The sequence below is a fragment of the Hymenobacter endophyticus genome (assembly GCF_032464715.1).
GTDB classification, from domain to species: Bacteria; Bacteroidota; Bacteroidia; order Cytophagales; family Hymenobacteraceae; genus Hymenobacter; species Hymenobacter endophyticus.
Genome location: NZ_JAWDJT010000009.1, coordinates 114,564 through 223,357 on the forward strand (window position 1 = coordinate 114,564; position 108,794 = coordinate 223,357).

A 108,794-nucleotide genomic window follows, 5' to 3' on the forward strand; every position below is an offset into this window, starting at 1 on the left:
GCTTTCTGCCGATGAATGCTCCCGGCAGTGCTGGCCCGGCTCTGCCTTTGGCCCAGACTGAAGTACTACAGATTCTGCTTGGCCCGGCAGCGGCTTCCGGTGCCACGGAGCGGCCGTACCTGGATATTGAGTCGGTGGAGCTGCGGTAGCAGCCCGGCCGGTCCGGCGGCTGGAAGCCGTCGGGCCGGTTGCCGCAAGAACAACGGCGCCTGAACAACGACGCGTGCCCGATACCGTAACAACGTCAGCTAACGGAAACCGGCCCCACGGCTCCCAGCCGCCGAACCGGCCGGGCTGCACCCAACCCGGCAACTCGGCGGCACGTTTTGTACCTTTCGCGGCCTTCACTTTTGTTTTTTCTATGCCCCGCATTCTCATTATCGACGACGAAAAAGCCATTCGGCACACGCTGAAGGAAATCCTCGAATACGAAAGCTACCAGGTAGATCAGGCGGAGGACGGCCCCACCGGCCTCGATATGCTCATCCGCGACAAGTATGACGTGGTGCTCTGCGACGTGAAAATGCCCAAGATGGATGGCATTGAGGTGCTGGAGCGGGCCCGCATTCTGGCCCCCGGCGCCACGTTTATCATGGTATCGGCCCACGGCAACGTGGAGACGGCCGTGGATGCCACTAAAAAAGGCGCTTACGATTTCCTGCAGAAGCCCCCAGACCTGAACCGCCTGCTGGTAACCGTGCGCAACGCCCTCGACCACAGCAAGCTAGCCACCGAAACTACCAAACTCAGCACCGAGAACAAGACGCTTAAAAAGAAGCTAGCCAAAAACTCGGAAATGATTGGCGACTCGGAGGCGCTGTCAGTGGTGCGCAAGGCCATTGAAAAGGTGGCTCCTACCGATGCCCGCGTGCTTATCACTGGCCCTAATGGAGCCGGCAAGGAAATGGTAGCCCGGCAGCTACATGAGCTCAGCAACCGTAGCAATGGGCCACTGGTAGAAGTAAACTGCGCCGCTATTCCCTCCGAGCTGATTGAGTCGGAGCTGTTCGGGCACGAAAAAGGCTCGTTCACTTCGGCGGTAAAGCAGCGCATCGGCAAGTTTGAGCAGGCCGATGGCGGCACCCTGTTTTTGGACGAAATTGGGGATATGAGCCTCTCGGCTCAGGCGAAGGTGCTGCGGGCCCTGCAGGAAAACAAGATTACCCGGGTGGGCGGCGAAAAGGAAATTTCAGTGAACGTACGCGTGCTGGCCGCCACCAATAAAGACCTACTACAGGAAATTGCCGACAAGAACTTCCGCGAGGACTTGTACCACCGCCTGTCCGTTATCCTTATTCAAGTGCCGGCCCTCAACGACCGGCGCGACGATATTCCGGCTCTCATTGAAAAGTTTCTCAAGGATATTGCCCAGGAGTACGGCAACAAGCCCAAAAAGGTAGATGCTGCCGCCCTCAAATACCTGCAAAGCCTCGACTGGCGCGGCAATATTCGGGAGCTGCGCAACGTGGTAGAGCGGCTGGTGATTATGAGTGAGGACACCATTATGGAGGCAGACGCCCGCGCCTTTGCGGGTAAGTAAGCTTGGCAAAACCAGCCGCAGAGGTTTGGTTTGCGTAGTAGAAGCCCCGGGCAGCCTAGCTGTTCGGGGTTTTGTTTACCTACTTTCCGCTCCTGCTCTGTATGACTTCCTTTTTCGATGAACTGCTGGGCATGCAGGCCACGGCTGAGACAATTACCGTTGGGCAAACCTGTGCCCGGACAGTGCTGGTATTCTCGGTTGCCCTGATCCTGCTGCGGCTGTCGGGCCGGCGCACGTTTGGCGGCAACAGTGCCCTGGATATGGTGGTCAAATTTATGTTTGGCGCCTTGCTTAGCCGTGTCATCATTGCCGATGCTCCGATGGGCATTACGTTTGTTGCCGCCGCCGCACTGGTGTGCGTGCACCGGATACTGGCTTACGCCCTGTATTTCTCGCCTGCTCTGCGCCGGATTGTGAAGGGCACCGATTCTGTACTGGCCGAGGGAAGCACCATTCATCAGCACGAGTTGCGCAAGGCCAGCGTGAGTGAGGCGGAGCTCCGGGCCGGCGTCCGGGCAGCAGCCAATACTGACGAGCTGAGCAACCTGGAGAAAGTTCGCCTGGAGCACGATGGAACCATTAGCGTAATCAAAAAGCCCAAGTAGATGCGGCCCTAACAACACCCGGCGGGCAACCTTAGATGAGCAGAAAACGGCAATGACTAGTCGCTATTTGATATGATACGTGCGCAGCCGCAGGGAATTTAGCAGCACCGAAACAGAGCTGAGGGCCATTGCCCCGGCGGCCAACATGGGGGAAAGCAGCCAGCCGGTGAGCGGGTAGAGCAAGCCGGCCGCCACCGGAATACCCAACGTGTTGTAGACAAAGGCAAAAAACAGATTTTGACGGATGGTGCGCATGGTTTGGCGCGAGAGGCCAATGGCCGTTACCACTCCCTGCAAGTCGGAGCGCATCAGGGTGATGTCGGCGGCGGCCATAGCCACATCTGTGCCCGAGCCCATGGCAATTCCGACATCGGCCTTGGCCAGAGCGGGCGCATCGTTGATACCGTCGCCGACCATAGCTACCACCCGCCCTTCGGCCTGCAGCTCCTTCACTTTACCGGCCTTATCCTGGGGCAACACGTCGGCAAAAAACCGGCTGATGCCCACCTGCCCCGCAACGCGCGCGGCAGTTTGCGCGTTGTCGCCGGTCATCATCACCACTTCCAGCCCTTGTTGCTGCAGACGCTGGATGGCCGCCGCTGAGGTTTCCCGTACAGTATCGGCCACACCGAACACCGCCACCAGTTCTCCATCCACGGCGGCATAGAGCACCGTTTTGGCCTCCGTCAGCAACTGGTTAGCGGCCTGCTGCAACTCCGGGCTTAGGTGGATTGCCTGTTCCGTGAGCAGGCGCAGGTTACCGATCAGAACTGCGCGGCCCGCCACCGTAGCGCCCGCGCCCCGGCCTTCGTAGGCCCGAAAATCGGTTACTGGCAGCGCGCTAACCTTGGTTGGTTCAGCGTAGCGCACCACGGCTTCTGCCAGCGGGTGCTCACTTTGCCGCTCCAGCGCCACCAGCAAGGCCAGCAACTCCGCTTCTACTTGTCCGACTTCCTTTACAAAATCTGTCACGGCAGGCTCTCCGCGCGTAATGGTGCCGGTTTTATCCAGCAGTATGGTATTCACCTGGTAGGCATTTTCCAGCGCCTCAGCGTTGCGGATAAGTACGCCCTGCTCGGCACCCCGGCCAGTACCCACCATAATGGCCGTGGGCGTAGCCAAACCAAGCGCGCAAGGGCAGGCAATAATCAGTACCGCCACAAAATTAATCAGGGCCAGGGGCAGCCGCTGCCCCGGCTCAGCCAGCGCAAACCACGCGGCAAACGTGCTGATGGCAATGACAATAACCACGGGCACAAATACGGCGCTTATCTTATCGGCCAGGCGCTGAATGGGTGCCCGGCTGCCTTGGGCTTCCTCTACCAACCGCACAATCTGGGCCAGTACGGTATCGGCGCCCACCTTGGTTACCCGGAAGCGGAAAGCGCCGGTTTTATTAAGCGTGGCCCCGAATACCACGTCTCCGGCCCGTTTTTCTACCGGCAGGCTTTCCCCGGTCAGCATGGCTTCATCCAGGCTAGACTGCCCGCTGAGGATAACGCCATCGGTGGCTACTTTCTCGCCGGGGCGCACCAGTACTTCGTCGCCCAACTGCACTTGTTCAATAGGTACATCTACTTCCTGCCCATTACGCAGTACGCGGGCTGTTTTGGCCTGCAGGCCCATAAGGGCTTTAATGGCGGCCGACGTTTGTTGCTTGGCCCGGCTTTCCAGCACCTTTCCCAGCAGGATCAGGGCAATAATGGTAGCCGTAGTATCATAGTACACCTCCGGCATAAGACCCTGCCGCATAAAGAAATGAGGGGCTACCGTGGCGGCCAAACTGTACAGAAAGGCCGCGCCGGTGCCCACAGCAATGAGGGTATCCATGCTGGCGGTGCCGTGGCGCAGGTTTTTCCAGGCGGCCACGTAAAACTCCCGCCCACTGTAGAGCAACACTGGCAGCGTGAGCAGCAGCAGGCCGTAGTTGAGCAGCGGGGTAGAAATCCGGCTCAGTAGGCTGGGCCAGAGCATGAGCATACTCAGCGGCATAATTACCAGAGCCAGCCCCACCGCCACCTGAAACCGCCGCCGCAGATGGGCGTAGGCCTGGGCCTTGCGCTCCTCCAGCTCCTCATCCTTGGCTAGCGGCGCACTGGCCACGAGAGGCGTTACCGGCTCATGCACCGTATACCCGGCCTGCTCCACCGCTGCTTTCAGCCCGGAGCGGTCAATTTGGGAGGGCAAGTAGTCGATGGTAGCCTTTTCGGAAGCCAGGTTTACGGTAGCGCGTTGCACGCCGGGCGTGCGGCTGAGGGCCCGCTCCACAAAGTTGGAGCAGGAGGCACAGGTCATGCCTTCAATAATCAGAATATCGGTATGCGTGGCTTCAGCAGTTGCCGCCAGTGAACCGGCGGGCTCCGCACTTGCCGGAGGTATTTGTGGGGAATCAGAGGAGTGCATGAGCAGAAAAAATAGCTTATCGAGTTGACGTCCAACCCTTCCGCTAAATAACCACCTAGAGTCCCGAATGGATGTGCAGAATTCGCCGCCTGCGGGTACAACATTTGCGTGAGCAGGCTAACGACATTGCGGGCAACTTCAGGAGCAGGGAGCGGGCACCTGGATTCACTCACCTGATGTTGCCCGCGTTATCCGGCATAAACAGCGGACTTACACCATCTGGTTGCAGCCGCGCACGTCAGAGTTATCGAGACGGCCTAGCACTTCGAAGGAGCCATCCGGGTGCAGACGGGCTAGGTCCTTGGTTTCGATGAAGGCGCAGCTGTCCACGTTGGCTAAGTCGATGACATTGATAGCTCCGTCGGCGCGGGTTGCCGATACTGAAAACGGGTCGGAAGGGTCGCGCAAGAGCACCCGCAGTTGGGGCGGGGCGTGAAACCGGCCGTCGCCGAAGCTGTAGGCCTGGCCCAGCAGTTCCGTCATGCCATACTCCGAGTGAATGCCCGCTGGCCCGAAAGCTACCTGTAGCTCCGCGTGCAGCTCCTCCCGAATCATTTCGCGGCGGCGGCCCTTCATGCCCCCGGTTTCCAGCACCGTGAGTCCCTGCAGCTCCGGCCGGCCGGGGTAGGCGGCAGCAAAATCGAGCAGGGCGTAGCTCACTCCTAGCAGCAGTACTTTCCGGCTCGTATCCTGCTTGGCCTGGGCCAGGGCCGCCACCAGCGCCGCGTGGTCGTGCAGGAAAAAAGCTGGCTCCCACTGACCCGATACCTGGGCGAAATGCTCCACCATAGCCACCAACGAGGAGTTGCCCTGTTCCAGATACGACGGCAGCAGCGCCAGCACCGTCCAGCCCGAAAGGGGGCCGTAATACTGCTCGAAGATGCGGGCGGCGTGCTGACGGTAGAGCAGCGGGTCGCGCACCTGGTGCTGGCTGCGGCTCTGGCGGGTGGTGCCGCTGCTCAGGAAGGTTTCCTGCGGCTCCCAGTCGGCGGCATCGGTGCGCACGTCCTGGGTTTTAAAGAACTCGATGGGCAGAAACGGAATATCCTCCAGCCGCTGCACCTGTTCGGGTTGGCAGCCCAGCGCCGCCAGGTAGTCGGCATAGGGGCGGCAGTGCTCGGCTTGGTAGCGGAACAGGGCCAGCGCCGCCGCGGGGGCCGTTTCGGGCGTGAGGTGCGGCAACTGGCGCAAGTGGTCTTCGCGGAAACTCATTCGGGGCAGCAAGGGTTAGCGGAAAGTAGAACAATGCGGCCTGCGCTTCGTTCGTTCAGATGTTGTACCTTCCCGGCTGATGGGGCTGAGTAGCCCGGCTGATTTTTCTGGCACTGTATGTTCACACTTCGTACGCTTCGTTTAGTTTGTTTGCTAGCCGTAAGTGGTCTGGCCATTGGATCCTGTATTAATCCGCCTGATTATCCCAACACTCCAGAAATCGAGTTTAAGAGCATCTCCAAGCAGCGTTTAGACAATAGATTTGGCTTGTATGATACGGTTACGATTAATATAAATTATAAAGATGGTGACGGTGATCTGGGGTTGAGACAGGCAGACACGTTACCTCCGTTTAACTACTATCGTCGTCAGGCAGGGAAGACTCCTAAGATAAACTTTGATGCCTACAACTATTTGTGTAAGCTACAAATAGAGAAAAACGGGGTCTTTAAGGATTACATCAATCCCAATGACAGCATAGGCTTAAATGGTCGTTACCCCCGTCTTACTCCAGAAGAGCAAGGCGATAGAGCTGCCCCGTTGAAAGGTTCCATTTCATACGGTCTGGTAGTATTTAAAGGCTCCCCTCCAGAAATACAAACCGGCACTGTTATCCGCTACCGAATCAGCATCCGAGACCGTGCACTACGTACCAGTAACGAAATTTTCACTGATCCTGTCAGAATAGAGTAGAGCAGTCTCAGCCCTACACGACGAAGCGGCACGTTTGAAAAAACTTTTCAGGCGTGCCGCTTCGTCGTGTAAAACCGGACTTTAATTTTCGTTAGTAAATGGCGGGGAACCGCTTGGGGTCGGCTTCCTGCATGATTTCGTACACGGCGTCGAATACGTCCTCCACGTTAGGCTTGCTGAAGTAGTCACCGTCGGAACCGTAGGGCGGGCGGTGAGGCTGGGCGGCCAAGCAGCGCGGCTGCGAGTCGAGGAAGCGGTAGGCTTGCTGCTCGTCCAGCACCTGCTGCATCATAAAGGCAGTAGCGCCGCCGGGCACGTCCTCATCGGCAAACAGTACGCGGTTGGTGCGCTGCAGCGAGTCGGCAATTACGTGGTCCACATCGAAGGGCAGCAGGGTCTGCACGTCGATGACTTCCACTTTGATGCCTACTTCCTCCAGCTGCTTGGCGGCGTCCAGCACAATGCGGCACATGGAGCCATAGGTCACAATGGTCAGGTCGTCGCCTTTTTTCAGGGTTTCGGGCTGGCCCAGGGGCAGCGTGAACTCGCCCACGTTCTGCGGAATCCGCTCCTTGAGGCGGTAGCCGTTCAGGCACTCAATCACAATGGCCGGCTCATCGGAGCGCAGCAGGGTGTTGTAGAAGCCGGCGGCCTGCGTCATGTTGCGCGGCACGCACAGGTGCATGCCCCGGATGGAGCCCAGAATCATCTGAATGGGCGAGCCCGAGTGCCAGATGCCTTCGAGGCGGTGGCCGCGGGTGCGCACAATCAGCGGAGCCTTCTGGCCACCCTTGGTGCGGTACTGCAGGCAAGCCACGTCGTCAGAAAGAATCTGGATGGCGTACAGCAGGTAATCGAGGTACTGGATTTCGGTGATGGGGCGCAGGCCGCGCATGGCCGCGCCAATGCCCTGCCCCACAATGGTGCACTCCCGGATACCGGTATCGGTCACGCGCAGCTCCCCGAACTTTTCCTGCAGGCCGGCAAAGGCCTGGTTCACGTCGCCGATGCGGCCCACGTCCTCGCCAATGGCAAAAATGCGCGGGTCGCGCTGGAAGTTGGCGTCGAAGCAGGCCTGCAGCACCTCGCGGCCGTCCACTTGCGGGGCATCGGCGGCAAACACGGCTTTCACTTCTTCGATGTTGCCAATGGCTTCCTCACTCTGGCTGAACAGGTAGGAGTTGTACCGGTCGGCATTTTCGGCCAGGGCCTGCTCCAGCCAGTTCTGCAGCTCACGGCGGGCTCCGCTGCGCTGCCCGCGCACCTGGCGCAGGGCGCGGCGCACGGTACGCACCAAATCGGCGCGGATGGGGGCCGGGTTGTGAGCCAGAGATTCTACCAGCTCATGAAGCTGATTTTCGGCCCCGTTGTCCTTCACCAATCGGTTCAGCAGCTCCACCACCTCAGCGGCTTCCTGCTTGATGGGGTTAAAAAACTCGTTCCAGGCGGCAGTGCGCGCCTGCTTCACGGTTTCTTTGGCTTCGGCTTCAATCTGGTCGAGCTCCTGCTCCGAGGCGTGGCCTTCCACCAGCAGCCACTCGCGCAGCTTGCGCAGGCAGTCGTGCTCCTCTTCCCAGCTCAGGCGGTCCTTGCTCTTGTACCGCTCGTGGGAGCCGCTGGTGCTGTGGCCCTGGGGCTGGGTAACTTCCTGCACGTGAATCAGTACGGGTACGTGCTGGGTGCGGCATACCTCGGTGGCGCGCTGGTAGGTATCGATGAGGGCGGGGTAGTCCCAGCCGCGCACCCGGAAAATCTCGAAACCGTCCTGGCCCTCGCCTTCGCGCTGGAAGCCTTTCAGAATCTCGCTGATGTTCTGCTTGGTCGTCTGGTACTCGGCAGGTACCGAAATGCCGTAGTGGTCATCCCACACGCTCACCAGCATCGGAATCTGGAGCACGCCGGCCGCGTTGATGGCCTCGAAGAACATGCCTTCCGAAGTGCTGGCGTTGCCGATGGTACCGAAGGCTACCTCGTTGCCATTCACCGAAAACTGCGAAAACTGATGCAGCTCGGGGTTCTGGCGGAACAGTTTAGAGGCGTAGGCCAAGCCCACCAATCGGGGCATCTGGCCCCCGGTAGGCGAAATATCGGCCGAGGAGTTTTTGCTTTCGGCCAGGTTGCGGTAGTTGCCGTCCTCATCGAGGTGGCGGGTACCGAAGTGACCGTTCATGGCGCGGCCGGCGGTGCTGGGCTCGGCCTCCACATCGGCGTGGGCGTAGAGCTGGGCGAAATACTGTTGCAGCGTCAGCTCCCCGATGGCTAGCATAAACGTCTGGTCGCGGTAGTAGCCCGCGCGCCAGTCGCCGGCCCGGAAAGCGCGGGCCATGGCCAGCTGGGGCACCTCCTTGCCATCCCCGAAGATGCCGAACTTGGCCTTGCCCATGAATACTTCCTTACGGCCCGCCAGGGAGGCGTGGCGGCTTTCCCAGCCCAGGCGGTAGTCGCGGAGCAGGTCTTCTTTGCTGAGGGAGGCGACGCTGGTCTGCACGTCGGCGGCGGTTTCGGCAGTGGACATAAACGAAAGGCGGGTGTTAGGGCAAAAAGTGGGTGGGAGGAAAAAGCCCGGCGGGATACAGGCCCCCAAAAGTACGGATTTGCCGCCGATGCGGTGGTAGCCGGTTTGTGGCTATCTTTGGGAGTAGCAGAACTAGCCCGTCTGTCATCCTGAGCCTGCGAAGGACCTTACCGCAGATGAACAACATCGTCCGGTAAAAACGTATCGTGCTAAGGTCCTTCGCAGGCTCAGGATGACAGGTTTTGATTTTTCAACTTTCTCTCAATCATGAAATACCTCTTCTCCCTCTTGCTTACCGCGCTGGTAACCGTGGCCGCCCAGGCCCAGGGCGTACTTACCTTCGATAAAGAGCTGCACGATTTTGGCAGCGTCCCGGAGGGCACACTGGCCACGCACGAGTTCAGGTTCAAAAACACCGGCAACCAGCCCATCATCATTGCCAACGTGCAGGCCAGCTGCGGCTGTACCACCCCCGACTGGACCAAAACGCCCGTGCTGCCCGGCAAAACCGGTATTGTGAAAGCCGTGTACAGCAGCGCCGGCCGCCCCGGCATCTTCAACAAAACCGTGACGGTGACCAGCAACGCCAGCGCGCCCAGCTCGGTGCTCACCATCAAGGGCAATGTGCTGAACAAGGAACAAATGAAATCCTCGCTCACTCCTGCCCAGCTGGCGCAGTCGCCCCGCCTGACGCTGGACCGCACGGTGCATAATTTTGGTAAGATGGAGGCCGGTCAGGCACCCGTAGCCCGCTTCACGGTGAAGAATACCGGCAAGCAGGAGTTGGTGCTGGGCGCCCTCACCTCCCAGTGCTACTGCGTAGGCTATAAAAACGTGCCCTCGCCCATCAAGCCCGGCCAGAGCACTGTGGTGGAGCTGGTGTACAGCCAACGCAAGCTCGGCGACCAGAACGAGCCGGTGGTAATTACCAGCAACGACCTGAACGGGGACACCAAGCTCACGCTCAAAGCCACCGTGGTGCAAGACCTGAATGGGGGCAGCATGGTGAAAGAAAGCGGCGCTTCGGTTCCGTTTAAATAAGTCGAAACAGTAAAATTCAGGCGCAAAAGCCCTGTTGTCATCCTGAGTAGGGCGAAGGATTTAGCCAGGTAAGAGTGATTCGGTTAGCCGATAATCTCTCCGACCGGTCCCAGTCCTTCGCTCTACTCAGGATGACAGTTTTTTTTACGGCGCTATGACGGCAGTGTGTCTTATCTTTGCCCCGCCGTTCCGCGGCATTCCCCCATCCACCCCATTTTCACCCGCTTCGAGCCATGATCATCGGCGTACCGAAAGAAATCAAGAACAACGAAAACCGCGTAGGCCTGACCCCGGCTGGCGTAGCTGAATTCCGTAAGCATGGCCACGAGGTGTACGTGCAGGCGACGGCCGGCAACGGCAGCGGCTTCTCGGACGCTGAGTATGAGCAGGCGGGTGCCACGGTACTGCCCACTATTGAGGACGTGTACGCCAAGGCGGAAATGATTGTGAAGGTGAAGGAGCCGATTGCCTCGGAATACCCGCTCATCAAGGAAAACCAGCTGCTGTTCACCTACTTCCATTTTGCCTCGGGCGAGGAGCTGACCCACGCCATGATTGAGCGCAAAGCCGTGTGCCTGGCCTATGAAACCGTGGAGCTGCCCACCCGCGCTCTGCCCCTGCTCATTCCGATGAGCGAAGTAGCTGGCCGCATGGCCCCACAGGAAGGCGCTAAGTACCTAGAGAAACCCCTGAAAGGTCGGGGTATTCTGCTGGGCGGCGTACCCGGCGTGAAGCCCGCTGAAGTGCTGGTACTGGGTGCCGGCATTGTGGGTACGCAGGCCGCCAAAATTGCCGCTGGTCTGGGTGCTAAGGTAACCGTAATGGACATCAGCCTGAACCGTCTGCGTGAGCTGGACGACTTCATGCCCAAGAATGTGGTAACGCAGTACTCCAACGAGTACAACATCCGCGAAGCCATCAAAACCGCCGACCTCATCATTGGCGCGGTGCTGATTCCGGGTGCCAAGGCTCCCCACCTCATCACCCGCGACATGCTGAAGACCATGCGTCCCGGCACCGTGCTGGTGGACGTGGCCGTGGACCAGGGTGGCTGCATCGAAACCTGCAAGCCCACCACCCACGAAAACCCGACCTTCATCATCGACGACATCGTGCACTACTGCGTGGCCAACATGCCGGGTGCCGTACCGTACACCTCTACCCTAGCTCTGACTAACGCCACGCTGCCCTACGCCGTGAAGCTGGCCAACCTGGGCTGGCAGGAAGCCTGCCGCCGCGACGAGGCCCTGCGCCTCGGCCTGAACGTGGTACACGGTAAAGTGGTGTACAAAGGCGTAGCCGACGCCTGGGGTCTGCCCCTGGAATCGGTGGAGTCGGTAATGGAAGAGGCAATTGCCAATTAAAAATTGAGAAGTAAAAAGTAAAAGTTGAGCGTTCTGATGGTTTGAAACCGTTGGAACGCTCAACTTTTACTTTTTAAGACAGCCCACCTCGCATTACCCCGAATCGGGTATGCAGTGCGTCTTTTCTATTCTCCATTTTCTATTCTCCATTTTTAATTGAACATGAAAGGTATCCTATACACCGGCGGCGAGCTAACTGATTTGGTTACGTTTGCCCGCCTTCCCACCTACCTGCAAGCATTTTTGCGGGAGCAGAACGGGGTAGTTGCCTATTTTGGCGGATTGCACATCCGGGGCTGCGTGGCGGCGCCCAACTGGCACTCGTTGGCCAGCGTGTGGCAGGGTGAGCGGGCCTTGTGGCGCACATATACCGAGGTGCAGAAAGCCGATATTCCCTTTGCCCAGGACTGCGCGGGCAACCAGTTTCTGCTGCGCGGGGATGCCGTGCTGTGGCTGGACACCGAAACCGGGGAGCTGGCCGATCTGGAAGTGGATTTCAAGCATTTCCTGTTTGGGGCCGAGAAGTTCCCGCTGGATGCCTTGGGTATGGAGCCGCTGCGGGCGTTTCAGCTGGCGGGCGGCACCTTGCAGCCGGGGCAGCTGCTGAGTTTGTACCCACCGCTGTGCATTGCCACCAAAGGTAAATCCAAACCCAGCGCCAAGGCCGTATCGGTAACGGAGCGGCTGGCCTGGCTGGCCGAGTTTCACCGGCAAATCAAGGACCTGCCCGACGGCCAGCAAGTGCGCCTGACGCCTTTGTAGGTGGTTTGGGCCAGGCCGTATTTCATCTGCTCTTTTTCTGAATTGGCTGGGGCCCGGCTCCGGTGCTTTGCGTATGCCTGCTGAGTTTCTGCGCCTGCTGGTTCGTCGGTTTTCCCTGCTGCTGGGCGTATACCTGCTGCTGCGCCTGGGCTTCTACCTGTTTAATCAGACAGTATTTCAGGCTAGTTACGAGCAAGTGGCTGCTGCGTTCTGGCACGGCTTCCGGTTTGATATTGCAGGCCTACTGCTGCTGAATATTCCGTGGCTGGTATTGAGCTTGGTGCCGAGCCGCCACACACTGTGGCAGCGCACGGTGCGGGTGGTATGGCTGCTGCTCAACGGATTAGGCGTAGCCCTCAACCTCATTGACGTGGAGTATTTCCGCTTTATCGGGCGGCGCACCAGCAACGAGCTATTGACCATTGGGGATGATGTGCGCCGACAGGCTGGGCAACTGGTAGTTCAATACTGGTTTTTGCTGGTGCCATTTATGCTGCTGCTAGCGGCTATGTGGTACTTCTACCCCATGCCCAAACCCGCCGTGGTGGCTCCCTCCGGCCCTGCCCGCAGCCGCCTGGCTTTGGTGGGGCGTTACCTAGCGCAGGTGGTGATAATAGGCGGGTTGGTGGTGCTGGGCATCCGGGGCGGGGTGCAGCTCAAGCCGCTGCGCACGGGGCACGCTTTTATGCAGACGCCACCCGTGCTGGGCCACGTGGCCCTGAACAGCACATTTACCTTTCTGAAAAGCCTGGGGGCCCAAACCCTGGAGCGGCGCGAGTTTTTCACCTCTTCTGATTCGCTGCGCCAAGCCCTGGCTCCGCTGCCGCCCCGCCCCCGGCCCGGTGCGCCCCGCAGCAACGTGGTGGTGCTGCTGCTGGAAAGCTTTGCCTCCGAGTATACCGGTGTTGAAAACAACGGCCAAGGCTATACGCCCTTCTTTGATTCGCTGGCCACTCAGGGGCTGTTGTTCCGGGACCATTACGCCAACGGCCGCCGCTCCATCGAGGCGCTACCAGCCGTACTGGCCGGCCTGCCTTCCCTCAATGAGCATCCGTTTATCACCTCCACTTTCCAGACCGACGAGCTGCACGGGCTGGGCGAAATTCTGGGTCGTGAGGGCTACGCCACGTCCGTATTTCACGGGGCCCAGAATGGCACGATGGGTTTTAACACATTCAGCGGCATTGCGGGCGTGCAGCAATATTTCGGGCTGAATGAATATCCGGGTGCCGAAAAAAGCCCCGATTTCGATGGGCACTGGGGCATTGCCGATGAGCCCTACCTGCAGTACTTCGCGCGGCAGCTCAGCCAGCAGCCGCAACCGTTCTTTTCCACAGTGTTCACGCTCAGCTCCCACGAGCCGTTTGAGGTGCCCCGGCAGTACGCTGGGCGTTTCCCAACGGGCACCCAGCCCATTCATCAGGTAATTGGGTACACCGATTTTGCCCTGCGCCAGTTCTTCAAAACGGCCAGCCGCCAACCCTGGTACCGCAACACCCTGTTCATTCTGCTGGCCGACCACACTTCCCAATCGGATAAGCCAGACTACCAGAACACGCTGGGAAACTACAAAACGCCGCTGCTGCTCTTCCACCCCAGCCGGCCGCTGCCGCCTGCCAACGTGCACCGCATCACCCAGCAGGCCGATGTACCCGCCACCGTGCTGGACCTGCTCAACGTGCCCGCCAGCCGCCAGTTGCTCCCGTTTGGGTACTCCGTATTTGATGCTCGTAGCTCAGGCCGGGCGCTGTTTTTGAGTGGCGGCTCCCTGTTTCTGGTACACACCGATTACGTGACGGAGCTTACCACCGATAATCAAATTCGCCTTTACCCCTACCGCACCCACCAGCTCCCGGAAACGCCGCTGCCAAACCCCGACCCACAGAAAGTACGGCAGTACGGTAACGAACTGATGGCCGCCACCCAGTATTTCACGGACGGCCTACTGGATAACCGGCTATACCGCTAGTCTGCCGCCTCGGCGTATTCATCATCCTCGTCGGTCAGCTCGGCCTGAATAGCCCGGATTTCCTCCGTGTCGATGGGCTTATGAATCAGGCCCGAGACCAGGTTGTATTCCCGGGACTTTTCCAGGTCGGTGAGGGCCAGCGAAGAAGTCAGGATGTAGATGTGGCAGCGGCCTTGCAAACGGCTTTCGTAGGGCTGCAGGGCATCCAGAAACTGCCACCCGTTCATAAGGGGCATATTTAAGTCCAGAAACACTACCTGCGGCGGCGTGCCCTCCGTGTCCTGCACCAGCCGGCCCAAGGCCTGTGCTGCCGAGTGAAACGTGCTGATAGAAGTAGAAAAACCTTCGGCCCGCAGCAGCTGCTCCGTGAGGTAGATGCTGAGCGTATCATCGTCGATAAGGTAGGTTTTCACGAGCATAAGACTAGAACAGAAGCGTAAACTGGGTACCGGTATTTACCTCACTCCAGACGCTGATGCGCCCATTCATGGACTCTACGTGGGCCCTCACCAAGTACAGGCCAATACCCCGGCCCGGCATGCTGGGATGGAAACGCCGGTATAGCTGAAATACGTCGTTCTGGCCCGCGTCAAATCCTTGGCCGTTGTCACGCACCACCAGTTGGCGGTGCCCATCAGGCAAGGCGTCGGCCTTAATCACGACCTGCAATGGGCGCTCATCGGAGCGGTATTTGATGGCGTTGGAAAGCAGGTTGTGGAAGATGCTGTGAAAGTACGCCCGGCTGCCCAGTATCTGAAAGTCATCCGGAATCTGGCAGAGCACCTGGGCCCCATAGGCGTCCAGCTGCTGCTGCAGACTGTGCAGGGCCTGTTGGCACACCTTGGCAATGGCTACCGCCTCGGGGCGCATACTGCCCTGCTGGTCGCGTACTGATAAGATGCTGGTTACGTCAGCTACTACCGTATCCAGTAGCTGCAGGCTGGTATGCAGGTTCTTCAGCGACTCCTCAAACACCCCCGACGTCTTCTCGACTTTGCTCAGCAGCGTGGCGTACCCCAGGGAGTTGGCCAGCGGGGCACGCAGGTTGTGCGACACGATGTAGGTGAACTGCTGCAAGTCGGCGTTCTGTTTTTCCAGCCGTTTCAGCAGAAGGTTCTGCTGCTCCTCCGCCTCCTGTTGCGCCGATACGTCCTGCATAGCCCCAATCATGCGGAAGGCCCGGCCCTGCTCATCGCGCAGGATGTAGCCCCGGTCATAGACGAAGGCCCAGGAGCCATCGGCCCGCCGGAAGCGGTACGTCTGCTGCCAGAACTCGTTGGTAGTTTCCAGGGCCGTATGGCGCAAGCCGGCCACTACCCGGTCGTGTTCAGTAGGTTCTACCAAGTCACCCCATTTGCTGAATGGAGTGGGGTTTTGCTCCAAGTGGTGGCCAAACAGAGTTTCAAACCCCTCCCCCCAATACAGGGTATCGGCGGCAATATTCCAGTCGTAGAGGGCGTCGGTGGTAGCCTTGAGCACGTACCGGAACCGCTCGTTGCTGACTTCCAACCGGGCCTCAGCCTCTTTCTGCCGGGTTAAATCGTGGACAGTTCCCACCAGCTGGCAGCTGCCATCGGCCGCAAATACGGGCGTTACGCTGACCTCGCCGGTTTTGCGGCCGTTGGGGTACTCCGATACTTCCAGCCAGGAAACCGGGTGGCGGGTGGTAACAGCCAGCTGATAGTGCTGCAGCACCTCACTCAGCGACGGTTCGGGGATAATAGCCTGAACCAGCTTCCCTACTACTTTATCGGCCGACAAGCCGGTTGTGGTTTCAAAGGCCTTGTTCACGTACACAAACCGGTAGTCGGGGCCCTCCACGCTCAGCACAAACACCACGTCGGCGGTGGCGTTCAGCACGGTAGCAAGGTGGCGCTGCCGCTCCAGCGCAGCTTGGGTACCGCCCCCCGATTCCGTGGACTGCACCACCCCATAGAGCTGGGCCGGCTGCTCTGGTGAGCCGGGCAGTGGCAGCAACAGCATTGTCAGGGGGCCACGCTGCCGGGGTAGTTCCGTGGTAAAATCAACGGGCCGGCCAGCCAGTGCCTGCTGCAGCAACTGCGGCAGCAGCCGGGCTTCGGGGCCGGAGAGAAGCGCGGTGAGGTTGGTGCGTAGCAGCTCATCGGCGGGCAACTGCATAAGGTTGGCAAAACCCGTGGTGACCCGCAGTAAGTTGCCAGCCGCATCCAGGACCACCACGGCCCGCGGATTTAACAGGAATTGCGCTTGTTCAGGTATCATGGCCGTAACACTCATAAACAGAAACAACCTGTGTCCTAGCCAATCCGGCTGGCACCGCACGCAGATCCAAGCCTAAAGAAAGGAAATTGCTGCAACTCAAGCGCAGCTTTCCGCACAGGTATTTTCCTACTCAATACTACTGGAGTACCACGGCACTTCGGACAACTGCTCATTGGAGCGCGTCTCGAAGTGTACGCGCCAGCAGAAATGCTGCAGCCCATTGGTCAGCAGCAGTAGCGGAGCCCCGATGGTTTGGTTATAGGTAGCCGCCTGCATGGCCACGGCCGCCGTGATGGGCACCGTGGGCCGTTTGCACTCCACCAGCAGTAGCGGCTGGCCGGCCGCATTCAGGGCAATCAGGTCGGTGCGTTTTTGGCGCTGGTTGTAGCGGTGGCCACGCTCCAGGCTCAGCAGCCCTTTAGGGTAGCCGCGGTGGTTGATGAGGTAGTGTACCACATGTTGGCGCACCCATTCCTCGGGTGTCAGTACCACGTTTCGGCGGCGCAGCACATCCCAGATTAGCAAATTTTCGCTGGATTGTGTAACTTTGCAGTCGAAAGGCGGCAGGTTTAACTCTTGCATCACCTCCAAAGGTACGGCCCTGGGCACTCAACTCCCGCTTTTCACTCCGTACCGTCGCACCCGATTTATAGGGTTCCGACGGTTTTTTTGTACCTGAATTTTCCGGCTGCACGTAGCTGGTTGCTGCCCGGAGCAGTAGCCGGCCCCGTTGCAGCCTTTTTCCAAGCAACACTCTTATATTTCCCCTTATGAAGACTAAATCCGACATCGTCGAGAACTGGCTGCCCCGCTACACTGGCGTGGCGCTGAATGAGTTTGGCCAGTACATTCTGCTGACCAACTTTATCAACTATGTGCACATGTTTGCCGAGCAGTTTGGTACCGAAGTACGCGGCCTCGACAAACCCATGCAAACGGCTACGGCCAACGGCATCACCATCATCAACTTTGGTATGGGCTCGCCCATGGCGGCTACCGTTATGGATCTGCTGTCGGCCGTGAAGCCTAAAGCAGCCCTGTTCCTGGGTAAGTGCGGCGGCCTGAAAAACAAAACCAAGCTCGGTGACCTGATCCTGCCCATTGCCGCTATCCGGGGCGAGGGTACTTCGGATGACTACCTGCCGGCTGAAATTCCGGCGCTGCCTTCCTTCCGCCTGCAGCGAGCCGTGAGCAGCATGATCAAGAAGCACGAGAAGGACTACTGGACGGGCACCGTGTACACCACCAACCGCCGGGTGTGGGAGCATGACGAGAACTTCAAGGAGTATTTGCGCCAGATCCGGGCCATGGCCGTGGATATGGAAACGGCGACTATCTTCACCGTCGGTTTCGTGAATGAAATTCCCCACGGCGCTCTGCTGCTAGTATCCGACAACCCGATGACGCCGGAAGGCGTGAAAACCTCGGAAAGCGACAAAAAGGTAACCGCCGACTTCGTAAACGCTCACCTGCAGATTGGCATTGAGTCGTTGCTGGAGTTGAAAAACTCCGGGGAGTCAGTAAAGCACATGCGCTTCGAATAAGTACCAATAAGTACATACCTTGCCTGATGCGGGGCCTGGGTTTCCTAGTAGTAGTGAAGCTCAGGCCCCGTCTGTTGTAGCCCCCTCGCGCATGCCGGAAGTAGCTTCCCCTCCTTACCTGTACATCAATTACGAAGGGCGCCGCCGCACCTTGCTAAGTCGGTGGCAACGCTCCGTAATGCCGTTTGAGCTGCACCGGGGCTATGCTCAGCTGCTGGATACTGCCGCCGACTACCAGTGCAGTTGCTGGCTGGTTGACATTACCCGGCGCCTTTCTCCGCTGGGAGCCGCCGATGTGTCGTGGCTGATGGAGGAATATTTTCCGCAGTTACAGCCCCGCCTGGGCAATACCGTCTACCTGGCTTACCTGATGTCGCCGCACCAGTTGGCGGGCGTGCTGGCTACGCCTTACACACCGCAGCAGGCCGAGGAAGCGAACTTGCCCTACTATTTTCGGCGCTTCACGGATGAGGACAGCGCCCGGCAATGGCTGCGCAGCTGCGCCCGCAAAGCCCGCGCCGCCCAGATGCGGTGAATGTGGTCTGGCTGTGTACTTTCGCGGCATGACTTCTCCTTTCCTGAATGCTTGGCGGCCAGCGGCGGCCGTAGCCGGCGCAGCTCTTGCGCTGGCCAGTTGCCAGTCGGCCTCCCGCCAGCCCGCCGATGTGCTGGTGTACAATGCCACCGTTTACACCGTCGATTCGGCGTTTAGCACGGCCCAGGCTTTTGCGGTGAAGGATGGCAAATTTGTGGCCGTAGGCACGGCCGAGGAAATCAAGGCCAAGTATCAGGCGGAGAAAGAAATAGATGCTCAGGGGCAGTTTGTGTATCCTGGTTTTTACGATGCGCACTGCCACTTTTACCGCTACGCCCTGGGCCTGCGCGACGCCGATTTGGTGGGTACCGGCTCGTGGCGGGAGGTGGTGCAGAAGCTGCAGCAGCAACGGCAGCAGTACCCCCAAGCCACCTGGCTTACGGGCCGCGGCTGGGACCAGAACGATTGGCCCGGCAAGCAATTCCCCACCAAAGACACCCTGGACGCACTGTTCCCGAACACGCCCGTTTTCATTATCCGGGTAGATGGGCACGCGGCTCTCGTAAATCAAAAGGCACTAGACTTGGCCGGCGTTACGTCCCGCACGCCTATCAGCGGGGGCACCATCACCAAAGATGCCCAAGGCCGTCTCACCGGCCTTCTGGTAGATAATGCCGTGAAGCTGGTGGCAGGCAAGATACCGGACCCGACGGCGGCCGAGGCCGAAGCAACATTGCTGGAAGCTCAGAAACGCTGCGTGGCTGTGGGCCTTACCAGTATGGCCGATGCGGGCCTCGATAAAGCCAACGTTGACCGCCTCGATGCCTTGCAGCAGGCCGGCAAGTTGAAAGTGCGCCTGTATGCCATGCTGGCTCCTACCCAGGAAAACAAAGACTTTTATTTGAAGAAGGGCCCCGTGTTTAAAGACCGCCTCACGGTGGCCTCCTTTAAGGTGTACGCCGATGGAGCATTGGGCTCCCGCGGTGCCTGCCTGGTAGCGCCCTACGCTGACCGGCCCCAAGAAACCGGCTTCCTGCTGTCTACCGAACAGGAGTTTCGGGCGTTGGCCAAGCAGCTAGCGGCCAGCAAGTTTCAGATGAATACTCACGCCATCGGCGACTCGGCCAACCGCATCATTCTGGATATTTATGGGCAGGCGCTGCAAGGCCAGACAGACCGGCGTTGGCGCATTGAGCACGCCCAGGTTATCACACCTGCCGACATGCCCAAGTTCGGGCAGTTCGGCATCGTGCCTTCCGTGCAGCCCACCCACGCCACTTCCGATATGTATTGGGCCGGGGAGCGGCTGGGTACGCAGCGCCTCAAAACCGCCTATGCCTACGAGCAACTCCGCAAACAGTACGGGCAAGTAGCCCTAGGCTCCGACTTCCCGGTGGAGGATATTAACCCGCTCTACGGCTTTCATTCGGCCGTAGCCCGGCAGGATGCCAAGAACTACCCGGCCGGGGGTTTCCAGATGGAAAATGCCCTGAGCCGCGAAGACGCGCTCCGGGGCATGACCACCTGGGCCGCCCACGCCGCCTTCGAGGACAAGCAGAAAGGCAGCATCCGCCCCGGCATGGCCGCCGACTTCGTGCTGCTGCCCATTGACTTGCTGAAAGCGCCCAAAGAAACCCTCCGTACTGCCCAGGTGCAGCAAACCTGGATAGCCGGGGAGCAGGTATTTGCCCGTTAGTAGGTAAACGTTACTTGATTTCTGAAACTCAAAGTAACTACTGACAGATAGCAGAAGGGCCCGCCACATTGCTATGGCGGGCCCTTCTGCTATCTGTCAGTCGTGGTACTTACTGCACCACGACGCGCCGGCGCACCTGACCAGCGTTGGCGTATTCTACCCGCACCTGGTATACACCAGCTGCCAAGTGGGTTAGCGGAAGTTTAACTTGAGTACCAGGTTGATTCAGCGTGAGAATTGGCCGGCCTAGGGCATCCAGCACCTGCACCCGTTGCGGTTTGCTGGCAGCGTCCAGTTCCAAATGCAGCATATCGTGCGCGGGAACCGGCCAGGCCGCCGTACGACTCTCCGCCACCGACGGCTGCATCCGCAGCACATTCGCATCCAGGATGCGCACCAGCCCAACCGCGCCAGTTGCTCCCGTACCCGTCAGGGCCGTACCGGCTACCATAATGGCCCCATCTGGTTGTACCAGAAACTGCCGAACAGTGCCTCCTATACCCGTAATGAAGCTGGTATCGAAGCTGCCGTTGGGCAGCAGCCGCTCTACTCCCTTTGCCTGAGCTACCAACAGTCGCCCATTTGGCTGAAGGGCTATGGCTGCAATAGTGCCGGCGTATTGGGAAGTAGATGTTCTGGGGTAATTGAAGTCCGGGTCAATTGTGCCGTTAGGTAAGTATCGACGCAGAAAAGCGTTACCAGGTCCGTTTTGAAACATTCCACCCGCATAAATTCTACCCAGCGCATCCAGCGCCAACGTGTTCAGCTCCGATGTAAATGTACTTTCAAGGGTGTTGAAACCGGCATCCACGAAACCATCAGGGCGGAGCCGGGTGAGCATAAACGCTCGGCGGTAAGATGGCCCGTTGCCCCCCATCAACACGTGCCCGTCGGGCTGCACTAGTATGGTTCTTGGGGAGGTATCCGGGGTTGGAAGCGTAAACTGGAAGCTGGGGTCATACTGACCAGTGCTTCCGCTCAGACGTACAACATATTGATCGGCTTGGCCGGCTCCACGCAGATTGAACAAGCCTGCTACCAGTACCTTGCCGTCAGGCTGTATCAGCAGCTTGCTAACTCCGCCTACTGCTCTAACTGGCGGGGCATAAGGAGCGAAAGATGCATCAAGGACACCGGAAGGCTCAAGGCGTCCGACGTACGCTCGGGGTGAGCCAGCCAGCGTGGTAAAACTCCCCCCAACTAATAGGCGACCATCGGGCTGTAAGGCTAGTGAGCTGACGGGCCCATTGGTCTGGCAGGCCGCCGTAAAAGCTGCATCAAGGGTGCCACTAGCTTCCAGACGGGCTAATCCGGATGCGGGCGCACCATTAATAGCCGTAAAATTCCCTGCAATAATATATTTCCCATCGGCCTGCCGCACTATATCCTGAATAGTAGCTGGTACCGATATTCCGTTCTCAAGCAAAGTAGCCTGCACCGGTGAAAAAGTAGGGTCGATGCGGGACGTTTGGGCGCTGGCAGGCAGGTGCAGTAACAGTGCCGCGCCCAATGCCGCAGCATAGCGGGCAACCAGAGTATAGTGGACAAGCATATCCTTGAGGATGAGATAAAACAATCAATTTCTTCATCGAAATATACAGTTTTATCTCATTCTCAAGGATATGATTCCCACGCTTCTACATCCAGTTCGGGTCATCGGCCGAAGGGCCGTACATGGCGGGCAGCGGAATATCGAGCAAACGCAGGTATACCGACAGCTGGCCCCGATGATGAATACTGTGGTTAAGGCCCATAATGCGGATGGCCGCACCTTTGGAATGCTCCAGCAGGGTTTGCTCGCCTCGGTGCAGGCGGAAGCTAGCAGTCAGCTTCTCGTCGTCAGATTCCTGCAGGGCCTGGCGCAGGCTGGCGCTATACTGGTCGAACCGTTGCAACAGTTCCTCGGAGCTGGTGGGCGTGGGGCCGGGCTTGGGGCCGTTGGGGTCGAGAAAGTCGCGGGAGCTGTGCTGCACAAACAGTTGGTTGAAGGCCAGCAGATTTACCACGTGCGTAGCCAGCTGCCACAGCTTCATGCTTTTGGGGTGGGGCTGGAAGTCGGCTTGGTCGTAGGGGACACGCTCCAGCAGTTTGCGGGTGGTAGCCAACTCGTGGTCAAGCTCAGCCAGAATATTGTGTTGGAGGGAGGACGTGTGCATACAGGAACTGCGGTTGGGTAGGGAGAAAACAGCCACGAGCACCGGGGCGGCCGGTGCTCGTGGGCAAGTACTGCAATATAACTGGATTGGCGGCCTACTAGGATCGGCCGTTAGTTGCCGCTGAGTCCTTCGGCCAGCTTCGGGTCAGCCCCGTGCGCCTCGTCGCGCAGTTTCTTGCCGCGCAGCCGGAGCAGGAAAATCAGGCCCAGCACGAAAAACACGATGAGCGACAAAATACTGTTGCGCATGGACCCGGTAACCTGCGCAATAACGCCGAAAACCGCTGTTCCAATTACAATGCTCAGCTTTTCCGTTACATCGAAGAAGCTGAAAAAAGCGGCCGTATTGGGGGTATTCTCGGGGATGATCTTGGAGTAAGTGGAGCGCGACAGGCTTTGCACGGCACCCATGGTAAGGCCAATAACGGCGGCCAGCGCATAAAACGACCAGCCCGCCTGCACGAAATAGCCGCCAATACAAATCAGCATCCAGATAAACACGGCCCAGCTCAGAGCCCGGGTGTTGCCAATGCGCTCCGAGAGCTTCGAGAACAGGTAAGCGCCCAGAATACCCACAATCTGCAGCAGCAGAATGGTTAGGATGAGGGCAGAGCTTTCCAGCTTCAGTTCTTCGTCACCAAAGATAGTGGCCACGTACATCACCGTCTGCACGCCCATATTGTAGGTGAAATAAGCCAGCAGAAACCGCTTAAGGTTGGGCAGTTGCTTGAGCTGGTCCCATACCTTACCTAACTCCCGGAAGCCGTTGAGCAGCCAACCCGATTCGTCGCCAGCGCCGGCCGGGCGGCCAGGGTCGGCGGGCAGGGAGAAAAAGGAAACCTGGGCGAAACCCGCCCACCAGATGCCGGTGAGCAGAAAAGCCAGCCGGGTAGCAAAGCCTTCCTCTAGCCCAATTTTGTCGTGGCCCATAATCAGCCCCAGGCAAATCAGCAGCAGCAGCACCGACCCGATGTAGCCCATGGAAAACCCCCGCGCCGACAAGGAATCGTACTTCTCCTCACTGGAAATCAGCGGCAGATAGGAGTTATAAAACACGATGGAACCCGAAAACCCAATGGTGGCCAGCACGAATACGAAGGTGCTGAGCGTGAGCGTATCGGGGGTGAAGAAGAATAGCGCGGCGCAGGAAAGAGACCCGAGGTAGCAGAAAATCTGCATGAATAGCTTCTTGCGCCCCGAGAAATCGGCCAGAGATGTAAGAAACGGACTGATGAGAGCAATGAACAGGAAGGCAGCTGAAATAGCGTAGGTCAGCAGCGAGGAGCCCGGCACCTGAAACCCCAGGAAGTCAACCGGACTTTTCCCGCTGTCGGTTTTGGTAACTTCCTTTACCATCGCGCCCCAGTAGATGGGAAAGATGGAGCTGGTAATTACCAGCGGGTACACGGAGTTGGCCCAGTCATAGAACGTCCAGCCCCGGGTGATGCACTTGTCATCCTTGGGAACATGGTACAGGTCAGCGGCCGGGGCTGCTTGGGCGGCGGTAGCGTCGCGCATACAAGGAGGGGATTGAAGTAGGTTCGGGCAAGATAACGGGATTTAGCGGCTGGGGTTAGCGCGTTTCGCCGTCGGCTGGTTTTGGGCTATTCCAGGGCTTGCAAGGCGGCGGCTTGCTCGGGCGTATCCACATCAAGGGCACCTGCCGGAAAGACCACCGATGTTACCTGCGCCGCGTGCCGTTTCAGGAGCTGCCCGGCCCCACCGGCATCGGGCAGCTGGCGCAGCAGCGGCACCGCTGCTGCGGCAAACAGTACGGGTACGCCCTGGGTACCGGCGTAGGCTGAAGCTACGATGGGCAGAGTGGTTTGCTGCTGCGCTGCTTGCAGTTCCAACAGGAGCTGCGGGGTAACCAGCGGCTGGTCGCAGAGCATAACGAGGACGCCCGAGGGCGAAGGAAGCAACTGATCTAGTAGACGAAGGCCAGTTTTCAGGGATGCCCCCATGCCCCGCTCCCACTCCGGGCACCGCACTACCTGCAGCGGCAGCGCCCCCAGCTCCGGCAACAACTCCTCGTGCAAGGCGCCAGTTACCACTACTACGGGCGCACCCGCAGCAGCCTGCACAGCCGTTTCGGCGGCGCGGCGCAACAGGCTCTGCCCCCGGAACTGCACCAGCTGCTTAGGCCGCCCGAGGCGGGTGGAGGCCCCGGCAGCCAGCAGAAGGACGGCGTTGGGCATTTGATTGGTGGGTTACCGGACAGGTAACTATCTGGTGGTAAAACTTGAAGGCTGAAAAAGCAGTAGCGCGAACTTTGTAGTTCGCGCCCCAAAACGATAACTGCCCCAAAGAGACGGGCACGCGAACTACAAAGTTCGCGCTACTTTGCCCTTACTCGCCGATGGCACACGCCACATCTACGCGGCCCTCGAGCACCAAAGGCGCGGTGGCTTGCAGAGGCGGATGGATGGGATGCGGAGAGTCGCGCAGGAAACCGGCGGGGCGGCCAGTAAGTACCGCCTGAATTTCGGCTATGACGGACAGGGCTATTTCTTCGGGAGTTTCGCCGCCTAGGTTGAGGCCGATGGGACTGTGGATGCGTCCCCGCAATTGCTCGGCGGCATCTGGCGTTTCCTGGTGCAGGTCTTCCAGCAGCCGCTCGTACTTTTTGCGCGGACCCAGCAGCCCGATGTAGCGGCTGCTGGCATCGGGTAGCAGGTGGCGGAGCACTTCCAGGTCGTAGTAGTAGTTATGGGTCATCAGCAGGGCGAAGCTACCGTCGTAGGGCTCCTGGCGCACTTGGGCCAGGGACAGTATCCGCACCGCATCGGCCTCGGGAAAGCGGGTGAGCTGGGCCTGCGCCGGGCGGCCATCTACCACCTGTACCTTCCAACCGAGACCAGCCGCCAGGCGCACCACGGGCTGCACATCATTGCCAGCCCCGTAAACGGTGAGTCGCACCGGGGGCCTGAGGATTTCCAGGCTTACCCGCACGCTGCCGCCGTTGGTAGGAATGTGGTGGGTGGCTGGCTGACGGACCGCCAGAGCCTCCCGCGCCGCCTGCAATACGCTGGGGTAGATATCCGCCGAAGCAGGCAGGGTGCCGTGTACGGAAGCATCGGGCAACAACGCTAGGCGCTGGCCTACTTGCACCTCCGTTCCGGCGGCCGAAAGGCTGAACACCGTGGCAATAACCGCCGGCTGCGCCAGCCCTTCCGACCACCGCCGCAACAAATCCACCGGGTTGTCGGGGTTCTGAAAATCGAGGGGTTCCAGCAGAATCTGCACGATGCCCTGGCAGCCCAGCGCGGCCCCAAACTGCAGGTCGTCGTCGGGGTCGGTAGAGTCATAGGTAACCACGGTGGGGCGGCCCTGCTGGATTACCCGGCGGGCCCGCTGGCGGGCGTCGCCTTCCAGGCAGCCGCCGCTGATGGCTCCGGTCAGTTGGCCCTCATCCGTGACCAGCATGCGGGCCCCGGGGCGGCGGTAGGCTGAGCCGGCCACATCTACTACTGAGGCCAAGGCGCAAGCTCGGCCGGCGGCGCGGTGCTCATCATAGGCAGTCAGCAGACGTTGGAGTTCGGTCATAGTACAAAAGAATACGGCAGGAAAACGGCGGCGTTGGCCAAAACGGTCATTCCGGGCAAAGCGAAGAATCTGGAGTAGCTTCTGTGCAACCAAACCAGATTCCTCCCTTTGCTCAAAATGGTCGATGTGCTACGCCTGCATTACTTTCGTTTCCAGCACTTTGTCGGGGGTAATGGGCAGGCTGCGGATCCGTTTGCCGGTGGCGTGAAACACGGCATTGGCCACGGCAGCGGCCACGCCCACCATCGAAATTTCCCCGATGCCTTTCACGCCCATAGCGTTGATGTACGGGTCATGCTCCTCAATGAACTCCACCGTCATATCGGGAATGTCGGCGTTAACGGGAATATGGTAGTCGGCCAGGGAGGCGTTGGTGTAGCGGGCCATGTTCGGGTCGCGCACAGTTTGCTCCATCAGGGCCGAGCCGATGCCGAAAATGCTGCCCCCAATAATCTGGGAGCGGGCGGTTTTGGCGTTGAGGATGCGGCCGGCCCCGTGTACGCTCACCCAGCGCGTGACGCGCACGGTGCCTAGGTCGGGGTCAACCTTCACCTCGCAGAAATGAGCCCCAAAAGAGTGCATGGAGTGGTTCCCGGCCTCGTCCTTTTTGGTGGGGTCGGCGTTGGCGGCAGCCTGGGCATCTTCGTAGCCGCTGCCGTAGCGGCCCTGGCCGTTGCCCTCTACGTCCGGCGTTTCGGCCCGCTTCATCAGGTCGGCAAAGCCCTCCCCTTTCTGCGGATTCGATTTCAGCTGCAAACGGCCCTGCTTCACCTCTACATCGGCGGCCTTGGCCCGGTACAGTGGCGACTTTTTATCCAGCACCGCTACCTTAATCAGCTTCTGCCACAAGTCCTGCGCCGCCATGTAGATGGACGAGGACACCGTGCCCGCCGCCACCGAGCCGCCGGAGTTGGGGGCCGTGGGTAGCTTGGTGTCGCCCAGCTCGAAACGCACTTTCTCCGGGGCTATCCAGAGCGAGTCGGCGGCTACCTGCGTCATGACGGTGTAGGTGCCGGTGCCTAGGTCGGTGGCACCGGTTTGCACCAGGGCGTGGCCGTCGGCGTAAAGGCGCACCCGGGCAGTGCCCTGGTTGTTGTGTACCGGGTAGCTGGCCGTGGCCATGCCATAGCCTACCAGCAAGCGGCCGTCGCGGGTTTGGCCGGCTTTGGGGTTGCGCTTGCTCCAGCCAAACAGCTCGGCCCCGCGCTGGTAACACTGCTTCAGGCTTTTGCTACTCCAGGCCTGGCCGGTGCTGGGGTCCTTCTCGGCGTAGTTGCGCAACCGGATTTCCAAGGGGTCAAGGCCCAGTTGATAAGCCAAATCATCCATGGAGCACTCCAGGGCAAACGAGCCCGGCGCTTCACCAGGGGCCCGCGTAAACGTGGAGGTCATCACGTTGGCCCGGGCCAGTTGGTAGGTCGCCTCGAAGTTGGGGCACTCGTAGAGAATGTTGATGATTTTGCTGTTGGGCTCGGCGTAGTTGTCCCAGGGCGAGGTGGTGGAGGTCTTCTCGTGAATCAGGGCCGTGAGCTTGCCATCCCGGGTTGCCCCAATTTTCAAGGTCTGGGTCTGGTCTTCGCGGTGGCCCATGCTGGTAAACATCTGGGGGCGCGTAAGAGCCAGTTTTACCGGACGGCCCACGGCGCGGGCCGCCTGCACCGTCAGGACGGTGTGGGGCCAGCTGGAGCCTTTGCAGCCGAAGCCACCGCCCAGGTATTTCGTCACCACCCGCACCTGCTCAGCCGATAGCCCCAGCATGGTGCTGAGGGACTTTTGGGTGCGCGTTACGCCTTGGGTCGACTCGTATACCGTGAGGCGGTCAGGGGCTTCCCAGTGGGCGGTAGTGGCCCCGGGCTCCATGGGGTTATGGTGGTTGATGGCGTGGTCGTACTTGTGGGTGAGCTGCACCGGCGCGGCGGCAAAGGCCTGCTGGGGGTTGCCGCGTACGGTACGGGCCTTGGTCTTGCCATCCTGCACTTTCTCCGGGTCGAATAGCTGCGCCTTCTTGTCCTCGTAGGAAGCAATGGGCGCTTCGGCCGCCACCTGAATTTTGAGCAAAGCTGCCGCGTGCTGCGCCCGTTCCAGGGTATCGGCCACCACCATAGCCACCGGCTGGCCGGCGTAGTGAATCACATCCGAGGTAAGCGGCATGAAGCCCATGGGTGCCCCGATGGCCTTTTTGCCCTCGGCATCATTGGGGGTTTTAGCCAGCTTGGGCAGATTCAGGTGGGTAAGTACGGCCAGCACGCCCGGCTGCTTGAGAGCCAGGCTGGCGTCGATGTTCTGAATACGGCCTTTGGCTACGTCGCTGGTGCGCAGCACGGCGTGGGACAAGCCCGGCAGGTTGTTGTACTCGGCGGCGTAGCGGGCCTGGCCCGTCACCTTGGCCCGACCGTCTACCCGGTCGAGCGGCTGACCCACCGACCCGGCTTTGGGGTTGGTTTCGAAGAAGCTTGGTTCTGTAAAATCCATGGTTCGAAGGAGGTCAGGGGTTAGGCTACTTTCAGCAGGGCCTGCACCAACGTGTTTTGAGCCAGCTCCACCTTGAAGCCGTTATGTTCGCGGGGCTGGGCTCCACGCAGCGCGGCAGCAGCGGCGGCCCGGAAGGTGGCCTCTGTGGCCGGCTGCCCTACCAGGGCTTTCTCCGCCTCCGGGCTGCGCCAGGGCTTGGTACCCACGCCGCCCAGCGCCACGCGGGCCGAGCGGATGGAACCGCCCTGCACATCCAGCCCCACAGCGGCCGAGGCCAGGGCGTAGGCGTAGCTGGCCCGTTCCCGTACCTTCAGGTAGGTGGAGCGGCGGGCGTGGTTGGTAGCCGGAATCAGCACCGACACAATCAGTTCGCCGGGCTCCAGCACGGTTTCCTTCTGGGGCGTAGTGCCGGGCAGCAGGTAGAAGTCGGTGATGGGTACGCGGCGCTGCTTGCCCTTAACGTTTTCCAGGGTCAGCACAGCATCCAAAGCGACCAGCGCCACCGATAAGTCGCCGGGGTAGGCGGTGGCAATGCAGGCTTCCGAGGTGCCCAGGATGGCTAGGTTGTGGTTGTCGCCCTGCAAAGCGGGGCAGCCTGACCCAGGCACGCGCTTGTTACAGGGAAAGGCCGCGTCGCGGAAGTAGCCGCAGCGGGTGCGCTGCAAGATGTTACCTCCGATGCTGGCCATGTTGCGCAGCTGGGGCGAAGCCGCCAGCAACAGCGACTCCGACACGGCCGGAAACTGCTCCTTCACCAGCGGGTTTTCGCCCACATCGCTCATGCGCTCCATGGCCCCGATGCGCAGTCCGTCTTTGGTCTGCTCGATGCCCTTGAACGGCAGCATATTGATGTCTACCAGCTGCGGGTGCTCCTCCAGATTGGCTTTCATCAAATCCAGCAGCGTGGTGCCGCCGGCAATGTAGGCCGCCGCCGGTTGGTCCTTGCGGATGCCGGTGGCCTCTTTGGCCGTACTGGCCTGGGTATAGCTAAAGTTGTTCATTCCTTCGGAAGGTGAAATGGTGAGATGGTGAATTGGTGAGTTCGATGTTCGGTAGGCGCGGTCCTGCGCAGCTTGCGCAAGCAGAACGACACTCACCAGTTCACCATCTCACCATTTCACCTCAGCCCCGCTGAGCTACTTCCCGCACGGCGGCCACAATGTTGGGGTAGGCGCCGCAGCGGCAGAGGTTGCCGCTCATCCACTCCCGGCACTGCGCATCTGTGGTGGCGTGGCCTTCCTGCACGCAGGCGACTCCGCTCATAATCTGGCCGGGGGTGCAGTAGCCGCACTGGAAACCGTCGTGTTTGATAAAGGCCTCCTGCATGGGGTGCAGGGCGTCGCCTTTGGCCAAACCCTCAATGGTGGTAATTTGCTTGCCCTGCTGCATGACGGCCAGCGTAAGGCAGCTATTGATGCGCTTGCCGTCTACCAGTACCGTGCAGGCCCCGCACTGCCCATGGTCGCAGCCTTTCTTGGTGCCGGTCAGGTCCAGGTACTCACGCAGAGCATCCAGCAGCGTCACGCGGGGCTCGGCCTGAATGGTGCGGGCGGCCCCGTTGATGTTCAACTGCAGGGAGGTTACACCTTCCACAGTTTTGGAATACGCGGCCAGCCGCTCAGCCTGCGTTACAATGGGCGGGGCCAGTGCCAGGCCCAGAATACCGCCCGCCTGCTTCATAAAGGAGCGGCGGGTGCCGTCCTCGGGGCGGAGTGCGGGCTGCTGCCCATCCAAGGGCTCAGGAGAAGATGCTGTTGACATGACGGGGAGTTGAAGTAAAAACCTGCGCCACCTATCCTTCTCTACTCCAGACAATTAGTTACGGATCGACCAACGGGTTTGGGCGAAACACACCATCCTGGCATAGCAGCTGACAGCAGCGTATATGCCCGGTGTACGGTGGCCTGCCAGCATTGTTGAGGTAGGTACACGCTTTTGCCCGGCCTACCTCTATATAGCTATGTTTGGTGAGGCTGCAGCTGGTTTCTGACTCCTGGCTAGCGCGTAATACACTGCTAGGAAGAGGAAGCCAACTGAGCCTTCAACCGAATAAACTAACAAACATTAGTTTGCGGTAGTTTTCTTCCTACATTCGTACCCGCTAACCGGCTACTTCAGCTGTTCTTGAGCAACCCGAATTTCTTCTTTTGCCATGTTGACCACCCGCAAAACCAACCGTCGGCAGCTTATCCTCGATGAAGCTGCCAAGCTGTTCAAGCAGAAGGGTTTTGGGGGTACTTCCATGCGCGACCTGGCCCGGGAGGTAGGCATGGAAGCGGCCAGCATGTACAACCACATCAAGAGCAAGGACGAAATCCTGGACCTGATCTGTACCCGCATTGCCCACACCTACATTTCCCAGCTAGCCGAAATTGAGCTGACCGACGCCAGCTATGCTGAGAAAGTGAAGGCTCTGATCCGGCTGCATATCCGGCTGATGATTGAGGATGGCGCGGCCGTATCGGTGGCCAACCACGACTGGAAGTATCTGCCTGAGCCCCAGCTTACCGCTTTCAAGGACGCCCGCAAAAACTACGAGAAGGGCTTTGCCGCCCTGATTGAGCAGGGCATTGCGGCCGGAGAGTTTCAGCCCGTGAATGTGTCGGTGGCGTTGTTCACCATTCTCTCGGCGGTGCGCTGGGTGGAGCTGTGGTACCGCCCCGGCCGCGAGCTGTCGGCCGAGGAACTCGAAGACCACATCATCACCATGCTGCTCACCGGCCTGGCTAAATGAGTTATTAGTTGCTGGTTGTTAGTTGTCAGTTCGTGCTGACCCCGCCCTAACAACCAGCAACTAACAACAGACAACTAGAATTACATGAGTCGTTTTCATACCGTAAAAGTCAAGAGCATTACCCGCGAAACGCCGGACTGCGTGAGCGTGGCCCTGGATGTGCCCGCTGAGCTGCGGGAGGCCTTCCGGTTCACGCAGGGGCAATATCTCACGTTTCGCCGCCACATTGGCGGGGAGGAAGTGCGCCGCTCTTACTCCATCTGCAGCAGCCCGCTAGATAATGAGTGGCGCGTGGCCATCAAGCAGGTACCCGAGGGGCGGTTTTCCACCCACGCCGTGCAGCAGCTGCGCGTAGGCGAAGAGCTGGAGGTGATGCCACCGATGGGCCATTTCACCACCGAGCTGCACCCTGGCAACCAGAAGTTGTACGTGGCATTTGCGGCCGGCTCGGGCATTACGCCAGTGATGTCCATCGTGAAAACGATTCTGCTCACGGAGCCCGGCAGTCAGGTGTACCTCGTGTACGGCAACCGGGGCCGCAACTCCATCATCTTCAAGGAGCAGATTGAGGCCCTGAAAAACCGGTTTGTGGAGCGCCTGAGCGTATACCACATCCTGAGCCGGGAGCATGGGGAAGCTGATTTGTTCTTCGGCCGCATCGACAAGCAAAAAGCCCAGCAGTTCTTCACCAAAATCATCCCGCCCCAGGAGATTGACGAAGCCTTTATCTGCGGGCCGGAAGAAATGATTCTGGGCGTGAAGGAAGCCCTGACGGAAGCCGGGGTGGCTCCCGAGAAGATCCACTTCGAAATGTTTACCTCCGCCGAAGGTGCCAAACGCCAAGCCGAGCGGCAGGCCCAGCGCCCCAGTGGCCCTGACGACAAGCAGAGCGTGGTAACGGTGCAGCTCGAAGGCACCAAATACCCGCTGCCCATGTCGTACTACGGCGACACCATTCTGGATGCCCTGCTGGAGCGCGGCGTGGATGCCCCCTACTCCTGCAAAAACGGCATGTGCAGCACCTGCCGCTGCCGCATCACGGAGGGCACCGTGGAAATGGACGTAAATTACTCCCTCTCCGAAAAGGAAATAGCCAAGGGCTATGTGCTCAGCTGCCAGGCCCGCCCCACCTCAGAAAAGGTAAGCGTGGACTTCGACCAGTAAACTGCCAATGATATGGCTATTGGGAAGCTTTGGACGGCCAAGAAAACTCGACATGGGGCTCATAGTGAGCGGTTCATATTCATGGCCGGCCGGCTGATTATGAAACGGTGGTATCTGAATGGCCGCTGTATAAACAGCCGAATGTTCCATGCAAACGAAGGTTTAGCGCAGTTTACTTCTGAAATCAGAGAGCTGAATTCTGCTTCGTATAAGAGCTTTGAGTAGCCTCCCTAAATATTTTCCTACATTTAACTAACGATTGTTAGTTACTCTTTGTTGAAGAAGCATGGAAACGCTAGAACTCACCCAGGAAGAACAGTTTCAGGCCCGCATTGATGAGGATATCCGCATCGAGCCCAAGGATTGGATGCCCGAAGCCTACCGCAAAACCCTGATCCGGCAGATTTCCCAGCACGCACACTCCGAGCTGGTGGGGATGCTGCCGGAAGGCAACTGGATTACCCGCGCCCCTTCGCTGAAGCGCAAGTCCATTCTGCTCTCTAAGGTGCAGGATGAAGCCGGCCACGGCCTCTACCTCTACTCCGCCGCCGAAACCCTGGGAGCTTCCCGCGACCAAATGCTGGCCGACCTGCACTCGGGCAAAGCCAAGTACAGCAGCATATTCAACTACCCTACCCTCAGCTGGGCCGATATGGGCACCATCGGCTGGCTGGTAGATGGCGCCGCCATTCTGAACCAGGTGCCGCTGTGCCGCACCAGCTATGGCCCTTACGCCCGCGCCATGGTGCGCGTGTGCAAGGAGGAAAGCTTCCACCAGCGCCAGGGCTTCGAGATTATGCAGACGCTATGCGAGGGCGCGCCCGTGCAGAAAGCCATGGCCCAGGAAGCCCTCAACCGCTGGTGGTGGCCCACGCTGATGATGTTCGGCCCCAAAGACGCCGACTCGCCCAACACCGAGCAGAGTATGAAGTGGCGCATCAAGCGCTTCACCAACGATGAACTGCGCCAGAAATTCGTGGATATGATGGTGCCCCAGGCCGAGTTTCTGGGCCTCACGGTGCCCGACGAAAAGCTCAAGTGGAACGAGGCCAAACAGGGCTACGACTTCGGCGACGTGGACTGGGCTGAGTTCTGGGACGTGGTGAAGGGCAACGGCCCCTGCTCCCGGGAGCGGGTGCAGGCCCGCTCCGACGCCTGGGACCAGGGTGCCTGGGTGCGGGAAGCTGCCCTGGCCCACGCCGAAAAGCGCAAGCAGCGCGCCGAAGTGGCGGCATAATGTAGAGACGCATACTTGCGTCTCCCGCTGAACAACCAGAGTTGTCCGGCTGTCCGCGCAGCTTCAAAACACTATCAGCAACGATTGAGACGCAAGTATGCGTCTCTACAACCGCTACAAAATGTCTCAGAAAGAATGGCCGCTGTGGGAAGTATTTATCCGCAGCAAGCAGGGCCTCGACCACAAGCACGTAGGCTCCTTGCACGCCGCTGATGCCGAAATGGCTATCCAGAACGCCCGCGACGTGTACACGCGCCGCCTGGAGGGTGTGAGCATCTGGGTGGTGGAGAGCAAACACGTGCACGCCTCCAACCCCGATGACGCGGCGGCTTTCTATGAGCCCGCCAACGACAAAATCTACCGCCACCCCACGTTCTACACGGTGCCGGATTCCATCAAGCACATGTAACCGCCGGGCCACCATGCAAGATACCCACACCATTGTAGTGCCCGACGTAACGCCCGAGCTGCGCCAGCAGCTGTTCGAGTACGTATTGCAACTGGCCGATACCAGCCTCATTCTGGCCCACCGCCTGAGCGAGTGGTGCGGGCACGGCCCCGTGCTGGAGCAGGATCTGGCTCTGGCCAACATCTCCCTTGACTTGTTGGGGGAGGCGCGCAGCTATTACCAGTACGCCGCCGAGCTGGAAGGCCAGGGTCGTACCGAAGACGACTTGGCCTACTTGCGCACGGCAGTGGAGTACCGCAACGTGCTTCTGGCCGAGCAGCCCAACGGCGACTTCGCCCACACCATTGTGCGGCAGTTCATCTACGACGCGTTCCATTACTACCTGTTGCAGCAGCTGCAAGTCGGCCCCGACCGGCAGCTGGCCGCCATTGCCGAGAAATCGGTGAAGGAAGCCGCCTACCACATCAAGTGGAGTTCGGAGTGGGTGATTCGGCTGGGCGACGGGACCGAGGAAAGCCGCCGCCGCGTGGAGGCCGCTATTCAGGCGCTCTGGCGCTATTCGGGCGAGCTGACCACGCCCTCCCCCACCGAGCAGGTGTTGCAGGCCGCCGGTTTCGGGCCCGATTACGCGGCTGTTCAGGCGCAGGTAGACCAGCACGTGACGCGGGTGTTTGCCGAGGCCACGCTGCCGGTGCTCCAGGGCGTGTTCATGCAGAAAGGCGGCAAAGCCGGCCGCCACTCCGAGCACCTGGGCTACCTATTGGCGGAGCTGCAATACCTGCAACGCACGTATCCCGGTCTGCAATGGTGAGTCTTTAAGCTGTTAGCTACTGGCTATTAGCTGTTGGCTTTTTTCTCAGACCAGCCAACAGCCTGCTGCATTTGTAAAAGATATGAACGAGCTAACAGCCAACAGCCAACAGCTAACAGCCAGAATATGGCAGCTGCTGGAAGAGGTATCTGACCCCGAGGTGCCGGTGCTCAGCATCCTGGATCTGGGCATTGTGCGCGGGGTGGAGCTGCGCGGCGACGAGGTGCACGTGACCATCACGCCCACCTACTCCGGCTGCCCGGCCATGAACACCATTGCCACCGAAATCCGGCTGCGGCTGCTGGCCGAAGGCATTACCAAACTGCACATCCACAACCAGCTCAGCCCCGCCTGGACCACCGACTGGATGAGCCAGGCCGGCCGCCAGAAGCTGGAAGATTACGGCATTGCCCCGCCCGTGGATGGCACCGCCACCGGCCACATGCTCAACCTGTTCGGGGCCGATACCGCCGTGCGCTGCCCGCTCTGCAAATCCACCCACACCCACCTGGTCAGCCAGTTCGGTTCCACCGCCTGCAAAGCCCACTACCAGTGCGACGACTGCCTGGAGCCGTTCGACTACTTCAAGTGCCACGCGTGATCTGACGGCGGCCTCACCCCCTAGCCCCCTCTCCTGCAGAGAGGGGGAACTAACCTCTAGTCTTTTAACTCTAGAATCCGCATTTCTCACTTTCGCAAAAACTAGTTTTTAGAAACTAAAAACTAGTTCCCCCTCTCTGCAGGAGAGGGGGCTAGGGGGTGAGGCAATTGTGAAGCTCCTTCCCACATGACCGACTCTCTCCATTTCTCCCTTGATGGCGGCGTAGCCACCATCCGCTTCAACCGGCCGCAGGTATTCAACAGCGTGAATAAGGACGTGGCGCTGGCTTTGCAGCAACATTTGCGCGAGTGCCAGCAGAACGCTGAAGTGCGCGCCGTGCTCCTTACCGGCACCGGCAAAGCCTTCTGCGCCGGCCAGGACCTGGCGGAAATTACCGGCCCCAACGCCCCCGAGGTGGCCGACATCGTGGAGAAGCACTACAACCCCATCGTGGAGCTGATTCGGGCGCTGGATAAGCCGGTGGTGGCAGCCGTGAACGGCGTGGCGGCCGGTGCAGGTGCCAACCTGGCCCTGGCCTGTGATGTGGTAGTGGCGAAGGAGTCGGCCTCGTTTATTCAGGCGTTCAGCAAAATCGGGCTGATTCCGGATAGCGCCGGAACGTACTTTCTGCCCCGGCTTATTGGGATGCAGCGCGCCTCGGCCCTGATGATGACCGGCGACAAAGTATCGGCCACCGAAGCCGTGCAGATGGGCATGATCTACAAAGCCTTTGCCGACGACGTGTTTGACGCCGAAGTAGAAAAGCTGGTGCGCAAGCTGTCCGCCATGCCCACCAAGGGCCTGGCCTACACCAAGCAGCTGCTCAACCAGAGCTTCGGCAACGACCTCACCCGCCAGCTGCGCGCCGAGGGCGACTACCAGCTCCGCGCCGGCAGCACCTCGGATTATAAGGAGGGCGTTTCCGCCTTCCTGGAAAAGCGCCAACCCACGTTCACGGGTCAGTAGAAGTGAGTAGAGACGCAATATTTTGCGTCTCGTCGTTGCTGATGTTGTTAGACACCTCACGCTGTGCCGTTTAACGACGAGACGCAAAATATTGCATCTCTACACCGTTCATCTAAGCACTAGGCACCACGCACTAAGCACTAAACACAATGACCATCGGAATTATTGGCAGCGGAGCTATGGGCGCGGGTATCGCGCAGGTGGTAGCCCAGGCTGGCCACGCCGTATTCCTGCTCGACCAGAACACGGCCGCCCTGGACCGGGCCGTGGCTGGCATCCGCAGCGGCCTGCAGAAGCTGGCGGAGAAAGGCAAGCTCACCCCGGAAGCGGCCGAAGCGGCCGCGGCCCGCGTGCAGACTACCACCGAGCTCGGCCAGTTTGCCGACTGCGGGCTGGTGCTGGAAGCCATTGTGGAGGATTTGGGCGTGAAGCAGCAGCTGTTTCGGGAAGTAGAGCTGGTGGTTTCGGCCGACTGCGTGCTGGCGTCCAACACGTCGTCGTTGTCCATTGCCAGCATTGCGGCTGCCTGCCAGCGGCCCGAGCGGTTTATCGGCATCCACTTCTTCAACCCCGCCCCGCTGATGCAGCTGGTGGAGGTGATTCCAGCGGTGCAGACGCGCGCCGGACTGGCCGAGGAAATCCGCCAATTGGTGCAGAGCTGGGGCAAGCTGCCGGTGCTGTGCAAAGACACGCCGGGCTTCATTGTGAACCGCATTGCCCGGCCCTTCTACGGCGAGGCCATCCGGCTGCTGGAAGAAGGCGTGGCCGACGCCGCCACCATCGACTGGGCCCTTACCGAGCTGGGCGGCTTCCGCATGGGGCCGTTTCAGTTGATGGATTTCATCGGGCACGACGTGAACTACCGGGTCACGGAATCGGTGTTTACTTCGTTCTTCTTCGACCCGCGCTACAAGCCCAGCTTCACCCAGAAGCGCCTGTTTGAGGCCGGCTACTACGGCCGCAAATCGGGCCGCGGCTTTTACGACTATCGGGACGGGGCCACCCTGCCCGAGCCCACCCGCGACGAGGCGCTGGGCCGCCGCATTGTGCAGCGCGTGCTGGCCATGCTCATCAACGAAGCCGCCGACGCCCTGCACCTGCGCGTAGCCTCGGCCCCCGACCTGGAGCTGGCCATGACCAAGGGCGTAAACTACCCCAAAGGCTTGCTGCAGTGGGCCGACGAGCTGGGCCCCGCCACCGTGCTGGCCACCCTCGACGCGCTGTACGAGGAATACCACGAAGACCGGTACCGCGCCAGCCCGCTGCTGCGCCGACTGGTGAAAGCCCATCAACCCTTCCTGCAGCATGAGCCAGCCGACGCCCGCTGAGCTGGTGGCCCGCGCCGAGGCCGTGAAAAACCGCATGCTGGAGCACGATGCCTTTAGCCACTGGCTGGGGCTGGCAGTAACGGACATGGCCCCCGGCTACTGTCGCCTGCAGTTTCGGGTGCGCCCCGAAATGCTCAACGGCTTTGGCATTCTGCACGGGGGCGTGGCCTTTGCCGCCGCCGATTCAGCTTTTGCCTTCGCCTGCAACAGCCACGGCCGCCAAAGCGTGGCCCTGAGCGTCACCATCGACTACCTGGAGCCCGGCCGCCCCGATGACCTGATTACGGTGGAAGCCCGCGAGGAAAGCCTCCGCCACAAAGTGGGCGTGTACCACCTGCGCCTCACCAACCAGCACGGCACCCTCTTGGCCCTGTTCAAAGGCACCGCCTACCGCAGTAGTGCGGAGGTATTGTGAAAAACAGAACGTCATGCTGAGCCCCGCGAAGCATCTCTACCGCTTCGTTGAAATTGCCATTGCAACGTCAGCACGCGAGATTGCTCGACAAGCTCGGAATGACGAACTCTTTAGTTTGCCCTACTCACCACCCAACATATGACCACTCTCGAAAACTACACCCTCGGCCGCTGGGCGGCGGGCTCCGGCGACCAGCAGGAACTCTATGACGCCTCCACCGGCGAAGTCATTGCGCTGGCTCACCCCGAGGGCTACGACTTTGCCTCCATCCTCGACTACGGCCGCCGCGTGGGCAACCCCGCGCTGCGCAAGCTCACCTTCCACGAGCGGGGGCGCATGCTCAAGGCCCTGGCCTTTTACCTGCAGGAGCGCAAGGAGCAGTTCTACGAGCTGAGCTACCGCAGCGGTGCCACCCGCGCCGACTCCTGGATCGACATTGAGGGCGGCATCGGCAACCTGTTTGCCAACGCCTCGCTGCGCCGCAAATTTCCCGATAAGCCGTTCTACGTGGAGGGCGAGCCGGTGGGCCTGAGCAAGGGCGGCACCTTCATGGCCCAGCACCTGCTGGTGCCCAAGGAGGGCGTGGCCGTGCATATCAACGCCTACAACTTCCCCATTTGGGGGATGCTGGAGAAAATTGCAGTGAACCTGCTGGCCGGCATGCCCGCCGTGGTGAAGCCCGCCGTGCCCACCGCCTACCTCACCGAGGCCGTGGTGCGCGAAATCATCAAATCCGGCATTCTGCCCGAGGGCGCGCTGCAGCTGGTAGTGGGCTCGGGCCAGGGTATTCTCGACCACGTGACCTACCAGGACGTGGTAACCTTCACCGGCTCGGCCGCCACCGGCCGCAAGCTGCGCGCCCACCCGCGCATCATTGAGGAGGCCGTGCCCTTCACCATGGAGGCCGACTCGCTGAACGCCGCCGTACTGGGCCTCGATGCCAAGCCGGGTACCCCGGAGTTCGACCTGTTTGTGAAGGAAGTACGCAAGGAAATGACGGCCAAATGCGGGCAGAAGTGCACCGCCATCCGCCGCATCATCGTGCCCGAAAACCTGCTGGAAGACGTGCAGATTGCCCTCGGCAAGGCCCTGAGCCAAACCACCGTGGGGCACCCGCTGGCCGAGGGCGTGCGCATGGGCGCGCTGGCCGGCCGTGAGCAGGCCGCCATTCTGCGCGACAAAGTGCGCCGCCTGGCCGAGCGCACCCCCATCGTGTACGGCGACCTGGACAACGTGAACATTCTGGGCCAGGAGCGCGGAGCCGATGCCGCCAAGGGCGCGTTCATCTCCCCCATCCTGCTGCTCAACGAGCGGCCCTTCGAGCACCTCGATTCGCACGAAGTGGAAGCCTTCGGGCCGGTGGCCACGCTGATGCCTTACAAGGACACTGCCGAAGCGGTGCGCCTGACCAATATGGGCCGCGGCTCACTGGTAACCAGCATTGCCACCAACAGCGCCGAGGTGGCGCAGGAGTTTGTGCTGGGCGCGGCTACCCACCACGGCCGCATCTTGGTGCTCAACGAGGAAATGGCTAAGGAAAGCACCGGCCACGGCTCCCCGTTGCCCCAGCTCATCCACGGCGGGCCCGGCCGCGCGGGCGGCGGGCAGGAAATGGGCGGCATCCGCGGAGTGGAGCACTTTATGCAGCGCGTGGCTTTGCAAGGCTCGCCCAGCATGATTACGGCCATTACCCAGGTGTACCAGCCCAAGGCCAAGCAAATTGAGAAGGACAAGCACCCCTTCCAACACTACTTCGAGGAGCTGGAAATCGGGCAGGCCTACGTGACGCACAAGCACACCGTCACGGAAGCCGACATTACCAACTTCGCGCAGGTTTCGGGCGACAATTTCTACGCTCACGTGGATGAAACCTCGCTGGAAGGCACGCTCTTCACCGGCCGCGTGGCCCACGGCTATTACATCCTGAGCAAGGCCGCCGGTATGTTCGTGGACCCGCGCAAGGGCCCGGTGCTGCTCAACTACGGCCTCGACGAGTGCCGCTTCACCAAGCCCGTGTACCCCGGCACCACCATCGGCGTCACGCTCACGGTGAAGGAGAAAATCGGCCAGGAGAAGCGCGACGAAACCGACGTGGCCAAGGGCATTGTGCGCTGGCTGGTGGAAGTAACCGACCAAACCGGCGAAACCGTAGCCGTAGCCACCATCCTCACAATGGTGAAAAAGCAAAACCAGGAGTAGATTTTCCACAGTGTTTTGCGGTGGAAGGCGCAGTGTTTCGCAGTGTGCTGACGCCGGTTCCCTGCGAAACACTGCGTGAACTTTCCTCTGCGAAACACTGCGTGAACTTTCCTTATGAACGATATTCTCACCGCCGGCAAGGTGGAAACTTCCACCGACGCCCAGGGCGTGGCCACCATCAGCTTCTTCCATCCCAGCCACAACTCTTTGCCCGGGGCGCTGCTCACGGAGCTGGCCGAAACCATCACCCGCGTGGGCCGGGAGGCCGCCACGAAGGTTATCATCCTGCGCAGTGAGGGCGAAAAGACCTTCTGCGCCGGAGCCTCTTTCGATGAGCTGATAGCCATTGAAGATGAGGCCCAGGGTCAAGTCTTCTTCTCCGGGTTTGCCAAGGTGATTAACGCCTGCTGCACCTGCCCCAAAATCATCATCGGGCGGGTGCAGGGCAAGGCCATCGGCGGCGGCGTGGGCGTGGCCGCCGCCACCGACTACTGCTTCGCTACGGCCCAGGCCGCGGTGAAGCTTAGTGAGTTGGTGGTGGGCATCGGGCCGTTTGTGGTGGGCCCGGTGGTAGAGCGCAAAATCGGGACGGCCGCCTACGGGCAGCTGGCCTTGGATGCGGGCGAGTTCCGCAGTGCCGCCTGGGCCCAGGAGAAAGGCCTGTACGCCACCGTGGTCGACTCCATTGAGGTCCTGGACGCGGCCGTGGCTGCCTTTGCCACCAAGTTGGCCGCCTACAACCCTGAAGCCCTCACCGACCTGAAACAGGTGCTGTGGGCCGGCACCGACCACTGGGATACGCTGCTCTCGGAGCGCGCCGCCATCAGTGGCCGCCTGGTGCTGTCGGATTTCACGCGCCAAGCCATCCGCAGGTTCAAGGCCGGCTAAGCAGCTGGAAGGACGTGAGAATTCGGCCTCGGATTTCGACGTCGAAGCATAGTTGCCTGACCTGAACAGGCGTGCAAAAGCCCGCTGCCCCGTTACCGGAGGTATCGGGCTTTTTGCTTGTGCAATCGTAGCCGGAAATATTTCATTAGGTAAGCGGCCTGATGTGGGTGTTCGGGGGTTAAATTTGGTCTTTCGGCCTGGTTTCACTACCGCCCCGCAGCCGGTACGTCTCACCGTGTTTTACGTCCTTATGCTACACAGTTTACAGTTTGCGGCCCTGCGCCGCGTGGTGCTTACCGCTGGGGTTTTGCTGGCTGGTCTGCTCAATTCCGCAGGTGCCGTTGCGCAAACGTTTGCAAAGGGTGCCGACACCGGCTGGTTGCAGCAGATGGAGGCCAACAACTACAAGTTCTACAACGAGCAGGGCGTGGAGCAGGATTGCTTTCGGATTCTGAAGGACAAGGGCATCAACTCCATCCGGCTGCGGGTGTGGGTGAACCCATCCATGAACGATTGGGTGAACGGGCATTGCAGCCCGGCCGAAGTAGTGCAGATGGCGACGCGGGCCAGCAACCTGGGCTTCCGCATCATGATTGACTTCCATTACAGCGACTCCTGGGCCGACCCGGGCAAGCAAACCAAGCCCGCCGCCTGGCAAAACCACTCGTTTCAGCAGCTCCAGCAGGATGTGTACGACCACACCGCCAGCGTGCTCACCAGCCTGAAAGCCAACGGTGTAACCCCGGAATGGGTGCAGGTGGGCAACGAAATTCCGGACGGGATGCTCTGGCCCGAAGGCCGCGCCGCCAATTTCGGCCAGCTCACCAAGCTCATCAACCAGGGCTACGACGCGGTGAAGGCCGTGAGCCCGACTACCAAAGTGGTTATTCACTTGGATAAGGGCAACGACAACGGCCGGTTCCGGTGGTTTTTCGACCAACTGACCGCCAACGGCGGCAAGTACGACGTCATCGGCATGTCGTATTACCCCTACTGGCTGAACCAGGACTACACCGCTTCCATCGGCAACCTGCGCAGCAACCTGCTGGACATGGCCAGCCGCTACGGCAAGGAAGTGGTGGTGGCCGAAGTGGGCGGCGACTGCGCCGCCGCTCCCCAGAACGTGTACGATATGCTGGTGGCCGTGCAGAGTGCCGTGGCCGCCGTACCCAATAACAAAGGGCTGGGCGTGTTCTACTGGGAGCCGCAGGGCTACCGCAGCTTCAGCGGCTACCAGCTCAGCGCCTGGGGCAACGACGGCAAACCAACCGTGGCCATGAACGCCTTCCTGGGCACGGGCACGGCCCCAGTGCCGGGCACCAACCCGCTCAGCAACCCCGGCTTCGAGGCCGACGGGGCCGCCACCCAAACGCCTGCCGGCTGGAGCAGCTGGGCCAGCACCCCCGCTAATTATGCCGCCGACAAAACCGAAACCGGCGGCCAGGCCGGCACTTACCGCCTCACCCACTGGCTGGGCTCGGCCTATCAGGTAAGCACCTACCAGCTTAAAACCGGCCTGCCCAACGGCACCTACACGCTCAAAGCCTGGGTGATGAACGGGGGCGGCCAGAACGCCTGCCAGCTGTACGCCAAAAACTACGGCGGCGCGGAGAAAAACGTAAACCTGCCCACCACCAGCACCTGGACGCAGGTGCAGCTGACCGGCATTCAGGTCACGAACGGGCAGTGCGAAGTGGGCCTGTGGTCGGATGCCAACGCAGGCAACTGGTGCAGCCTCGATAACGTGGAGCTGGTGGCCGCCACCGTTACCAGCACCGCGGCCAACGCCCGCGGCCCGGAGGTGGAGCTGTACCCCAACCCGGCTACCGACGTGCTGACCCTCGTTCGGCCCGCCGCCGCGCCGGCCGCCACCGTCAGGATTTATTCGCTCACGGGCCGGCTGGTGCTGTCCCAGCCGGTGCCCGGTGCCCGGCAGCAGGTGAACATTGGCGCCCTGGCTCCGGGCCTGTACCAGGTGCGCGTAGAAGCCGCCGGCTACACCACCACCCGCAAGCTGGTGAAGCAGTAGTCCGGCCAGCTGATTCTCCGTCAGCTACCAGACCCAAAACCTCCTTGCTGGTAGCGGCCAGGCCATTCTGCATGGTTTGGCTGCTACCAGCAAGGAGGTTTTATCGTTGAATACGGTGCCGCCGCCCGCGCCCGGGGCGTTTGCACGATTGACCAACGGCAGCCGTGGGGCGGTGTTTGAATTGTGTAAGTATTGGTTTGAATCGTGCTTTGCCAGGGGTGGCAGTAGTCAGACCTTTGTAGAGCAGCTACGTTTCCTGCTAACAGCCCTCTGAAAGCTGATGCACAGACCGATAAAGCCGGAGTATCCGGGGTTCTTCGGAAGATACCCCGGCGCTAAACGCGTACCGGCGGCCGGCGCACTCAGCGGTGTTTCACTCACTTTCGTATTACTACTCCTATGAAAAAGCGCACGTTAGGCAGCAGTGGCCTCGAAGTATCGGCCCTGGGACTGGGTTGCATGGGCATGAGCTTCGGGCTGGGCCCGGCCGCCGACACCCGGGAAATGGTGCAACTGATTCGGGCGGCCGTGGAGCGCGGCGTCACGTTCTTCGACACGGCAGAGGTGTACGGCCCGTTCACCAACGAGGTACTGGTGGGCGAGGCGCTTCGGCCGCTGCGTGAGCAGGTGGTTATTGCCACGAAATTCGGCTTCGACATCAACCAGGCCACCGGGCAGAACCTGGGCGGGCTCAACAGCCGACCCGGGCACATCCGGGCCGTGGCGGAGGCCTCGCTGAAGCGGCTGAAAACGGAACGGATCGACCTGTTCTACCAGCACCGCGTAGACCCCAGCGTGCCCATTGAGGACGTGGCCGGGGCCGTGAAAGACCTGATTCAGGAAGGCAAGGTGCTGCACTTCGGCCTCTCGGAAGCCGGCGTGGATGTCATCCGCCGGGCCCACGCCGTGCAGCCCGTAACCGCGCTGCAAAGCGAGTATTCGCTGTGGTGGCGGGAGCCGGAGCAGGAAATTCTGCCGGTGCTGGAGGAACTGGGCATCGGCTTCGTACCCTTCAGCCCCCTGGGCAAAGGCTTCCTGACCGGCAAAATCGACGAGAAAACCGAGTTTGACACGTCGGATTTCCGCAACACCGTGCCGCGCTTCAACCCCGAAAACCGCAAGGCCAATCAGGCGCTGGTAGACTTGCTGGGCCGCATTGCCCGGGAGCAGGACGCCACCCCGGCCCAGATTGCCCTGGCTTGGTTGCTGGCCCAGAAGCCCTGGATTGCGCCCATCCCCGGCACCACCAAACGGCCCCGCCTCGAAGAAAACCTGGCCGCCACTGACCTGGAGCTTTCCCCCGACACGCTGCGGGAGCTGGAGCAGGCCGCCGCCCGGATTGCCGTGCAGGGCGAGCGGTACGCCCCGGCTCAGCAACAGATGATAAACCGCTAATTGCTACTGTTTTGTCTGGCCGATTTTCACTTTCCGGCTTCTCAGGCCGCCTCTTGCCATGACCACTCCCTACGTAGACCCCTGCGCCGACACGAATATCAACGACCTGAAGCTGACGGGCTTCAAGGTGTACGAGGTGGGCGCGCCGGTTGGGCCGGCGCTGGTGTTCCGGCGGCGCGACTTTTACAAGGTGAGCTTACTGACGGGCCGGTGCACGATTTACTACGCCGATAAGGCCATTGAGTTGGATGGCACCTACCTGCTGTTCACCAACCCGCACATTCCCTACTCGTTTGAAAACCACGGCGAGCCGCATTCCGGCTACGCCTGCCTGTTCACGGAGGAGTTTGTGAAAGCCACCGACCGTTCGGAGAGTCTGCAACAGTCGCCGCTGTTCAAAATCGGGGGCACGCCTATTTTTCAGCTCAGCGAGGAGCAGGCGTCTTACATCAGCGGCATTTTCCGGAAGATGCTGGCCGAGCAAGGCACCGACTACCTGTTCCGGCACGATTTGATTCGCACCTACATTCAGCTGGTGATTCATGAGGCGTTGCGCATGCAGCCGGCTGAGAACTTCGTGAAGCACCAGAACGCCGCCGCGCGCATTACGGCCCTGTTTCTGGAGCTGCTGGAACGCCTGTTTCCGGTGGAAAGCCCCGAACAGGCCCTGCCCCTGAAAACCGCCCAGGACTTCGCCAACCGCCTGTCCATTCACGTCAACCACCTCAACCGGGCGGTGAAGGAAGTCACCGGCAAATCCACCACGGCCCACATTGCGGAGCGCGTGGTGGGCGAAGCCAAGGCCCTGCTGCACCACACCGACTGGGACGTGGCCGCCATCGGCTACGGGCTGGGCTTCGAGTACGCCTCCTACTTCAATAACTTCTTCAAGAAGCACACCGGCAGCACGCCCCTGGCCTTCCGGCGGGCAGTTTAGCGTTGCCGGCCACCGTTAGCCGCTCAGCCAACAGTGCACTCGCGCGCGGCTTCCTTCCACTTTCTGATACGCTCATGGAGCCCCAACCCAGAACCATTTTTGAGCGGGAGCTGGCCGGCGAGGTCATTTCCCTCGACGACCCGGAGTATCCGCAGATTTACGCCATCATCCGCAAGGCCATCCGTGTCACCTCGCAGCTGAATGCCATGCCAGTGGACGACAACGAGCAGGTAAACCGCGTGTTCAGCGAGCTGACCAACCAGCCCGTGGACGACACGTTTTTCCTGATTCCGCCCTTCTACACCGATTTTGGCCACAACATTCGCATCGGCCGGAACGTGTTTGTCAACCACGCCTGCACCTTCATGGACCGGGGCGGTATCACGCTGGAAGACGACGTGCTGGTGGGCCCCAAGGTGAACCTGATTACCACCAACCACCCCACGGAGCCCGGGCAGCGCCGCGCCACGTATTCGCGGCCCATCGTCCTGAAAAAAGGGGCCTGGATCGGGGCCAACGTAACGGTAATGCCCGGCGTCACCATCGAGGAAAACGCCATTGTGGGGGCCGGGGCCGTGGTGACCAAGGATGTGCCCGCCAACAGCATCGTGGCGGGCGTACCGGCCCGGGTGGTCAAGAATTTGTAGCGCCGCCCGGGCCTTCTTTCAGCACGGGCCGGCCTTTATGCTACCAGAGCTGGTTGCGGATAACCCGCAACGTCAACACCGAAAAAGACATCGTGACCTGGCTGAATCCCGTAACGGATAAAGAATACGGCAGCTACCGATAACCTCCGCGGCCGTCCCGTGTTTGGTTTAGCACCGCACACCAAGCCGGCGCACCTGTTTGCCTCGTTTGCGCAGGCAAGCCAGCGGGCCTCCGGCAAGCTGGCTTGCCTCCTACTCTCACTCCAATTCCCCCTTCTGACTATGGCCACCAACCCCGAGCCGGACGTGCCGGCCAACCACAACGAAGACCGCCGCACCTTTCTCAAGCAGTCGTCCTTGCTCACCGCAATGGCCCTGGTACCCGGCCCGGTTGTCTCGGCCGCTGAGGCCCGGCTGGATGAGCGGGTGGCCGAGTCCATTGAGAAGATTCCGCTGAGCCTGAAAGTCAACGGCAAAAAGCTGAAGCTGAAAGTGGAGCCCCGCACCACCCTGCTGGACTTGCTGCGCGAAAACCTGAACCTGACGGGCACCAAAAAAGGCTGCGACTACGGCCAGTGCGGGGCCTGCACCGTGCACGTAGACGGCCAGCGCGTGAACAGCTGCCTGAGCTTTGCCGTGATGCACGAGGGCCAGGAAATCACCACCATCGAGGGCCTGGCCGAGGGTGACAAGCTGCACCCCATGCAGGAGGCCTTCGTGAAGCACGACGGCTTTCAGTGCGGCTACTGCACCCCCGGCCAGATTATGTCGGCCGTGGCCTGCGTGCGCGAGGGCCATGCGGGTTCGGAAGGTGAAATCCGGGAGTACATGAGCGGCAATATCTGCCGCTGCGGGGCCTACACCAACATCGTGGCCGCCATTCAGGACGTGAAATCGGGAGGGCAAAAGGTATAGGTAATTCTGAATGATGAATGCTGAGTTATGAATTTGGGCATACTCTTTCTGCCTCTATTTTCATTCAGTCTATCAACTCAGCATTCCTAATTCCTAATTCAGCATTCAGACATATGAACCAGTTCCAGTACGTGCGCGCTACCAAGCCGCAGGCCGCCATCGACATCGTGGCCAAGGACGCCAACGCCCGCTTCATTGCCGGCGGTACCAACCTCGTGGACCTCATGAAGCGCGGCGTGATGGCCCCGCAAAAGCTGGTGGACATCAACCGCCTGGATTTCCGCAAAATTGAGCGCCAGGGCAACGGGCTGCGCATCGGGGCGCTGGCCCTGAACTCCACCGTAGCCGACGACAAGCAGGTGCGGGAGCGGCAGCCGCTGCTGGCGCAGGCCCTCAATGCCGGCGCTTCGCCCCAGCTGCGCAACATGGCCACCGTAGGCGGCAACATGCTCCAGCGCACCCGCTGCCCCTACTTTTACGATACGGCCCTGCCCTGCAATAAGCGTCAGCCCGGCTCCGGCTGCGGGGCGCTGGAGGGCGTGAACCGCGTGCACGCCATCTTCGGGTTCAGTGACAAGTGCATTGCCGTGCACCCCTCCGATATGAGCGTGGCCCTGGTAGCGCTGGATGCCACCGTGCAGGTAAGTGGCCCGAAAGGCAGCCGCAGCATCTCCTTCGCCGACTTCCACCGCCTGCCCGGCGACACCCCCGAAAAGGACACCAACCTGGAGCCCGGCGAGCTGATAACCGCCGTTGATATTCCCGACAACCCGTTTACCAGGCACGTACACTACCAGAAAGTGCGCGAGCGGGCCAGCTACGCCTTTGCTTTGCTCTCGGTAGCGGCGGCTCTGGATATCGACAACGGCACCATCAAAGCGGCGCGGCTGGCTATGGGCGGCGTGGCGCACAAGCCTTGGCGCCTCACGGCCGCCGAGCAGGTGCTGGTGGGCAAGCCCGCCACCGAGGAAATCTTCCGGGAGGCCGCCACCGTGGCCATGCAGGGGGCCAAAGCCTTCAAACACAATGAATACAAGCTCCGCCTGGGCCCCAACGCCATTGTGCAGGCCCTGAAAACGGCCGCCGCCGCCTAACCCCATCCAACGATGAACGCACCAGAAAAAAAAATCGGAGCGCCCATGAACCGGGTGGACGGCCGCCAGAAAGTAACCGGCGCGGCCAAATACTCGGCCGAATACGAGCTGCCGGGCATCACCTACGCCGTGCTGGTGGGCAGCACCGTAACCAAGGGACGCCTGAGCAGCATCGACACGAAAGCCGCCGAGCGGGCCCCGGGCGTGCTGGCCGTGGTAACGCACCTCAACGCGCCCAAGGCCCCCGGTGCCAAGCCGGCGGGCAAAGACCCCTCGCAGCCGCAAACGGTGGGCAGCGCCTTGCAGGTGCTCATGGACGATAAAATCCGCTTCAACGACCAGCCCATTGCCGTGGTGGTGGCCGATACGCTGGAGCGGGCCCGCTACGCGGCGCGGTTGGTAAAGGCCCAGTACGCCCCGGAAAAGCACCAGACCAACCTGGAGGCCAACAAAGCCAACGCCTTCCTGCCCACCCAGGCCAAAAAGAACCCGAAGTCGCCGGCCGCTGACTACCAGCGCGGTGAGGTGGACGCTTACAAAACCGGGGCACTGAAGCTGGAAGCCGAGTACGTGATACCCACCGAGGTGCACCACCCCATGGAGCTGCAAGCCATTACGGCCCACTGGGAAGCTCCCGACCGCCTCACGCTCTACGATAAAACCCAGGGCACCATGGCCACTCGCCGCGACTTCGCCCGGCAATGGGGCCTGCCCGAGGCGAATGTGAAAGTCATTGCCACCTACGTGGGTGGGGCTTTCGGCAACGCTTTGCACAGCTGGCCCCACGAGTCGGCGGCCATTATTGCGGCCAAGGTGGTGAACCGCCCTGTGAAGCTGATGCTGACCCGGGAGCAGATGTTTACCATGGTGGGCTACCGGCCTTACACCTGGCAGAAAATCGGGATGAGCGCCACTTCCGACGGCAAAATTACGGCCATCACCCACGAAAGCATCGGCCAGACTTCTACCTATGAGGAGTTCGTGGAAGCCACGCTGGGCCAGACCAAGATGATGTACCAGTCGCCGAACCTGACCACCCGCTACCGGCTGGCGGCCCTGGATGTGGGCTCCCCCATTTGGATGCGCGGCCCCGGCGAGGCCACCGGCGCGTTTGCTTTGGAGTCGGCTATGGACGAAATGGCTTTCCTGTTGAATATCGACCCGCTGGAATTCCGCCTGCGCAACTACACCGACCAGGACCCCGAGAAAAACCAGCCCTGGAGCAGCAAGTTCCTCAAGGAATGCTACCGGGCCGGGGCCGAGCGGGTGGGCTGGAACAGGCGCCAGCTCAAGCCCGGCTCCCTGCGCGACGGGGAGTGGCTCATCGGCTACGGCATGGGCGTGGGCACTTTCTGAGCGCACCGCGGCTCCTCCAAAGCCAGTGCTCAGCTGTTGCCCAACGGCACGGTGCTGCTGCAAAGCGCCGTCACGGACATCGGTCCTGGCACCGGCACGGCCATGACCCAGATTGCCGCCGATACGCTAGGGTTGGCTCCCGAGAAAATCCGCTTCGAATGGGGTAACTCCGACTTTGCCCAGGCACCCACCCAAGGCGGTTCGGCCATTGTGAATACCGTAGGCCCGGCCGTGCAGGAAGCCTGTATGGCCCTGAAAGACAAGCTGCGCGAGCTGGCGGCCACCGGCAACCCGGCCTTTGCCTCGGCCAAAAAGGAGGACGTACTATTCGCCGACAACCACCTCACGTTAGCCGGCAACCCCGGGGCCCGCGCGCCTTACGCCGACTTGGTGAAGCAGGCGGGCGGTACGGCCGTTACCGTGGAGTCCAAGCCCGGCGGCGAGGGGCCGAAGGTGTCGATGTACTCGTTTTCGGTGCATTTTGCCGAGGTGCGGGTGCACGAGCTGACCGGCGAAGTGCGGGTAAGCAAGCTCATTTCCTGCGCCGATGCGGGCACCATCATCAACGAGAAAACCGCCGGCAACCAAATGAAAGGTGGCGCGGTGGGCGGTATCGGCATGGCCCTGATGGAACACGCCATCATCGACGACCGGTTCGGCCGCTACGTCACTAAGGACCTGGCCGACTACCACGTGCCCGTGCATGCTGATTCCCCGGCCGTGGAGGTGTTTTTCGTGAACAAGCCCGACCCCTACGTCAACAAGCTGGGCACCAAGGGCATCGGCGAAATTGCCACCATCGGCGTAGCCCCGGCCATTGCCAACGCCGTGTTCAACGCCACCGGCAAGCGGGTGCGCGAGCTGCCCATCACCCCGGATAAGCTGGTGTAGGCAGGCTGCGTGAACAGCCGGTAAATAAGTCCGTCATGCAGAGGCGTAGCCGAAGCATTTCGCGTGCTGATGTCGTGATTAGCTCCACAACGTCAGCACGCGGGATGCTTCGGCGGCGTCTCTGCATGACGGATTTTTCATACATATGGTACACCGCGCGGGTGGCGCGGACTTTCTAACTTGCCGCTCCACCCAACTGTCCCACCGTGCCTGCTGTCGAAAACCGCCCCCAAACCTCCATTCTCATCATTTACACCGGCGGTACCGTCGGGATGGCCTATAACAAGCGCGGCGAGCTGGTGCCGATGAACTTCGAACAGATCCGAAAGAAGATGCCGGAGTTGCGCCAGCTGAACATGCAGGTGGACGTCACAAACCTCGGCGACCCCATCGACTCCAGCAACGTAACGGCCCAGGACTGGCTGCGGCTGGCTGCCCTTATCGAGGAAAAATACGCGCAGTACGACGGCTTCGTGGTGCTGCACGGCACCGATACCATGGCCTACTCGGCGGCGGCGCTCAGCTTTTTGCTCGAAAACCTGGGCAAAACGGTGGTATTTACCGGGGCGCAGGTGCCCGTGGGCCGCATCCGTACCGATGCCCGCCGCAACCTAGTAACGGCCCTGGAGCTGGCCGCCGCCCGCCACCCCGCCGGCACCGTGCGCGTGCCTGAGGTGTGCCTCTTCTTCAACGACCAGCTCATCCGGGGTAACCGGGCCAAAAAGGTAGAAAGCCAGCAGTACAACGCCTTCCGCAGTGAAAACTACCCGCCCCTGGCCGAAGCCGGCATCGAGCTGGAGTTCAATGATGAGCAAATCCGGCCGCTGCCGGCCGCGCCGCTTACAGTACATCAGCAGTTGGAGGAAAACGTAACCATCGTGCATCTATTTCCCGGCCTCACCGAGCCCATGCTGCGGGCCCAGCTGGAGGCCCCCGGCCTGCGCGGGGCCGTGCTGCTCACCTACGGGGCCGGCAACGCGCCCACGGCTCCCTGGTTTCTGGGGACGCTGCGCGCCGCTACTGGGCGGGGCGTGCTGCTCCTGAACGTGAGCCAGTGCGAGGAGGGCCGCGTGATGCAGGGCCGTTACGAAACCAGCGCCTACCTCACCGAAATGGGCGTAATTGGCGGAGCCGATATTACCGTGGAAGCCGCCATTGCCAAGCTCATGTTCGTGCTGAGCCTCAATGAGAAACCCGACCAGCTGCGCCACCTGCTGGCCCAGAACCTGCGCGGCGAAATCACAATAAACTAAGCAAAGAGCCGCAGCCGGCTTGCGTATCCCGAAAATCGGGTGTTATTTTGCGCCACCTAACCGCATCTTTGATGTACACCCAGAGAGGTGTCCGAGTGGTTGAAGGAGCACGCCTGGAAAGTGTGTATGGGTCTAAAGCTCATCGTGGGTTCGAATCCCATCCTCTCTGCTAAGAGCCCGTTTGCAAGCTGCAAACGGGCTTTTTGTTTGTTCAGAATATACGTAGAAGAACCAGAAATGTAGCCATCAGGCCGCAAATACCGTTGAAGGCCTACTATGAAACGACCCCACGTAATCTGCCACATGATGTCCACGGTGGACGGCAAAATTCTGGCCGCCAACTGGCAGGATGAGAGCCTGACCGACACCTATTCCGGCTACTTCGAGAAATACCACGACACCTTCACCAGCCAGGCCTGGATGTGCGGGCGCGTGACGATGGAGCGCGACTTTTCGGGCGGCGTGCAGCCCGACTTACAGCCCGCCCCCCACCCTATCGCCCGGAAACCGTTCATCGGCGACGCACAGGCCACCTCCTTCGCCATTGCCGTGGATGCGCACGGGAAGCTGGGCTGGGACGGTAATGCCACCGGCGGCGACCATATCGTGGAGGTACTTACCGAGCAGGTGAGCGACGAATATCTGCACTACCTGCAACGACAGGGCATTTCCTACCTGTTTGCGGGCGAGAAGGAAATCGACTTTGCCTCGGCGCTGGAGCAGTTGGCCCGGCTGTTTCCCATCGAAACGCTGATGCTGGAAGGCGGCGGCCACCTGAACGGCTCCCTGCTCAACGCCGGCCTGATTGACGAGCTGAGCCTGCTGGTGCTACCCATTGCCGACGGTACGCCTCATTCGCCCACCACTTTTGAGGTAAGCGACTATCTGCGCAAAGGCCCCGCCACGCGGCTGTATTTGCAGCAGGTGCAGCAACTGGATAACGATGTAGTGTGGTTGAAATACCGTTTTACAGCAGAATAGTCGCTTTTAGAACCTTCATTTCAAGCACAGCGAGGAATCTGGGTTAATCCTATTGAATGGAAAACCCAGATTCCTCGCTTTGCTCGGAATGACAAAAAGCAACGCGAAACCTACCCCAGCCGCCCGGCCTCCCCGAACAGCCCCAGCGTGTTGCGGGTGGTGGCCTGGGCTACTTCGGCCCCGGTTACGCCGAGAATTTCGGCTACGCGGTAGGCCACCAGCGGAATGTAGGCGGGCTCGTTGCGCTTGCCCCGGTGGGGCACGGGGGCCAGGTAGGGCGCATCGGTTTCCAGCAACAGGTGCTCCAGACCGATGCCCGGCAGCACTTTATCGAGGCCGCCGTTTTTGAAGGTGGCCACGCCGCCAATGCCCAGCTTGAAACCCAGCCGGATAACTTCCTCGGCTTCCTCGCGGGTGCCCGAGAAGCAGTGGAACACCCCGCGCAAGGAGCCATCCTGGGCGGCCGTGATGATGTCGGCGGCTTCACGGAAGGCCTCGCGGGTGTGCAGCACCAGGGGCAGGCTGTGTTTTTTGGCCAGGGCCACCTGAATGCGCAAAGATTCCTGCTGCTCGGCCAGCAGGGTTTTGTCCCAGTACAGATCAATGCCGCACTCCCCCACCGCCGCGAAGGGCCGATGGCTGAGCCAGGTTTCCACCTCGTACAGCTGCTTGTCAAATTGCCGGGTCACGTGGCAGGGGTGCAGGCCCATCTGGGCGAAGCATTGGTTGGGGTGGCGGGCCTCCACTTCCAGCATGGCATCAATGCTGTCGTGGTCGATGTTGGGCATGAAGATGGTTTCCACCCCGGCCTCGAAGGCCCGGAGCAGCATCTCATCCTGGTCGGGCCGGAGTTGCTCGGAGTAAACGTGCGCGTGCGAATCAGAAAACTGCATCCCGCAAAGGTAGGCGGGTGGGGAAGTTGTGAAAGGTGAAGTTAAGAAATGATGGAGCGGTCTGTAAAATGGAGAGTCGGTGTAAAACCTGTCATCCTGAGTGCAGCGAAGGACCTTACCACGTTAAAACAGCCTTTGTTCTAACGTGGCAAGGTCCTTCGCTGCACTCAGGATGACATACTAACCTAGCTTACTTACGCCGCCTACTTCACTCTTCACAACTTCACTCTTCACAACTTCACCGTAGCCGTCTGGCGGATGTCGCGGGAGGAACTGCCGACTTGCAGGGTGAATTGTCCGGGCTCCAGCACCCACTGTTTTTTGGTTTCACTGTAGAAGCGGAAGGCTTCGGGGCCGAGGTTCAGGGTTACGTTTTTGGATTCGCCGGGCTTGAGGAACACTTTCTCGAAGGCTTTCAGCTCCTTTTCGGGGCGCTTCACGCTGGCCTGGTCGTCGTGTACGTACAGCTGCACCACTTCGGCCCCGGCCGCTTTGCCAGTGTTGCGAATGGTAAGCGTGGCCGTGGCGTTCTGGCCGGACGATTTTACCGTGAGCTTACCGTACTCGAAGGTGGTGTAGCTCAGGCCGTGGCCGAAGGCGAATTGGGGAGCTACTTTGTAGGTATCGAAGTAGCGGTAGCCCACGAACACGTCCTCCTTGTACGTCTGCTTCAGGGGGTTGCCGGGGGTACTGGGGTATTCGCCCAGCTTGTGGGCCGGCGAGTCCTCCAGCTTTACGGGCCAGGTGAGGGGCAGCTTACCGGAGGGATTTATGCCGCCGAGCAGTACCTGCGCCAGGGCGTTGCCGCCTTCCATGCCGGGGTACCAGGCCTCCACGATTCCCTTGGCCTGCCCGGCCCACGCCGACACATCCACCACGCCCCCACCCATGAGCACTACCACAGTGTTGGGGTTAGCCGCCAGTACGGCCTTAATCAGCTCATCCTGGCCGAAGGGCAGCTTCATGTCGGGTTTGTCGTAGCCCTCGGCGTCGTAGGCGTTGTCGCTCCACACTTTGTAGTCATAGCCGTGGGTGGTACCGCCCACGAGGATAACCGTTTCGGCGGCTTTGGCGACGGCTACGGCCTCGGCAATCAGCTGCGGATCGGCCTGCTGGCCGCGGGCAATTTTGTAGCCGGGCGCGTAGGCAATTTTTGTACTGGCTCCCAGGGCTTTCTGGAGGCCAGCCAGGGGCGTAATCTCATATTTGGCCTTCACCTGCGAGCTGCCGCCGCCTAGAGAATTCTCGCGGGTGGCGTTGGCCCCGATAACGGCGTAGGACTTGCTGGCCTGGCGCAGGGGCAGCACGTTACCCTCGTTTTTAAGCAGCACAATGCCTTCCTCAGCTACTTTGCGGGCCGTGGCTTGGTGCTGGGGCGCATTGTAGGCGCCGGTCTGGCGCTTGGCCCCGTCCATCATATTGGTGCGGTACATCACCCGCAGAATCCGGCGCACTTTATCATCCAGCAGCGGCTCCAGGGTCTTGTCCTTTTTCACTGCCTCCAGCGCCGCCGTCCCGAAAAAGAACTTATCGTAGAGTGCGGGCGTGAGCTTGGGCATCCCGGCGCTGGCCGTCTGGTCGACGCTGTTGTACATCAGCGACAGGTCGGTGCCCATTTCCAGGTCGGTGCCGTTACGCAGGCCTTCCATTGTATTGTGCACCGAGCCCCAGTCACTGATTACCAGACCCTTGAATCCCCACTCACCTTTCAGCACGTCGTTCATCAGGTAGGCGTTGTGGGTAGCGTACTGGCCCCGGAACTTGTTGTAGGAGCCCATGAGCGAGTTCACCCCGCCTTCCTGCACGGCAGCCTGGAAGCCCGGCAGGTATATTTCGCGCAGGGCCCGCTCGCTCATCTCCACGTCGATGTCGTTGCGGTGCTCCTCCTGGTTGTTGGCCGCGTAGTGCTTCACGCAGGCCGATACGCCCTGGTCCTGCACGCCCCGAATGTAGCCCACCACCATCTTCGAAACGAGGTAAGGGTCTTCGCTCAGGTACTCGAAGTTGCGGCCGTTCAGGGGCGTGCGGATGATGTTGATGCCTGGGCCCAGGATGATGTCTTTGCCCCGGAAGTTGGCCTCCGCGCCCAGCACCGAACCAAACGCGTAGCCCAGCGCGGGGTTCCAGGTGGCGGCCAGCGTGTTGCCGGTGGGCAGGTAGGTACCCGAGTCGTTCACGCCCTCGTCCAGAGTCCAGTCGCGGCCGTGCTCGGGGCGTACGCCGTGGGGGCCGTCGGAGGTGGTTATTTCCGGGATGCCCAACCGCTTTACCCCGCCCGAGGTGAAGGAGGAATTGGCGTGGATCATGGCAATTTTTTCCTCCAGGGTCAGCTTCTTAAGGAGCTGATCAATCTTGACCTCATTGGCCAGAAGCAGCTGCTGGCGGTTGGCTGGTGTGGCGGTTGGGGAGCTTGTGGCGGAGGAAGGTTTCGTTTGGGCTGGAGCTAAAGGAGCCGCCGCGCAGAATACGGCCGCAGCCAGCAGCGCCGCCCGGCGGAAAGGAAAGCAGAACATAGCAGGGAATTAGGAAATGACGGGAACCGGCCGGATGTCGCCTGGGCACCGCTGCTGCCAGCGCAAATGCCGGGCACACAACTTAAGACGTCGCACTTGGCCGCCGGCCGGGTAATCAAATGTAGAACCGAAAACCGCCACAATCCAGCGTAAACCCCGTTTTCAACTTTCCCGCCCACCTACCCATGCCCGTTGCCAACCGCTTAGCGCACACGTAACCGCCCTGCCTCACGCAGCGCCGCAAGCTTCTGAATTCCCTGGCCTGCGGATAAAAAACAACCAAGTTTCTACCGATACTGTCGTCCCTTCCACTCGAAGCGCAGGGGTAGCAGCCGGAACAACCCGATTCCGAGGGTGAGCGTGAGCGTGTACAGCTCAAATAGAGGCAGCAGCTCCAGGGGCGGGCGGCGGTCCACTTGGCGGAAGCACTTGGCCGCCAGCCACCCCTGCACCGCCAGCTTAGCCACCCAAACGCCCAGTGCCACCGGCCAGCCCGCCACCACCCCCAGGCCCAGCAGTAGCAGATGAAAGGAACCGTACAGCGCCAGGCTCAGCTGCAACCACCAGGGCAACTGCTCTACCCCGCGCAGCCAGCGCCGCCGCTGGTGCAGCAGCCCGCCCCACGTATACATGGGCAGCGACTCGGCCAGTACCTCGGCCCGGAACAGGTTGCGGTAGCCAAAGCCGCAGCGCAGAATGGCCTGAAACAGCTCAAAGTCCTCGGTTACGGAAAACGGCAGCGCCTCATAGCCCCCGGTGGCCTCGTAGGCGGCGCGGGTCACTAGCATGTTGTTGCCCATAGCCGTTACGGGCCGGCCCAGGTCGGTCACCACCTGCACCAACCCCAACGACATCAGCCAATCAAGGCCCTGCAGGCGGTGGAATAGGCGGGGGCCGGTTACCAGCGTGAGGCCGGTTACGCTACCAATACCGGGCCCGGCGTGCGCCAGCAAACCGCTGAGCCAGGTGGGCGGCACGGCAATATCGGCGTCGGTAATGCAGAAATACTCAGTGGTGGCGGCACGAGCCAGGTGGGCCAGCACGTTAGCCTTGCCCCGGGCTTTACCCAACGTCTCGGTAATGGGCACCACCCGAAAGCTGCCCTCGTAGCCCTGCATGGCGGCGGCGGCCAGGGCGGCGGTGTTGTCCGTGGAGCCGTCGTCCCCAAGCAGTATTTCCACCAGCTCCGAGGGGTACTGCAACTCCCGGATGGCTTGCAGACACCGCCCGATGGCCGCTGCCTCGTTGCGGGCGGCAATGAGAATACTCACCCGGGGCAGCTCAGCGGGTAGCTTTTGCGGCCTGCTGTTGCGTCGCCCAAATAGAACCGTGGCTGTGAGCAGCAGCCCAAACCAGACCAGAAAATACAGCGCAAGGAAAATCAGCATGGTGCTCAAAGCTTCTCGAACCCGTAGCCAAGGGCGGCAAAATGCGCCAGGTAGCGGGGCAGCACATAGCGCAGGTTGCGGCTGGCTTTCAGGCTATCATGAAACACCACCACGGAGCCCGGCCGCGTAAGCCGGATAGCAGTAGCCAGGCACTGCTCGGGGGAGAAATCCGGGTCGTAGTCACAGGTCAGCACGTCCCACATGATGATCTGGTGGGTGTGGCGCAGCTGCCGGGCCAGGGCGCGGGTGATGCGGCCGTAGGGCGGGCGCAGCAGCGGCCGGGCCTCGGGCTGCAGCGGCTGTAACACCTCCTGGCAGCGCGCTACATCGGCCACATACGCCGCCCGTGAGTGGCTCCAGCCGCTGATATGGTGGTAGGTATGGTTGCCTAGGCGGTGGCCGGCGGCCAGTACCTGCCGGGCTACTTCGGGGTGTTTGCGCACATTATCCCCCACGCAGAAAAACGTGGCCTGCGCCCCATACCGCGCCAACTGCTCTAACACAAACGGCGTTTCCTCCGGAATGGGCCCATCATCGAAGGTCAGATAAAGCGTGGGCGGCAGGGTGGCGGGCATGGTCCAGAGGCAGTCCGGGAACAGGCGCTGCACCAGGCCGGGCATTCGGTGTAGGTGCATGTTGGTTGCTGGTTGTTAGTTGCTGGTTGTTAGTTGACGGTTGTTAGTTGACGGTTATCAGCAAACAAGGCAGCCGTCAAAGCGACCTGACAACTAACAACCAATAACTAACAACTACTCCGCGGCCCGCTCCACCTCGGCCCAGAGGCGGCGGGCACTTTCCGGCCAGGAAAACCGCTGCCCGTTGCGCCGGCCCTGCTCCGTAAGCTGCTGCCGGTACTCGGGCGATGCGTGCACCCGCTTGAGGCCCTCGGTGATGGAAGGCACTGAGAACGGATCAACCAGACAGGCCGCGCCGCCGGCTACTTCGGGTAGGGAGCTGCAGTTGGAGGTAATCACCGGCGAATCACAGGCCTGGGCCTCGATAACGGGAATACCGAAGCCTTCGAAGTAGGGTACGTAGCAGGTAGATAGGGCGGCAGCGTAGAGCTCCACCAGTTCGGCATCCGTCACGCGGCCGGTCAGGTGTACATCGTGGTGGTGCTGGAGCTGCTGGTACACCTCGAAGATGGGGCCCGCTTTCCAGGCAGTACGGCCCACTATCAATAGCTTGGTGGTGGCGCCGGTGGCCATTTTGAAGGCATCGAAGGCCCGTAGCAGGTTCACCAGATTTTTGCGCGGCTGCAGAGCGCCCACGAACAGGAAGTAGTCCTTGCCGGCCGCGTACCGCTCCCGGGTTGCCTGCTGCACCGCCACCGGCTGGGGGCGGAAGTGCGCATCGGCTGCGTTGTAGACCACGCTGATCTTGCTTTCCGCAATACCATACGTGCGCACAATATCCTGCTTCGTAGCTTCCGACACGGCCACCAGCCGCTCGGAGGCACGGGCAAACCTCGGGGTAAAATACCGGTAGTAGCGCAGCACTAGCTTGTTTACATCCTGAGGAAAATGCTCAAAGGCTAAATCGTGGAGCACGGTTACCCGGGGCACTCTGGTGCGCAGGGTGGTGAAGCCGTCGGGGCTGAGAAATACGGCCGGGCGGTGCTTACGCAGCCATTGGGCCACAGCGCCCTCAAACCAGGCTACCCACAGCAGCGGGTGCCGGGCCGGGGGCCGCAGTACGTGCGGCACCACGTTCGGAGCCAGCAGGTAGCGCGCATCGAAGGCCCTGTCGAAGAGGAAGTGAAACGTATGCTCCGGCTGCTGTTGCACCATGTGGCGCAGGGTTTCCAGCGTAAACCGCCCGATTCCCTCTAACTTGTCGCCGGGCAGCAGAAAGCGGACGTTGACGGCTATGTGCAATGAGGCAAGAGTGAAGTTGTGAATTGTGGAGTTGTGAAGCCCGGCGCGAAAATCAGGCGGCGGGCTGCTTTCTGGTTCGCAGAGCTTTCAACTCATCCACTCGCACGATGCCCAGCCCAAATATCAGCGCCAGCAGCCAGATGCCCGCTACGGCCGTTTCCAGCCACCAGGGCAAGTGCGCGTAGGTTTGCAGCAGGTACCAGCCCCCGCACAGGCCCGCAAAGGCCACGGCCAGCTTGCTCAGCGCCGCCAGTGGCAGTTGCACGCCCGTGCGCCGGGGCACCAGCCACACGTAGCCCACGGACACCAGCACGGCACATAATAAGGTATTGAAGGCCCCAGCCAGCGCCCCGTAGCGCGGCATCAGCAGGAAGTTGAGGCCGGTATTGAGCACGATGCTGCCGGTAACCAACCAGGAAACCGGCTTTTCGTGGTCGGTGCTGGTGAGCAGGGTGCTGTAAATGGCGAAGAAGGCGTGCACCAGCACGTTCAGAAACAGCACCTGCAAGCACTGCGTCATGCGCAGCAGCTCGGCCGGGGAGCTGTGCTTGAACTGAAAAAACAGCAGCTCCCCCCGAAACAGCCCGAAGCCCACCACCAGCAGCAAGGGCACCGTCACCACCCGCTGCCCGAACCACAGCAGCTCCTGCTGCTCCTGGCGGCGGCCGGTGGCGTGGGCGAAACGGGCAAAAAACAGCGGCAGTACCGTCCAGAGGTACATCATCACGGCATCAACCCAGCGGTAGGCGGCGGCGTAGTAGCTGGCCTCCCGGGCCGATACCAGCCGCTCCAGCATCAGCATGTCAATCCGCTCGTTGAGGCCGTACACCAGGGTAATAAAGGCCAGCGGCAAGCTATCCAGCAGCACCTGCCGGGCCTGGCTCCAGCGGGGCCGCAGGGCCACGCGCCCGTATAGCCGCCGGATCAGGCCGGCCAGCAGCAGAAACGTGAACAGCACGGCCACCGTGCGGGCGCCCACAAACCCGTCCATACTCAGGCCCAGCGGCAGCAGCGCCAGCACCAGGCCCAGCAGCAGCAGCCGCTCCAGCACCGACAGCACGGCATCGGCGGTGAAGCGCTGGTGCGCTTGCAGCACCCCGCGCAGAAACAGCGTGTACTGGGTGAGCAGCAGGCCCGCCGCCGTAATGGCCAGCAGCAGTAGCCAGTGCCCCCGGTAGCCCAGCACCCAGCCCACGGCCACCGTCAGCACCAAAAACCCCACGCCCAACCCGGCCCGCAACGGCAGCAGAGTCGGGAAAAAGTCGGTAAAGAAGCTGGGGGCGGCAGCCAGGCGCTTGGTAGTGAGCTGCGTAGTGCCCAGATCAGAAATGCCGGCCATGATGGCGGCCAGCGTGAGCAGGGCCGTGAAGGTGCCGAACTGCTCGTGCCCGATGCGGTCCTGCACCACGTTTTCCAGCACCACCCAGCCCGGCTTCACCAGCAGGTTCAGCAGCACGACAAAGCTGATATTTCCGAGGAAGCGTTTGATGCGAGCAGAAGGTTTAGTCAGGATTCAGATGCCAAAGCGGACCGGCCGGGGGTTGCCAGCCAACGGCAGAAGCGCAAAACTACGGAAAAGCCCGTGGGCAAAGTGACCTTCGCACTCATCGTTTGAGGGGCTTTTTCCTCTATATTTGCCTGCCGCCGACGGCCGGGCTTTCCACTTTTCGGTCGTGCGGCCTTATTTTTCACATGTCGGAGTCGTCGTATTCTCTCCTGGGTCTCTGGCCCATTATTAACCGTTGGAAGAAGCTGGTGGGTGTGGCGCTGCTGCTGGCGCTGGTGGGTAGCGTGCTGGTGGCCCTGCTGCTGCCAAACGTGTACAAGTCAACCGCCGTTTTCTTTCCTACCAATCCTCAAACCACTGACCCCGACCGCATTGCCACCGAAGGCAGCAAGCTGGAGCTGGGCGGCCGTACCGAGGATCTGGACCGGGTGATTACCATTGGCGAGTCGCAGCCGGTGGCGGAGTTGGTTATCAAACGCTTCAACCTGCACCAGCACTACCAAACCGGCGCGGCCGGCGACGATGCCGCCGATGATGCCGCCCTGCGCGAGTTCAGCTCCAACCTGAGCATCGTGCACAATGAGCGGGACGCTATTGAGCTGACTTTCCTCGATAAGGACAAAAATCTGGCCGCCCAGATTGCCAACGCCCTGGTGCAGGTAATTGACTCGGTAAACCAGCAGCTGACCTTAGAAAACCGCCGTAATGTGCTGGGCCTGTACAGCCAGCGGTTTCAGTTTCTGAACAAGGAGTTTGAAACTTCCCGCCAGAAGCTGATTCAGGCCCGCCGCCGCTACGGCATTTATGGGCTGGAGCAACAGTCGCGCTACCTGGCCCGGGAAATTATTGAGGTAGAATCGAAGCTGCGGCAGGCTGAAGGCGAAGGCAACAGCAACGAGGCCGCCGGGTTGCGCCGGGCGCTGCGGGGCCTCACCAAAGCCGAGGGCGGCAACGTCATCAACCTGGAAGACTACACCCAGGGCGTGGACTCGCTTAACCTGTTTACGGCCCGCATGACCGATTTGCAGGAGCGGCTGGTAAAGGCCCGGGGCGAATACGAAACCGCCGACGTGGCGTTGAAAGGCAAGCTTTCCTCCCTGTACGTGGTGCAGAAAGCCTATCCGGCCACCAAGAAAAGCAAGCCCATCCGCTGGCTGATTGTAGTGGGCTCGGTGTTCCTGACCCTGGCTTTTTCGGTGGTGGTAATTACCCTGCTGGAGCTGTGGCGGCGCACGGCCGGCCGGCCTGGCTACTCGCCCGCCCAGTGAACCAGCGGCTGGCTTCCCTCCTGCCCCAAGACCCTGCCCAGCGCCTGTTTCTGGGGCTGGTAGTGATGTTGCTAACGGGTGGCGCTACGGCCCTGCTGCTGGAAACGCCCCTGGCCCTGGTGCCGGCCGCCCTGGCCGTGGGCCTGCTGATGGTACTTACGGAGTGGCGGACACTCTATTACCTACTATTCCTGACGCTGGCGTTTTCCCGGGAGATGCCCCTGCCCGGTGGCCTGAGTATGGATGTACCCTCGGAGCCGCTGCTGCTGGTGCTTACCGGCTGCGTACTGGCTACCTTGCTGATGCGCCGCGACAACCTGCCGCGCCGGGAGCTGGGCCACCCGTTGGTTATCATCCTGCTGCTGATGCTATTCTGGTCGGTGGTGTCCACCATGTTTTCAGTGGACACTACCAAGTCGGTGAAGTATCTGCTGGCCAAAACCTGGTATCTGGTGCCGTTTGGCCTAGGCACCCTGCTACTGGTGCGCCGTCCCGCCGACGTATGGCGCTTGGCAGGCCTGTACGCCATCGGTGCCTGCCTCACCGTGCTGATTACGGCCGCCAAGCACGCGGCCCACGGCTTCAGCTTTGAGGCCATCAACGAAGCCGTGCACCCGTTTTACCGCAACCACGTTATTTACGCCACGGTGCTGGCCCTGTTACTGCCGTTTGCGCTCTACAGTATCCGCAGCACCCGGGGGGCCGAAAAAACGGCCTGGTGGGTGGCCTTGTGCATTCTGCTTTTTGGGTTGATTACCTCCTACACCCGCGCCTCGGTGCTGTCGTTGCCGGTGGCGGGGCTGTTTTACTACGTGGTGCGCCTGCGCCAGACGCGCCTTGTGCTGCTGGGTGCGTTGGTTGCGGTGCTGGCTGGATCTACCTACTTCCTGAGCCAGAACAACTACATGCTGTACGCCCCCAACTTCGAGAAAACCGTGTTCAACGGGGAAAATTTTGAGAAGCACCTCGAGGCCACCTATAAGCTGCAGGATGTGTCGGGGATGGAGCGGGTATACCGCTGGGTGGCCGCGGGCCGCATGGCGGCGGCCAAGCCCCTGGTGGGCAGCGGCCCCAGCACCTTCTACCCCGAGTACAAGCGCTACACGGTGCGCAGCTTCCGCACCTACGTGAGCGAAAACCCCGAAAAATCGACCACCCACAACTATTTCCTGTTGGTGCTGGCCGAGCAGGGCTTCCCGGGCGTGGTGCTGTTTATGGTGCTGCTGGGAGCCGCCCTCATCACCATCGAAACGCTTTACCACCGCACCCAACCGGGCACGCAGCCGCGCTACGTGCTGCTGGCCTGTGGCCTGAGCTTTGTTATCATCGTGTTTCACCTATTGCTCAATGAGCTGGTGGAAGTCGATAAAATCGGCTCCTTCTTCTTCATCAACCTGTTCATGCTCATCCGCGTGGGCAGTTGGGCGAAAGGTGAAGTTGTGAAATGGTGAAGTTGTGAGGCATGTGAGGCATGTGACGCATTGAGCCAGTAACCAAAGCAATCCATCCTTTTCAGCTGCTCAAAGTCCTGTAAACCGAAAGCCCCCACCGTCTGGTTCTGACGTGGGGGCTTTTGCGTGGGCTGAGGCTGCGCGCCATAAGAGCAGTGAGAAGGCAGGGTTGCTTCGGCTCTGCCTGGCAATGACTATTTCACAACTTCACCATTTCACAACTTCACTACTTAAACCGGCAGCTGAGGATGGTTACGTCGTCGGCGAAGCGGGTACCGTTGGTGTTGAAGGCTTCGATTTCGCGCAGCAGCTGCCGGTGCACGGTAGCCAGGGGGGCGTAGCGGTGCTGGCGCAGTACCCGCAGTACGCCTTCTTCGCCAAACTCCTCGTGGTCGGCGTCAAATACTTCCGTCAGGCCATCGGTGTAGGAGAGCAGCAGAGCGCGCGGGGGCACGGTTACGCGGCCCACTTTCAGCATGGGCAGCTCGTCCATCACGCCCAGCATAATGGAGCCTTCCTTCAGCAGCTGCACCGGCCCGAAATCCGGAATCAGCAGCGGGTCGTTGTGGCCGGCATTCACATATTCCAGCTCGCGGGTGCGCCGGTCGTAGAGGCCGAAGAACACGGTGATGAACTTGTCGCCGCCGGCGTTGCGGAAAATCAGGTTGTTGAGCTCCTGGGCCACGGTAGCCAGATCCACTTTCTGGCGCAGCAGGGTGCGGAGCCCGGCCTGGAAGTTCGACATCAGCAACGAGGCCGCCACGCCCTTGCCCGATACGTCGGCCACGCAGAACAGAAACCGGTCGGCGTCCAGGTCTACCACGTCGTAGTAGTCGCCGCCCACGGCCGTGTGGGGCACGTAGCTGGCCTGCACGGCCACGCTGGCATCGTTGGGCAGCTTGCGCGGGAACAGCATGGTTTGCACTTCCTGGGCAATTTCAATTTCCTTGCGCATGGCCGCATCCGCCACCCGCTGCCGGGCCAGGCGGCGGTTCTGGATGGCCCCGAGCAGGATGTTGCTAAGGGTTTGCAGAAACTTGGTGGCTTCCTCGTCCACGTAATTCTCGTGCACGTTGCCGATGAACACGTAGGCCAGCATTTCCCCGTTCTGCACCACCGGAATGCTGGTTTGCAGCGGCTCCCATTCAGGCCCTAGGCCGGGAAAGTTTTGGAGTGAGCAGGGCTTACCCTGGCAGTTTTCCAGAATGGCGGCGGGCAGCGGCACCCGCCGGAAATCGGTGAGGCCGGCCCCAAAGGAAACGGTACACACCCACTGGTTTTCCTCCTTCACGTAGAGCACCAGCCGCCGGATATTGAGCTGGCCCAGCAACGTGAACTGGAAGATTTTATACAGCGCCGCCTCCGTCGGGTCCAGGTTAATGGCCTGAGTAATTTCCAGCAAGGCACCCAATTCCCGTTCTTTCAAAAACAGGCGCTTTTCGGGGGTAGTATTGGGCATAGCGGTGAAATGGTGAAGTAGTGGAATGGTGAGGTAGCGAAGTAATGAAGTGGTGATGTTGATATTCTGTGTATACCCGAATTGCTGTCAGAACGTCATATTCACTAACTCACTAATTCGCTAAATCACCATTAGCCCAGCGGCGTTTTGGGGTCGTAGGCGTCGCGCAGGCCGTTGCCCAGCAGGTTAAAGCTAAGCACCAGCAGGCTAATGGCCAATCCGGGCAGCAAAGTAAGCCATAGGCCGGCTTCGGTGCCCAGCAGTTGAAATCCTTCGTTTACCATGAGGCCCCAGGAGGGCGCGGGCGGCTGCACGCCCAGGCCCAGAAAGCTCAGGCCCGCTTCCAGCAGAATGGCCGCCGCAAAGTTACTGGTAGCCAGCACGATGAGCGGGCCCATCATGTTGGGCAGCAGGTGGCGCCAAATCAGGCGGCTTTGGGGCAGGCCCAGCACGCGGCCCGCTTCCACAAAGGTTTTTTCTCGCAGGCTCAGCATCTGCCCCCGCACCACCCGGGCCACATCTACCCACATGGTCAGGCCCACGGCCACGAAGGAAGTCCAGACGCCCTTGCTGTCGAGGGCCAGGGAAATGGCAATAACCAGCATAATGCCCGGAATGCTCCACACTACCGTCATCAGGCCCAGCAGCAGCGAATCGAGCCAGCCGCCCACGTAGCCGGCCACGGCCCCAACCAGCATACCCAGCAGCACCGAAATCAGCACGGCCACCAGCCCAATACCCAGGCTCACGCGGGTGCCCAGCAGCAGGCGGCTCAACTCGTCGCGGCCGGCTTTGTCGGTGCCCAGCCAGTAGGTGCGCCGGCTGATGTGGCTCTGCTCGATTTCCGCTTTTAACTCGGCCGCCGGGCCGGCGTGGCCCGCCACGGCCGCCAGGGAGTAGGCCTGGGGCTGATCGGCGAGGGCGGAGTGGTTGCGGTAGGGCTGGGTGTACAGCGAGTCGCCCCGGATCTGGTAGCTGGCAATGGGCACATCCCGATACTGCGCCGGCCGGCCCTGCCACCACGTACGCAGCGGGTTGCCAGCCACCTGAGCCGTATCGGCGGCGGGCAGGCGCAGAATGGTGGCCCGGAAGCCGGGCGCTTCCTTTTGCAGCTGCACCAGCCCGTTGTTGGCGTTGGGGGAGTTATCGGGCAGTACCCAATAGCCCAGCACGGCCACCAGCGTACAGAGTACAATAAAGCCCAAACCCAGCATGGCGGGCGTGTTGCGCAGCAGCCGCTGCCGCACATAATAGCCGGGGGGCCGAGCCGCCGGGGCAACGGTGGTAGCCAAGGACACTAGCGGGTGTTGTGTTGCAGCAGGCCCTCCTTGGAAGCCAGGAAAAAACTGTCGCGCACGATGGCCCCGAAGGAGCTTTCCTCGAAAGCCAATTCCGTGTCGGGGTCGGGCCAGTAGCTGCGGATGAGCCCCTGCTCCAGCAGGCTACGCAGGTGGCGCTCCAGGGCGGCGGGGGCCAAGCCGGTTTTCTGGCTCAGGTCAGTGAAGGAAGAGACGAAGTACAGCTCGTCGAGGATATCAAATTCAACGTCGGTCACGAAGGGCAGGGGTTTCAGGCAAAGGTAGCACTCCAGGCGGGTTAGCAAGTACGGCGAATTTGCTTGGCTCTACGGTTTGGGTGGTGTATAGGCCACGTCATCTGTCCCAATGGCAGGCCTATAGCCATTATCTTCAATATAGAAGATGATCTGTTCAATTTCCTTCTTTGATAAATGGAAGCTGGGCATTTGTTGCTGCTGGTACTGGTTGAATATTTTCACGGCGTACTCGTCGCCGCTGGCTACTAGTTTGCTGGAGTTTTTCACCCAGGCCGTAATCCACGGCATTGGCCGGCGCTTGGTAATACCAGCCAGCGCCGGTCCAACAACTACCTCATTCACAGCGTGGCACTGGGCGCAGTTACCCTTGAATAGCGCATCACCAGCAGCTATGTCGCCAGGTTCAGCTCCGGGCGGCAAAGCTGAAATCAGCTTGACGGGTTGTGGCAAGGGCCCCATGCCCGCACAACTCGAAACCTCCTCCCTCACGGGTTCAGGCGTCAGATGGTTGCCCAGCGTGAACAAGCACACTACAATGGATCCGGCCACCACCGCCAAGCTGGCGGGCATGATGATTTCCAGCAGATTTTTCATAGGGATACGGGCTACTGAATTACCTGTTGAAGTACGCCCGCAACGGCCGCAATAGCAAGCGAAAACCACCCCGATTGAATGGCTACAACGACGACGCAGCAACAGCAACGGGCAGGCCACCGGCCCGACATGCTTTCAGCTGCCGGGCTGGCCGTTCTAGGCTGTGCGGACAGTTGGTAAAAGGCACGAAATAGAACGTCATGCAGAGCATGTTGCGCCTAGAGCAAGGACGAAGCATCTCGCGTGCTGACGATGAGTTACCATTGCATCGTCAGCACGCGAGATGCTTCGGCTGCGCCTCTGCATGACGTTCTTTCCTAGTGACTGTTCACACGGTTTAGCGCAGCTGCCGGCCCTTCCACTCGTAGCTGCCGCGCAGGCCGGCCAGGCCAGTGAGCAGGGCATAGGGCGCATAGGCCAGTTGGAGCAAGGGCACCCACCACAGCCACCGCCGCCGACCCAGAAACCGCAGCACCGGCAGCAGCAGCAGCGCATCGGCCAGTAGCTTGGTGGCCCAGCTCAGCACCACTGCCCAGCCGGGCACCGTACCCGCCAGCCACAGCCCCGCCCCTACCGGAAACGTGAGGTTGGCCAGCAACACCAGCACGGCCAAGCGCTGGGGGGCGCGGGTCTGGTAGTGCCTCCACTTACTGGCCCAGCGCACCCGCTGCCGCAGCAGCTGCCGCACGGTAGGCTGAGCGGGCGTCTGTACCAAAGCCTGCGCATCGGCCAGAAACCGGATGCTGCCGGGAAAGGCCGCGTGGAGCTTGTGCAGCAGAAACTCATCGTCGCCGCTGGCTACCTGTTCATTCCCGGCAAACCCCTGCACGGTGTAAAAATCCTGGCGGCGGTAGGCTAGGTTGGCGCCATTGCACATGGTGGGCGCGTTGCGGCCGATGGAAGCCGCGCCCACCCCGACCAGTCCGGCCAGCTCCAGCCCCTGCAACGTGGCCAGCCAGCCCCGGCCCGTGAGCAGCACCGGCCCGCTGATAAAGCGCGCGGCCGGCTGGTCAGCCACGGCCCGGGCGTAGGCAGCTACCCAGCCGGCGGGCACGCGGCAGTCGGCATCGGTGAGCAGCAGCCAGGGGGCGCGGGCGGCGGCAATGGCGGCCTGCACGGCGGCTTTCTTGCCGGTGGGCGCGCCGGGCAACTCAGCCAGATGCAGCAGGCGCAACGGGAAAGCAACTTCGGGAGCCGTCTGCTCCACCAGCCGGGCCGTGGCATCGGTGGAATGGTCGTCCACCACGAGCACCTCGAAACCGCCCGCCACCGGCAGCTGCGCGGCCAGGTCCGCCAGCAGGCCCGGCAGGTTTTGGGCCTCGTTGCGGGCGGCTATGATAATGGTAAAGGCCGGCTCGCGCTGGAGTTCTGCCGTTAGTTCTTCCCGAAAGTCCTTCTCCGGGAAAAAGGAAGAATCAACCTCCGCTTTTCCAAAATCGGCACCCGAACCCTTGTCTGAAACCCGTTTTTCTTTTACTTCTCCTAGAAGAATTCCAGAGGAAGAAGCCGCCACCAGCCGCTGCCAGGCCCGCCGGAACAGCCCCATCCGGGCCAGGTATGCGCCGTTGGTCAGCAGCAGCGCCACCGGCCAGCCCCACCCGGTGCCGCTCACGATGCGGGGGCCGAACCCGGCTTTTGCCACCGGCCCAGCACCTTCAGCCGCAGCACGAACACCAGCCCGATGGCGCTGGGCACGGCAATATTGAGGACCCACAAACTCAGGCTGGCACTGAGCACCGGCAGCACGGGCTGGCCCAGCAGCCCGAACAGGTGCGTGGCCGACAGCTCCCGCACGCCCACATCGGCCAAAGCATTCAGGGAGGGCACCAACGACTTCAGCAGAAACGTACCCGCAATGGCGGCCAGGGCCGGCCCCACCGGCGCCTGCACCCCGTAGGCCCACAGCAGTACCCCAAATTGCAGACAGAACACCGCGTACCGCAGCCCCGAAATCAGCAGCACGGTGGTGAGCAGCCGGGCCGGATAGGTGGGCATGATGGCTACGAAGCGGCTGAAGCGCCGCAACGGCTTCACCGCCCGCACGGCCGCCACCAGCAGCTCAGAGTAGTACAAGGGCAGCAGCACCAGCGCATTCAGCAGCAGCACCAGCGCCACCAGCCCAAGCTGCGCGGCCGGGTAGCCCGCCACGTAAAACCGCAGCAGAAAATACAGTAGCCCTACCGTGCCGGCCGCCACCGTGGCCACCAGTTGGCAGTACCGCCCCAGAAACACCGCCCCCAGCGCATCCAGCCGCCGACTTTTCAGCTCCATGATACGGCCGGCGTAGTCGCCCACCCGGTTGGGGGTCACGAAGCCCAGGGTGAGGCCCACCAGCACCGCCCGCAGGCTGCGCCCGAAGGACACGGGCTCCAGGTGGCGGGCCAGATACCACCATTTCCAGGCTTCCAGGCCCCAGTTCAGGGGCATCAGCAGCAAAGCCAGCAGCACCGGCCCCCGGCCCTGCCCCTGCCAGGTGCGCGCCAGCAGCCCCCGCCAGGCGGCGGCCGTATCAGCATCGGCTACCACGGAGTGCCACAGCAGGCCCAGGGTAAGCAGGGTGATGCCGACTTTGCCGGCCACAATCCAGCCTTTATAACGGGCCGAAGCCGGTGCTTCAGTAGTTTGGGCGTAGCTTTGAGGTTTCAACTGGGGCAAAACGGCGGCGGGTTGCGTAACTTCGGCAAGTTAGCTTGTTGCGCGGTTGAAGCGGTACTGAAACTGCAGCCGCACGCTTCAGGACACAAGACTCCGTTCCGGCAGTTGAAGCGCGCGGCTCCGGGTTGCCACTCGACCTTTCCAGTAGTTCTCCTCCTATTGCTCCTGACTTGAAGCCTGCCGCTGACAGCCCGTAGCCCTCCTACCATGATTCTTCCCCTGGCCTCTTCCTCCGAGCTACTGCCCAAAGTAATTATGGGCGTTGATCCGGGCACCAACCTGATGGGCTACGCCGTAATTGAGGTGCAGGGCCAGCAGGTGCGCATGGTGGAGTATGATGTGATTGACATGCGCAAGCTGGGCACCAACCACGCCCTCAAGCTCAAGCGCATTTTTGAGCGTATGACGGAGCTGATTGACGAGCATCTGCCCGATGAGCTGGCCATTGAAGCGCCGTTTTTTGGGGTGAACGTGCAGAGTATGCTCAAGCTGGGCCGGGCCCAGGGCGTGGCCATTGCCGCCTGCCTGGCCCGCCAGATTCCGTACGTGGAGTACGCCCCCACTAAGGTAAAGCAGAGCGTAACCGGCTCCGGCAACGCCAGCAAGGAGCAGGTGGCCCACATGCTGCGCCAGACGCTCAAGCTCCCCCCCATCGAGGAGGCCCCCAAGTTTCTCGACGCCACCGATGCCCTGGCCGTAGCCATGTGCCACCACTACCAGAAGGGCAACAACGTGAAAGCCGGCGGCAAAAGCTGGGGCAAGTTCCTGGCCGATAACCCCGACAAGCTGGCCGCCCCCGTCGCCGGCAAAAAAGCCCCTGCCGCGCGGAAGAAGCCGGCGGCGTGAGGAGTATTAGTTAAGGATAGAGAATCTATTAAACAGCTGAAAAGCTGCTGAGATTACCTTTATTCGCAGGAATTGAGTATCTGCCGATTGCCGCTTAAACTCTATCTAAAACGCAGTGGATGCTTCAGTAACTGCTTAGGGCCACCGCTGGCTAGGATTTTGAAAATGAGAAACGCCCTAATCACTCTTGCTATTACGTTGCTAGCCTTCTGTCTTCATTCCTGTGGCCCGCAAAAAAGCGAAGTGCATGAGGCAGCTTATAGTGGCGACATTGATAAGGTAAAAGAGTATGTGGAATCGGGAGGCCCACTGGACACTCTCGACCTATGGGAACAGACCATTATTGGGAATGCCTTGGCAGGCGGGCAGGTAGAGGTAATAAAATACTTGCTATCCAGAGGCATAGATGAAAAAGGACGGGATGATGGCCGTGCCTTCATTCACCGAGCCGTTACCAGTAAGAAGGTGGAAGCCGTACGATTCTTGGTGGAGCGAGGCGCCGATGTAAATAGCAGAACACTCGGTGACCCCGTGCTGGGCGACAAGGGACAGACCCCCTTGCTACTGGCGGCACAAGAGCTTGACTACCCAATGGCCACGTACCTAATTAGCAAGGGTGCGCAGGTGAACATCCAGGATGAGTATAGCAATACACCGCTGATAACGGCCATTTTCCTCTCTCATGGTACAGACTCTAACCCGGCAAAAATCTTTCAGTTTGTGAGGCTACTGGTCGAGCATGGGGCTGATATAAATCAGGCAGACAAAAAAGGCTCAACCCCGCTAGCGCTAGCCGCGCTAACCGAACACCAAGAAGTCGTTGACTACTTGGTGCAGAGGGGAGCTGACATTAACAAGAGGGGAGAAAATGGCGAAACGGCCTTTTCGTATGCCGCTGCGGAAGCCAATAAATCCCTTTGTGAATACTTTATACGATTAGGGGCGCGCCCCAATGACCGTCTCGATGATGGCAGCACGGTTTTGATGCAGGCGCTTCGAAGCGATGATATTGCGTTTTTGCGCTGGCTCATTCCTACCTACAAGTACAACATCCAAGACAGGGACACCAGTGGTCAGACCCTGCTGATGTATGCGGTAAATGAAAGCCTGGCAACCACTCAGTTCGTGGTAAACGAATTGAAAATGGATATCAATGCCCGTGACGCTTCTGGCGTAACGCCCCTTATCATCGCTGCCAAGAACTTGGAGCTTGATAAAATCAAGTTTTTAGTAGAGAAGGGGAGCCGGGTGAATGCTCAAGACAAGGATGGCCTTACGCCCATCATGTATATAGCGCAGGCAGCGTATGTCAATGATTCAGGTCCCCCTAATGATGAGGCTTGTCATGATGCTATCAAGTACTTGATGGAGCATGGTGGACGCACCCATATAAAAGATAAATTAGGGCTGTCAGCCGTTGATTATGTAAAAGACAAGCCATTCCCTGGGCTTATTGCTCTTTTAAAATAGAGCAGAGTACATAATTAAAGTTACTTACGAAAGCTTGGAAGGATACTATTTATTTCATCAGCGGTAGATTCATCTATTTTGTAGATTTCCTGTACACAATCGACATTATCCATGCAGCGCCGCCCCGTTCGTTCTACTTCCCTGAAAGCCGTGGGCTACGAGGCCGCCACGCAGACGCTGGAAATTGAGTACCGTCACGGCAGTATCGTGCGGTACGCGGGCGTGCCGGCGGCCGTTCACGCGGCGCTGCTGCAACTGCCCAATAAGCTCCTGTTCGTGGAGCAGGTGCTGGAGCGCAACGGCTACGGGCGGGAACAGATACGCGGGTAGCGGCTACGCTCCTACTTCGGCCACGCGTACGCCGTCGACCAGCTGCGGAACTCCTCCACGGTGGCTGTGTGGTTAGCCAGCCAGGTGCGCACCTCGGGCGTGCGGGCCGCCCTCGATTCCTGCACGGAGTAGGCCAGGGCCGGCAGGTAGCCCTGCTTTTTCAGCTCCACGAAGTAGGGCACGAAGTACTGCCAGGTAAAGCCCTCCTGCTGCGCCGGGTGCAGCTCGTCCAGCACGCCAATCAACGCGTCCAGCTTGCGGATGAGCTGCTCGGTGGGCGTTTTGTCTTTGTTTTCCTCGCTGTAATCCATAGCCCCGCTCATACTCAGCAGCATGTCGGCGGCGCTGAAGTTATCAGGCCGGCCTTTTTTACCGGTGTTTTTCAGGGTTTCCGGGGAGATGTTAATGGTTACAGCCTTCGCGCCGGTTTTCTCCACGCCCTGCCCCAGCAGCGCATCGAAGCGGGCCAAAGCGGCCTCGGCCCGCTGGCCGGTGGGCTCCACCTGCAACAGGCGCAACCGGGCCAGCAGCGCCGGCACCCGGTTGCCCTCCTGCTGCAACAGCAGGCTCAGCGCATTCAGCGAGCTGGCGTGCCCCGGCCGGTACCGCACCGACTGCTGTATGCTGCCAATAGCCTCCGTGGGATGCCCCAGCGCCGTGGCCTGCGTCACGCCCAGATTGAAGTGCAGCGCCCCGTCGTTGGGGTAGCGTTTCAGGCCTTCCCGGTACGCTTTGGCGGCTTCCTTGGGCTTCTTCAGGCCATCGAGGGCGTTGCCGTAGGTGCTGTAAATAGATGGCCCGGGCTCGGCCTCCTGCTTCAGAATCTGCCGGCACAGCTCTACAGCTTCCTCGTTGCGGCCCAGGGCGTTGTAAGTCAGGGCCAGCTCGTAGCGGGCGGTAACGTTGGCGGGGTCCTGCTTCAGGGCCTCTTTGTAGCGCAGTACGGCCTCATCGGGCTTGCCCTGATCGTAAAGAGCCACGCCCTGCTGCACCAATTCCTGACTACCAGTAGTTTGGGCTCCCGCCGAATACACAGAAAAACTCAGCCCCAAAGCCAGCAACCAGCAAGCGTAGTGATTATACATATGAGAACTATGATACAGTAAAAATTACCGGATGGAACTTAGCGGTTACGTCAAAAGCTCAAGCCTCAAGCTCTATCTCGCCCCGCAGATACGTGACGGCATGGCCGCTCATCAGCACCCGGTCGGCGCGCAGCTCGCACCACAGGTCGCCGCTGCGGGCCGATACCTGGCGGGCGTGCAGGTGGGTTTTGCTCAGGCGCTCGGCCCAGTAAGGCACCAGCGTGGTGTGGGCCGAGCCGGTCACCGGGTCTTCGGGCACACCCACGCGGGGCCCGAAAAAGCGTGATACAAAATCAACTCCTTCGGAGCCGGGGGCGGTAGCAATTACGCCCCGGTACTCTACGCGGGCCAGCCGGGCCATATCAGGGCGCAGGGCGCGCACCTCGGCTTCGGTATTGAACACGCACACCAGATCGGGCCCAGCCAGCAGCTGCAACGGCGTGGCTCCCAATCCGTCCACCAGGCCGTTGGGGTGGTAGTGAATGAGCTGGGGCGGGCGGGCCGGAAAATCCAGCGTCAGCATGCCATTGGGGCTTTGAGCTACCCGCAAGGGGCCGCTTTTGGAATGGAACACGAGTTCTGGCTCCTGAAACTGCAGGTGGCGGTAGAGCACGTGGGCGGAGGCCAGGGTGGCGTGGCCGCACAGCTCTACTTCCACGGCCGGCGTAAACCACCGGATTTCGTATTCATTGCCGGTTTTTGGCACGAAGAAGGCTGTTTCGGCCAGGTTGTTTTCGGCGGCAATGGCCTGCATGGTTTCGGCCGGCAGCCACTCAGTAAGCGGACACACAGCGGCGGGGTTACCGGCAAACGGCCGGTCTGAAAACGCATCAACTTGGTAGATGGGCAGGAGCATGAGTAGCAGTAATCAGTAAATTAAAAAGACTGTAAGATATGGCGCAGTCGGTGACCTTTAGTCTGGCATAGTATCGAAGCAATTCTGCGCCAAACTACATATCCGCCCAGGAAATCAGTCAGTTTTCTTGCATAGCGCTTACATCAGCTGCCCGCCGATAACAACCTGCCGCACCGGATTTTCGCCCAGCCAGTAGGGTATTTCCTCCAGCGTAGGCACGTCCAGCACCAGGATGTCGGCGCGCTTGCCGGGCTCCAGGCTGCCGCAGTGCTGCTGCTGCCCGATGGCCCAGGCGGCATTCAGGGTGACGGCGGCCACGGCCTCGGCGGGCGTCAGGCCCATTTTTAAGCAAGCCATTTGCAGGGCCAGCCAGAGGTTTTTGCTGGGGCAGGAGCCGGGGTTGAAGTCGGTGCTGATAGCCACGGGCAAGTTTTCATCAATGAAGGCCCGGCCAGGCGCATACCGCTCCTGCCGCAGAAACAGTGGCACCAGCGGCAGCAGTACGGCCACCGTACGGCCTTGGCTCTGGCGGGCAATGCGCGCGGCGGCGGCCGGCGTCAGGTAGTCGGCGTGGTCGATGCTGGTGGCTCCCAACTGCGCCGCCATTTCGCAGCCACCCAGGTCGTGGAGCTGCTCGGCGTGGATTTTCAGTCCGAACCCCAGCGCCCGGGCCTGCTCCAGATACCAGCGCGAGTCATCCACCGAAAAGGCACCTTCCTCGCAGAAAATATCCACGAAGGGCACCTGCGCGGGCGAGAGGCGCGGCAGCACTTCTTCCACCAGCATCTGCAGATAGTCCAACGGCCGGCCCTTGAATTCCGGGCCGGGCACGTGGGCACCCAGAAACGTGGGCACCACCCGCACCGGCTGCCGGCGGCCGGCCTGCTGGGCTACTTGCACCAGACGCAGCTCCGTTTCGGTATTCAGGCCATAGCCACTTTTTGCTTCCAGCGTGGTTACGCCGTAGCGCCGGAAACCCTCCAGATGGTGCAGGGCAGTAGCAAGCAGCTCGGCTTCCGAAGCGGCGCGAGTGGCGCGCACGGTACTCAGAATACCGCCCCCGCTGGCCAGAATATCGAGGTAGGTTTCGCCCTGAAGCTTGCGCTGAAACTCCCCGGCCCGGTTGCCCCCGAACACGAGGTGGGTGTGGCATTCCACCAGGCCCGGCATCACCACCCGCCCGCCAGCGTCCAGCACCACTGTGGCTGGTGTAACCTCGGCTTCGTCCAGTTCCGGCATGGGGCCCAGGGCTACAATCTGCTCCTGCACGCAGGCTACATAGCCGTTGGGTATCACGCGCCAGTGCTGCTGAGCGGCCCCAGCCAGTGGCCGGTCCGCAGACGCGCCGGCCAGCGTCAGGAGTTGGCCGCAGTTGCGAATCAGGAGAGTGTAAGCCATGCGGTAACAGGTTGAGAGGAAGCAGGCAAAGATGCGCAGAACCTCGGCAACACCCCGCCGGAGTACCCAATTCACTTCGTCCTTACACTTAAATACGGCTATATAAACATGTAATTTTCAATTTAATAAAGTGTATCCATTTTTGAGAAGTTACAGTTTAACGCTCACAATCCGTATCTTACTGCTAGTAGTAAAGCAGGCTTCTTCAGATAGTTACGATTTACGTTTCCAGTAAACCGACTTCCCAAAATGAAAAACCTCATACTCGCTTCTTTGCTGCTCGCCAGCACCCCGGCCTGGGCTCAGCTTCCAACCAGCAGCTACGCCGTTTCGGCGGTTTGTCCGGCTTCGGCGCGTAATCCTTCCCAGCTATACCAAGTGCGGCAGGATGGCTCCATGCAGCCCATCGGCACCATCCGCAGCTCGGCCAACGGCAATAACCTGATCATAAATGCCCTGGGCTATAACCAGGCCGACCAGACGGCGCTGTACGGGATGCGGGTGGAGCAGCAGAGCTTGGACAACTTCACCACGTTTGTGCCTCAGCTCTACCGTATCAACCTCAGCACGGCCCTGGCCGACTCGGTTGGCCCGGTGACGCCTCCGGATACCCCTCCGACCGGCGAGTTGACCCCAACCGCCAGCGGCCAAACGTCGGTTGATGTGCGCCAGACGCTGAACTTTGTAGCCGACAGCGGCCCTGATGGTACCTACTACACTGGTGGGGCTACGTTTCGGGTTATTTTCTCTACTCTCTTCGGCTTCCCGTTGCCCGGTACGGCCCAGGTAACGGACGTGCGGCTGTACGTGGGCACCGTAAACCTCTCGGCCTTTGCGGCCCCCACCTGGCGCCGGCTCAATACCACTGACCCCGCTACGGCGGCCGTGGTGGAAAGCTTCCGCACTCAGACCCAGGCCTATATTCGCGCCAACGGTAGCGGCCCTACTCCGGAAGGCGGTATTCAGGACTGGGTATTTGACAAGGAAACCGGCACGCTGGTCAGCTACCTGGGCCTCTCCGACCAATACCTGACCATTAGCAGCCCGGGCTCAACCCCAGTGGCCCTTACTACCACCGTTGCCACTCCCCTACCCGCTACCACTGCCACCGACAAGAACATTGGGGCTATGTTTTCGGACCGCTTCAACAACGTGTATGCGGTACGGGCCGCTACCGGTGACATTTACCGCATCGACAACCAGACGGGCAACTACACCGGCCGCTCCTACGGGGCCGCGCTGGGCTGCACCCGCGGGGACGCGGTAAGCTTCCAGGATGCGCTGCCCCTGCCCGTGAAACTGGTGAGCTTTGCCGCAGAAGCCTCCGCTGCTGGCACCCGTCTGAGCTGGGCTACTGCCAGTGAGGAGCATGCCGCGTATTTTGAAGTAGAGCGTAGCACTACGGCTACCCGTTGGGAGCCGGTACTGCGGGTAAAGGCCGGCAACCAGCCCTACGGTCAGCAGTATTCGGCCCTTGACGCCCGCCCCCTGCCTGGCACCAGCTACTACCGCCTAGCCATCCACGACGCCTCCGGAGAAGTAGCGTACTCGGGAGTGCAAGTGGTGGGCGCTGCGGCTGAGTTGCAGGCTTACCCGAACCCTGCCACTGAGTTCGTGCGCGTACAACTGCCCCTTACGGCCTCCGCCACCACGCTGGAACTGTACGACGCCCGGGGCCGCCTGGTGCGCCAGCAACAGCTGGAAGCCGGCATTGCTACGACAGAGTTCCGCACCGCCGACCTGCCCGGGGGCGTGTACTTGCTGCGCGTGCGTCAGGCCAATTCTACCCGCACAATTCGGGTGGTGCTGGCTTCCGGCCCGAACCGGTAACCATATCAAATAGAAACCGAGTACGTAAGGGAAATTTTTGCCTTTGCTATGCTCGCCCCTGTTTCTGCCCCGCTCATCATTACGCTCACCCTGAATGCGGAGGCCCACGCCTACTACACGGGCCTCCGCCAGCAGCATTTCCCGCCGGAGCGCAACTACCTGCAGGCCCACGTAACGCTGTTTCACCATTTGCCCGGTGAGCAGGTGGCGGCAGTTCAGCAGCAGCTTCTCGGGGTGGCGGCCCGTACCGCCCCCCTGCTGTTGCAGGTTACGGGGGTGCGGTTTCTGGGGCGCGGCGTGGCCTACACACTCGAAAACACAGCCCTTCAGCAGTTGCACCGCCAGTTGCAAACTGCCTGGTCGGAGTGGCTGCTACCCCAGGACCGCCAACCTTTGCGCCCGCACATCACCGTGCAAAACAAAGTAGACCCAGCCCAGGCCCGCGCCCTGCACGAGCAGCTGGCAACTGACTTTGCACCGAGTACCGTAACGGGGCTGGGCTTCACGGTATGGGCCTACGAGGGTGGTCCGTGGCGGGAGCTGTTTCAAGTACCGTTTGCGGGCCCAGTGCCAGCCTAGTGTTTGCGGGCCGTGATGGTGTGTGTGAGGCTCTTAAACTGCGCCAACGCTGTTTCCGGCTCCTGCTGCGCTATACCCAACAGCGTAATGGCCGTGCTGCCTATTACCGTTACCTGCTGGTACACCAGCACCCGCTTACCGTTGAGCTGGGCAAACCCTTCCGTTTCGTAGGTTACTAGGTCGTTTACTTTGCCGGATGTTTGCTTGCGCGGCATGAAGCCCACTAGGCCTGGCTGCTGACTCAGGGCCTGCTGGCTGATGTCGGCGGCGGTTACGGACTGGTTGATGGGAAAGGAACCGACTGTGACAATGGGCTCGGTGCCGTAGGTAGGTTTGCGCTGCCCACCTAACGAGTAGATGAAGCGGCCCCGACTGGTTTCAGCCAGCGCAAACGGCGACTTTTTTTCATCGAGCTGGAAAGGAGCATTAGCCAGGGAGGGGGCGCTGGCTTCCGGCTTATGGTAGGTAGCGCTGAGCAAGCTGCGGCGCATGGCCGTGCTCAGGGCCGTATCGGCGGCGGGGTAGCGGGCGTCCAGCAGCACGGCAAACGTAGAGTCGCCGAACAACAGCTGCGCCGACTCCAGCGCCGGCGACAACTGCACCCGTACCAGCCGGGCTGGGTACGGCTGGCCCTGAATTTCCTGGTACTGCAACACATTGCCCCCTTTGGCGGCAAAACGCTCCTTGCTGAACCCAGCTACTTGCCGGTAGTAGTTTCCACCTTTCAGCTCAATTACTTGCAAAGCAGCCTCACCCCGCCGGAAACCAGTAAAGCCCGCTGCCGGCCCGAAGCCCGTGGGTGGTACCAGCCACACCTGCGTACCCGCCACTGGCCGGGCGGCTACCTGGGCATATACCGGCGCCTGGGCACTTGCTATCAATGCAATGGCTCCGGTCCAGTGAATAATACATCCTTTTATCATGGCACGCTACCACGCGCTGGCAACACAACTCCAGGCGTAGCAGGCGTGCAAGGTAACGACAGTTCTGGCAGGTATGGGTACCGGCCACGGCTTAAAACAAGTTAAAACAAGGTTTGCAGACGGGCATTTCCGGCATGACGCTGGAAATCGTGCAGCAGCATGCACAGCCCCGCATCCTGAACCGTGAGCAGAGTGGGTTGCACGTCGTCAATACCAATAACCGGGCTTTCAATATGATTGACCAGCCCCATCGACCAGTTACCAAACTGGCGTTGCGCTACCGGCCCATTGGCCAACACTTCTACCTCGGTGTGGCGACAGTCGAAGCGAATACGCCCAAAAATGGCGTCTATGCTGTCAGGAGGGCCTTCCAGCACCTGCAAAAACCGGCTACCATCGTAGAGCAACATACCCGTAACCCCGGCTTCGTCGTTATGAGTGCGGGACTGTATAAGCAGTCGGCTCAACTCAGCTCCAGACAAAGGCAGTACTGCTGTACTTTGATAGATGAGATGATGTAAACCAGCCATAGCAGGGTGCCTAAGAATCGGAAGTATAAATCAACCGATAAAAAATACGATGAAATCTACCCAAAGGTAACAATCCAGGATGCTATTTTGAATCCAATTATTCCCATTTTGCAACGCTCCTCCTTTCTCCGTAAGCTCCTTACTCATGACCGCGCTGTTACTCATTGATATTCAGAACGATTTCCTGCCAGGTGGCTCTTTAGCAGTAGCCGGGGGCAATGAGATTTTACCGCTGGTAAACCAGTTGCAGCCTCGCTACGAGCTGGTAGTAGCTACCCAAGACTGGCATCCGGCCCGGCACCAAAGCTTTGCCAGCCAGCACCCCGGCCAGGAAGTCTTCTCCCAGATTGAGCTGCATGGCCTGCCCCAAACCCTCTGGCCCGACCACTGCGTGCAGGGCACGACCGGCGCGGAATTCAGCGCCGAGCTGCATCAGAACCGCATTGAGGCCATCTTTCGCAAAGGTACTTCCCCCGAAATTGACTCCTACAGCGGCTTTTTCGATAACGGCCACCGCAAAAGCACTGGCTTAGCCGATTACCTGCGGGGCCGGGGCGTGCAGGAAGTGCACGTCTGCGGGCTGGCTGCTGACTACTGCGTATTCTTTTCGGCGCTGGATGCTTTGCAGGAAGGTTTCCGGGTGGTATTTCTGGAAGCGGCCACGCGGGCTATTTCGGCGGAGGGCTATCAGCAGGCCCGGCAGCAGCTGGAGCAGCGGGGTGCCAGGGTGCAGTAGCATCCCCCTACCGCTTCCTCAGCTTTCAGATGCCCTCAGACGGTTATCAGGCGCAAAGGCGTCTTGGGTTGCGCGCCAGAATGAGGCAGGGCCAACCTTTGCCGGCCGGAGGCGGTAAGTAGGCTGGTTGCTGTTTTCCTACCCCATGCCGTTCCAACTCCCCGATTTGCTGCCCACTCAGTTAGAGCTTTTTCTGCGGGCAGCAGGGGTAGTACTGGGTAGTGCGGCGGTAGGCTGGCTGCTGGCCCGGTTGTTTTTTAAGGCGCTGGGCCGCTACGCCCGCCGCGAGTCGACTTTTCTGGCTCAGGCAGTGGGGCGGCATATGTGCCAGCCAGCCAGCTGGTTTCTGCCGGTGCTGGTCATTTCGTTTACTCTGCCCCTTACGCTGCTACCCAGCCAAGCCCTGGAAGTAGCCCGCCGCCTCGTGGAAACGGCCTTACTCACCACCTTTGCCTGGTGCTTGGTGAAGGCCGTAGATGTGGTGCAGGCCTTGGTAGAACGCTATTACCAGATTACCTCCGAAGACAACCTGCGGGTGCGGAAGCTGTTTACGCAGCTGCAGTTTGTGAAGAAACTGACCGTGTCGCTGATCATCTTCGTGACTCTGGCCCTGGTACTCATGAGCTTTGCTACGGTGCGTAAAATCGGGACGGGCCTGCTCACCTCGGCGGGCATTGCCTCGGTAATTGTGGGCTTTGCTGCCCAGCGTTCCATCAGCAACCTGCTGGCCGGTTTCCAAATTGCCTTCACTCAGCCTATTCGGCTGGATGACGTGCTGGTAGTGGAAGGCGAATGGGGCCGGGTTGAGGAAATTACCTTCACCTATGTGGTGCTGCGCATCTGGGATGAGCGGCGGCTGGTGTTGCCACTTAACTACTTCATAGAAAAGCCTTTTCAGAATTGGACGCGCACAGCCTCCCAGCTTCTGGGCACCGTATTTCTCTACACTGATTATACCATTCCGGTAGCGGAAGTGAGGGCCGAGTTGCAGCGCCTGGTGGCGGCGCACCCTCTCTGGGATAAGCGCGTGTGCGTGCTGCAGGTGACAGACTCCAAGGAGCGCACCCTGGAGCTTCGCTGTCTGGTGAGTGCCAGCAACTCCAGCCAAGCCTTTGATTTGCGCTGCGACGTACGGGAGCAGATGGTGCATTTTATTCAGCAACACTACCCCGAAAGTCTGCCCAAAACCCGCACCCTCACCGCGCCCACCGATCAGCCCTTTACCTCGGCCATTGCCGCTGCCGAATAAAACCCGGCGCCGTGCGGAAACCCATGCGGGGGGCCGTATCTTCGTGGGTTAAGAACCGGCATATTCCGCCCAACAGGTGGGTTTTCACCCGGCTCGCTCTCTGCTGCATGATCCGCCTGGAATACTTTACCCCCGAAGACTTTTCCCAACTTATTGCCTGGATTGACTCGCCCCATCTGCTTATGAACTGGGCGGGCCCGATGTTCAACTTTCCCCTAACCCCCGACAAGCTGGACTGGTACCTGCAGGATACCAACCACCTGGGTGAGTCAGATGTATTCATATTCAGGGCCGTTGATACAACCACAGAGGCAGTAGTGGGGCATATATCGTTGGGCAGCCTCAGCCAGAAAAACAGTTCCGCGCGCATCAGTCGGGTGTTTATTGCCCCGGAACAGCGTGGCCGCGGCCTGGCCCGCCGCATGCTCACGGAAGCTCTGCGCTTTGGTTTCGAGCAGTTGCACCTGCACCGCATCGACTTGGGCGTGTACGACTTCAATGAGGCGGCCATCCGGGCCTATACCCGCGCGGGTATGCATACGGAAGGATGCTCCCGCGACATTCTGCGCTACGAAGGCGAGTACTGGAGCCTGGTTGAGATGAGCATGCTCGACCACGAGTGGCAAGCTCGGCAACTGGCCTCCTAGGCAGCTCTCAGGTAGTGTAAACTGCTCCTAAAACCGGCAAATTGACGCTGTGGCCAAGCTCAGCCGCAGATTTCTTTTGCCCCCGGAGGCCACCTTTTTCGCTTTCTGCCGTACTTCGTAAGTCCTATTCTGAACTACGCATGAGCACGACCGACAGCGCTGCTCCTCTCACCGCCGATGTGGTGCTGATTGGAGCTGGAATTATGAGTGCAACCCTGGGCCTGATGCTGAAGGAGTTGCAGCCCGACCTCACCATTGCCATTTTTGAGCGGCTGGATGTAGCCGCCGCCGAAAGCTCCGATGCCTGGAACAACGCCGGCACCGGCCACTCGGCCTTTTGTGAGCTAAACTACACCCCCGAAAAGCCCGACGGCAGCATCGACATCAGCAAGGCCATCAAAATTGCCGAGCAGTTTGAGCAGTCGAAGCAGTTTTGGGCCTATCTGGTGGAGAAGTACCAGGTAACGGGCGTCACCCGCTTCATCAACCACATTCCACACCTGAGCTTTGTGTGGGGCCCGAAGAACGTGGAATTTCTGCGTAAGCGCCACGCTGCCCTCACCCAATCCCCGTTGTTTCAGGGTATGGAGTTCAGCCAGGATCAGGCTGAGCTGGAGCGCTGGATGCCGCTGGTAATGGATGGGCGCGACCCACAGCAGCCCGTAGCTGCGACCCGCATGGACCTGGGCACCGATGTAAACTTTGGCTCCCTGACCCGGGGCATGTTTACCCTGCTCCAGGAAAAGCCCGGCGTATCGTTTTACTTTCACCATGATGTGGAAAGCATCAAGCGCAAGGAGGATAACAGCTGGCGCGTGAAAGCCCGTGACCTTACCACCGATGAGAAGGTAAAAATTCGGGCGCCGTTTGTGTTTATTGGGGCTGGTGGGGGCTCTTTGCCCCTGCTCATTAAGTCGGGTATACCGGAGGGGGCAGGTTTTGGCGGCTTCCCGGTAAGCGGGCAGTGGCTGAAGTGCATCAACCCCGAGGTAATTGCCCGCCACCACACTAAAGTGTACGGCAAAGCGGCCGTGGGTTCCCCACCCATGTCGGTACCCCACTTGGATACCCGCGTAATTAATGGCAAGCGGGAGCTGCTGTTTGGGCCTTACGCCGGTTTCAGCACCAAATTTCTGAAGCAGGGTTCCTACCTGGATTTACCCCTGTCGGTAAAGCTCAGCAATATGCGCCCCATGATCATTGCGGGCCTCAAAAACCTGCCGCTCACCAAATACCTTATCAACCAGGTCCGTCAGTCGCCGGAAGACCGGCTGGCTGCCCTGCGCGAGTACCTGCCCGAAGCCCGGGCCGAGGACTGGCAGCTGGAAACGGCCGGCCAGCGCGTGCAGGTTATCAAGAAAGACGCGAAGGAAGGCGGGGTGCTGGAGTTCGGCACCGAAGTGGTAGCTGCCGCCGATGGCTCCATTGCTGCCCTACTGGGCGCCTCGCCGGGGGCCTCCACGGCTGTCAGCATCATGGTTGGCTTGATTCAGCGCTGCTTTACGGAAAGCGCCCGCACCCCAGCCTGGCAGGCAAAAATGCGGGAAATGATTCCCTCATTCGGGCAGAACCTCAACGACAACCCGCAACTGGTAGCGCAGCTCCGCGCCCACACCAGCACTGTACTAGGCCTGAACGAGGTAGTAGCCGAGTAGTTTCAGCAGCCTTTAGCAGAGAAGCCCGTCAGACCTCAGTGTCCGGCGGGCTTTTCTGTTGAAGGCTGAAGCAAGCACCCGGGCGTTATCTACTAGGCCGGGCAAAACAAGGCATAATAGAAGAACGGCGCACTAGGTCCAGTATAAAAGCGGAGCCTGGGGGAAGCGTTGTGCCCATTCCTGCTGAAAGAACTTCTTCAGGGTGCGCATGTCATCGGGCTGGTACACGAATTTGGTACCCCCGAATTTGCTCCGCTTCACGGCCCGGGCAGTTTCGGAAAAGTCCAGGCTGGTGTTGGGGTACCATTGTAGCAGCACCTCTTTGGAGCCAGGTGTGAAACGGTGGGTGATGCACTCCAGCGTTAGGTCACAGGGAAAGTCCAGGGTGGCGGCCAGACGGTCGAGGAGGGTACGATACTGCTGCTGCCAGCCCGGCAAGGGCATAATAGGGGCCAGCACCACGCCTACCGGGTAGCCGCCCCCACCCTGCTCGGGCGGCAATGCCAGTTTGCGCAGGGCCTGCAACCGGGCCTCCACCGAGGCCGTACCGCCTTCCAGCCCCCGCACGGCGGCCTCCGCATTCAGGCTGATACGGGCCCGGGTGCGCCCGTTGTGCGGCAGCCCCATCAAGGAGTTCACTTGGTCAAACTTGCTCACGAAGCGCAGCGTAGCACCCTCCCGCTCCCCATAGTAGCGGATGCACTCTGCCAGGCTCCCGGTCAGGTGCTCTATGCCCAGCACATCGGTGTAGCAACTCACCTCGAAGCTGACTGGCCGGTCGGGCCGCTCATAGGCGGCCGTATTGCGCAGCAGTTGGGGCAAATTGGCAAACACCTTCACCACCGGTGGCCCGGCCAGGCTGCCCGCCAGGTAGCAGTACTGGCAGTGGGCGGGGCAACCCTCGGCCAGGTTCATCTGCCAGTCGGCGGAGGGTGGCGTGGGTTGCAGGCGCAAAGCGCTGGGCGGAGCGCACACCACAGCCAGGGTGCTTTTGGCCCGGCGGTAGGTGTCGCGCGCGTCTTCGCCGCGCACCCCGGTCAGGCGGTTGCTTTTGAGCAGCTCTACCTCCAGTCCGTGCGCCGTAACCCGCTGCAAAATCTGCTGCCCAAACTCCTGCTCAAACTCCTGCTCAAGCGCATCCGGAGTAAATACTACGCGCTTGGGCAGCCACACCTTGGCGGCGTGAGTGCGAGGCTGCGCGGTAGGCGCTAATACATCAAGCGAAGGAAAAAGCTGGCCTTGGGACATAGTAAATACTAACATTCCGCCCCGGCCGAAAGCTCCCGCACAACCTACTATTATGGCTTACAGGAGTGGTTTTCAGTAGATACTTTTCGGCCGCTTTCTGCCTGGTATGAGCACTGTTTTAGCTGACCAGCTAGCTGCCTGTTTTAGCTTGCAAGTTGAGTTTTCTTCCCTAGCTTAGGCAGAAATACTTCGGCCAGCATGCAGCGGGCACTGCCGCCCCCAATGGTTTCAATGGTCGGTATGGCGCAGGGCAGCAGCTCAGCGTAGTGACTGAGGCGGTGGCGCTGGCTGGGGGTCAGGGCATCATGGGCGCTCCGGGAAAGCACTACCAGCTCGGGGCCGGCGGCCGGGCGTACCGTGAGCAGATTGCCCGCAAACCGCCCCACTTGCTCCAGGCTGATAGTAATGATTTCGTGGCCGGTATCGGTGAGGGAGGCCACCACGGCAGCCCGCTCCGTCTCACTCCGGATGCTTTCCAGGCAGACAACCGCAAACCCGCTGCCCACGCACATCATCACATTGGTGTGGTAAATGTTCTGGCCCTGGGCATCATAGGCAGAAAACGCAATGGGCTGGTAGCCCAGCTCAGCGCATACCTGCTCAAACAGCCCCTCATCGGTGCGGGCCGAGAGGCAGGCGTAGGCCCGGCGGTACACATGGTCGAAGATGATACTACCCGTACCTTCCAGGAACCGCTCTTCCTGCTCGTGAGCTGATAAATCGGTTACCTCCGTTACTACAAACTGCCCCGATAAGGCGGCCAGAATATCGGGGCGGCGCTCCGGGCGGCGGTTGGGCGCGCACATGGGGTAAAGCAGCACCCGCCCATCGGGGTGGAAAGTGCCCCAGTTATTCGGGAAAACGGCATCGGGCGTATGCGGCTCCGGCGTATCCTCAAACACCAGCACGTGCAGGCCCCTTGCCCGCAGCCGGGCTACCATGGCGTCAAACTCTGCAAAGGCCCGGGCCTGAATCTTGTCCTCATCGGCGCCGGCTACAAAACCCTGGAAATGATTAGACTGGGCCGTTTCAACATTGAAGGTAAAGCGCGTGGGCCGCACCATGAACACGGTATCGGTGGACTGCATGAAGGTAGGGAGTGGGTGGGGCTGCAAATAAACAACATGGCCGCTGGTTTCCGGGCCGGCAGTGCGGGTGCCTGAGTTCTTGCTGGTTATGCACCAGAGCCGGGAAGAATCTTGCCGGGCTTTGTTCTGCAAAACTGGACAGTACACGCTACCTTTGCTGGCTTGCTACTGATTTGTACCCGGCTACGTCCGCTGACCTGACGCCTCCTATGCAAACTACCCCTCCCACGGTTGCTGAGTACTTCAACCTGTTTCGGGCGCTGCCCGATAAATACCTGCTACTCTCCCCCGAGGGTGTGGTGCTGGATTTGAATGATGCCCATGCCTCGTCCTCGCTGCCTGAGCGGCAGCGCGAGGAAGTGGTAGGCCTGGATTTCTTCACCGTGTGGCCGCCCAACTCCGATACGGAGGGTGAGGTAGTACGCCGCTCCCATGAGCATGTGCGCCAGTTCCACGCCCCCGACACCATGCCACTCATCCGCTACGACCTGCCCATACCCACGGAAAACGGGGGTGGGTACGAGCAGCGGTATTGGCAGGCTACCCACTTTCCGGTGCTGGACCCCACCGGCCAGCTGCGGTTTATTCTGCAGAAAACGGAGGATGTGACCGAGCAGCAGCTGGCCGCCCAGCGCCATGCCCAGGTACAGCAGCAGCTGGATGAGCAGCAGCAGCGCACCCGCTTTATTCTGGAGTCGTTACCCGTTATGGTCTGGACGGCTACCCCCGCCGGCGTATTCGATGGCTCTAACCAACGCCTGCAGCAGTTCACGGGCTGGGCGGCCGAGGAGTTGATGGGCCCGGCCTGGCTGGAGCTTATTCACCCGGAAGACCGGCCCGGCTTCGACCAGGTTTGGCAGCAAGCAGTAGCTACGGCTGCCGATTTTCAGGCGGAATACCGTCTGCGCCGCCACGACGGGCAGCACCGCTGGCAGTTGGTGCGCGGTACACCCCGCCTCACGGCTACTGGCGACGTCCTGATGTGGATTGGCAGCAACACCGATATTCAGGAGCAGAAGCAGATGGTGCAGGAACTGCTGGAAGCCAACGAACAGCAGGCCCTCCTCTCTGACCAGGCCTATGCGGCTTCCCGGGCGGCAGCCAGCCAGCGCGACATGCTGTACAGCCTGCTGGAAACGGCGCCGGCCATGTTTGCCATTTTGCGCGGCCCTGAGCACCGGTACGAGTACGTGAACCCAGGCTACAAGGCCTTGTTTGCGGGCCGCGAACTGCTGGGCCGTACGGTGGCCGAGCTGGTACCGGAGGCCTCGGAGCAGGGCTTTAGTGCCTTGCTCGACCAGGTATACCAAACGGGCACGCCCTTCGCCGCAGCTGAGGCATCTTTCTCCCTGATAGGGGCCGATGGTAAGCTGCAGCAGGTGTACCTAAATTTCTCCTACCAGCCCTTCCGCGAAGACGGGCGAATTGTGGGGCTGCTGGCATTTGCCTACGACGTAACCGACCTGGTAAAAACCCGCCAAACTCTGGAGCAGCTTGGCAGTCAGCCGCGCGGCTAGCCGAATATTTTCGCTTTTTACCCGGGAACCCCTCTCGCTTCTATGGAATTAACCAGCTTGGATTTTCAGCAGGCCCGCATCAAACAGGTGCTGTTCAAGTCGCGCCTGCGCTCCGTGCTGTATGGGGTGCGGGACGCGGACGAGGCCCTGTTTTCCGTGCGCGACAACCCGTTGGGGCAGTGGATTGAAACGGTCATCAAGCCCCAACACGGCAGTGCCCCCCTAGTTCGGGAGCTGGAGCGCATCCTGTCCGACACCTTGCAAACGGGCCGCCAACTGGTAGGCATGCACCAACGAGGCCAGCTGGAAGAGGCCCGCAAAGGCCTGGAGCAGATTGAAGCCCACGGCACCCGCATGGAGGAAGTGCTGAAGAAAATGGAGCAAAGCCTCCGCTGATTTCCTGGTCAGCCTTACCAAAACAAAGCCCCACCCACAAAGCGGGGCTTTACTTTGCGCGAAACCCTGGGTCAGGTTTCGGGCAAAGTAAACGGCAACTTTCCGGCAAGCCGGGCAGTAGTAGCTGGGTAAAAGCCACACTTCACGCAGCGTACTGATTTTACCCACCCGGTGCTTATTCCGTCATGACTGATCAAAACACCTCTTCCTCTGCTCCATCTACCATTGTATTAGCGGGGGCCACCGGAGCCCTGGGCCTGCTCATAGCCCACCACCTGCGCCGGCGCGGCGCGGCGGTGCGGGCTCTGGTTCGGCCGGAGTCCATCCACAAGGCCGAAGCCGAATCGTTGCGGCTGCAGGGCGTGGAGGTGGTGGCAGTGGATTTTGCCAGTGTGCCCGCTCTTACCCAGGTCTGCGCTGGAGCCAGTTGCGTGGTATCGGCGTTGTCGGGGCTGCGCGATATTATTGTGGATGCCCAAACCCGCCTGCTGGATGCGGCCGTGGCGGCGGGCGTACCCCGCTTTATCCCGTCGGATTTCTCGGCCGACTTTACCCGCCTGCCCGAAGGTGCTAACCGCAACTTTGATTTGCGCCGAGAGTTTCAGCGGCGGCTGGCTCAGGCCCCCATTCAGGCTACGTCCATCTTCAACGGCATGTTCATGGACTTGCTGACCGGGCAGGCGCCACTGGTGCAGCCGGGCATCCGGCGTGTTGTGTACTGGGGCGACGCTGAGCAGCCGCTGGACTTCACCACTATGGTAGACACGGCCAACTTTACTGCCGCGGCGGCCCTGGATTCCTCCTCTCCCCGCTACCTCCGGGTGGCCGGGCAGGTGGCCAGCATCCGGCAGCTGCAGGCCGAGGCCAGTGCGGCATTTGGCCAGCCGTTTCAACTGCTGCGCGTGGGCGGACTGGGCTTCCTGGCCGGCATGATTAAGATAACCCGCACCCTAGTACCCGCCGAAAAAGAGGTATTTCCACCCTGGCAGGGCATGCAGTACCTGCACAATATGCTCAGCGGGCAGGCCAAGCTCCTCCACCTCGACACTAGCCGCTACCCCGATATTCACTACACCCAGATTCGGGAGGTGCTGGCCAGGCAAGCCTAGCTTGTTGTTAGCAAGCTTTTTAGTTTCTTCAGGGCATGAAGAAATTTTTGCTCAGCACTGCCGCGAGCTTGGTAGTGGCTCAACTAGCCTTTTCGCAGGTAGCCTCACCGGCCAAGTCCACCAAGTTGGCAGCCCGCTCCGGCAATCCTATCTTTCCTGGCTGGTACGCTGACCCAGAGGCGGTTATTTTCGGCAAAACTTACTGGGTGTACCCCACCTACTCGGCCCCCTTCAACCAGCAGGTATTTCTGGACGCCTTTTCCTCGCCCGATCTGGTGCACTGGACCAAGCACCCGCGCATCGTGGATACAACCAGCATCAGGTGGGCGCGGCGGGCCATGTGGGCTCCGGCTGTGGTGCAGAAGGGCAAGCAGTACTTCCTATTTTTTGGGGCCAATGATGTGCACGAGGGCGAAGTAGGCGGGATTGGGGTGGCCGTAGCCGACCGGCCGGAGGGGCCGTTCCGGGACTATTTGGGCAAGCCCCTCGTCGGTAACATTCACAACGGCGCGCAACCCATCGACCAGTTTGTGTTCCTAGACAAAGATGGGCAGTACTACCTGGTGTACGGTGGCTGGTCGCACTGCAATATTGCGCGCCTCAAACCCGACTTTACTGGCTTCCTGCCCTTCCCCGACGGTACTATTTACAAGGAAATTACGCCGCAAAACTATGTAGAAGGCCCCATCATGTTCCGCCGCCAGGGCAGGTACTACTTTATGTGGAGTGAGGGCGGCTGGGCCGGCCCCGACTACTCGGTAGCCTACGCCGTGGCCGACTCGCCGCTGGGGCCGTGGCAGCGGGCAGGCAAAATTTTGCAGCAGGACCCGGCCGTGGCCACCGGGGCCGGCCACCACTCCGTGGTGCAGGTGCCGGGCACCGATGAGTGGTACATTGTGTACCACCGCCGCCCCCTGACCGAAACCGACCAGAACCACCGCGTTACCTGCATTGATCGGCTATACTTTGACGCGCAAGGCCGTATCCAGCCGGTTAGCATCACCCAGGAAGGCGTGCCTGCCCGAAAGCTGTAGCCGCTGGTTAGGCAACTCGTGCCGGTCATTCCCCCACTGCTAACCTCTTCATCACCACACCCGTAAGCTACAGTTCACTTATTGATGCTCCGGTTATGCGCTTGTTGGGGTTAGCCTGCACTCTTGCTATGCACACGCTGGGAGCTTGCACCTCGGGCGGAACCAATAAGCCGCAGCCCCAGCCCACGGCTTCCGTGCTGATTTTCTCCAAAACCAGTGGCTTTCGCCATGAGTCTATTCCGGCTGGTATCCGGGCCATTCAGACCCTGGGCCAGCAGCATAATTTTCGGGTAGATACCACCACAAATGCCGGGCGTTTCACCGCCACCGGGCTGCAGCCGTACCAGGCAGTTATATTCCTGAGTACCACCCAGGATGTACTGAACGAGGAGCAGCAAACGGCATTTGAGCAGTACATCCGGGGAGGCCGGGGGTTCGTGGGCGTACACGCCGCCACGGATACCGAATACAACTGGCCCTGGTACGGGCGTTTGGTGGGTGCGTACTTCAATGGGCACCCGGCCATCCAAACGGCTACTATTCAGGTGCTCAACAATACCCATCCTGCAACGGCGGGTTTGCCGGCCCAGTGGACCCGCACCGATGAGTGGTATAACTTCCGGGACCTGAGCCCTACCCTCACCGTACTGGCAACGCTTGATGAGCGGACCTACTCTGGCGGCACCAACGGCTCCAACCACCCTATTGCCTGGTACCATGAGTTTGCGGGAGGCCGGGCATTTTACACGGCTGGCGGACACACCACCGAAAGCTTCAGTGAGCCGCTGTTTCAGCAGCATCTGCTGGGCGGAATCCGGTATGCCATCGGGCCAAAGTAGAGCGGCGGCATTACTGCAATTTCTCATTTCTGCTTTGGCTATGGCCGCTGCAGTAGCCACCGAAAGCTGATACCCTTGGAATCGTCGGTTCGCAGGTCGAGTTGGCCGGTCTTGGGCTTGGCATCTTTCGCGGTGGCCAGAGGAACCAGTGTACCGGAGGAAGAAACCAGCGCCACATCCTGGTAGGCAATAAATATGAGCAGATGGTCACCCGTCTGGTAAGTACGTAACAAAGCCTGCAGATTAAGCTCGGAATCTTGTACACGTTTGCTGGGCAGCACCGGCCGTCCCCGGCGTACCAGCGTTACTTGCGCATGCCGAAACCGATACTCCTGAGCCGGGCACCCAGCTTCCGGCTCTACGCGTAGTGTTACAACGGGCACCAAGGCACTACCTGCAGCCGCTATTGGCTGCTCGTTGTGCAACAGCTGGATAATGGGCCGGGCGCAGGTAGTTTGGGCGGTGGCAGAAGTGGCCAGACATAGCAGAGCAGCCAGCAGCGGAAAGAATAGGGGCTGTACCATACCGAGCAGTGAGCAATGACGATTTACCATAGTAATTCACTGACAACCAATTTGGTACTATACCCGTTGTTTACAACGTAACTTCTGCGTCGCTAGTGAGCTGCAGACTGAGCGGCTGATAGCGCGGCTAATAACCGGTTGTTGCTGAAGGCGAAGGGTACCTGGCCAGTGGTAGTACTGATGTGGGTGGTGTAAGTAGTGGCCCAAAGAAACGTCTGGGTTTGCACCGGACCAAATGCCGCCCACGGAATAAACAGCGGCGGGTGCCCTACAAAAAATATTTTCCAGGTAGATAAGTACAGGCCCTCCACCGTGAACCCGATGCGGGCGGCGTTGTTGTACTTGGCTACCCCAATTCGGGCAAAAGTCAGCGTTTCCTGGTTCACGGTGGCTGGCACTGCTGGCACGGCATACTGCGCGGCCAGACGGCTCCAGCCCATGTGGGAAATCATGAAAACAACCAAGCACCAGAACGCCCCGAAAACCGGGATGAACAACAGCGGAAGCCAGGGCACGATGGGATGCATGCCCCTGCATACGCTTTCTGCCGGTTGCTGGTTGGTGCAGCTCAGTCATCGGTAAAGCTCAGTTATCCGCGTCGGCAGCCCAACTGTGCTATGCAACCGTATCAAGCCTACCCCGGCGAGCTTGCTCCCGCAGTTTCACTTGTACAAGCAACGAGTATTAGGAACCAACTATACTCTACAACTGCAAGAGCAGGGTAGCGGATCAGAAAGGCCAACTAAGCCACAACCGACAGTTGCATACTTACCAGCCTCGGTAGCACAACTCCCTATCTAACATGCTATTGCCTCGCGCTCTAGCTTCGCCCTCCATCGTATTGCTTTCCAAGGAGCTTTTAGCAACAGGACACCTGAGCTACTGTGCCAAAAATTTCCACAGGCACTTATGGAAGGTAAGATATGGATGGCGAGCTAAACACAAGGGGCACAGACAGCAAGGTATTGCCTGGAAACACAAAGCGCCGCCCCGGTACATCGGGGCGGCGCTAATTCCTGGGGCTCCAAGATTAGTATTTCCACTAAGTGCGGCGGAATTGCTTCCAGGTGCGCTGGCCCTTATTGAGCGTAGAATTGCTGGTTTCGGGGGCGTGGGGAAAGCAAAAGGCGCAGCCACGAGCAGTGCCGAAGTTAACGCGCGACACCTGCACGTTGGAAAACTTTGCGGGGTAGGCCGCAAATCGGCCTGCTTTCACGGTGCCAAAGGCTTGCTGAAGTTTCCGAACTCGTTTTTCCTGGCGCTTCAAGTTGGTACTCAGAGCGGGCAGCCTTTGGCAAAAACGGGTAAGTAAATCATGGCAACATAACTGCGGGTTCAGCGGAAGTCACAAATTGAACAACTGTTGAACTGCAAGAAAAAAAAGAGGCCGGCTTCTGTGCCTGGGAAGCCGGCCTCGCGTGCTACTTCAGCTTAATGCCTTGGTCGGCCATGGCCTGCTCGGTTTTGGCGTGGTTGGCCAGGAACTCCTTGTGCTGCTCTTCGGTGCGCTCCGTGCCCAGGCTCTGTAGGTGCTCGCGCAGTTTGTCGGCGGGCATATCGGCCCCGTAGGAAGGCGTACCCGGCTGCTGCCGCCACGACTCATGCAGGGTGCCGTCGTCCACGGCGTCGAAGCCCAACTCCTCCACCACGGCCATTACTTTCTGCTTGGCGGCGGCATCGTCGGAGGCCACGGGCAAGGCAATGCGGCCGGGCGTGCCGGCGGCTACGCCTTTGTTCTGAAGGTGGTCGGCGTAGATGTTGTTGAACACCTTCACCACCGGGCGGCCCAGGTGCTGCTGCACCCACTCGCTCTCGGTGAGGCTGCCGGTTTCCAGCTCCGCAATCTTGCCGTCGCGCAGCATGGGGTAGTAATTGCTGGTGTCGATGATGGGCGTCTCGCGGGGCACGCCGGCCAGCAGGTCTTTGGGCAGGTCGGGAATGTTCTTGAGCGGGATGGTTACCACCACGAGGTCGGTGCCGTGCTGGGCGGCTTCCTCTGCCGTCACGGCCTTGGCGCCCGTTTTCTGCTCCACGTCTTTGAGGGTTTCGGGCCCGCGGGAGTTGGCAATGTATACTTGGTGGCCGAGGTCCGTCAGCCGCCCGGCTAGGGCGCCGCCGATGTGGCCGGCGCCGATGATTCCGATGTTCATAGGTTGCGTTGTTTGGTTCGTGCGCCGGTGATGTGCCGGCGCAGGGAGTAAACAACGGAAGTGGGCGTTTTGCTTTTTTCTTGTTGGGATGGGCCAGAATGAGCAACGCCGCCGGAGCGGGGCTCAGGCGGCGTTGGCAATGGTTTTTGGCAAAGAGTTGGTGTGATATAACTTCTACCTCACGGCTCAGCATGACATACAAGTCGAGTGAACTTGTATGCTTAAAAGGAGCACATTGCGGTTGTTACATAATACACCAACAAGAAATAATATATTTCACTATTTTAAACGACTTAAATTAGCGAAATATTTTCCACAGCTTTTTCGATCATTTGGCTCAAATAATGTTTTTTTAATACTAAAATATCCACCAAAACCACCACCCAGTGCGCCCACAACTTCTTTTGCATACTCAGCATTATAATCCAGACCATTTTTCAGAAAAATATAAGAAGACAAAGCTACCCCTACACTTGCCATTCCATGTACAAATAATTCTTTATATATCTCACTCTTTAAATCCTTGAACTCCTTTATAAAATCACCGCTAAGCATACCGTTACTTATATTATCGTTGTATAATTTCAATTGCCTATTAAAAGCGCTTATAAGGTCCCTATTTTTACTTCTGAAGGTTAGCAATTTATATAAAGGAGCGCTTTCTATGTTAACTGGCATACTTAATGAAATCACACTTCTTGCAAATGAAGATTTTCTATCATTAACTCTGTTAGCTGGAATCGAATAACTTGTATAGTTATTATATTTAATATTATCTGTAGCAATTACTCTATCATTACTTATAGCCACTTCCTTAGCTAGATGGGTCATAAAAATAAATGCTAATTCTTCAGAAAGAAGTACACCTCCATCTATTTCTCTTCCTACTCCTTCTTGCAAACAGAAGTCAATCCATTCACCAGTAAATTTACTTCTATATACGATATTATTCCAATTATCCCGATTACGCAACCTTGTCAAGGTGTTAACTTGATGAAACAAAGAACTATATTGATAGGGCTTATGAAGAATACGCTCTATTTCTCTTACAGCTCTTATCGTAGCTCTATCAGCTTCGTAATGGCCTGGATTATGTAGATCTATTAGGTCTGATAAATCTATAACATTTCTAAATTCATTTGAAAGCATATATTGCCTATCATAAGGGACTATACATTGCACATTTTCACAATATAATATTGAAAATTTTAACCAATTTAAATTTGGCGGTTCAAAACCTGGATAATATAAAAGTCTTTGCATTAGATCATTGTATACATTAGGTGATTTACACTAAAACCGGAATCTTCACCCCGCGCTCCTGGGCTACCTGCTGGGCCAGCTCGTAGCCGGCGTCGGCGTGGCGGAAGACGCCCATGCCGGGGTCGGTGGTGAGCACGCGGCGCAGGCGCTCGGCCTTTTCGGGGGTGCCGGTGGCTACTATCACCATGCCGGAGTGGGTGCTGTTGCCAATGCCCACGCCGCCGCCGTTGTGCAGGCTCACCCAGTCGGCACCAGAGGCGCAGTTGGCCAGGGCGTTGAGCAGGGGCCAGTCGGCCACGGCGTCGGAGCCGTCCTTCATGCCCTCGGTTTCGCGGTTGGGCGAGGCCACGGAGCCGCAGTCGAGGTGGTCCCGGCCGATGACGATGGGAGCCGACACTTCGCCGCGGGCTACTAGGTCGTTGATGACCAGGCCGAACTTTTCCCGCTCGCCGTAGCCCAGCCAGCACACGCGGGCGGGCAACCCGATAAAGGGCACCTTGGCCTGGGCCTTCTCGATCCAGCGGGCCAGCATCTTGTTGTCGGGGAAGGTTTCGAGCAGGGCGCGGTCGATGCGCAGGATGTCCTGCGGGTCGCCGCTGAGGGCGGCCCAGCGGAAGGGGCCTTTGCCCTCGCAGAACAGCGGGCGGATGTAGCCGGGCACGAAGCCGGGGTAAAGAAACTGGCCGTTTTCGTCGCGCACCCGCAGCCCGCCTTTTTCGGCCTGCCCGCGCAGGTTGTTGCCGTAGTCGAGGGCCACGGCGCCGGCCGCTTGCAGATCAATGATGGCCTGGCAGTGCTTTACGATAGAGGCCAGGGCCTGACGCTTGAATTCTTCGGGGTTGCTGGCGCGCAGGGCTAGCACCTCGTTCACGTCGCCCTCGGGTAGGTAGTCCATCAGGTCGTGGGCCGAGGTCTGATCGGTCACGATATCCACTGCGTATCCTTGGGCCAGCAGTTCGGGCAGCACGGTGGCGGCGTTGCCGGTCAGGCCGATGCTCCAGCCTTGACGGGCCGCTTTGTACTGCGCGCACAGTTCCAGAGCGTGGGTTAGGTCGCGGGCCTGCTCGTCGAGGTAGCCTTCCTGCACTTTTTGCTTCACGCGAGCATCAATGGGTTCGATGACCAAGCACACGCCGTCGTTCATAGTGACGGCCAGCGGCTGGGCACCACTCATACCGCCGAGGCCGGCCGTGACGGTCACGGTACCGGCCAACGTGCCCGAAAAGTGCTTGTCGGCTACGGCGGCAAAGGTTTCGTAGGTGCCTTGCAGAATGCCCTGAGTGGCAATGTAAATCCAGGAGCCGGCCGTCATCTGCCCGTACATCATCAACCCTAGCTTATCCAGCTCATCGAAATACTCCTGCGTGCTCCAGGCGGGTACAATATTGGAGTTGGCAATGAGCACCCGCGGCGCGTGAGCCCAGGTGCGCAGCACACCCACTGCCTTGCCACTCTGCACCAGCATGGTTTCGTCGGGCTCCAGGTTTTTGAGGGTTTTTACGATGGCCTGGTACTCCTTCCAGTTGCGGGCGGCGCGGCCAGCTCCGCCGTACACAATCAGCTCGTCGTACACCAAGCTCACAGCCGGATCGAGGTTGTTTTCCAGCATGCGCAAGGCCGCCTCAGCCTCCCAGGTTTTGCAGCGCAACTCGGGACCGTGCTGGGCGCGTACGGTTTCCGCGGGCTTATACTCGTAGTACATTGGGCGCGTGGCAGGCTGATCTGAGGCGGCTGACGCTTGGGAAGTGGCTTCGAGGTTAAGCTCGGGCGTATCGAGGGCAGAGTGCGGCATACACGGGTAACTTTTCGGGTGGGAGTTAGGAGCCGGAAGTTATTGCTTTTTGCCCGGTCATAACACCAGTTTTCCCAACTTCTACTCCCCTCCCAAGCTCAACTGCCCACCAGCCATTTATCCGGTTAATGGCTACTAAAGCATGGTTCATCTAATAATAACATGGCATTGCTATACCAAAGTCTACCTTTGCCGTATCAGTCGTCAGTTGCCCAACTTACAGGCACTTACTCGGCTTTTACCCCCGCTTTTATGCAACGTTTTTCTACCCTCCTACGCTTTCTGGTGCTACTTCTTCTACTCGTAGTTGGAGCAGCCAACCGCCCTCGCCAACAGGCACAATCTGGTTTGTCTGACGCTGTTTCGGCCTTGCTGCAGAACGTACCGCTCATTAAAAGTTAGCTTTTCCGCCTTTCGCCCTACCACCGCTTCTCCTTTTTGGTATCTTTCCCAACGCAAAGCAATGCTTTGCGTTTTTTGTTGGCTTCACGCCTCGCTAGTAAATATTACGCTTTTCATATAACCAGTTTTATTTGCATATTGCTCTGGCAAACGCGCACTACTGTTATGGGTAACATCCTACAATTTCTGAAGGACGGTCTGCACTGGCTGGGTGATGTGCTATTAGATGGTCTGTTGGCTGACTTTTTCGCCTGGCTCAGCGACTGGCTGACAACTTAGCCGTCCCATTCTCTGCACGCGCCACTTGTCGTCGCAACTCCTCTTGCCTTCCCTGCTCAGCAGTCATTTGTGCTGAAGCGAAACAGCCCCGCTTGCAAGTTGCAAGCGGGGCTGTTTGTTGGTGATCCCGCTGGGATTCGAACCCAGGACCCATACATTAAAAGTGTATTGCTCTACCAGCTGAGCTACAGAATCAATTCCCTTCCGTTAACCAAGCGCTTTCTGGAAGGGAGTGCAAAAGTATAACATGCACCTTATATCTGCAAATCTCAGGAAGCTGTTTCTATTCTTAAACTCCGTAAAAACCACAACACCCTGATTAACAGATAAAATATTTTCATGTTTATTACTTAAACTCCTTCACCACTATTTCTTTGGCTTGGTGCAACCTCCAAGCAGCTTTCCGGATCATCCAATTGCTAACTGCCCTATTCTCGTGTTTTCCTTGCGTGACAGATATGCATTACGCGCTACTTAAAGCAAGAGGGCCAACCAAAAAATCTGGTTGGCCCTCTTGCTTTAAGTAGCGCGTAGATTACAATGCTGCCATTTCTTCCCGCACGAAATCGGCTAGGGTACGCAGGTACTCCGTGCTGAAATCGAAGCGGATACCGGCAGCGGCGTAGATTTCACCAATTGGCACCGTGTAACCCAACGCTAAAGCCCGCTGGTAGCCTTGCAGAGCCGCTTCGGGGTTCTGGCGGAAATTGCGCCATACGGCAATGGCACCCAGCTGGGCCATGGCGTATTCGATGTAATAGAAGGGCACTTCGTACAAGTGCAACTGCTTCTGCCAGAGGTAGGGCTTGATGTGCTCCAGCCCCTGCCAGCTTACCGTACGCTGGTTGAACTCATCGAACAGGGCCACCCAGCGTGCGTGCCGCTCCGGCTCCGTGTGCGTGGGGTTTTCGTATATCCAGTGTTGAAATTTATCGATGGTGGCCACCCAAGGGAAGGTTTCCAGCACGCTTTCCAGGTGAGTTTGCTTGGCCCGGCGCAACTCCGTGGGGTCGGAGAAGAAAACGTTCCAGTGGTCCATGCTGATCAGCTCCATGCTCATGGAAGCCAACTCGGCCACTTCGGACGGAGGGTGCTTGTCGGCCCCGAGGGGCAGGCGGCGCGTGAGGAAGCTATGTACGGCGTGGCCGCCTTCGTGCAGCATGGTTACCACGTCGCGCAGGGAGCTGGTGGCATTCATGAAGATGAACGGCACGCCGGTTTCGTCCAGTGGGTAGTTGTAGCCGCCGGGCGCTTTGCCTTTGCGGCTTTCCAGGTCGAGGTTGCCCATCTGGCGCATGGTGCGCAGGCACTGGCCCAGAAACGGGTCGAGGCGGTCAAAGACAGTGACGGTTTTTTCCAGCAGCTCCTCCCCGGTCTCAAACGGCCGCAGCGGAGCCTTGCCCGAGGGGTCCACGTCCAGGTCCCAGGGCCGCAGTTCGGCCAGGGCCAAATCCTGGCGGCGCTCCAGGTCCAGGTTATCAATGAGCGGCACCACCGTTTCACGGATGGCCTGGTGGAAGTTCATGGTATCCTGGGGCGTGTAATCGAAGCGGCCCAGGGCGGCAAACATATAGTCGCGGAAGTTGGCAAAACCGGCATTCACGGCTACCTGATGGCGCAACCCAATAAGGCTGGTGAAGAGTGTGTCCAGAGGCCCGGCATCCTGCAGGCGGCGCTCCTGAATGGTGCGCCAGGCCGTTTCACGCACTGCCCGGTCGGGGCTCTTCAGGCGGTCGGCGGCCCGGGGCAGGGTCATTTCCTCCCCATCCAGCGTTACGGTCATGGCGCCGGCAATGGCGGCGTACTGCTGCTGCTGGGTGCTGATTTCGGTTTTCAGAGGAATATTCTCGGGCCGGTAGATTTCCAGCGCCTGGCGCACTGAGCGGATGAAGATGCGGTAGCGGGCCGGGTCCAGTTCGGGCAGAAACACCGAGGCCATCATCTTCTCGTTGAGGGCGTGGTCGTAGGGGGCTACGTTCGGCTCAATCTCACTCACGAAGTACTGAAACGCCTCGCTGCTTGCCTGATCCTGGGTGTTGCAGGTCATGCGAATATAGCGCCAGGCCAGATCCTCGCTCAGCACCGCTTCCAGCTCCGAGCGGTGCAGCAGCCACTGATCCAGTTCCGCCACCGAATTGATTTGCCGGTCGCGCAGTTCCTCAAAATAGGGTTCAATAGCGGCCCATTCAGTCACAGAGAAGGATTCAGGCAGAAAGTGCCGGGGTGGCCGCTGCGTATCAGTGGCCAGATCAGCGGCGGGAGCAGAATAAGTCATGCGGAAGGAAAAAGCGGAAGGAGTGAGTCAGACAAGAAGCCAAAAGAATAATACCCTGATTACCCTGCTGATGTTGAGTAAAAGAGAAAGGTTCTCTGCTCTTTTCCCAAATAGAGTGGGGGCTTCAGCTGCATTAGCGGCCTAGGTTCAGCAGTTGAAGCTACCAAATCCAGCTTCAGCCCGACAGTACAGACCGGCAAGAAAGCAAAAGGCCGCCGAACTACGGTAGTACGGCGGCCTTTTTCGCGGTCAGGCGCAGGAAGCGGGAGCTTGCAAGACCTTAGTCTACTTCAATTACCACATCATTGGTGAGAGGATGGCCCACGCAGAGCAGCACGTAGCCCTGCTTCATTTCCGAATCGGAAAGACCTTCCCGCTCATCCAGGTGTATTTTGCCACTTAGGCACTTGCCCCGGCAGGCCGTGCACAGGCCCGCCTGGCAGCTGTACGGCAGGTCGATGTCCTGGTCGAGGGCGGCTTCCAGAATCGTCTGGTTGGGCTCCACGGCAAACTGGTACTCAGCCCCCTCGTACTGCACGGTTACGGTGCGCGCTACCACGTTGCCATCATCCTCGGCGGCCGATACGTCGCCGTGGCCGTTGGGCTGGGCGGCAGCTGTTTCGGCGGTTTCGGCGGCGGCCACAAAACTCTCGCGGCGGATGCGGCTGGCCGGAACGCCCAGCAGCTCCAGGGCGGCCTGGGCTTCCGTCATCATGCCCTCGGGCCCGCAGAGGAAGTACTCGGCCTGGGTAACCGGGAGCTGGGGGCGCTGCTCCAGGATGCGCAGCAAGGTGGTGCGGTTGAGGCGGCCGGTGTGCTTGTGCTCGGAGGCGGGCCGCAAGGGCTGGCTGAATACGTGCTCTACCTGCAAACGGCCGGCGTACTGCTGCTCCAGCTGCTGCAGCTGGCGGGCGAAAATAACGGACTCCTCGTTGCGGTTGCCGTACACCAGCAGCACCTGGCTCCGGGGCTCCTCGCGCAGCACGGCTTTCAGCATGCTCATGAGTGGGGTGATGCCCGAGCCGGCGCCCACCAGCACGATGGAACGGGCCGCCGCGGGCTGAGGCGCCAGCGTGAAGTTGCCCAGCGGTGCCATTACCTCCATTTGCTGGCCCACGCGCACGGTATCCAGCAGGTAGTTACTCACTAGGCCGCCGCCCACGCGCTTCACGGTTACAGCCAGGCGGGGCGCTTCGCCGGGGGTGCTGCTGAGGGAGTAGGCGCGGCGCTCCTTTTTACCGCCGGGGCCGCAGGGCAGAATCAGGGTCAGGAACTGGCCCGGCTGGCAGGCTACCGGCTGGCGGTCGGGGCGCTCAAAATGGATGGTAACGGCATCGGGCGTTTCCTGGGTCAACTCAACAACGTTCAGCGTCAGGTAGGGGCTACTCATATCAGGGAGAGAAGTGAATTTCAGGAGAAGTGCGAAACAGGCCGCAAAAATACGGGATTATGTGGCGCAGGCCGTAGCTTGCCCGTGGTATAGATTTTTGGGTTTCGGCCACCGGGCTGGCCCGCGGCCGGATGGCTCCGTATCTGTACCCGTTCCGCTACTTTTTGTTTTCCGCTTTTCCTATGTCCGCTTCCCCCACCCGCCCGACCTCCGCGCCCACTGCCCTGGCCGCCTTGCTGGAGCGCCACCAGCACGAATTTCACCCGGTACTGCCCGTTGATCTGAGCGCCCCCGACGTAGCCCGCCTCGATTTCACGGCCGCCAACCCCTTGCTGCAGGATGCAGATTTACGGGATACAACAGCATTTGAGGAGCTGGTGGGCCGCTTGCTGGAAGCCCAGCAAGCCCGCATCGGCGTGGGCGGCTACCTGGAAAACCGGGTGATTTACCGCCGCAGCCCTGGCCTGTTTGGCAACCCAGCCGTACCGGCCCGCTCCCTGCACCTGGGCGCGGATGTGTGGTTGCGGGCCGGTACGCCGGTACTGGCTCCCCTGTCGGCGCTGGTGCACAGCGTACAGGATAACGCCGGTTTCGGCGACTATGGCCCCACCGTCATTCTTCAGCACCAGCTCGAAGACGTGACGTTTTACACCCTCTACGGCCACCTGGCCCGCCGCGAAACCCTGCTGCTGCGCCCCGGCATGACCTTGGAACCCGGTGATGCCTTCGCCGAAGTGGGTCCCGCCCCCGAAAACGGCGACTGGCCGCCCCACCTGCACTTCCAGATTCTGGCCGACCTGCAGGGCCGCTCCGGCGACTTCCCCGGCGTGGCCCTCCCGGAGGAGCGGGAACTGTGGGCCGCCCTCTGCCCCAACCCGAACCTCGTGTTGCAGAGCAAGTGGCTGGAGTAAATTCGCTGCCACGGCTTACTGCTACTGCATACAAAAGGCCCGACGTGTTCAACGGCGGGCCTTTTGCTTGGTGGGTTGCTAGTCAAACTTGATGGCTACTACCGGCTTGATGCGCGCAATCAGGTAGGTAGGAATAAGCACGGCCAGCAGGGAGGTGAGGAAGGTGGCCACGTTGAGCACGATGATGATGAACGGGTCCCAGTGAATCGGCACGCGGTCCATGTAGTAGTTCTCGGGGTCCAGCGGGATGGGGTGGAAAAAGTACTGGATGGCGCAGAAGCCTAGGCCGATAATGTTGCCGTAGAGCATACCGCGCATGGTCAGGCTCAGGCCCCGGAAGAAAAACATGCTCCGGATCTGGTTGTCGGTGGCCCCGATGGCCTTGAGCACCCCAATCATGTTGGTGCGTTCCAGAATCATGATAAAGATGGTGGCTACCATATTGAAGGTCGCCACGAAGATGATCAGAATCAGAAAGATGACCACGTTGCGGTTTAGCAGCTGCAGCCAGTCGAACAGCTGGGCGTACTGGTCGGTAATCTTGTCCAGCTTCAGGTCGTAGCGCAGGTTCTCGTAGATGTTATCGGCTACGGGGTCGAGGCGGTTGAAGTCCTTGAGCGTTACTTCCATGCCGCCCACCAGTGAGTCGGGCCAGGCGTTGAGCTGGCGAACCTGGCCAATATCCCCAATGACGTAGGCCTCATCAAACTCGTCGAGGCCGGTCTGGTAGATGCCGCGCACCGTGAACTGCCGCACCCGGGGAGGGGTCTGAATAAAGTAGAACAGGGCCTTGTCGCCGGGCTTGAGGCGCAGCTTATCGGCTACTTTGCGGGAAAGCAGAATGTCGTTGCTGGCGGCCGTATCGGTGAAGCTGATGAACTTACCAGCCACCAGGTTCTTGCGCATCGGCGACTTGCCCGACTTCTCATCGATGCCCTTCAGCACCACGCCCAGCACTTCATCCTTGGTTTTGATGATGGCCGTTTTGCGGGCGAAAGGCTGCATAGACACCACCTGGGGGTTGCGGCGCAGCTCCTGCACCAGCCGGGGCCCGGCAATGGGCTCCACCTCCAGCGAATTGTTGGTATCGTACTTGCTGATTTGCAGGTGGGAGCCGAAGGAGAAGATCTTGTTCTGGATTTCGTTGCGAAACCCTTCCAGAATGGCAAACGACACCACCATCACCGCCAAGCCCATGGCAATGCTGATGATGGCTATCTTTGTCACCGACGAGGTAAATGACCCGGCATCGGCCCCGTCAATCTTGTTAGATATGTACTGCGAGACGTTCACTGGCGTAAAGCTAGATGAATCCCGGTAGTTTCCCAGCCTTCCAGCCAGCCTATGTACTCCATCCTGCCCGCCGGCCTGCTCGGCCTTACGCTCCTGCTAGCCGATTGCGCCCGTCCGCCCCAATCGGCGCCGGCGGCGGCTTCGCCCGCCACTTCCGCGCCGGCCGATGCTCCACTGCGCGAAATGGCGGCTTCCCCGCCCCAGGTACTGCTGCCCGCCGCCGCGCCCCTGCGCACCGGGGCCGAGCAGTTTGCGCGGTATCTGCCGCTGCTGAAGGGCAAGCGCGTGGGCGTGGTAGTCAACCAGACGGCCCGGGTGGGCAAGGCGTTTCTGGTGGATACGCTGCTGGCCAAAGGCGTAGGAATTAAGGTCATTTTTGGGCCGGAACACGGTTTTCGGGGCGAAGCAGCCGACGGGGCCACCATCAAGGATGGGAAAGATGCCCGCAGCGGCCTGCCCGCGCTGAGCTTATACGGCGCCACCAAAAAACCGACGCCCGAAATGCTCAAGGATATTGACGTGCTGGTGTTCGATATTCAGGACGTGGGGGCACGCTTCTACACCTTCATCAGCACCATGCACTACGTGATGGAGGCCGCCGCCGAGCAGAACAAGGAGGTCATCATTCTGGACCGGCCTAACCCCAACGGCTGGTACGTGGATGGGCCGGTGCTGGAACCGGCGTTTAAAACCTTCGTGGGCATGCACCCCATTCCGGTGGTGCACGGCCTCACGGTGGGCGAGCTGGCTGGCATGATTAACGGGGAGAAATGGCTGGCTGGCGGCAAGCAGTGCAAACTCACGGTCATTCCGGTGGCCGGCTACACCCACAGCACCCGCTACGATTTGCCGGAGCGCCCCTCCCCTAACCTGCCCACGCCCCACTCGGTGGCCCTGTACCCGGCGCTGTGTTTGTTCGAGGGCACCGACGTGAGCGTGGGCCGGGGCACGGCCACGCCGTTTGAGGTAATTGGCGCGCCCACCCAGCCCAGTACGCGCCCGTTCCGCTTCACGCCTACTCCCAACCCCGGCTCCACCTCCCCGCCCCAGAACGGCAAGCTCTGCTACGGCCAGGATTTACGGCAAGTGGGTGATATTGGCTTCACGCTGAAATATCTGCTGGACTACTACCAGCAAAGCACCAATAAGGAGAAATTCTTCCTTTCCGACCGGGGCTTTGACCGACTGATGGGCAACGCCACCGTGCGCCAGCAAATCATAGCCGGTAAGTCGGAGGCCGAAATCCGCCAGGGCTGGGAGCCGGCGCTGGGCCAGTACAAGGCCATGCGCAAGAAGTATCTGCTGTACCCGGACTTTAAGTAATTCAACTGTCATGCTGAGCTTGTCGAAGCATCTCTACCGCTTCGTTGCAGTAGTAACACAACGAAGCGGTAGAGATGCTTCGACAAGCTCAGCATGACGTTCCTTACCAAAATGACTTCACCTCTCAACATCATTTTCATGGGCACCCCTGAGTTTGCGGTGCCAACGCTGGAAGCCCTGCTGGGCTGGGACGGGTGCCGGGTGGTGGCCGTACTCACCGCTCCTGATAAGCCGGCAGGCCGGGGCCGGCAGTTGCAGGGCTCGGCCGTGAAACAGGCCGCCGAGGCCCACGGGCTGCCGGTGCTGCAACCCACCAACCTGAAAGACCCCGCTTTCCAGGCCGAGCTGAAAGGCTACGCAGCCGATTTGCAGGTGGTGGTGGCTTTCCGCATGCTGCCCGAGGCCGTGTGGAATATGCCACGGATGGGCTCCATCAACATTCACGCCTCGTTGCTGCCCCAGTACCGGGGCGCGGCCCCCATCAACTGGGCCCTTATCCACGGGGATACGCAAACGGGTGTAACCAGCTTTTTCCTGCGGCACGAAATTGATACCGGCAACCTCATTTACCAGGATGCGGTGGACATTGCCCCGGAGGATGATTTCGGCGCGTTGTACGAGAAGCTGAAAGCGGCCGGAGCGCAGCTGGCGCTCCGTTCAGTGCAGGCCATTGCTGCCGGCGCGGCGCCCAGCATTCCGCAGCCCGAGCTGCCGGAGCTGCGGCCCGCCCCCAAGCTCACCAAGGAAACCGGCCGCCTCGATTTCACGCAGTCGGCCCCGGCGCTGGCCAACATGGTGCGCGGCCTCTCGCCCATTCCCACCGCCTTCACCCAACTGCCCGATGGCCGCACGCTCAAAGTATTCAAGGCCCAGCCTTTGGATGATGAAGAGGCCAGTGGCCCCGACCAGGGCGGCGCGGGCCGCTGGCTCACCGATGGCCGCACCTACCTGCGCGTGCAAACCGCCAACGGCCTGCTCGATTTGCTGGACGTACAGCTGGAAGGCAAGAAGCGCATGACCGTCCAGGATTTTCTGCGCGGCTTTGATGTCAAAGGGCTCGGCTGAGTTGTCATCCTGAGCAGCGCGAAGGATCTGTTACGTTGGCACGAGTCATTGTTAGGGTTCAAGTACAGACGTGAAGCTGTTTAGAAAGTGCCTAAAACTTGAAAGAACGTCATGCTTCATCTGGCGTCCGCTTGTCGAAGCATGATGTTCTTCGGACTTTTTAAACAGCTTCGTAGCAAAGTCTTTCGTGTTGCTCAGGATGACCGTAACAGTCGTTCACTGCCGCACAGAAACTCACCATTTCACCACTCACCATTTCACCGCATGACCGCACTCGTTGTAGCCGTAGCCGATAACGGCGTTATCGGGGGCGAAAACCGCCTGCTTTGGCACCTGCCCCTTGACCTCAAGCACTTCAAGCAGCTCACCCAAGGCCACCCCATCATCATGGGCCGCAAAACATACGAAAGCATCGGGAAGCCCCTGCCCAACCGCCGCAACATTGTGGTAACCCGCCAGGCCGACTGGCAGACCGAGGGTTGCGAGACGGCCGCCTCAGTGCCCCAGGCGTTGGAATTGGCCCGCACCTCCGACGAGCAGATATTCGTAATCGGGGGCGGGGAAATTTACCGCCAGGCGCTGCCCGCTGCCGATGTGGTGTACCTAACGGAAGTACACTACGCCTTCGAAGGCGACGTGACCTTCCCCGACCTCACGGCCAGCGAGTGGCGCGAGGAAGCCCGGGAACGGCACGAGCCCGACGAGAAGCACGCTTACGCCTTCAGTTTCGTGACGCTCCGGCGGCGGTGAGTGAGTGAGTGAGTGAGTGAGTGAGGCGAAGCAACCTGTCCTTCTCACCGCGCAAACCTTCGACCTACGCAAAAGCCCCTGACGTCAGAACCAGACGTCAGGGGCTTTTCACTTATCAGCGCTTCGAGGATTGAAGAGGAAGGATTAGCTGCGCTGTCCTGCGGGTGCTTCGCCTCACTCACTCACTCACTCACTCACTCACTCACCGTAGCAATACCAGCTTGCCCCAGTCCTTTTTGAAGGCCCGGTCGCCGGTGGTGGCGCGCTGCTTGAATTCACCTTCGGGGTCGTCGAGCACCACGCGGTAGAGGTAGGTGCCGTTGGCCAGCCGGTCGCCGTAGTCGTCGGTGCCATCCCAAGCGTACTCGGTCATGTTGTTGCCGATGCGCAGGGGGCCCAGGTCGGCCATCATGATTTCCTTCACTACCCGGCCCGTCAGACTCACAATCTGGATTTTCATGTTGCGCGGCAGCGTGGAGCCGGTGAGCGTAAACACGAATTTGGCCTTGCTGGTAATCGGGTTGGGGTACGGGAATACGTTGGTGATGGTCGACTCCTTGATGACCTCAAACGTGATGCGGTAAGGCTCGGAGCTGGCCAGATTGCCCGAGCCGTCCCGGCCCTGCACCTCCAGCGTGTACACGCCCGGTTGTAGCGGGGTGGTGTTGCCGGGGCGGTACGTGAGCATGGCCGTACCCTTCGCCGAGTCGGCCACGAACTCAATGCCGGCCGCGTTCAGATCCACGGTGATGGGCGCGGTGCCTTTGGGCGGGGTCAGGCTCAGGATGAAGTTGGAGCGGTTCTGGATGGGCCGCAGCTTGTCCAGGTCGCGCAGCTGCACGCTGATAATGGGCTGGGGCGACACGATTTCCCCGTTGAGCAGATGGCGACCATCGAAGGCTACATCCAGCACCGGGGGCATGTCCTGGTTGGTTACCTCGAAGGGCGGCAGCGTAAGCTCGTTGTTGAAGTAGTGCAGCTCGGGCTGACGACGGGGGTTCAGCACTACCTGGCCCGAGAGCGTACCGTAGAGGCCGCGCACATCCAGCTTCACCTCATAGCTGCGCTGGGAGTGGGCCGTGAGGGCGGCACCGGCCAGCGGATAGTACCGCTCCCGGGGCACGCCAGCGTTGCTGCTGCGCACCACAATGTAGCCTACCAGCGGCGCGGTAAAGTCAAAATCAGCTACGTTCTGGAAGGAAACCGGCACCGTTACCGTACCCGTCTGCTGGGCCTGCTGGGTGAGGGCTGCCGCCGTGAGCGGCGTAACCGACGGGCGCACCACACCTTCGGGCACACCCTGGTAGGTTACCAGCCATTGCTCCAGCTGCGGCGTGAAGCCCGGCGTGGCCTCCCGTAGCACCGCCTGCAGCTGCAGATACGGGTACTGCTTAGCCGAAATACCATTCAAGGCCAAGGCCCGGTTGGTTACATTGGGGTTGAGTACGGTGGTTACGCCCAGCGTATCGGTGCCCAGCAGGCGGAGCGTGTAGCTGCCGGTGCTGGTGGTCCGGATGGTGTGGTAAAGCGTTTCCCATTGTCGGGCCGGGCCGATTTGCGTGGAGGTAACGGTGGCTTCCTGGGTGCCGGCGTTGTAGGTCCACTGTCCGCCGGGCACGGCCACTTCCAGCCCGCGCCGCTCGTTGCGGCGGAACTGGCCCGGGTGGCTCTGTGACCAGCCACCCTGCGTGCGGCCGTTGATGACGCGGAAGGAACTGGTAGCCCAATCGGCGCTTTCATCACCCTGAGGAGTACTCAGGCGCGCACGCCAGTACCACACTACGCTGTCCTTGCCAGCCAGCGTGGGCAGGGTTGGCTGCCATTCCGGCACCATTACGGCGTTGAGTTTCGTGCGCTGCACCAAGGAGCTATTGAAGGTTTGCACGGTATCCGCTTCCAGGTCATAGTCGCGGGCGGTGATGGTGGGCACGTTGCTTTGCGCCACCAGGCGCACGGCCCGGCTGCCCACAATGGCAAATTCGGGCGGGCTGAGGGTGGTCACGCCGCCCGTGAGGAAGGAATAGTTCAGCGTAGCCCGGTTGTTGGTTTCGTCCGACTCGGCAATCAGGTTATCGGGGTCAATATCAACCTGGAAGACGTTGGCTCCGGCCACGCTGCCGGTGGCCGGGTTGCTGAGGCTGAGCGTGTAGGTAGTATCCTGCCGGGCCTGGGGCACCGTAAAGTTGCTAGGAAGTGTTAACAGTCACGCAGCCAGAGTACGGTTGCGGCAAGATGAACAAAGGCCAGAAAATGGGCATCCAACTTGTCATAGCGCGTGGCCACGCGGCGAAACTGCTTGAGGCGGCTAA

At 60.2% G+C, this 108,794-nt stretch carries 94 protein-coding genes, 2 tRNA genes and 2 pseudogenes (1 of these 98 only partly in view); 53 read left to right on the forward strand and 45 right to left on the reverse strand.

Annotated elements, in window-relative coordinates; translation table 11 throughout:
* From ROI90_RS14155 to ROI90_RS14165, 3 genes are all read left to right on the forward strand, one after another.
* A protein-coding gene (locus ROI90_RS14155; RefSeq protein WP_315999007.1) for a membrane or secreted protein crosses the window boundary here: on the forward strand, positions 1 to 149 show its 3' portion. Its footprint begins 2,488 nt before the window's first position; only the last 149 of its 2,637 coding nucleotides appear in the window; its start codon lies beyond the left edge, outside the window; its stop codon occupies positions 147 to 149.
* Between the two features lie 212 nt (positions 150 to 361).
* Positions 362 to 1,540, forward strand: a complete 1,179-nt coding sequence (locus ROI90_RS14160) for a sigma-54-dependent transcriptional regulator (RefSeq protein WP_315999008.1) — start codon at positions 362 to 364, stop codon at positions 1,538 to 1,540.
* Between the two features lie 101 nt (positions 1,541 to 1,641).
* Positions 1,642 to 2,145, forward strand: a complete 504-nt coding sequence (locus ROI90_RS14165; RefSeq protein WP_315999009.1) for a DUF421 domain-containing protein — start codon at positions 1,642 to 1,644, stop codon at positions 2,143 to 2,145.
* 63 nt (positions 2,146 to 2,208) lie between these two features.
* On the opposite strand, the gene ROI90_RS14170 is transcribed toward ROI90_RS14165, so the two are convergent.
* Together ROI90_RS14170 and ROI90_RS14175 are read right to left on the reverse strand one after the other, a co-directional pair.
* Positions 2,209 to 4,548: a heavy metal translocating P-type ATPase gene (locus tag ROI90_RS14170; protein ID WP_315999010.1), complete on the reverse strand. Its 2,340-nt coding sequence runs from the start codon at positions 4,546 to 4,548 to the stop codon at positions 2,209 to 2,211.
* A 210-nt stretch (positions 4,549 to 4,758) separates the two neighbouring features.
* Positions 4,759 to 5,760, reverse strand: coding sequence for an acyl-CoA synthetase family protein (locus ROI90_RS14175; RefSeq protein WP_315999011.1), 1,002 nt, complete (start codon positions 5,758 to 5,760; stop codon positions 4,759 to 4,761).
* 117 nt (positions 5,761 to 5,877) lie between these two features.
* On the opposite strand from ROI90_RS14175, the gene ROI90_RS14180 reads away from it, so the two are divergent.
* A complete protein-coding gene (locus tag ROI90_RS14180) occupies positions 5,878 to 6,453 on the forward strand; it encodes a hypothetical protein (protein WP_315999012.1) in 576 nt (191 codons plus the stop codon).
* Between the two features lie 91 nt (positions 6,454 to 6,544).
* Here the strand turns inward: ROI90_RS14180 and ROI90_RS14185 are convergent, their stop codons facing one another.
* A complete protein-coding gene (locus ROI90_RS14185) occupies positions 6,545 to 8,968 on the reverse strand; it encodes a thiamine pyrophosphate-dependent enzyme (protein ID WP_315999013.1) in 2,424 nt (807 codons plus the stop codon).
* 267 nt (positions 8,969 to 9,235) lie between these two features.
* On the opposite strand from ROI90_RS14185, the gene ROI90_RS14190 reads away from it, so the two are divergent.
* From ROI90_RS14190 to ROI90_RS14205, 4 genes are all read left to right on the forward strand, one after another.
* Positions 9,236 to 10,009, forward strand: coding sequence for a DUF1573 domain-containing protein (locus ROI90_RS14190; RefSeq protein WP_315999014.1), 774 nt, complete (start codon positions 9,236 to 9,238; stop codon positions 10,007 to 10,009).
* 233 nt (positions 10,010 to 10,242) lie between these two features.
* Positions 10,243 to 11,373 carry an alanine dehydrogenase gene (ald, locus tag ROI90_RS14195; RefSeq protein WP_315999015.1) on the forward strand — a complete coding sequence of 377 codons (1,131 nt, stop codon included), beginning with the start codon at positions 10,243 to 10,245 and terminating at the stop codon, positions 11,371 to 11,373.
* 162 nt (positions 11,374 to 11,535) lie between these two features.
* Entirely contained in the window at positions 11,536 to 12,135 is a 600-nt protein-coding gene (locus ROI90_RS14200) for an SMI1/KNR4 family protein (RefSeq protein WP_315999016.1), read from the forward strand.
* Between the two features lie 73 nt (positions 12,136 to 12,208).
* The gene (locus ROI90_RS14205) at positions 12,209 to 14,104 is read left to right on the forward strand and encodes an LTA synthase family protein (protein ID WP_315999017.1); all 1,896 of its coding nucleotides are present in this window, start codon (positions 12,209 to 12,211) and stop codon (positions 14,102 to 14,104) included.
* Here the strand turns inward: ROI90_RS14205 and ROI90_RS14210 are convergent.
* The 3 genes from ROI90_RS14210 to ROI90_RS14220 all read right to left on the reverse strand — a co-directional run bounded on the left by ROI90_RS14210 (position 14,101) and on the right by ROI90_RS14220 (position 16,927).
* Positions 14,101 to 14,517, reverse strand: a complete 417-nt coding sequence (locus tag ROI90_RS14210) for a response regulator (RefSeq protein ID WP_315999018.1) — start codon at positions 14,515 to 14,517, stop codon at positions 14,101 to 14,103. The genes ROI90_RS14205 and ROI90_RS14210 overlap by 4 nt on opposite strands.
* A gap of 10 nt (positions 14,518 to 14,527) precedes the next feature.
* Entirely contained in the window at positions 14,528 to 16,345 is a 1,818-nt protein-coding gene (locus ROI90_RS14215) for a PAS domain-containing sensor histidine kinase (RefSeq protein WP_315999019.1), read from the reverse strand.
* A 126-nt stretch (positions 16,346 to 16,471) separates the two neighbouring features.
* Positions 16,472 to 16,927 (reverse strand): type I restriction enzyme HsdR N-terminal domain-containing protein, encoded by a 456-nt coding sequence (locus tag ROI90_RS14220; protein ID WP_315999020.1) that lies wholly within the window; start codon positions 16,925 to 16,927, stop codon positions 16,472 to 16,474.
* Between the two features lie 188 nt (positions 16,928 to 17,115).
* On the opposite strand from ROI90_RS14220, the gene ROI90_RS14225 reads away from it, so the two are divergent.
* From ROI90_RS14225 to ROI90_RS14235, 3 genes are all read left to right on the forward strand, one after another.
* Complete coding sequence (locus tag ROI90_RS14225; protein ID WP_315999021.1) at positions 17,116 to 17,889, forward strand: AMP nucleosidase; 774 nt, start codon at positions 17,116 to 17,118, stop codon at positions 17,887 to 17,889.
* Between the two features lie 91 nt (positions 17,890 to 17,980).
* Entirely contained in the window at positions 17,981 to 18,424 is a 444-nt protein-coding gene (locus tag ROI90_RS14230; protein WP_315999022.1) for a hypothetical protein, read from the forward strand.
* 28 nt (positions 18,425 to 18,452) lie between these two features.
* On the forward strand, positions 18,453 to 20,120 hold the full coding sequence (locus ROI90_RS14235; protein ID WP_315999023.1) for an amidohydrolase: 1,668 nt from the start codon (positions 18,453 to 18,455) through the stop codon (positions 20,118 to 20,120).
* A 109-nt stretch (positions 20,121 to 20,229) separates the two neighbouring features.
* On the opposite strand, the gene ROI90_RS14240 is transcribed toward ROI90_RS14235, so the two are convergent.
* From ROI90_RS14240 to ROI90_RS14275, 8 genes are all read right to left on the reverse strand, one after another.
* A complete protein-coding gene (locus ROI90_RS14240; protein ID WP_315999024.1) occupies positions 20,230 to 21,672 on the reverse strand; it encodes a T9SS type A sorting domain-containing protein in 1,443 nt (480 codons plus the stop codon).
* 85 nt (positions 21,673 to 21,757) lie between these two features.
* A complete protein-coding gene (locus ROI90_RS14245; protein ID WP_315999025.1) occupies positions 21,758 to 22,276 on the reverse strand; it encodes a DinB family protein in 519 nt (172 codons plus the stop codon).
* 110 nt (positions 22,277 to 22,386) lie between these two features.
* Positions 22,387 to 23,793 (reverse strand): MFS transporter, encoded by a 1,407-nt coding sequence (locus ROI90_RS14250; protein ID WP_315999026.1) that lies wholly within the window; start codon positions 23,791 to 23,793, stop codon positions 22,387 to 22,389.
* A gap of 86 nt (positions 23,794 to 23,879) precedes the next feature.
* Entirely contained in the window at positions 23,880 to 24,473 is a 594-nt protein-coding gene (locus ROI90_RS14255) for a nucleotidyltransferase family protein (protein ID WP_315999027.1), read from the reverse strand.
* Positions 24,474 to 24,624: 151 nt separating this feature from the next.
* Positions 24,625 to 25,821, reverse strand: a complete 1,197-nt coding sequence (locus ROI90_RS14260; RefSeq protein WP_315999028.1) for an XdhC family protein — start codon at positions 25,819 to 25,821, stop codon at positions 24,625 to 24,627.
* A 129-nt stretch (positions 25,822 to 25,950) separates the two neighbouring features.
* Positions 25,951 to 28,293 (reverse strand): xanthine dehydrogenase family protein molybdopterin-binding subunit, encoded by a 2,343-nt coding sequence (locus ROI90_RS14265; RefSeq protein ID WP_315999029.1) that lies wholly within the window; start codon positions 28,291 to 28,293, stop codon positions 25,951 to 25,953.
* A 20-nt stretch (positions 28,294 to 28,313) separates the two neighbouring features.
* Entirely contained in the window at positions 28,314 to 29,294 is a 981-nt protein-coding gene (locus ROI90_RS14270) for an FAD binding domain-containing protein (protein ID WP_315999030.1), read from the reverse strand.
* A gap of 121 nt (positions 29,295 to 29,415) precedes the next feature.
* Entirely contained in the window at positions 29,416 to 30,054 is a 639-nt protein-coding gene (locus tag ROI90_RS14275; protein ID WP_315999031.1) for a (2Fe-2S)-binding protein, read from the reverse strand.
* 391 nt (positions 30,055 to 30,445) lie between these two features.
* Between ROI90_RS14275 and ROI90_RS14280 the strand changes: the two genes are divergently transcribed.
* The 22 genes and pseudogenes from ROI90_RS14280 (at position 30,446) to ROI90_RS14385 (ending at position 52,543) form a co-directional block, all read left to right on the forward strand.
* A complete protein-coding gene (locus ROI90_RS14280; protein ID WP_315999032.1) occupies positions 30,446 to 31,027 on the forward strand; it encodes a TetR/AcrR family transcriptional regulator in 582 nt (193 codons plus the stop codon).
* A gap of 84 nt (positions 31,028 to 31,111) precedes the next feature.
* Positions 31,112 to 32,191, forward strand: a complete 1,080-nt coding sequence (gene paaE, locus ROI90_RS14285) for a 1,2-phenylacetyl-CoA epoxidase subunit PaaE (RefSeq protein ID WP_315999033.1) — start codon at positions 31,112 to 31,114, stop codon at positions 32,189 to 32,191.
* A 286-nt stretch (positions 32,192 to 32,477) separates the two neighbouring features.
* On the forward strand, positions 32,478 to 33,428 hold the full coding sequence (gene paaA, locus ROI90_RS14290; protein ID WP_315999034.1) for a 1,2-phenylacetyl-CoA epoxidase subunit PaaA: 951 nt from the start codon (positions 32,478 to 32,480) through the stop codon (positions 33,426 to 33,428).
* A 121-nt stretch (positions 33,429 to 33,549) separates the two neighbouring features.
* Entirely contained in the window at positions 33,550 to 33,837 is a 288-nt protein-coding gene (gene paaB / locus ROI90_RS14295) for a 1,2-phenylacetyl-CoA epoxidase subunit PaaB (protein ID WP_126692595.1), read from the forward strand.
* A 13-nt stretch (positions 33,838 to 33,850) separates the two neighbouring features.
* On the forward strand, positions 33,851 to 34,648 hold the full coding sequence (paaC, locus tag ROI90_RS14300; RefSeq protein WP_315999035.1) for a 1,2-phenylacetyl-CoA epoxidase subunit PaaC: 798 nt from the start codon (positions 33,851 to 33,853) through the stop codon (positions 34,646 to 34,648).
* An 82-nt stretch (positions 34,649 to 34,730) separates the two neighbouring features.
* Positions 34,731 to 35,249: a 1,2-phenylacetyl-CoA epoxidase subunit PaaD gene (gene paaD / locus ROI90_RS14305; protein WP_315999036.1), complete on the forward strand. Its 519-nt coding sequence runs from the start codon at positions 34,731 to 34,733 to the stop codon at positions 35,247 to 35,249.
* Positions 35,250 to 35,435: 186 nt separating this feature from the next.
* Complete coding sequence (locus tag ROI90_RS14310; RefSeq protein ID WP_315999037.1) at positions 35,436 to 36,215, forward strand: enoyl-CoA hydratase-related protein; 780 nt, start codon at positions 35,436 to 35,438, stop codon at positions 36,213 to 36,215.
* 149 nt (positions 36,216 to 36,364) lie between these two features.
* Positions 36,365 to 37,543 carry a 3-hydroxyacyl-CoA dehydrogenase NAD-binding domain-containing protein gene (locus ROI90_RS14315; RefSeq protein ID WP_315999038.1) on the forward strand — a complete coding sequence of 393 codons (1,179 nt, stop codon included), beginning with the start codon at positions 36,365 to 36,367 and terminating at the stop codon, positions 37,541 to 37,543.
* The gene (paaI, locus tag ROI90_RS14320) at positions 37,521 to 37,958 is read left to right on the forward strand and encodes a hydroxyphenylacetyl-CoA thioesterase PaaI (RefSeq protein WP_315999039.1); all 438 of its coding nucleotides are present in this window, start codon (positions 37,521 to 37,523) and stop codon (positions 37,956 to 37,958) included. The genes ROI90_RS14315 and paaI overlap by 23 nt, the downstream gene beginning before the upstream one ends.
* Positions 37,959 to 38,096: 138 nt before the next feature.
* Positions 38,097 to 40,157 carry a phenylacetic acid degradation bifunctional protein PaaZ gene (gene paaZ, locus ROI90_RS14325; protein WP_315999040.1) on the forward strand — a complete coding sequence of 687 codons (2,061 nt, stop codon included), beginning with the start codon at positions 38,097 to 38,099 and terminating at the stop codon, positions 40,155 to 40,157.
* 114 nt (positions 40,158 to 40,271) lie between these two features.
* Positions 40,272 to 41,045 (forward strand): enoyl-CoA hydratase/isomerase family protein, encoded by a 774-nt coding sequence (locus ROI90_RS14330; RefSeq protein WP_315999041.1) that lies wholly within the window; start codon positions 40,272 to 40,274, stop codon positions 41,043 to 41,045.
* Between the two features lie 250 nt (positions 41,046 to 41,295).
* Entirely contained in the window at positions 41,296 to 43,074 is a 1,779-nt protein-coding gene (locus tag ROI90_RS14335) for a glycosyl hydrolase 53 family protein (protein WP_315999042.1), read from the forward strand.
* A 399-nt stretch (positions 43,075 to 43,473) separates the two neighbouring features.
* Positions 43,474 to 44,469 carry an aldo/keto reductase gene (locus ROI90_RS14340; protein WP_315999043.1) on the forward strand — a complete coding sequence of 332 codons (996 nt, stop codon included), beginning with the start codon at positions 43,474 to 43,476 and terminating at the stop codon, positions 44,467 to 44,469.
* 58 nt (positions 44,470 to 44,527) lie between these two features.
* Complete coding sequence (locus ROI90_RS14345; protein WP_315999044.1) at positions 44,528 to 45,406, forward strand: helix-turn-helix domain-containing protein; 879 nt, start codon at positions 44,528 to 44,530, stop codon at positions 45,404 to 45,406.
* 74 nt (positions 45,407 to 45,480) lie between these two features.
* A complete protein-coding gene (locus tag ROI90_RS14350) occupies positions 45,481 to 46,053 on the forward strand; it encodes a sugar O-acetyltransferase (RefSeq protein ID WP_315999045.1) in 573 nt (190 codons plus the stop codon).
* Positions 46,054 to 46,335: 282 nt separating this feature from the next.
* The gene (locus tag ROI90_RS14355; RefSeq protein ID WP_315999046.1) at positions 46,336 to 46,968 is read left to right on the forward strand and encodes a (2Fe-2S)-binding protein; all 633 of its coding nucleotides are present in this window, start codon (positions 46,336 to 46,338) and stop codon (positions 46,966 to 46,968) included.
* A gap of 113 nt (positions 46,969 to 47,081) precedes the next feature.
* Positions 47,082 to 48,062, forward strand: coding sequence for an FAD binding domain-containing protein (locus ROI90_RS14360; protein ID WP_315999047.1), 981 nt, complete (start codon positions 47,082 to 47,084; stop codon positions 48,060 to 48,062).
* 12 nt (positions 48,063 to 48,074) lie between these two features.
* Positions 48,075 to 49,418: a xanthine dehydrogenase family protein molybdopterin-binding subunit gene (locus ROI90_RS14365; RefSeq protein ID WP_315999048.1), complete on the forward strand. Its 1,344-nt coding sequence runs from the start codon at positions 48,075 to 48,077 to the stop codon at positions 49,416 to 49,418.
* Between the two features lie 24 nt (positions 49,419 to 49,442).
* Positions 49,443 to 50,309: pseudogene (locus ROI90_RS14370) on the forward strand (xanthine dehydrogenase family protein molybdopterin-binding subunit); the annotation flags it as partial.
* Between the two features lie 206 nt (positions 50,310 to 50,515).
* Complete coding sequence (locus ROI90_RS14375) at positions 50,516 to 51,562, forward strand: type I asparaginase (RefSeq protein ID WP_315999049.1); 1,047 nt, start codon at positions 50,516 to 50,518, stop codon at positions 51,560 to 51,562.
* An 81-nt stretch (positions 51,563 to 51,643) separates the two neighbouring features.
* A tRNA-Ser gene (locus tag ROI90_RS14380) sits at positions 51,644 to 51,731 on the forward strand.
* A 107-nt stretch (positions 51,732 to 51,838) separates the two neighbouring features.
* Positions 51,839 to 52,543 carry a RibD family protein gene (locus ROI90_RS14385; RefSeq protein ID WP_315999050.1) on the forward strand — a complete coding sequence of 235 codons (705 nt, stop codon included), beginning with the start codon at positions 51,839 to 51,841 and terminating at the stop codon, positions 52,541 to 52,543.
* Positions 52,544 to 52,653: 110 nt separating this feature from the next.
* Here ROI90_RS14385 and ROI90_RS14390 read toward each other — a convergent pair whose 3' ends face one another.
* The 6 genes from ROI90_RS14390 to ROI90_RS14415 all read right to left on the reverse strand — a co-directional run bounded on the left by ROI90_RS14390 (position 52,654) and on the right by ROI90_RS14415 (position 60,727).
* Entirely contained in the window at positions 52,654 to 53,436 is a 783-nt protein-coding gene (locus ROI90_RS14390; RefSeq protein ID WP_315999051.1) for a TatD family hydrolase, read from the reverse strand.
* Positions 53,437 to 53,666: 230 nt separating this feature from the next.
* The gene (locus ROI90_RS14395) at positions 53,667 to 55,949 is read right to left on the reverse strand and encodes a glycoside hydrolase family 3 C-terminal domain-containing protein (protein ID WP_315999052.1); all 2,283 of its coding nucleotides are present in this window, start codon (positions 55,947 to 55,949) and stop codon (positions 53,667 to 53,669) included.
* A 287-nt stretch (positions 55,950 to 56,236) separates the two neighbouring features.
* Positions 56,237 to 57,337, reverse strand: coding sequence for a glycosyltransferase (locus ROI90_RS14400; protein ID WP_315999053.1), 1,101 nt, complete (start codon positions 57,335 to 57,337; stop codon positions 56,237 to 56,239).
* 5 nt (positions 57,338 to 57,342) lie between these two features.
* Complete coding sequence (locus ROI90_RS14405) at positions 57,343 to 57,972, reverse strand: polysaccharide deacetylase family protein (protein WP_315999054.1); 630 nt, start codon at positions 57,970 to 57,972, stop codon at positions 57,343 to 57,345.
* A 114-nt stretch (positions 57,973 to 58,086) separates the two neighbouring features.
* Positions 58,087 to 59,214, reverse strand: coding sequence for a glycosyltransferase family 4 protein (locus ROI90_RS14410; RefSeq protein ID WP_315999055.1), 1,128 nt, complete (start codon positions 59,212 to 59,214; stop codon positions 58,087 to 58,089).
* Between the two features lie 52 nt (positions 59,215 to 59,266).
* Complete coding sequence (locus tag ROI90_RS14415) at positions 59,267 to 60,727, reverse strand: oligosaccharide flippase family protein (protein ID WP_315999098.1); 1,461 nt, start codon at positions 60,725 to 60,727, stop codon at positions 59,267 to 59,269.
* A 179-nt stretch (positions 60,728 to 60,906) separates the two neighbouring features.
* On the opposite strand from ROI90_RS14415, the gene ROI90_RS14420 reads away from it, so the two are divergent.
* Together ROI90_RS14420 and ROI90_RS14425 are read left to right on the forward strand one after the other, a co-directional pair.
* Complete coding sequence (locus ROI90_RS14420) at positions 60,907 to 61,989, forward strand: GumC domain-containing protein (protein WP_315999056.1); 1,083 nt, start codon at positions 60,907 to 60,909, stop codon at positions 61,987 to 61,989.
* Positions 61,986 to 63,440 carry an O-antigen ligase family protein gene (locus ROI90_RS14425; RefSeq protein WP_315999057.1) on the forward strand — a complete coding sequence of 485 codons (1,455 nt, stop codon included), beginning with the start codon at positions 61,986 to 61,988 and terminating at the stop codon, positions 63,438 to 63,440. Before ROI90_RS14420 ends, ROI90_RS14425 begins: the two co-directional genes overlap by 4 nt.
* 226 nt (positions 63,441 to 63,666) lie before the next feature.
* Here the strand turns inward: ROI90_RS14425 and ROI90_RS14430 are convergent, their stop codons facing one another.
* From ROI90_RS14430 to ROI90_RS14455, 6 genes are all read right to left on the reverse strand, one after another.
* Positions 63,667 to 64,899, reverse strand: a complete 1,233-nt coding sequence (locus ROI90_RS14430; protein WP_315999058.1) for a PP2C family protein-serine/threonine phosphatase — start codon at positions 64,897 to 64,899, stop codon at positions 63,667 to 63,669.
* Between the two features lie 131 nt (positions 64,900 to 65,030).
* Entirely contained in the window at positions 65,031 to 66,191 is a 1,161-nt protein-coding gene (locus ROI90_RS14435) for an ABC transporter permease (protein ID WP_315999059.1), read from the reverse strand.
* 5 nt (positions 66,192 to 66,196) lie between these two features.
* Entirely contained in the window at positions 66,197 to 66,454 is a 258-nt protein-coding gene (locus tag ROI90_RS14440) for a helix-turn-helix domain-containing protein (protein ID WP_315999060.1), read from the reverse strand.
* Between the two features lie 69 nt (positions 66,455 to 66,523).
* Entirely contained in the window at positions 66,524 to 67,048 is a 525-nt protein-coding gene (locus ROI90_RS14445) for a c-type cytochrome (RefSeq protein ID WP_315999061.1), read from the reverse strand.
* Positions 67,049 to 67,385: 337 nt separating this feature from the next.
* Positions 67,386 to 68,690 carry a glycosyltransferase gene (locus ROI90_RS14450; RefSeq protein WP_315999062.1) on the reverse strand — a complete coding sequence of 435 codons (1,305 nt, stop codon included), beginning with the start codon at positions 68,688 to 68,690 and terminating at the stop codon, positions 67,386 to 67,388.
* Positions 68,657 to 69,703 carry a lysylphosphatidylglycerol synthase transmembrane domain-containing protein gene (locus ROI90_RS14455; protein WP_315999063.1) on the reverse strand — a complete coding sequence of 349 codons (1,047 nt, stop codon included), beginning with the start codon at positions 69,701 to 69,703 and terminating at the stop codon, positions 68,657 to 68,659. Before ROI90_RS14455 ends, ROI90_RS14450 begins: the two co-directional genes overlap by 34 nt.
* Before the next feature lie 207 nt (positions 69,704 to 69,910).
* On the opposite strand from ROI90_RS14455, the gene ruvC reads away from it, so the two are divergent.
* The 3 genes from ruvC to ROI90_RS14470 all read left to right on the forward strand — a co-directional run bounded on the left by ruvC (position 69,911) and on the right by ROI90_RS14470 (position 72,349).
* Positions 69,911 to 70,549, forward strand: a complete 639-nt coding sequence (gene ruvC / locus ROI90_RS14460; protein WP_315999064.1) for a crossover junction endodeoxyribonuclease RuvC — start codon at positions 69,911 to 69,913, stop codon at positions 70,547 to 70,549.
* A 165-nt stretch (positions 70,550 to 70,714) separates the two neighbouring features.
* Positions 70,715 to 72,019, forward strand: a complete 1,305-nt coding sequence (locus tag ROI90_RS14465) for an ankyrin repeat domain-containing protein (protein WP_315999065.1) — start codon at positions 70,715 to 70,717, stop codon at positions 72,017 to 72,019.
* A gap of 111 nt (positions 72,020 to 72,130) precedes the next feature.
* Positions 72,131 to 72,349: a KTSC domain-containing protein gene (locus ROI90_RS14470; RefSeq protein ID WP_315999066.1), complete on the forward strand. Its 219-nt coding sequence runs from the start codon at positions 72,131 to 72,133 to the stop codon at positions 72,347 to 72,349.
* Between the two features lie 11 nt (positions 72,350 to 72,360).
* Here ROI90_RS14470 and ROI90_RS14475 read toward each other — a convergent pair whose 3' ends face one another.
* The 3 genes from ROI90_RS14475 to hutI form a co-directional block, all read right to left on the reverse strand.
* Positions 72,361 to 73,434 carry a tetratricopeptide repeat protein gene (locus tag ROI90_RS14475; protein WP_315999067.1) on the reverse strand — a complete coding sequence of 358 codons (1,074 nt, stop codon included), beginning with the start codon at positions 73,432 to 73,434 and terminating at the stop codon, positions 72,361 to 72,363.
* Between the two features lie 58 nt (positions 73,435 to 73,492).
* Positions 73,493 to 74,290, reverse strand: coding sequence for a PhzF family phenazine biosynthesis protein (locus ROI90_RS14480; protein WP_315999068.1), 798 nt, complete (start codon positions 74,288 to 74,290; stop codon positions 73,493 to 73,495).
* A gap of 138 nt (positions 74,291 to 74,428) precedes the next feature.
* The gene (gene hutI, locus ROI90_RS14485; RefSeq protein ID WP_315999069.1) at positions 74,429 to 75,688 is read right to left on the reverse strand and encodes an imidazolonepropionase; all 1,260 of its coding nucleotides are present in this window, start codon (positions 75,686 to 75,688) and stop codon (positions 74,429 to 74,431) included.
* A 249-nt stretch (positions 75,689 to 75,937) separates the two neighbouring features.
* Here hutI and ROI90_RS14490 point away from each other — a divergent pair, with 249 nt between their 5' ends.
* Entirely contained in the window at positions 75,938 to 77,518 is a 1,581-nt protein-coding gene (locus ROI90_RS14490; RefSeq protein ID WP_315999070.1) for a T9SS type A sorting domain-containing protein, read from the forward strand.
* Positions 77,519 to 77,566: 48 nt separating this feature from the next.
* Positions 77,567 to 78,097: a 2'-5' RNA ligase family protein gene (locus ROI90_RS14495; RefSeq protein ID WP_315999071.1), complete on the forward strand. Its 531-nt coding sequence runs from the start codon at positions 77,567 to 77,569 to the stop codon at positions 78,095 to 78,097.
* Here ROI90_RS14495 and ROI90_RS14500 read toward each other — a convergent pair.
* Entirely contained in the window at positions 78,094 to 79,020 is a 927-nt protein-coding gene (locus ROI90_RS14500) for a hypothetical protein (protein ID WP_315999072.1), read from the reverse strand. The two genes, ROI90_RS14495 and ROI90_RS14500, sit on opposite strands and share 4 nt — an antisense overlap.
* A gap of 101 nt (positions 79,021 to 79,121) precedes the next feature.
* Complete coding sequence (locus ROI90_RS14505) at positions 79,122 to 79,550, reverse strand: BLUF domain-containing protein (protein WP_315999073.1); 429 nt, start codon at positions 79,548 to 79,550, stop codon at positions 79,122 to 79,124.
* A gap of 145 nt (positions 79,551 to 79,695) precedes the next feature.
* On the opposite strand from ROI90_RS14505, the gene pncA reads away from it, so the two are divergent.
* The 4 genes from pncA (at position 79,696) to ROI90_RS14525 (ending at position 83,837) form a co-directional block, all read left to right on the forward strand.
* Complete coding sequence (gene pncA, locus ROI90_RS14510; RefSeq protein ID WP_315999074.1) at positions 79,696 to 80,286, forward strand: bifunctional nicotinamidase/pyrazinamidase; 591 nt, start codon at positions 79,696 to 79,698, stop codon at positions 80,284 to 80,286.
* Between the two features lie 145 nt (positions 80,287 to 80,431).
* A complete protein-coding gene (locus tag ROI90_RS14515) occupies positions 80,432 to 81,535 on the forward strand; it encodes a mechanosensitive ion channel family protein (protein ID WP_315999075.1) in 1,104 nt (367 codons plus the stop codon).
* Between the two features lie 107 nt (positions 81,536 to 81,642).
* On the forward strand, positions 81,643 to 82,182 hold the full coding sequence (locus ROI90_RS14520; RefSeq protein ID WP_315999076.1) for a GNAT family N-acetyltransferase: 540 nt from the start codon (positions 81,643 to 81,645) through the stop codon (positions 82,180 to 82,182).
* Positions 82,183 to 82,322: 140 nt separating this feature from the next.
* Entirely contained in the window at positions 82,323 to 83,837 is a 1,515-nt protein-coding gene (locus ROI90_RS14525; RefSeq protein ID WP_315999077.1) for a malate:quinone oxidoreductase, read from the forward strand.
* Between the two features lie 132 nt (positions 83,838 to 83,969).
* Here ROI90_RS14525 and ROI90_RS14530 read toward each other — a convergent pair whose 3' ends face one another.
* Positions 83,970 to 85,085 (reverse strand): SPL family radical SAM protein, encoded by a 1,116-nt coding sequence (locus tag ROI90_RS14530; protein ID WP_315999078.1) that lies wholly within the window; start codon positions 85,083 to 85,085, stop codon positions 83,970 to 83,972.
* Between the two features lie 143 nt (positions 85,086 to 85,228).
* Positions 85,229 to 86,173, reverse strand: a complete 945-nt coding sequence (ctlX, locus tag ROI90_RS14535) for a citrulline utilization hydrolase CtlX (protein WP_315999079.1) — start codon at positions 86,171 to 86,173, stop codon at positions 85,229 to 85,231.
* Positions 86,174 to 86,382: 209 nt separating this feature from the next.
* Between ctlX and ROI90_RS14540 the strand changes: the two genes are divergently transcribed.
* The 5 genes from ROI90_RS14540 to ROI90_RS14560 all read left to right on the forward strand — a co-directional run bounded on the left by ROI90_RS14540 (position 86,383) and on the right by ROI90_RS14560 (position 91,068).
* Complete coding sequence (locus tag ROI90_RS14540) at positions 86,383 to 87,690, forward strand: PAS domain-containing protein (protein WP_315999080.1); 1,308 nt, start codon at positions 86,383 to 86,385, stop codon at positions 87,688 to 87,690.
* Between the two features lie 42 nt (positions 87,691 to 87,732).
* Positions 87,733 to 88,086: a hypothetical protein gene (locus ROI90_RS14545; protein WP_315999081.1), complete on the forward strand. Its 354-nt coding sequence runs from the start codon at positions 87,733 to 87,735 to the stop codon at positions 88,084 to 88,086.
* Positions 88,087 to 88,271: 185 nt separating this feature from the next.
* Positions 88,272 to 89,195 (forward strand): NmrA family NAD(P)-binding protein, encoded by a 924-nt coding sequence (locus ROI90_RS14550; RefSeq protein WP_315999082.1) that lies wholly within the window; start codon positions 88,272 to 88,274, stop codon positions 89,193 to 89,195.
* A 35-nt stretch (positions 89,196 to 89,230) separates the two neighbouring features.
* Complete coding sequence (locus tag ROI90_RS14555; RefSeq protein WP_315999083.1) at positions 89,231 to 90,229, forward strand: glycoside hydrolase family 43 protein; 999 nt, start codon at positions 89,231 to 89,233, stop codon at positions 90,227 to 90,229.
* Positions 90,230 to 90,357: 128 nt separating this feature from the next.
* Positions 90,358 to 91,068 carry a ThuA domain-containing protein gene (locus tag ROI90_RS14560; protein ID WP_315999084.1) on the forward strand — a complete coding sequence of 237 codons (711 nt, stop codon included), beginning with the start codon at positions 90,358 to 90,360 and terminating at the stop codon, positions 91,066 to 91,068.
* Positions 91,069 to 91,106: 38 nt separating this feature from the next.
* On the opposite strand, the gene ROI90_RS14565 is transcribed toward ROI90_RS14560, so the two are convergent.
* From ROI90_RS14565 to ROI90_RS14605, 9 genes are all read right to left on the reverse strand, one after another.
* Positions 91,107 to 91,592 carry a hypothetical protein gene (locus ROI90_RS14565; RefSeq protein WP_315999085.1) on the reverse strand — a complete coding sequence of 162 codons (486 nt, stop codon included), beginning with the start codon at positions 91,590 to 91,592 and terminating at the stop codon, positions 91,107 to 91,109.
* 92 nt (positions 91,593 to 91,684) lie between these two features.
* The gene (locus tag ROI90_RS14570) at positions 91,685 to 92,044 is read right to left on the reverse strand and encodes a hypothetical protein (RefSeq protein WP_315999086.1); all 360 of its coding nucleotides are present in this window, start codon (positions 92,042 to 92,044) and stop codon (positions 91,685 to 91,687) included.
* 590 nt (positions 92,045 to 92,634) lie between these two features.
* Positions 92,635 to 92,808 (reverse strand): hypothetical protein, encoded by a 174-nt coding sequence (locus ROI90_RS14575; protein WP_315999087.1) that lies wholly within the window; start codon positions 92,806 to 92,808, stop codon positions 92,635 to 92,637.
* 205 nt (positions 92,809 to 93,013) lie between these two features.
* The gene (locus ROI90_RS14580; protein WP_315999099.1) at positions 93,014 to 93,832 is read right to left on the reverse strand and encodes an NADPH-dependent F420 reductase; all 819 of its coding nucleotides are present in this window, start codon (positions 93,830 to 93,832) and stop codon (positions 93,014 to 93,016) included.
* Between the two features lie 189 nt (positions 93,833 to 94,021).
* Positions 94,022 to 95,005 carry a hypothetical protein gene (locus ROI90_RS14585; protein WP_315999088.1) on the reverse strand — a complete coding sequence of 328 codons (984 nt, stop codon included), beginning with the start codon at positions 95,003 to 95,005 and terminating at the stop codon, positions 94,022 to 94,024.
* 25 nt (positions 95,006 to 95,030) lie between these two features.
* On the reverse strand, positions 95,031 to 96,797 hold the full coding sequence (gene hutU, locus ROI90_RS14590; RefSeq protein WP_315999089.1) for a urocanate hydratase: 1,767 nt from the start codon (positions 96,795 to 96,797) through the stop codon (positions 95,031 to 95,033).
* An 800-nt stretch (positions 96,798 to 97,597) separates the two neighbouring features.
* Positions 97,598 to 97,673, reverse strand: a tRNA-Lys gene (locus tag ROI90_RS14595).
* Between the two features lie 340 nt (positions 97,674 to 98,013).
* The gene (locus ROI90_RS14600; RefSeq protein WP_315999090.1) at positions 98,014 to 99,753 is read right to left on the reverse strand and encodes a M3 family oligoendopeptidase; all 1,740 of its coding nucleotides are present in this window, start codon (positions 99,751 to 99,753) and stop codon (positions 98,014 to 98,016) included.
* A gap of 280 nt (positions 99,754 to 100,033) precedes the next feature.
* Positions 100,034 to 101,143, reverse strand: coding sequence for a ferredoxin--NADP reductase (locus ROI90_RS14605; protein ID WP_315999091.1), 1,110 nt, complete (start codon positions 101,141 to 101,143; stop codon positions 100,034 to 100,036).
* 182 nt (positions 101,144 to 101,325) lie between these two features.
* Here ROI90_RS14605 and ROI90_RS14610 point away from each other — a divergent pair, with 182 nt between their 5' ends.
* Positions 101,326 to 102,054, forward strand: coding sequence for a peptidoglycan DD-metalloendopeptidase family protein (locus ROI90_RS14610; RefSeq protein ID WP_315999092.1), 729 nt, complete (start codon positions 101,326 to 101,328; stop codon positions 102,052 to 102,054).
* A 78-nt stretch (positions 102,055 to 102,132) separates the two neighbouring features.
* On the opposite strand, the gene ROI90_RS14615 is transcribed toward ROI90_RS14610, so the two are convergent.
* A complete protein-coding gene (locus ROI90_RS14615) occupies positions 102,133 to 103,347 on the reverse strand; it encodes an ABC transporter permease (RefSeq protein ID WP_315999093.1) in 1,215 nt (404 codons plus the stop codon).
* 51 nt (positions 103,348 to 103,398) lie between these two features.
* Between ROI90_RS14615 and ROI90_RS14620 the strand changes: the two genes are divergently transcribed.
* From ROI90_RS14620 to ROI90_RS14630, 3 genes are all read left to right on the forward strand, one after another.
* On the forward strand, positions 103,399 to 104,670 hold the full coding sequence (locus tag ROI90_RS14620; protein ID WP_315999094.1) for an exo-beta-N-acetylmuramidase NamZ family protein: 1,272 nt from the start codon (positions 103,399 to 103,401) through the stop codon (positions 104,668 to 104,670).
* 111 nt (positions 104,671 to 104,781) lie between these two features.
* Positions 104,782 to 105,735, forward strand: coding sequence for a methionyl-tRNA formyltransferase (gene fmt, locus ROI90_RS14625; RefSeq protein WP_315999095.1), 954 nt, complete (start codon positions 104,782 to 104,784; stop codon positions 105,733 to 105,735).
* A gap of 264 nt (positions 105,736 to 105,999) precedes the next feature.
* The gene (locus ROI90_RS14630; protein WP_315999096.1) at positions 106,000 to 106,485 is read left to right on the forward strand and encodes a dihydrofolate reductase; all 486 of its coding nucleotides are present in this window, start codon (positions 106,000 to 106,002) and stop codon (positions 106,483 to 106,485) included.
* Between the two features lie 202 nt (positions 106,486 to 106,687).
* Here the strand turns inward: ROI90_RS14630 and ROI90_RS14635 are convergent, their stop codons facing one another.
* Entirely contained in the window at positions 106,688 to 108,661 is a 1,974-nt protein-coding gene (locus tag ROI90_RS14635; RefSeq protein WP_315999097.1) for a hypothetical protein, read from the reverse strand.
* A gap of 20 nt (positions 108,662 to 108,681) precedes the next feature.
* Positions 108,682 to 108,794, reverse strand: a pseudogene (locus ROI90_RS14640) (IS5/IS1182 family transposase); the annotation flags it as partial.

Coding starts and splice junctions, on each gene's coding strand:
- ROI90_RS14160 (WP_315999008.1), top strand. CDS start 362: ATGCCCCGCATTCTCATTATCGACGACGAAAAAGCCATTCGGCACACG.
- ROI90_RS14165 (WP_315999009.1), top strand. CDS start 1,642: ATGACTTCCTTTTTCGATGAACTGCTGGGCATGCAGGCCACGGCTGAG.
- ROI90_RS14170 (WP_315999010.1), bottom strand. CDS start 4,548: ATGCACTCCTCTGATTCCCCACAAATACCTCCGGCAAGTGCGGAGCCC.
- ROI90_RS14175 (WP_315999011.1), bottom strand. CDS start 5,760: ATGAGTTTCCGCGAAGACCACTTGCGCCAGTTGCCGCACCTCACGCCC.
- ROI90_RS14180 (WP_315999012.1), top strand. CDS start 5,878: ATGTTCACACTTCGTACGCTTCGTTTAGTTTGTTTGCTAGCCGTAAGT.
- ROI90_RS14185 (WP_315999013.1), bottom strand. CDS start 8,968: ATGTCCACTGCCGAAACCGCCGCCGACGTGCAGACCAGCGTCGCCTCC.
- ROI90_RS14190 (WP_315999014.1), top strand. CDS start 9,236: ATGAAATACCTCTTCTCCCTCTTGCTTACCGCGCTGGTAACCGTGGCC.
- ald (WP_315999015.1), top strand. CDS start 10,243: ATGATCATCGGCGTACCGAAAGAAATCAAGAACAACGAAAACCGCGTA.
- ROI90_RS14200 (WP_315999016.1), top strand. CDS start 11,536: ATGAAAGGTATCCTATACACCGGCGGCGAGCTAACTGATTTGGTTACG.
- ROI90_RS14205 (WP_315999017.1), top strand. CDS start 12,209: ATGCCTGCTGAGTTTCTGCGCCTGCTGGTTCGTCGGTTTTCCCTGCTG.
- ROI90_RS14215 (WP_315999019.1), bottom strand. CDS start 16,345: ATGATACCTGAACAAGCGCAATTCCTGTTAAATCCGCGGGCCGTGGTG.
- ROI90_RS14220 (WP_315999020.1), bottom strand. CDS start 16,927: ATGCAAGAGTTAAACCTGCCGCCTTTCGACTGCAAAGTTACACAATCC.
- ROI90_RS14225 (WP_315999021.1), top strand. CDS start 17,116: ATGAAGACTAAATCCGACATCGTCGAGAACTGGCTGCCCCGCTACACT.
- ROI90_RS14230 (WP_315999022.1), top strand. CDS start 17,981: ATGCCGGAAGTAGCTTCCCCTCCTTACCTGTACATCAATTACGAAGGG.
- ROI90_RS14235 (WP_315999023.1), top strand. CDS start 18,453: ATGACTTCTCCTTTCCTGAATGCTTGGCGGCCAGCGGCGGCCGTAGCC.
- ROI90_RS14240 (WP_315999024.1), bottom strand. CDS start 21,672: ATGCTTGTCCACTATACTCTGGTTGCCCGCTATGCTGCGGCATTGGGC.
- ROI90_RS14245 (WP_315999025.1), bottom strand. CDS start 22,276: ATGCACACGTCCTCCCTCCAACACAATATTCTGGCTGAGCTTGACCAC.
- ROI90_RS14250 (WP_315999026.1), bottom strand. CDS start 23,793: ATGCGCGACGCTACCGCCGCCCAAGCAGCCCCGGCCGCTGACCTGTAC.
- ROI90_RS14255 (WP_315999027.1), bottom strand. CDS start 24,473: ATGCCCAACGCCGTCCTTCTGCTGGCTGCCGGGGCCTCCACCCGCCTC.
- ROI90_RS14260 (WP_315999028.1), bottom strand. CDS start 25,821: ATGACCGAACTCCAACGTCTGCTGACTGCCTATGATGAGCACCGCGCC.
- ROI90_RS14265 (WP_315999029.1), bottom strand. CDS start 28,293: ATGGATTTTACAGAACCAAGCTTCTTCGAAACCAACCCCAAAGCCGGG.
- ROI90_RS14270 (WP_315999030.1), bottom strand. CDS start 29,294: ATGAACAACTTTAGCTATACCCAGGCCAGTACGGCCAAAGAGGCCACC.
- ROI90_RS14275 (WP_315999031.1), bottom strand. CDS start 30,054: ATGTCAACAGCATCTTCTCCTGAGCCCTTGGATGGGCAGCAGCCCGCA.
- ROI90_RS14280 (WP_315999032.1), top strand. CDS start 30,446: ATGTTGACCACCCGCAAAACCAACCGTCGGCAGCTTATCCTCGATGAA.
- paaE (WP_315999033.1), top strand. CDS start 31,112: ATGAGTCGTTTTCATACCGTAAAAGTCAAGAGCATTACCCGCGAAACG.
- paaA (WP_315999034.1), top strand. CDS start 32,478: ATGGAAACGCTAGAACTCACCCAGGAAGAACAGTTTCAGGCCCGCATT.
- paaB (WP_126692595.1), top strand. CDS start 33,550: ATGTCTCAGAAAGAATGGCCGCTGTGGGAAGTATTTATCCGCAGCAAG.
- paaC (WP_315999035.1), top strand. CDS start 33,851: ATGCAAGATACCCACACCATTGTAGTGCCCGACGTAACGCCCGAGCTG.
- paaD (WP_315999036.1), top strand. CDS start 34,731: ATGAACGAGCTAACAGCCAACAGCCAACAGCTAACAGCCAGAATATGG.
- ROI90_RS14310 (WP_315999037.1), top strand. CDS start 35,436: ATGACCGACTCTCTCCATTTCTCCCTTGATGGCGGCGTAGCCACCATC.
- ROI90_RS14315 (WP_315999038.1), top strand. CDS start 36,365: ATGACCATCGGAATTATTGGCAGCGGAGCTATGGGCGCGGGTATCGCG.
- paaI (WP_315999039.1), top strand. CDS start 37,521: ATGAGCCAGCCGACGCCCGCTGAGCTGGTGGCCCGCGCCGAGGCCGTG.
- paaZ (WP_315999040.1), top strand. CDS start 38,097: ATGACCACTCTCGAAAACTACACCCTCGGCCGCTGGGCGGCGGGCTCC.
- ROI90_RS14330 (WP_315999041.1), top strand. CDS start 40,272: ATGAACGATATTCTCACCGCCGGCAAGGTGGAAACTTCCACCGACGCC.
- ROI90_RS14335 (WP_315999042.1), top strand. CDS start 41,296: ATGCTACACAGTTTACAGTTTGCGGCCCTGCGCCGCGTGGTGCTTACC.
- ROI90_RS14340 (WP_315999043.1), top strand. CDS start 43,474: ATGAAAAAGCGCACGTTAGGCAGCAGTGGCCTCGAAGTATCGGCCCTG.
- ROI90_RS14345 (WP_315999044.1), top strand. CDS start 44,528: ATGACCACTCCCTACGTAGACCCCTGCGCCGACACGAATATCAACGAC.
- ROI90_RS14350 (WP_315999045.1), top strand. CDS start 45,481: ATGGAGCCCCAACCCAGAACCATTTTTGAGCGGGAGCTGGCCGGCGAG.
- ROI90_RS14355 (WP_315999046.1), top strand. CDS start 46,336: ATGGCCACCAACCCCGAGCCGGACGTGCCGGCCAACCACAACGAAGAC.
- ROI90_RS14360 (WP_315999047.1), top strand. CDS start 47,082: ATGAACCAGTTCCAGTACGTGCGCGCTACCAAGCCGCAGGCCGCCATC.
- ROI90_RS14365 (WP_315999048.1), top strand. CDS start 48,075: ATGAACGCACCAGAAAAAAAAATCGGAGCGCCCATGAACCGGGTGGAC.
- ROI90_RS14385 (WP_315999050.1), top strand. CDS start 51,839: ATGAAACGACCCCACGTAATCTGCCACATGATGTCCACGGTGGACGGC.
- ROI90_RS14390 (WP_315999051.1), bottom strand. CDS start 53,436: ATGCAGTTTTCTGATTCGCACGCGCACGTTTACTCCGAGCAACTCCGG.
- ROI90_RS14395 (WP_315999052.1), bottom strand. CDS start 55,949: ATGTTCTGCTTTCCTTTCCGCCGGGCGGCGCTGCTGGCTGCGGCCGTA.
- ROI90_RS14400 (WP_315999053.1), bottom strand. CDS start 57,337: ATGCTGATTTTCCTTGCGCTGTATTTTCTGGTCTGGTTTGGGCTGCTG.
- ROI90_RS14405 (WP_315999054.1), bottom strand. CDS start 57,972: ATGCACCTACACCGAATGCCCGGCCTGGTGCAGCGCCTGTTCCCGGAC.
- ROI90_RS14420 (WP_315999056.1), top strand. CDS start 60,907: ATGTCGGAGTCGTCGTATTCTCTCCTGGGTCTCTGGCCCATTATTAAC.
- ROI90_RS14430 (WP_315999058.1), bottom strand. CDS start 64,899: ATGCCCAATACTACCCCCGAAAAGCGCCTGTTTTTGAAAGAACGGGAA.
- ROI90_RS14445 (WP_315999061.1), bottom strand. CDS start 67,048: ATGAAAAATCTGCTGGAAATCATCATGCCCGCCAGCTTGGCGGTGGTG.
- ruvC (WP_315999064.1), top strand. CDS start 69,911: ATGATTCTTCCCCTGGCCTCTTCCTCCGAGCTACTGCCCAAAGTAATT.
- ROI90_RS14465 (WP_315999065.1), top strand. CDS start 70,715: ATGAGAAACGCCCTAATCACTCTTGCTATTACGTTGCTAGCCTTCTGT.
- ROI90_RS14470 (WP_315999066.1), top strand. CDS start 72,131: ATGCAGCGCCGCCCCGTTCGTTCTACTTCCCTGAAAGCCGTGGGCTAC.
- ROI90_RS14475 (WP_315999067.1), bottom strand. CDS start 73,434: ATGTATAATCACTACGCTTGCTGGTTGCTGGCTTTGGGGCTGAGTTTT.
- ROI90_RS14480 (WP_315999068.1), bottom strand. CDS start 74,290: ATGCTCCTGCCCATCTACCAAGTTGATGCGTTTTCAGACCGGCCGTTT.
- hutI (WP_315999069.1), bottom strand. CDS start 75,688: ATGGCTTACACTCTCCTGATTCGCAACTGCGGCCAACTCCTGACGCTG.
- ROI90_RS14490 (WP_315999070.1), top strand. CDS start 75,938: ATGAAAAACCTCATACTCGCTTCTTTGCTGCTCGCCAGCACCCCGGCC.
- ROI90_RS14495 (WP_315999071.1), top strand. CDS start 77,567: ATGCTCGCCCCTGTTTCTGCCCCGCTCATCATTACGCTCACCCTGAAT.
- ROI90_RS14500 (WP_315999072.1), bottom strand. CDS start 79,020: ATGATAAAAGGATGTATTATTCACTGGACCGGAGCCATTGCATTGATA.
- ROI90_RS14505 (WP_315999073.1), bottom strand. CDS start 79,550: ATGGCTGGTTTACATCATCTCATCTATCAAAGTACAGCAGTACTGCCT.
- pncA (WP_315999074.1), top strand. CDS start 79,696: ATGACCGCGCTGTTACTCATTGATATTCAGAACGATTTCCTGCCAGGT.
- ROI90_RS14515 (WP_315999075.1), top strand. CDS start 80,432: ATGCCGTTCCAACTCCCCGATTTGCTGCCCACTCAGTTAGAGCTTTTT.
- ROI90_RS14520 (WP_315999076.1), top strand. CDS start 81,643: ATGATCCGCCTGGAATACTTTACCCCCGAAGACTTTTCCCAACTTATT.
- ROI90_RS14525 (WP_315999077.1), top strand. CDS start 82,323: ATGAGCACGACCGACAGCGCTGCTCCTCTCACCGCCGATGTGGTGCTG.
- ROI90_RS14530 (WP_315999078.1), bottom strand. CDS start 85,085: ATGTCCCAAGGCCAGCTTTTTCCTTCGCTTGATGTATTAGCGCCTACC.
- ctlX (WP_315999079.1), bottom strand. CDS start 86,173: ATGCAGTCCACCGATACCGTGTTCATGGTGCGGCCCACGCGCTTTACC.
- ROI90_RS14540 (WP_315999080.1), top strand. CDS start 86,383: ATGCAAACTACCCCTCCCACGGTTGCTGAGTACTTCAACCTGTTTCGG.
- ROI90_RS14545 (WP_315999081.1), top strand. CDS start 87,733: ATGGAATTAACCAGCTTGGATTTTCAGCAGGCCCGCATCAAACAGGTG.
- ROI90_RS14550 (WP_315999082.1), top strand. CDS start 88,272: ATGACTGATCAAAACACCTCTTCCTCTGCTCCATCTACCATTGTATTA.
- ROI90_RS14555 (WP_315999083.1), top strand. CDS start 89,231: ATGAAGAAATTTTTGCTCAGCACTGCCGCGAGCTTGGTAGTGGCTCAA.
- ROI90_RS14560 (WP_315999084.1), top strand. CDS start 90,358: ATGCACACGCTGGGAGCTTGCACCTCGGGCGGAACCAATAAGCCGCAG.
- ROI90_RS14565 (WP_315999085.1), bottom strand. CDS start 91,592: ATGGTACAGCCCCTATTCTTTCCGCTGCTGGCTGCTCTGCTATGTCTG.
- ROI90_RS14570 (WP_315999086.1), bottom strand. CDS start 92,044: ATGATTTCCCACATGGGCTGGAGCCGTCTGGCCGCGCAGTATGCCGTG.
- ROI90_RS14585 (WP_315999088.1), bottom strand. CDS start 95,005: ATGCAAAGACTTTTATATTATCCAGGTTTTGAACCGCCAAATTTAAAT.
- hutU (WP_315999089.1), bottom strand. CDS start 96,797: ATGCCGCACTCTGCCCTCGATACGCCCGAGCTTAACCTCGAAGCCACT.
- ROI90_RS14600 (WP_315999090.1), bottom strand. CDS start 99,753: ATGACTTATTCTGCTCCCGCCGCTGATCTGGCCACTGATACGCAGCGG.
- ROI90_RS14605 (WP_315999091.1), bottom strand. CDS start 101,143: ATGAGTAGCCCCTACCTGACGCTGAACGTTGTTGAGTTGACCCAGGAA.
- ROI90_RS14610 (WP_315999092.1), top strand. CDS start 101,326: ATGTCCGCTTCCCCCACCCGCCCGACCTCCGCGCCCACTGCCCTGGCC.
- ROI90_RS14620 (WP_315999094.1), top strand. CDS start 103,399: ATGTACTCCATCCTGCCCGCCGGCCTGCTCGGCCTTACGCTCCTGCTA.
- fmt (WP_315999095.1), top strand. CDS start 104,782: ATGACTTCACCTCTCAACATCATTTTCATGGGCACCCCTGAGTTTGCG.
- ROI90_RS14630 (WP_315999096.1), top strand. CDS start 106,000: ATGACCGCACTCGTTGTAGCCGTAGCCGATAACGGCGTTATCGGGGGC.